Annotated in this window: 81 protein-coding genes (1 of these 81 running past the window's edge); 48 read left to right on the top strand and 33 right to left on the bottom strand. The window is 66.5% G+C overall.

The genetic code is table 11. The features are described 5' to 3' along the window. The 4 genes from UCD39_RS09540 to UCD39_RS09525 all read left to right on the top strand — a co-directional run. A protein-coding gene (locus UCD39_RS09540) for a S9 family peptidase (RefSeq protein WP_330495796.1) crosses the window boundary here: on the top strand, window positions 1–367 show its end. The gene continues 1,739 nt to the left of window position 1, outside the view; only the last 367 of its 2,106 coding nucleotides appear in the window; its start codon lies off the left edge, out of view; it ends in the stop codon at window positions 365–367. Between the two features lie 238 nt (window positions 368–605). Next, entirely contained in the window at window positions 606–956 is a 351-nt protein-coding gene (locus tag UCD39_RS09535; protein WP_330495795.1) for an NlpC/P60 family protein, read from the top strand. After that, the gene (locus tag UCD39_RS09530) at window positions 953–1,420 is read left to right on the top strand and encodes a hypothetical protein (RefSeq protein WP_330495794.1); all 468 of its coding nucleotides are present in this window, start codon (window positions 953–955) and stop codon (window positions 1,418–1,420) included. The genes UCD39_RS09535 and UCD39_RS09530 overlap by 4 nt, the downstream gene beginning before the upstream one ends. Window positions 1,421–1,560: 140 nt before the next feature. Beyond that, window positions 1,561–2,028, top strand: a complete 468-nt coding sequence (locus UCD39_RS09525) for a hypothetical protein (protein WP_330495793.1) — start codon at window positions 1,561–1,563, stop codon at window positions 2,026–2,028. A gap of 4 nt (window positions 2,029–2,032) precedes the next feature. Here the strand turns inward: UCD39_RS09525 and UCD39_RS09520 are convergent, their stop codons facing one another. Continuing rightward, window positions 2,033–3,295: an MFS transporter gene (locus UCD39_RS09520; protein ID WP_330495792.1), complete on the bottom strand. Its 1,263-nt coding sequence runs from the start codon at window positions 3,293–3,295 to the stop codon at window positions 2,033–2,035. A 132-nt stretch (window positions 3,296–3,427) separates the two neighbouring features. Between UCD39_RS09520 and UCD39_RS09515 the strand changes: the two genes are divergently transcribed. Next, on the top strand, window positions 3,428–4,255 hold the full coding sequence (locus tag UCD39_RS09515) for an AraC family transcriptional regulator (protein ID WP_330495791.1): 828 nt from the start codon (window positions 3,428–3,430) through the stop codon (window positions 4,253–4,255). A gap of 3 nt (window positions 4,256–4,258) precedes the next feature. Here the strand turns inward: UCD39_RS09515 and UCD39_RS09510 are convergent, their stop codons facing one another. The 3 genes from UCD39_RS09510 to UCD39_RS09500 form a co-directional block, all read right to left on the bottom strand. Beyond that, window positions 4,259–5,035 carry a cyclase family protein gene (locus UCD39_RS09510; RefSeq protein WP_330495790.1) on the bottom strand — a complete coding sequence of 259 codons (777 nt, stop codon included), beginning with the start codon at window positions 5,033–5,035 and terminating at the stop codon, window positions 4,259–4,261. A 175-nt stretch (window positions 5,036–5,210) separates the two neighbouring features. Continuing rightward, the gene (locus tag UCD39_RS09505) at window positions 5,211–6,500 is read right to left on the bottom strand and encodes an MFS transporter (RefSeq protein WP_330495789.1); all 1,290 of its coding nucleotides are present in this window, start codon (window positions 6,498–6,500) and stop codon (window positions 5,211–5,213) included. 13 nt (window positions 6,501–6,513) lie between these two features. Next, complete coding sequence (locus UCD39_RS09500; protein ID WP_330495788.1) at window positions 6,514–8,904, bottom strand: TonB-dependent receptor; 2,391 nt, start codon at window positions 8,902–8,904, stop codon at window positions 6,514–6,516. A gap of 367 nt (window positions 8,905–9,271) precedes the next feature. On the opposite strand from UCD39_RS09500, the gene UCD39_RS09495 reads away from it, so the two are divergent. After that, window positions 9,272–10,312, top strand: a complete 1,041-nt coding sequence (locus UCD39_RS09495; RefSeq protein WP_330495787.1) for an LLM class flavin-dependent oxidoreductase — start codon at window positions 9,272–9,274, stop codon at window positions 10,310–10,312. 104 nt (window positions 10,313–10,416) lie between these two features. Then, window positions 10,417–11,064, top strand: a complete 648-nt coding sequence (locus UCD39_RS09490; protein WP_330495786.1) for a TetR/AcrR family transcriptional regulator — start codon at window positions 10,417–10,419, stop codon at window positions 11,062–11,064. On the opposite strand, the gene UCD39_RS09485 is transcribed toward UCD39_RS09490, so the two are convergent. Genes UCD39_RS09485 through UCD39_RS09475 form a run of 3 tightly spaced genes read right to left on the bottom strand, consistent with a single transcriptional unit; the run spans window position 11,036 to window position 14,027 of the window. Then, window positions 11,036–11,902 carry a carboxylesterase family protein gene (locus tag UCD39_RS09485; RefSeq protein WP_330496534.1) on the bottom strand — a complete coding sequence of 289 codons (867 nt, stop codon included), beginning with the start codon at window positions 11,900–11,902 and terminating at the stop codon, window positions 11,036–11,038. The genes UCD39_RS09490 and UCD39_RS09485 overlap by 29 nt on opposite strands. Before the next feature lie 23 nt (window positions 11,903–11,925). Continuing rightward, window positions 11,926–12,711 (bottom strand): ethanolamine ammonia-lyase subunit EutC, encoded by a 786-nt coding sequence (eutC, locus tag UCD39_RS09480; protein WP_330495785.1) that lies wholly within the window; start codon window positions 12,709–12,711, stop codon window positions 11,926–11,928. Next, window positions 12,711–14,027 carry an ethanolamine ammonia-lyase subunit EutB gene (locus tag UCD39_RS09475; protein ID WP_442943642.1) on the bottom strand — a complete coding sequence of 439 codons (1,317 nt, stop codon included), beginning with the start codon at window positions 14,025–14,027 and terminating at the stop codon, window positions 12,711–12,713. Before UCD39_RS09475 ends, eutC begins: the two co-directional genes overlap by 1 nt. Window positions 14,028–14,302: 275 nt before the next feature. On the opposite strand from UCD39_RS09475, the gene UCD39_RS09470 reads away from it, so the two are divergent. The 6 genes from UCD39_RS09470 (at window position 14,303) to UCD39_RS09445 (ending at window position 20,910) form a co-directional block, all read left to right on the top strand. Then, a complete protein-coding gene (locus UCD39_RS09470) occupies window positions 14,303–15,697 on the top strand; it encodes a hypothetical protein (protein WP_330495783.1) in 1,395 nt (464 codons plus the stop codon). 212 nt (window positions 15,698–15,909) lie between these two features. Further along, entirely contained in the window at window positions 15,910–16,920 is a 1,011-nt protein-coding gene (locus UCD39_RS09465; RefSeq protein ID WP_330495782.1) for a DUF5700 domain-containing putative Zn-dependent protease, read from the top strand. A 116-nt stretch (window positions 16,921–17,036) separates the two neighbouring features. Next, entirely contained in the window at window positions 17,037–17,522 is a 486-nt protein-coding gene (locus tag UCD39_RS09460) for a TspO/MBR family protein (protein ID WP_330495781.1), read from the top strand. Window positions 17,523–17,651: 129 nt separating this feature from the next. Beyond that, entirely contained in the window at window positions 17,652–19,001 is a 1,350-nt protein-coding gene (locus UCD39_RS09455; RefSeq protein ID WP_330495780.1) for a S41 family peptidase, read from the top strand. A gap of 89 nt (window positions 19,002–19,090) precedes the next feature. Next, the gene (locus tag UCD39_RS09450; protein WP_330495779.1) at window positions 19,091–19,951 is read left to right on the top strand and encodes a hypothetical protein; all 861 of its coding nucleotides are present in this window, start codon (window positions 19,091–19,093) and stop codon (window positions 19,949–19,951) included. Between the two features lie 245 nt (window positions 19,952–20,196). After that, a complete protein-coding gene (locus tag UCD39_RS09445; protein ID WP_330495778.1) occupies window positions 20,197–20,910 on the top strand; it encodes an FkbM family methyltransferase in 714 nt (237 codons plus the stop codon). 137 nt (window positions 20,911–21,047) lie between these two features. Here UCD39_RS09445 and UCD39_RS09440 read toward each other — a convergent pair whose 3' ends face one another. Both UCD39_RS09440 and UCD39_RS09435 read right to left on the bottom strand, forming a co-directional pair. Beyond that, the gene (locus tag UCD39_RS09440; RefSeq protein WP_330495777.1) at window positions 21,048–22,058 is read right to left on the bottom strand and encodes an IS30 family transposase; all 1,011 of its coding nucleotides are present in this window, start codon (window positions 22,056–22,058) and stop codon (window positions 21,048–21,050) included. A 124-nt stretch (window positions 22,059–22,182) separates the two neighbouring features. Continuing rightward, window positions 22,183–23,562 (bottom strand): ISNCY family transposase, encoded by a 1,380-nt coding sequence (locus UCD39_RS09435; protein WP_442943531.1) that lies wholly within the window; start codon window positions 23,560–23,562, stop codon window positions 22,183–22,185. Between the two features lie 233 nt (window positions 23,563–23,795). Between UCD39_RS09435 and UCD39_RS09430 the strand changes: the two genes are divergently transcribed. Further along, the gene (locus UCD39_RS09430; protein ID WP_330495776.1) at window positions 23,796–24,308 is read left to right on the top strand and encodes a DUF2231 domain-containing protein; all 513 of its coding nucleotides are present in this window, start codon (window positions 23,796–23,798) and stop codon (window positions 24,306–24,308) included. Further along, window positions 24,305–25,630, top strand: a complete 1,326-nt coding sequence (locus tag UCD39_RS09425) for a PQQ-dependent sugar dehydrogenase (RefSeq protein WP_330495775.1) — start codon at window positions 24,305–24,307, stop codon at window positions 25,628–25,630. The genes UCD39_RS09430 and UCD39_RS09425 overlap by 4 nt, the downstream gene beginning before the upstream one ends. Before the next feature lie 104 nt (window positions 25,631–25,734). On the opposite strand, the gene UCD39_RS09420 is transcribed toward UCD39_RS09425, so the two are convergent. Next, entirely contained in the window at window positions 25,735–28,152 is a 2,418-nt protein-coding gene (locus UCD39_RS09420) for a TonB-dependent receptor (RefSeq protein ID WP_330495774.1), read from the bottom strand. Between the two features lie 165 nt (window positions 28,153–28,317). On the opposite strand from UCD39_RS09420, the gene UCD39_RS09415 reads away from it, so the two are divergent. Genes UCD39_RS09415 through UCD39_RS09405 form a run of 3 tightly spaced genes read left to right on the top strand, consistent with a single transcriptional unit; the run spans window position 28,318 to window position 30,894 of the window. Further along, window positions 28,318–29,757, top strand: a complete 1,440-nt coding sequence (locus UCD39_RS09415; protein ID WP_330495773.1) for a sensor histidine kinase — start codon at window positions 28,318–28,320, stop codon at window positions 29,755–29,757. A gap of 26 nt (window positions 29,758–29,783) precedes the next feature. Continuing rightward, complete coding sequence (locus UCD39_RS09410; RefSeq protein ID WP_330495772.1) at window positions 29,784–30,401, top strand: response regulator; 618 nt, start codon at window positions 29,784–29,786, stop codon at window positions 30,399–30,401. Window positions 30,402–30,456: 55 nt separating this feature from the next. Then, a complete protein-coding gene (locus UCD39_RS09405; RefSeq protein WP_330495771.1) occupies window positions 30,457–30,894 on the top strand; it encodes a hypothetical protein in 438 nt (145 codons plus the stop codon). Here UCD39_RS09405 and UCD39_RS09400 read toward each other — a convergent pair. Together UCD39_RS09400 and UCD39_RS09395 are read right to left on the bottom strand one after the other, a co-directional pair. Continuing rightward, window positions 30,881–32,953: a methyl-accepting chemotaxis protein gene (locus UCD39_RS09400; RefSeq protein ID WP_330495770.1), complete on the bottom strand. Its 2,073-nt coding sequence runs from the start codon at window positions 32,951–32,953 to the stop codon at window positions 30,881–30,883. The genes UCD39_RS09405 and UCD39_RS09400 overlap by 14 nt on opposite strands. A 276-nt stretch (window positions 32,954–33,229) precedes the next feature. Further along, window positions 33,230–34,105, bottom strand: coding sequence for a helix-turn-helix domain-containing protein (locus UCD39_RS09395; protein ID WP_330495769.1), 876 nt, complete (start codon window positions 34,103–34,105; stop codon window positions 33,230–33,232). Window positions 34,106–34,379: 274 nt separating this feature from the next. On the opposite strand from UCD39_RS09395, the gene pobA reads away from it, so the two are divergent. The 4 genes from pobA to UCD39_RS09375 all read left to right on the top strand — a co-directional run bounded on the left by pobA (window position 34,380) and on the right by UCD39_RS09375 (window position 40,268). Beyond that, entirely contained in the window at window positions 34,380–35,573 is a 1,194-nt protein-coding gene (gene pobA / locus UCD39_RS09390; protein ID WP_330495768.1) for a 4-hydroxybenzoate 3-monooxygenase, read from the top strand. 111 nt (window positions 35,574–35,684) lie between these two features. Then, entirely contained in the window at window positions 35,685–36,449 is a 765-nt protein-coding gene (locus UCD39_RS09385) for a pentapeptide repeat-containing protein (protein ID WP_330495767.1), read from the top strand. Window positions 36,450–36,569: 120 nt separating this feature from the next. Then, a complete protein-coding gene (locus tag UCD39_RS09380) occupies window positions 36,570–39,836 on the top strand; it encodes an nSTAND1 domain-containing NTPase (protein WP_330495766.1) in 3,267 nt (1,088 codons plus the stop codon). 9 nt (window positions 39,837–39,845) lie between these two features. Beyond that, entirely contained in the window at window positions 39,846–40,268 is a 423-nt protein-coding gene (locus UCD39_RS09375) for a DP-EP family protein (RefSeq protein WP_330495765.1), read from the top strand. A 127-nt stretch (window positions 40,269–40,395) separates the two neighbouring features. On the opposite strand, the gene UCD39_RS09370 is transcribed toward UCD39_RS09375, so the two are convergent. The 4 genes from UCD39_RS09370 to pcaH form a co-directional block, all read right to left on the bottom strand. Next, window positions 40,396–41,397 carry a hypothetical protein gene (locus UCD39_RS09370; protein WP_330495764.1) on the bottom strand — a complete coding sequence of 334 codons (1,002 nt, stop codon included), beginning with the start codon at window positions 41,395–41,397 and terminating at the stop codon, window positions 40,396–40,398. A gap of 5 nt (window positions 41,398–41,402) precedes the next feature. Further along, on the bottom strand, window positions 41,403–43,496 hold the full coding sequence (locus tag UCD39_RS09365) for a hypothetical protein (RefSeq protein WP_330495763.1): 2,094 nt from the start codon (window positions 43,494–43,496) through the stop codon (window positions 41,403–41,405). A 113-nt stretch (window positions 43,497–43,609) separates the two neighbouring features. Next, on the bottom strand, window positions 43,610–44,305 hold the full coding sequence (gene pcaG / locus UCD39_RS09360; protein ID WP_330495762.1) for a protocatechuate 3,4-dioxygenase subunit alpha: 696 nt from the start codon (window positions 44,303–44,305) through the stop codon (window positions 43,610–43,612). Window positions 44,306–44,308: 3 nt separating this feature from the next. Further along, entirely contained in the window at window positions 44,309–45,040 is a 732-nt protein-coding gene (gene pcaH, locus UCD39_RS09355; protein WP_330495761.1) for a protocatechuate 3,4-dioxygenase subunit beta, read from the bottom strand. Between the two features lie 152 nt (window positions 45,041–45,192). Here pcaH and UCD39_RS09350 point away from each other — a divergent pair, with 152 nt between their 5' ends. Beyond that, entirely contained in the window at window positions 45,193–46,137 is a 945-nt protein-coding gene (locus tag UCD39_RS09350) for a LysR family transcriptional regulator (protein ID WP_330495760.1), read from the top strand. Here the strand turns inward: UCD39_RS09350 and pcaC are convergent. Genes pcaC through UCD39_RS09335 form a run of 3 tightly spaced genes read right to left on the bottom strand, consistent with a single transcriptional unit; the run spans window position 46,134 to window position 48,679 of the window. Further along, the gene (gene pcaC, locus UCD39_RS09345) at window positions 46,134–46,523 is read right to left on the bottom strand and encodes a 4-carboxymuconolactone decarboxylase (protein WP_330495759.1); all 390 of its coding nucleotides are present in this window, start codon (window positions 46,521–46,523) and stop codon (window positions 46,134–46,136) included. The genes UCD39_RS09350 and pcaC overlap by 4 nt on opposite strands. Window positions 46,524–46,534: 11 nt before the next feature. Then, the gene (pcaD, locus tag UCD39_RS09340; protein ID WP_330495758.1) at window positions 46,535–47,314 is read right to left on the bottom strand and encodes a 3-oxoadipate enol-lactonase; all 780 of its coding nucleotides are present in this window, start codon (window positions 47,312–47,314) and stop codon (window positions 46,535–46,537) included. A gap of 12 nt (window positions 47,315–47,326) precedes the next feature. Further along, complete coding sequence (locus UCD39_RS09335; protein WP_330495757.1) at window positions 47,327–48,679, bottom strand: 3-carboxy-cis,cis-muconate cycloisomerase; 1,353 nt, start codon at window positions 48,677–48,679, stop codon at window positions 47,327–47,329. 265 nt (window positions 48,680–48,944) lie between these two features. On the opposite strand from UCD39_RS09335, the gene UCD39_RS09330 reads away from it, so the two are divergent. Next, a complete protein-coding gene (locus tag UCD39_RS09330; RefSeq protein ID WP_330495756.1) occupies window positions 48,945–49,967 on the top strand; it encodes a rhamnan synthesis F family protein in 1,023 nt (340 codons plus the stop codon). 135 nt (window positions 49,968–50,102) lie between these two features. Beyond that, a complete protein-coding gene (locus UCD39_RS09325; RefSeq protein WP_330495755.1) occupies window positions 50,103–51,173 on the top strand; it encodes a rhamnan synthesis F family protein in 1,071 nt (356 codons plus the stop codon). Between the two features lie 27 nt (window positions 51,174–51,200). Here the strand turns inward: UCD39_RS09325 and UCD39_RS09320 are convergent, their stop codons facing one another. The 5 genes from UCD39_RS09320 to UCD39_RS09300 all read right to left on the bottom strand — a co-directional run bounded on the left by UCD39_RS09320 (window position 51,201) and on the right by UCD39_RS09300 (window position 57,866). Then, the gene (locus UCD39_RS09320) at window positions 51,201–52,790 is read right to left on the bottom strand and encodes a tetratricopeptide repeat protein (protein WP_330495754.1); all 1,590 of its coding nucleotides are present in this window, start codon (window positions 52,788–52,790) and stop codon (window positions 51,201–51,203) included. Window positions 52,791–52,905: 115 nt separating this feature from the next. Further along, window positions 52,906–54,273, bottom strand: coding sequence for an HlyD family type I secretion periplasmic adaptor subunit (locus tag UCD39_RS09315; RefSeq protein ID WP_330495753.1), 1,368 nt, complete (start codon window positions 54,271–54,273; stop codon window positions 52,906–52,908). Next, window positions 54,233–56,422, bottom strand: coding sequence for a peptidase domain-containing ABC transporter (locus UCD39_RS09310; protein ID WP_330495752.1), 2,190 nt, complete (start codon window positions 56,420–56,422; stop codon window positions 54,233–54,235). Before UCD39_RS09310 ends, UCD39_RS09315 begins: the two co-directional genes overlap by 41 nt. 206 nt (window positions 56,423–56,628) lie before the next feature. Further along, a complete protein-coding gene (locus UCD39_RS09305) occupies window positions 56,629–57,051 on the bottom strand; it encodes a glycosyltransferase (protein WP_330495751.1) in 423 nt (140 codons plus the stop codon). After that, window positions 57,051–57,866, bottom strand: a complete 816-nt coding sequence (locus UCD39_RS09300; RefSeq protein ID WP_330495750.1) for a glycosyltransferase family protein — start codon at window positions 57,864–57,866, stop codon at window positions 57,051–57,053. Before UCD39_RS09300 ends, UCD39_RS09305 begins: the two co-directional genes overlap by 1 nt. Window positions 57,867–58,250: 384 nt before the next feature. On the opposite strand from UCD39_RS09300, the gene UCD39_RS09295 reads away from it, so the two are divergent. Further along, the gene (locus UCD39_RS09295) at window positions 58,251–59,933 is read left to right on the top strand and encodes a class I SAM-dependent methyltransferase (RefSeq protein ID WP_330495749.1); all 1,683 of its coding nucleotides are present in this window, start codon (window positions 58,251–58,253) and stop codon (window positions 59,931–59,933) included. A 124-nt stretch (window positions 59,934–60,057) separates the two neighbouring features. Here UCD39_RS09295 and UCD39_RS09290 read toward each other — a convergent pair whose 3' ends face one another. After that, window positions 60,058–61,089, bottom strand: coding sequence for a zinc-binding alcohol dehydrogenase family protein (locus UCD39_RS09290; protein WP_330495748.1), 1,032 nt, complete (start codon window positions 61,087–61,089; stop codon window positions 60,058–60,060). 126 nt (window positions 61,090–61,215) lie between these two features. Between UCD39_RS09290 and UCD39_RS09285 the strand changes: the two genes are divergently transcribed. After that, window positions 61,216–62,094 (top strand): LysR family transcriptional regulator, encoded by an 879-nt coding sequence (locus UCD39_RS09285; protein ID WP_330495747.1) that lies wholly within the window; start codon window positions 61,216–61,218, stop codon window positions 62,092–62,094. Here UCD39_RS09285 and UCD39_RS09280 read toward each other — a convergent pair. Further along, complete coding sequence (locus UCD39_RS09280) at window positions 62,091–62,582, bottom strand: MarR family winged helix-turn-helix transcriptional regulator (protein WP_330495746.1); 492 nt, start codon at window positions 62,580–62,582, stop codon at window positions 62,091–62,093. The genes UCD39_RS09285 and UCD39_RS09280 overlap by 4 nt on opposite strands. A gap of 271 nt (window positions 62,583–62,853) precedes the next feature. Between UCD39_RS09280 and UCD39_RS09275 the strand changes: the two genes are divergently transcribed. After that, a complete protein-coding gene (locus UCD39_RS09275) occupies window positions 62,854–63,276 on the top strand; it encodes an organic hydroperoxide resistance protein (protein ID WP_145734280.1) in 423 nt (140 codons plus the stop codon). A gap of 94 nt (window positions 63,277–63,370) precedes the next feature. Here the strand turns inward: UCD39_RS09275 and UCD39_RS09270 are convergent, their stop codons facing one another. Then, window positions 63,371–64,411, bottom strand: coding sequence for a Gfo/Idh/MocA family oxidoreductase (locus UCD39_RS09270; RefSeq protein ID WP_330495745.1), 1,041 nt, complete (start codon window positions 64,409–64,411; stop codon window positions 63,371–63,373). A gap of 487 nt (window positions 64,412–64,898) precedes the next feature. Here UCD39_RS09270 and UCD39_RS09265 point away from each other — a divergent pair, with 487 nt between their 5' ends. Both UCD39_RS09265 and UCD39_RS09260 read left to right on the top strand, forming a co-directional pair. Next, a complete protein-coding gene (locus UCD39_RS09265) occupies window positions 64,899–65,141 on the top strand; it encodes a hypothetical protein (protein WP_330495744.1) in 243 nt (80 codons plus the stop codon). A gap of 189 nt (window positions 65,142–65,330) precedes the next feature. Continuing rightward, the gene (locus tag UCD39_RS09260) at window positions 65,331–67,400 is read left to right on the top strand and encodes an MHYT domain-containing protein (RefSeq protein ID WP_330495743.1); all 2,070 of its coding nucleotides are present in this window, start codon (window positions 65,331–65,333) and stop codon (window positions 67,398–67,400) included. Between the two features lie 31 nt (window positions 67,401–67,431). Here UCD39_RS09260 and UCD39_RS09255 read toward each other — a convergent pair whose 3' ends face one another. Both UCD39_RS09255 and UCD39_RS09250 read right to left on the bottom strand, forming a co-directional pair. Further along, the gene (locus UCD39_RS09255; protein WP_330495742.1) at window positions 67,432–69,060 is read right to left on the bottom strand and encodes an EAL domain-containing protein; all 1,629 of its coding nucleotides are present in this window, start codon (window positions 69,058–69,060) and stop codon (window positions 67,432–67,434) included. 240 nt (window positions 69,061–69,300) lie between these two features. After that, window positions 69,301–70,926 (bottom strand): fumarate hydratase, encoded by a 1,626-nt coding sequence (locus UCD39_RS09250; protein ID WP_330495741.1) that lies wholly within the window; start codon window positions 70,924–70,926, stop codon window positions 69,301–69,303. Between the two features lie 757 nt (window positions 70,927–71,683). On the opposite strand from UCD39_RS09250, the gene UCD39_RS09245 reads away from it, so the two are divergent. The 3 genes from UCD39_RS09245 (at window position 71,684) to UCD39_RS09235 (ending at window position 91,832) form a co-directional block, all read left to right on the top strand. Next, entirely contained in the window at window positions 71,684–85,336 is a 13,653-nt protein-coding gene (locus UCD39_RS09245) for a hypothetical protein (protein ID WP_330495740.1), read from the top strand. Between the two features lie 157 nt (window positions 85,337–85,493). Then, window positions 85,494–87,209 (top strand): thiamine pyrophosphate-dependent enzyme, encoded by a 1,716-nt coding sequence (locus UCD39_RS09240; RefSeq protein WP_330495739.1) that lies wholly within the window; start codon window positions 85,494–85,496, stop codon window positions 87,207–87,209. A gap of 282 nt (window positions 87,210–87,491) precedes the next feature. Further along, window positions 87,492–91,832: a beta strand repeat-containing protein gene (locus UCD39_RS09235; protein WP_330495738.1), complete on the top strand. Its 4,341-nt coding sequence runs from the start codon at window positions 87,492–87,494 to the stop codon at window positions 91,830–91,832. A gap of 77 nt (window positions 91,833–91,909) precedes the next feature. Here the strand turns inward: UCD39_RS09235 and UCD39_RS09230 are convergent, their stop codons facing one another. Then, window positions 91,910–92,620 (bottom strand): hemerythrin domain-containing protein, encoded by a 711-nt coding sequence (locus tag UCD39_RS09230; protein ID WP_330495737.1) that lies wholly within the window; start codon window positions 92,618–92,620, stop codon window positions 91,910–91,912. Between the two features lie 229 nt (window positions 92,621–92,849). On the opposite strand from UCD39_RS09230, the gene UCD39_RS09225 reads away from it, so the two are divergent. The 4 genes from UCD39_RS09225 to UCD39_RS09210 all read left to right on the top strand — a co-directional run bounded on the left by UCD39_RS09225 (window position 92,850) and on the right by UCD39_RS09210 (window position 98,953). Next, complete coding sequence (locus UCD39_RS09225) at window positions 92,850–93,122, top strand: hypothetical protein (RefSeq protein WP_330495736.1); 273 nt, start codon at window positions 92,850–92,852, stop codon at window positions 93,120–93,122. A gap of 109 nt (window positions 93,123–93,231) precedes the next feature. Next, window positions 93,232–94,533 (top strand): TolC family protein, encoded by a 1,302-nt coding sequence (locus UCD39_RS09220; RefSeq protein WP_330495735.1) that lies wholly within the window; start codon window positions 93,232–93,234, stop codon window positions 94,531–94,533. A gap of 44 nt (window positions 94,534–94,577) precedes the next feature. After that, window positions 94,578–95,840, top strand: coding sequence for an efflux RND transporter periplasmic adaptor subunit (locus UCD39_RS09215; RefSeq protein ID WP_330495734.1), 1,263 nt, complete (start codon window positions 94,578–94,580; stop codon window positions 95,838–95,840). Continuing rightward, entirely contained in the window at window positions 95,837–98,953 is a 3,117-nt protein-coding gene (locus UCD39_RS09210; RefSeq protein WP_330495733.1) for an efflux RND transporter permease subunit, read from the top strand. The genes UCD39_RS09215 and UCD39_RS09210 overlap by 4 nt, the downstream gene beginning before the upstream one ends. A gap of 153 nt (window positions 98,954–99,106) precedes the next feature. Here UCD39_RS09210 and UCD39_RS09205 read toward each other — a convergent pair whose 3' ends face one another. Next, window positions 99,107–100,105 (bottom strand): MBL fold metallo-hydrolase, encoded by a 999-nt coding sequence (locus UCD39_RS09205; RefSeq protein ID WP_330495732.1) that lies wholly within the window; start codon window positions 100,103–100,105, stop codon window positions 99,107–99,109. 165 nt (window positions 100,106–100,270) lie between these two features. Between UCD39_RS09205 and UCD39_RS09200 the strand changes: the two genes are divergently transcribed. The 11 genes from UCD39_RS09200 to UCD39_RS09150 all read left to right on the top strand — a co-directional run bounded on the left by UCD39_RS09200 (window position 100,271) and on the right by UCD39_RS09150 (window position 111,351). Beyond that, complete coding sequence (locus tag UCD39_RS09200; RefSeq protein ID WP_330495731.1) at window positions 100,271–101,167, top strand: LysR family transcriptional regulator; 897 nt, start codon at window positions 100,271–100,273, stop codon at window positions 101,165–101,167. Between the two features lie 330 nt (window positions 101,168–101,497). After that, window positions 101,498–103,729 (top strand): TonB-dependent receptor, encoded by a 2,232-nt coding sequence (locus UCD39_RS09195; protein ID WP_330495730.1) that lies wholly within the window; start codon window positions 101,498–101,500, stop codon window positions 103,727–103,729. A 37-nt stretch (window positions 103,730–103,766) separates the two neighbouring features. Next, complete coding sequence (locus UCD39_RS09190) at window positions 103,767–104,447, top strand: Fe2+-dependent dioxygenase (protein WP_330495729.1); 681 nt, start codon at window positions 103,767–103,769, stop codon at window positions 104,445–104,447. A 4-nt stretch (window positions 104,448–104,451) separates the two neighbouring features. Then, a complete protein-coding gene (locus UCD39_RS09185; RefSeq protein ID WP_330495728.1) occupies window positions 104,452–105,669 on the top strand; it encodes a PepSY-associated TM helix domain-containing protein in 1,218 nt (405 codons plus the stop codon). Window positions 105,670–105,737: 68 nt separating this feature from the next. Beyond that, window positions 105,738–106,586, top strand: coding sequence for a tonB-system energizer ExbB (gene exbB, locus UCD39_RS09180; protein ID WP_330495727.1), 849 nt, complete (start codon window positions 105,738–105,740; stop codon window positions 106,584–106,586). A gap of 3 nt (window positions 106,587–106,589) precedes the next feature. After that, complete coding sequence (gene exbD, locus UCD39_RS09175; protein WP_145731326.1) at window positions 106,590–107,015, top strand: TonB system transport protein ExbD; 426 nt, start codon at window positions 106,590–106,592, stop codon at window positions 107,013–107,015. A 3-nt stretch (window positions 107,016–107,018) separates the two neighbouring features. Next, entirely contained in the window at window positions 107,019–107,789 is a 771-nt protein-coding gene (locus UCD39_RS09170) for an energy transducer TonB (RefSeq protein ID WP_330495725.1), read from the top strand. 229 nt (window positions 107,790–108,018) lie between these two features. Continuing rightward, window positions 108,019–108,792, top strand: coding sequence for an FCD domain-containing protein (locus UCD39_RS09165; protein ID WP_330495724.1), 774 nt, complete (start codon window positions 108,019–108,021; stop codon window positions 108,790–108,792). 129 nt (window positions 108,793–108,921) lie between these two features. After that, window positions 108,922–109,680 carry a hypothetical protein gene (locus tag UCD39_RS09160; protein ID WP_330495723.1) on the top strand — a complete coding sequence of 253 codons (759 nt, stop codon included), beginning with the start codon at window positions 108,922–108,924 and terminating at the stop codon, window positions 109,678–109,680. 244 nt (window positions 109,681–109,924) lie between these two features. Further along, window positions 109,925–110,536, top strand: coding sequence for an FRG domain-containing protein (locus UCD39_RS09155; protein WP_330495722.1), 612 nt, complete (start codon window positions 109,925–109,927; stop codon window positions 110,534–110,536). 245 nt (window positions 110,537–110,781) lie between these two features. After that, window positions 110,782–111,351 (top strand): histidine phosphatase family protein, encoded by a 570-nt coding sequence (locus UCD39_RS09150; RefSeq protein ID WP_330495721.1) that lies wholly within the window; start codon window positions 110,782–110,784, stop codon window positions 111,349–111,351. Window positions 111,352–111,452: 101 nt separating this feature from the next. On the opposite strand, the gene UCD39_RS09145 is transcribed toward UCD39_RS09150, so the two are convergent. Continuing rightward, the gene (locus UCD39_RS09145) at window positions 111,453–112,709 is read right to left on the bottom strand and encodes a hypothetical protein (RefSeq protein ID WP_330495720.1); all 1,257 of its coding nucleotides are present in this window, start codon (window positions 112,707–112,709) and stop codon (window positions 111,453–111,455) included. Between the two features lie 463 nt (window positions 112,710–113,172). After that, complete coding sequence (locus UCD39_RS09140) at window positions 113,173–114,822, bottom strand: lactate permease LctP family transporter (RefSeq protein ID WP_330495719.1); 1,650 nt, start codon at window positions 114,820–114,822, stop codon at window positions 113,173–113,175. Window positions 114,823–115,343 lie beyond the last annotated feature (521 nt).

Here is a 115,343-nt window from a genome sequence, read left to right as displayed (position 1 = left end):
CCTGGTCAACCATGACGGCGTCTTCGACAACCGCATGATGGGCTATTCCACCGAGGAGCTGTGGTTCAGCGAATGGGAGAACGGCGGCAAGGTCTGGGAGAACCCGGCCGGGTATGAGCGCTTCAACCCCGCCAACCATGTCGACCAGTGGACCAAGCCGCAGCTGATCATCCACGGCGGCCGCGACTTCCGCATCCCCTTCGAGCAGGGCCTGGGCGCCTTCACCGCCCTGCAGCGCAAGGGCGTGCCCAGCAAGCTGGTCTACTTTGCCGACGAGAACCACTGGGTGCTGAAGCCCCAGAACTCCGTCCAGTGGCACCAGGAGGTGCTGGGCTGGCTGAACACCTGGACGGCCGAGGCCAAGTAAGGCCAGACGTCAGCTGAGAGCGCGTTGGGAAGGGGCCGTCCATGGGGGCGGCCCCCTTTTTTGATCTCCGCCCCCTTGAAGACGGCGCCAGCGATACAACCATTGCTGCAGTCAACCGCAGCCATCTACGTGATATGCCATGGACCAGGTATCACAGCCCGGAGTCTCAGAGCGAATAGTTGCAGCGGCGGAGAATGCTCGAAGGTCTCACAGGCTTGCAAGGTATGCTAGCCCACCGGTGTCCGACCAAGCCTTCGACTGTTCTTATTTCGTATGGCTAGTTCTAAAAACAATAAATCCTCATTTTGAGCGCGAATCCTCGAAGGAAATCGCCGCCGACCGCCTGAATTTCAAACCGATATTTGGAATTCCTGAACCTGGAGACATAGTTTATTTTCCGAGCGCACAGGTGCCCGCCGAGGTGCGCAAGGGTCACAAAAAGATGTACCCGGCACATGTGGCCATCATGATGTCTTCTTCTGAGTTTATGGGTATGCAGACCTCCGGCCCTGGTAGGGTGCAGGTCCCAGATGTTTGGTGGTGGCCCCGTCCTAAGGAATTCTTTCGCTACATTGGACCCGCGCAATGAAGTCGACAATTTTGCTCGCTTTTCTCGCGTGCTTGCTGGCGTCAGAAAGCCATGCCTCCATTGACATTGACAGAATACCAATGGAGAGCACGCAAGGCGTCTCTGAAATGTTCGGAACCTGGACCGTCACTAAGGTGCTTTGTGACGATTGCAAGGGGCGGACGCCAGAAGAGGTCGGTAAGAATTTAACGATCTTACCCACGTCATTCTTTGATCCATTTTCAATTACTTGCAGCGCTGACGCTTCATATCCAAATCGCCAAATTCCCAGCAAAGAAGTTCCAAAAGCATTCCGACTTCCGGCAAATACGAAAAATATAGTGCCAAAAATCGGCAATACCATCGACTCCAGACTCAGTTGCAAAGATGAAGACTATGCGCGTATTTTGTTTATCGGCAATGGAAAAGCGATTTATATATTTGAAGGCTTGGATTACCTTCTTGAAAAAAAATCATCACCTTGATGAATGACGATCCACACCTGAAGGTTCGCTGGACAACCCACCGGCGGGGAAGAACGTCGAAGCATTGGTCGAGTCAAGATGCCTGATACCTGGCGGTGGCCTCGCAAGAAGGAGTTCTTTCGCTACAAGGGGCCTGCACAATGAAGCTGTTGGCTGCAACCGCCTTCGCAACGGGGATGCTGCTGACCGCCGCTATCCAAGCGGATGTCACTCTGCCACCGATGGCCAACCCTCAAGGCTCGCCCGAAATGTTCGGGACCTGGACCATCACCAAAGTCCTCTGCAAAGACTGCGCAGGTCGGCGAGCGGAAGAGGTGGGGACGAAATTCACCTTCGCCCCGACATCGTTCACGGACCCCTTCTCAATCACCTGCACGAATGCCTCTTATCCCAACCGGGCCATACCCGGCGACCAGGTCATGAAACTATTTGGTACCAACTTGCCCAAGAGCGCCAAGAACCTCATTCCTCAGAAGGGGTCAGTCATTGATGCGCGGCTTGCCTGTGACAAAGGTCCCGTTGGCCGGGTTTTGTTCCTGGGTGACGGTAAGGCCATTTATCTCTATGAGGGCGAGGACTATTTCTTAGAGCGCGGCAAGACGCCGTGATTCCTCACCCCGCCCGGCGCGCCCGCTTCATCGCCCCCTCGATATCCGGCAGGAACACCGTCAGGATGCCCAGGGCCGGCAGGTAGGCGCAGATTTTGTAGACGGTGGTGATGCTGGTCAGGTCCGCCAGCCAGCCCAGGGCCGCTGCCGCCACGCCCGCCACCCCGAAGGCCAGGCCGAAGAACAGGCCGGCAACGGTGCCGACCTTGCCCGGCATCAGTTCCTGGGCATAGACGACGATGGCCGGGAAGGCCGAGGCCAGGCACACGCCGATGACACCGCTCAGCACGCTGGTCCAGAACAGGTTGGCGTAGGGTAGGACCAGGGTGAAGGGCAGCACGCCCAGGATGGACCACCAGATGACATGCTTGCGCCCGAAGCGATCACCGATGGGCCCGCCAGCGATGGTGCCCACGGCGGCGGCGCCCAGGAAGATGAACAGGTGCACCTGTGCCGCCTTAACCGACAGGCCGAAGGTCTGTATGAGATAGAAGGTGAAGTAGCTGGTGATGCTGGCCAGGTAGACATACTTGGAGAAGATCAGCGCCAGCAGGATGGCGAAGGCCAGCCCCACTTGGCGCGGCGTCAGGCCGGTCAGATCCTCCTTCACCGCCTTGGCGGCCTTGGGTTTGGCGTTGCGCTTGTACCACAGGCCGATCCTGGCCAGGACGATCATGCCCAGGAAGGCGGCGCACGAGAACCAGGCGATGCTGCCCCGCCCCTGGGGCACGATGATGAAGGCCGCCAGCAGCGGCCCCAGGGCGGAACCGGCGTTGCCCCCCACCTGGAACAGCGACTGGGCCAAGCCATGCCGTCCACCCGACGCCATGCGGGCCACACGCGAGGATTCTGGATGGAAGACGGATGACCCCGTGCCTACCAGGGCCGCCGCCGCCAGCACCAGGGGGAAGCTGGGCGCCATCGCCAGCAGCACCAGGCCCACCAGGGTGAACCCCATACCGATGGACAGCGAATAAGGCTTGGGCTTGGCGTCGGCGTAGAGGCCGATCAAGGGCTGCAGCAGCGATGCGGTGATCTGGTAGACCAAGGTCACCAAGCCCACCTGGCTGAAGCTGAGGTCGAAGCTGCCCTTCAGGATGGGGTAGATGGCCGGCAGCATGGACTGCATCATGTCGTTCAGCAGATGGCAGAAGCTTATGGCCCCCAGCACTGTGAACACCGTGCCCCCAGCCTTTACCGCCGGGCCGCCATCCACGCCCGCGTCCGAAACCGGCGTGGTTTCAATGACGCCTTGCGCTTGGTTCACCAACTCGTCCCCCCTTTTTCACGGCACCCGCCGCCCAAGTGGCTTGCAATTCAGCAGGCGGTGGACAAGCTACCCCGGCAAGGGCCGGCCCGCTTACGGCGTCAGGCCAATTTGTTATGAGAGTGGGCCACCATGGTGCGGAACGTCCGGTCCCTGACACTGGAGGAATTGCCAGCCCCCATTTTCGCCGTGGGCAACGATTATCCCCAGGGCCTCATCCTGCCGCCGCACCGGCATAGCCGCTGTCAATTACTGTACGGCATACGCGGGGTCATGACCGTGGCCACCGCCCAGGGAACCTGGATGGTGCCGCCGGAGCGGGCGGTGTGGATACCCGCCGGTGTGGTGCATGAGGTTGAGATGGTCGCCGGCCCTGGCGCCATGCGCAGCCTGTACATCGCCCCCGCCGTACTGCCACCGGCACGGGAGGAGGGCGCGCTGGATCCCCGGGCGGACCGGTGCCAAGTGGTCGGCATCTCCCCCCTGGTCCACGCGCTTCTGGTCGAGGCGGCGGAGCTGCCCGCCGAAGTCCCCGAGGGAAGCCGGGGAAGCCTGATCATGGCGCTGTTGCTGCACGAACTGCCGTCGCTGCCCGTGCTGCCCTTGTCCATGCCCCTGCCCACCGAGGCGCGGTTGGCCGCCCGCTGCCGCGCCTTCGTGGCAAATCCAGACCCACATGCCACCATAGATGGCTGGGCCCAGGAATTGGCCATGAGCCGCAGGGCGTTCACCCGGCATTTCCGCCGTGAAACGGGGCTCAGCTTCGCCGCGTGGCGCCAACAGGCCTGCCTGTTCGCGGCGCTGCCCCGGCTGGCGGCGGGGGAATCGGTAACGACGGTGGCGCTGGATCTGGGCTATGACAACCCCGCCGCCTTCACCAGCATGTTCAAGCGCCTGCTGGGCGTGCCGCCCAGCCGTTACCTGCGCCCGGACATCGTGCCCGCCCCCTCCTGGACGTGAGCCTCAAGCGTCGATGATGGCGACCGCCCGGGTCCAGCCCGCCGAGGCCCCCTTGATCTTGGCCGGGAAGCAGCTGACGGTGAAGCCGGTGGGGGGCAGCGCCTCCAGGTTATACAGCTTCTCCAGGTGGCAGTAACCGATGTCGCGGCCCGCCTTGTGCCCTTCCCAGATCAGGCCGACGTCCTTGGTCTCGGCGAACTTCTTGGCGGTGTGGGGAAAGGGGGCGTCCCAGCTCCACGCGTCGGTGCCGGTGACGCGCACGCCGCGTTCCGTCAGGTACAGCGTCGCCTCCCGCCCCATGCCGCAGCCGGCACCCAAGAAATCGCCATGGCCATAGCGGGAGCCGGCACGGGTGTTCACCAGCACGATGTCCAAGGGCCGCAGGGTATGGCCGATGCGGGCCAACTCGGCCTCGACCTCGGCGGCACCGACCACATGGCCATCAGGCAGGTGGCGGAAGTCCAGCTTGACCCCAGGGTTGAAGCACCATTCCAGAGGCACCTCATCGATGGTGATGGCCCGTTCGCCCTTGTTCATGGTGGAGGCATAGTGCCAAGGCGCATCGAGGTGGGTGCCGTTGTGGGTGGATAGCCGCACGGTTTCCGAGGCCGCGAACTCCGCGTCCGGCATGTCGTAGGGGTTCAGCTCGGGAAAGAACATCGTCAGTTCGCCCAGCGTGTCCTTATGCGTCTGGTACTCGATATGCGGACGCATGAAGGGCGGGTCGGCCACCACGTCGTTGTCGAGGGTGACGGAGATGTCGATGAAGGTGCGCGCCATGCTGCCGGTTCCTGTCAGTGCCCCACGGGGCCGATGCGAACGACGGGACCGCCCGGGTTCCCCCCGGGTGCGCAGTATCCTTGTTTCCTCCCGTCTTGGGCCGCATTAGACCGGGGCGCGGGGGTAAAAGAAAAATCGATAAAACCCATGCGTCGTCATCGACAGGGCGGATAGATCATGCCCCCTCCGCCACCCGAACGCGGGGGATCAAGGTCCGTACCAGCAGGAAGGCCAGACCGTACGCCACGGCGCAATAGATGAATAGCGGGTGATAGCCGCCATGGGCCGAGAGCCAGGTGGTGGCCTGCAGGATCAGCACCCCGCCCAGATTGCCGCAGAAGGCGCCCACGCCGATGGCCGTGCCCACCATGCGGACGGGAAAGGCGTCGGCCGCCAGCGCGAAGACGTTGGTGGAAAAGCCCTGGTGCGCCGCCAGCACCAGCCCGACCAGCAGGACCGCGGGCCAGGGGTTGTCGGCCAGCAGGGCCAACGGCAAGGGCAGCACCAACAGGGCCGAGGCCGCCATGGGGATCCAGCGCGCCCGGCTGGCCGACACCCCCGCCGCCAGCAGACGCGCCGGCACGATGCCGCCCAGCAATGCCCCCGCCGTGGCCAGGGCGTAGACGGTGGCCACCGGCGCCCCGATGTGGCGCATGTCGAGGTCGAAGCGCTGGTGAAAGAAGTCCGGCATCCACAGCAGCATGAACCACCAGACGGGGTCGGTCAGGAACTTGGCCCCCGCCACGGCCCAGCAATGCCGGTCGCTCAGCAGGCGGCGCCACGGCCACGCCGGCTGATCCTCCACCGGAGCCGCCACAACCTGGACCCGGGGGCGGGAGGGCAGGAGGAACCACGCGGCCAGCCAAACGAAACCGGCGGCGCCGGTGATGAGGAAGGTGAGGTGCCACCCCCATTCCAGCGCCAGCCAAGGCAGGATCAGCGGGGTCAGCACCGCGCCCACGTTGGGGGCGGCGTTCATCAGGCCGATGGCGATGGACCGGCGGTCAGCGGGAAACCAGCCTGCCACCGCTTTGGCCGCCGCCGGCGTGTTGGCGGCCTCCGCCACGCCCAGGGCCAAGCGACAGCCCAGGAACTGTCCCGTGGTCCGCGCGCCGGCGTGGGCCATGGCGGCCAGGCTCCACACCGCCACCGCCAGGGGATAGCCCCAGCGCAACCCCACCTTGTCGATGAACCACCCGGCCCCCACCAGGGCCAGCATGCCCGCCGCCTGGAAGGCGGTCATGACCAGGCCGTAATCCTCCTGCGTCCAGCCCAGATCGGCGTCGATCATGGGCTTCAGCAGCGCCATGCTCTGCCGGTCGGCGTAGTTCAGGGCCGTGGCGGTGAAGACGCAGGCCAGCACCAGCCACGGTGCCCAGCCCAGCGGCCGGCGGGCCGGCAGGGCGGGCCCTTCGGCGGGGGCTTCGGTCACACCGTCCGGGCCGGTGTCGGTCTGCGTCGTCATGCCGTCAGCCTACTCAGAACTTCGTGCGGATGCCCAGCCCCAGGATGCGCTGGGCATCGCGGGGCACGCCCAGGCGGACATAGGTGGTGGAGGGCACGGCCACGCCGTTGACCACGCTGGTGGCGCTGTCCGGCACCTTGGAGGCCGCATAGAACTGGTTCAGCAGGTTCTGGGCGTAGAGACGGACGACGAAGCGATCCTCCGGTGCTGCGAAGTCCACGCCCAGGTTCCAAATCCCATAGGCCCTCTGGATGGTTGCCGGGGACTCGCCGATGTCCATCTGCTGGTCGGAGCGCCAGGAGTAGCTGGTGTCGATGGTGACGCCCACCGGCACGCTGTCCGGTAAAGGCAGCTTGTAGGCCGCATCCGCCGTCAGCTTCCACTTGGGCGCATAGGGCAGCACCTTGCCATTGGGGTAATAGCAGGTGGCCGGCGCGCCGGTGGGGCAGGCGAACTGCACGATGGTGGCGTCGGTGTAGGCGGCGCCCCCGTTCAAGGTCAAGCCGGGCAGGGGCCGCGTCAGGAAGTCCAGTTCCACGCCCTGGGTGCGCACCGTGCCGGCGTTGACCAGGGTGCTGACAACGGCGCCGTTGATGTTGGTGAAGCTGTTGGTCTGGAAGCCGTCGATGTCGTCCCGGAACAGCGCCAGACTGGCCACCACCTTGTTGTCCAGGGCGGAGGTCTTCAGCCCCACCTCATAGGCGTTGGAGGTTTCCGGCGACAGGCGGCCGGTGTTGTTGGCCGCCATGTTGAAGAAGATGTTGTAGGCCGGTCCCTTGTAGCCCTGGGAATAGGTGAAGTAGGCCATGGTGTTGGGCCCCAGATCGTACTGCACCCCCGCCTTGGCCGACGCGTCGTTGCGGCTGTAGTTGTTGGCGCTGGCGAAGCTAGCGCCGATGCCGGCGAAGCCGGTGGCCGTGGCCACGCGCTGGAAGGTGTAGTCCAGTTCGTCATGCGTCAGCCGGCCACCGAAGGTCAGGCGGAAATCATCGGTGATGTGATAGGTGCCCTGGCCGAACAGCGCCTCATTATTAGTGGTCACGCTGTCCACCGCCGTGCCGGAGGCGCGGGCGTAGGTGGAACTGCCCGACGCGCAGGGGATGTTGCCGTTGGCCAGCGCCGCCAGGGTGGAGGCGGTGCAGGTGACGTCCGACCGGGTGAACCGTTCCTTGGTGTCGGTGTGGAAGAAGAAGAACCCGCCGACATAATCGAACCGGCCCCCCAGGTCGGAGGCATAGCGCAGTTCCTGCGAATACTGGTTCAGGTCGACATAGCCGTGGTCGGTCAGGCTGGTGCTGCCGCCCGGGACGGAAGACCCGACATAGGCCGGATAGCTGGCCGTGAAGTCACCGTCGCGCGTCTCCACATTGTGCCAGCCCCGCCAAGCGGAAATGGAGGTGAAGGTGCCCGCCGGCAAGGACCAATCCACCTGGACGGAGGCGCCAAAGTTGCGATCCTTGGTGCGCGGGTCGACGTCGTTGTTGATGTCCTTGTTGGTCGCCGACGGGTAGACGGGGGCCAGGGCCGGGATCAGGCTGCGCACATTGGCGGCGCTGTTGGAAATGACCTGGATGGACTCGGCGCAGCAATTGTCGTCAGCCTCGGCATAGTCGCCGATGAAGGTGACCTTGACCGCGTCGGTGGGCGTCCACTGCAGCTTGGCGCGGGCCCCCTTGTGGTCATAGCCGTTGATATCATGGCCATTATGGACGTTGCGGGCGTTGCCGTCGGCGTGGCCGTAGAAGGCGGCCAACTGCGCCACCAGGTCGCTGCTGATGGGGGCGGAAATGGAACTGCGCAGCCGCACCTCGCCATTGTCGGCGCCCGAAGCTTCGGCATAGCCGCCGAAGCTGTGCTGGGGCTCCGCCGTCACGATGTTGATGACGCCGGCCGAGGCGTTCTTGCCGAACAGCGTGCCCTGGGGACCGCGCAGCACCTCGACCCGGTCAATGTCCAGCAGGTCGGTCACCGCCATGCCGGAGCGGGCGTAGACGACGCCGTCCACCACGGTGGACACGCTGGGCTCGGCACCCGAGCTGAACGACAGGGTGCCGATGCCGCGGATGTTGAGCGCGGAATTCTTGTTGGTGGTGCCCTTGCGGAAGGTCACGCCGGGAACGAGGTTGGGCAAGGATTCGGACGTGCTGACGCCGGCACGGGCCAGCGCGTCACCGGTGACGACGGACAAGGCGACAGGAACGGAGGTCAGGTTTTCACCCCGCTTCTGCGCCGTCACGATGATCTCGGTCAGGGTGTCGGCATCGGCGGGGCTGGACTGCGGCGCCTCGGCGGCATGGGCGCCGGCGCCGGCCAGCGACAGCGCCAGGGCGACCCCGCCCAGCAGACGAACTGACAAACGACCTTTACCCGTCAATCCGACAACGGTGTTGGCAACGGCCTGCATCCCTTGAACCCCCTTCTGGGCTTAATTCACATTGAAAGATGTGTTTATTTAGGATTTTTCACGGACATATTTGGCACGTAAATTAACGCGGTCAACGACCTTCATCGCCAATTTGGACAATTGGCGTATGCGTGGCGAACATTCCCCACAAAAAATCAGTTGAAACATAGGTCGGTGGTGTGGACAGTGGGCGCGCCTGGACAGGGGCCCGATCGCCCTGGTCAGCACCAACGATTTCGCTTCATGTTCAGGGACTTAACAATTCCGTTCCCGGACATGCCCGCCAGATGGAAAGGCCTGAGCCCCCATGTCGAACACCACATCTCCGTCCTCCCAGACGTCGTTATCGGCCGCCCCCCGTTGTGAGGTGAGCTGGTTTTCCGCCCTCTGCGACGACGACTACGAATTCCTGGGTGTGCGCGATCCGGCCCTGCTGTCCAGTTTCGAGCACTGTCGGAATATCGTGCTGACCGCGGAGAAGGGGGGCTACGATAACATCCTTTTGCCGTCTGGCTACAGCCTGGGCATCGACACCACCGCCTTCGCCGCCGCCATGGCCCCGCTGCTGCGCCGGCTGAAGCTGCTGGTGGCCATCCGCTGTGGGGAAATGTGGCCGCCGCAGTTGGCGCGCCAGTTGGCCACGCTGGACCAGATGCTGCAGGGCCGGCTCAGCATCAACATCATCTCCAGCGACATGCCGGGCGAAACCCTGTCCAGCGCCGCCCGCTACACCCGCACGACCGAACTGATGGCGCTGTTGCGCAGCCTGCTGAACGGCGAGGCGGTGGACTTCAAGGGTGAGTTCTACAACGTCGCGGTCGAGCCGCCGCGCGTGCGGCCCGTCAGCGGCCGGGCGCCGCTGTTCTATTTCGGCGGCCTGTCGGAAGACGCGCGGGAGGCGGCGGCCAAGGGGGCCGACGTGTACCTGATGTGGCCCGACCGCCTGAGCGAGGTGAAGGCCATCGTCGATGACCTGTCCGCCCGCGCCACCCGCCACGGCCGCACACTGCGCTTCGGCTATCGCGTCCATGTCGTGGTGCGCGAAACCGAAGCGGAGGCCCGCGCCGCCGCCGATCGCCTACTGTCCCGCCTGGACGCGGCGGAGGGTGAGCGCATCCGCAAGCAGTCGCTGGACAGCGCCTCCCTGGGCGTCAGCCGCCAGGCCGGCCTGCGCGAGGCGGCGGACAATGACGGCTATGTCGAGGAGAACCTGTGGACCGGCATCGGCCGCGCCCGGTCCGGCTGCGGTGCCGCGATCGTCGGCGATCCCGACCAGGTGCTGGCCAAGCTGCGGGCCTACCAGGCGGCGGGGATCGAGGCCTTCGTTCTTTCAGGTTACCCGCATGCGCGGGAATGCGACCTGTTCGCCCGTTACGTCCTGCCCCACCTGAACCACGGCCCCCTCTGAAATCCCCGGGGGCCGAAGCGGGGGTGGGAACATCTGTTCCCTTACCCCCGCCGCCCCCGCCGGTATACAAACGGCCTGCGGCGGGAGTGGGGGAATGGGCAGCCATGGCTGTGGAAGAGTACAGGCAGCGGGTGAAATCGGAAAAGCGGTCGGCCGCCCTGGCCGCCGCGGGCAAGGCCTTCCTGTCCCAGGGCTATGACCGGACCACCCTGGCCCAGGTGGCGAAGGAGGCCGGCATCTCCACCGGCACCCTGTTCAAGCACTTCCCCACCAAGGCCACCCTGTTCGAAGGCATCATGGAACAGTTGTGGGAGGCGGACCCGGAACTGCAACGCCCCTTGCCGCCGCCGGGCAACCCGGCCGGGGGCCTGACCGCCATCGGCCATGATTACGCCGGCAAGCTGCGCCAGCCCCATACCGGCCCCTTGTTCCGCGTCATCATCGCGGAGGCGCCGCGCTTCCCCGAATTGGGCCAAGCCCTGTTCCAGCGGGGCAAAGCGCCCTATCTGGACCGCCTGCATGCCTATCTGCGCTCGGAAATCGCGGCCGGCACCATGGCCATCCATGACGTTCCCCTGGCCGCCCGCCAGTTCCTGGGCATGATCAACGACTTGATCTTCTGGCCCACCTTCCTGGCCGCCGACCAGGGGGTGAGCGATGCGGAGGTGGGGCGGGTGATCGATGAGGCCGTACTGACCCTGCTGGCGCGCTACGGCCGCGGCGTCACGGGCGGGGCGGAACGGCGACCTTGAGCCGCTGGGCGAACAGCCACTCCCGCCAGCCGGGCGCCAGGATCATGTCCGGCGGCAAGCGGTGCTCCATACCCTGGTATCGGATGAAGACGGGGGCGCCACCGGCAGCGGCCACCGCCTCGGCCCAGGCATGGTCGGGGGCGTAAGGGTTTTCCATATCGGCGTCACCATGCACCTGCAGGGTGGGCACGGCGGCCACCCCTGCAGCTTGCGTCCGGTCCGGCGGCACGGCGGAGAAGGCGACCGCCGCAGCGAAGCGGCCGGGCTTGGCCACCAGCGCATCCAGCGCCGCCGAGGCCCCCATGGAGAAGCCCACGACATAAATCCGCGTCGTGTCCACCGGCAGGCGCCCCACCAGATCGTCCACCAGGGCCAAGACGGCGGGCAGGGAAGCACCAGGGTGGGATGCCAAAAGGCCGTCCACCCCCGGCGCGTAGTCGGCGCTGCGCGTGTCCACCTGCGGTACCACCACATAGGCGGGGAAGCGCTGTCGCAGGTCAGGCAGCGCCCAAGCCTTGGCGAAGCCAGTCATCTGCCCGGCGTTATCCTGGCCGATGCTGCCGGAGCCGTGCAGGACCACCACCAGAGGCAGCTTGGCCAAAGTCGACTGCGCCGCCACCGTCGCCGGTGCCAACAGACGATAGGGCACCGCGCGGCCGTCTGGGGCCGTGTAGGTCTTGGCGACAAAGTCGTCGCTCAGCGGCGCCTTGATGACGTCGTCCATGGCCTTAAGATCTGAGGGGAACGGGGCATAGGGCAGGGTACGCTCGTCCACGCGCCCGGTCTGTGCCCAAGCGCCCGAAACCAGCGCCATCATCGACACCGCCACCCATCCCATCCGCAGCACGGCCACCCTCTTCTTCAGTCCGCCAGCAACATGGGGGCGCGGCCGTCGACCAGCAAGCGGTCGCTCTCATCCTTCAGCGCCACGCCCGTCACCCGCCGGCGCAACGCCTCCCGCAACAGCCAGGCCAGCTTGAAGGCCGCCAAGTCGTGGGACAGGCCGCCATCCCGGATGTTGGACAGGCAGTTGCGCTCCGCGTCCAGGCGCCCGGGGGTGGGGTTCAGGGTGAGATAGACGCCCAGGCTATCGGGGGCGGACAGGCCCGGTCGTTCCCCGATCAGCATGGCCACGGCGCGCGCGCCCAGCGCCTGGCCCACGGCGTCGCCCAGGGCCACCCGCGCCTGGGATGCCACCACCACCGGCGCCAGGCGCCAACCCTCCCGCCGGACCCAGGGCAGGAGGGCGGTGAGCAGGGGCAGGGCCTGGCGATGCACGGCGGTGGCCGACAGGCCGTCGGCGACGACGATGGCCAGGTCAGGGGCGCCCCCGGCCAGGGGGGGCAGCGATTCCCGGCTGGCCGCATCCAGCAGGCGTCCCAGGTCTGGACGGTTAAGATAGGTGGTGCGGTCTGGCGCGGCGCTGTGCACCGCCACCGGCGCCAGATCCAGGGCCGCCAGTTGCTCCACCAGCCCGGCGGCGTCAAACGGCGTGTGCACGGCATCCCGCGCCTGGGCATGGGCCAGGGCAAAGCGCAGCACCTCCGCCGTCGGCAGGCTATCGCCCGCGCGGCCCAGGGCGATGCGCGCGGGGGTGGCACCGGCCAAGTGCGCCCAGGCGTCGGGCGTGACCGTTGGCCGGTCCATCAGCGCCATCCCCGCAGCAGGGGCTGGCCGGGCGACTGGGACAGGGGGCGGCCGTCCGCGCCGGCGATGCCCATGGCGACCAGCCATGCCTCGAACTCCGGCGCCCGCTTCAGCCCCAACAGGCGCCGGACATAGAGGGCGTCATGAAAGGAGGTCGACTGGTAATTCAGCATGACGTCATCGGCCCCCGGCACGCCCATGATGTAGGACACGCCCGCGGTGGCCAGCAGGGTCAGCAGCGTGTCCATGTCGTCCTGGTCGGCCTCGGCATGGTTGGTGTAGCAGACGTCGCAGCCCAGCGGCAGGCCCAGCAGCTTGCCGCAGAAATGGTCCTCCAGCCCGGCGCGGATGATCTGCTTGCCGTCGTAAAGGTATTCCGGCCCGATGAAGCCGACGACCGTGTTGACCAGCAGGGGCCGGAACTCCCGCGCCACGGCGTAGGCCCGTGCCTCCAGCGTCTGTTGGTCCACGCCATGGTGGGCGCCGGCGGACAGGGCGCTGCCCTGGCCGGTCTCGAAATACATGACGTTGTCGCCCACCGTGCCGCGCTTCAGCGCCTGGGCGGCCTCCATCCCCTCGCGCAGCAGGGCCAGGCTGACGCCGAATCCCTGGTTGGCCGCCTGGGTCCCCGCCACCGACTGGAACACCAGATCCAGCGGGACGCCCCGGTTCATCAGTTCGATGCTGGTGGTGACATGGGTCAGGATACAGGCCTGGGTGGGGATGGCGAAACGCTGGATGACGCCATCGATCAGGCACGCCAGGTCGCCCAGGACCGTGAGACTGTCCGATACCGGATTCAGGCCGATGACCGCATCGCCGCAGCCATAGAGCAAGCCATCCAGGATGCTCGCCGCCACCCCGCCTGGGTCATCCGCCGGGTGGTTGGGCTGCAGCCGCACGGCAAGGGTGCCCGGCAGGCCGATGGTGTTGCGGAACCGGGTGATGACGACGCACTTGCGCGCCGCCAGGATAAGGTCCTGGTTGCGCATGATCTTGGATACCGCCGCCGCCATTTCCGGCGTCAGGCCGGGGGCCAGGGCGGCCAGCGCGTCCGTCGTCGCCTGGTCGGACAGCAGGTAGTCACGGAACCCGCCCACCGTCAGGTGCGACACCGGGGCGAAGGCCGCCGCGTCGTGCCGGTCCAGGATCAGGCGGGTGACCTCATCCGCCTCATAGGGCACCAGCGCCTCGGTCAGGAAAGTCTTCAGCGGCAGGTCGGCCAGGCACATCTTGGCCGCCACGTTCTCCTCCGCGCTGGCGGCGGCGATACCGGCCAGCCGGTCGCCGGACCGGAGGGGCGTCGCCTTGGCCATCAAGTCCTTCAGGTCGGTGAAGTTCCAGGTGCGGGGCCCCACGGTGATGCGGTACGGCGCGCGTCCAACCAAACCCGTCTCCCCCAAGCGACATCACCCACGACGTGATCATGACATCGAACATGGACGCCGAGAAGCGTCGAGCAACGCCTCACAACTACTCGTTAAAGTTATATTAATGGTGACTTTTTTCTCTATAAGTTGATAATGTCACGCATACACCCGCAAAGCCTGGCCCTGGTTCGCCGGCTCATCCACAAGTGACAGGGGGAAGCATGCGTGTCCCTTCTTCAACCGCCACCTTGGCCGTGCTGCTCGGCATCGGCTTGATGCCCACGGCCGCGATGGCGCAGATCGTTCCTGTTGATATTCCAGCCTCTTACGCCATCGGCACGCAGGGCGCCACCCTTCAAGGCTGGGTGACCAACAACAACCAGGACCAGCTGCGTCAGCACAGCTGGACCGTCTGGGCCGGTCTGAATGCGGCGTCCGGCACCACTTATGATGGCAAGGAACTGCCGGTTTGGGAAACTTGGCTGGGCACGGAAGAGGTGTTCGCCACACCGCAATCCAAGGTGGCGGCATCGGGCGGCGATAAAATGGCGGAGCCAGCGCGGCATTTCAGGCGCCCTCATCAGTTCGCCCACTTGGCGCTATTGCGCGGCAACGCCCTCCCCAACGACCCGGCCAGCAGCACCCAGGTGGTGTCGTTCAACAAGTTCAGCCCCGCCGCGGCGAAATTCATCCGGTCACCGCAGTACATCGCCGGGCTGCAAGGGACCTATGAGGTCAATTCCCAAACGGCGTTGAACAAGATCAACGCCGCCTGGCCTAGCGGCACGCCCACCGAGAACCGCAGCATCAGCGAATTCCCGGTGGAGGCCCTGGAACTGAAGCCGGTGATGAGCGTGGTGAAGGCCACGGGCCTGACGCCCGTGCCGCTGTGGCAAGGGCCGGCACAATCGACCAATGCCAAGAACCCCACCCCGGAAACCTGGAAAGTCTGCGTCGCCATCGACCCGACCGCCACGGGGGACGAGATCATCCCGGCCGGCAAGAAGCTGAGCAAGGAACAGATCGCCACCTTGGATGCCTCAGCCAAGGCCGCCAAGCTATCCTGCACCGTGCAGTACTATGCGTCGGTGACGGTGCTTTATAACTTCAAGCTGAGTGAGGAAGAGGCGCAGGCCTTGAGCAAGACCCAGCAGGTCAAGGCGGCTGCAGGCGACTATGGCGTGCTGGTGGCCATGCATGTCAACACCAAGGAAGTGCCATTCTGGGCCTGGCAGACATTCTATTGGCAACCGGGTGCCGACACGCCCAACAAGTATCCGGGCAGCAAGCAGGGGCAGCCCGCCAACCTACCCGCACCCTACCGCAATTACGCCATGTGCACCAACTACAGCCAGCAGGTGCCGGCCGTGGCCACCAGCGGGCAGAAACAGAAGATGGACGTGTGCTTCAACCCCTATCTCGAGACCGATCCGGGCATTCCCGACGGAATCCAGTCCAATTGCATCAGCTGTCATGCCTTGGCCGGCGTGGGCAAGGGGCCGACCTATCCCGCCAACTACAAACAGCCCATCAACCTGTTCGCCGACAAGCAGTACTTCACCGACCAGGCCACCCGCGCCGACTTCTCCTGGGCCGTCGCCGACGCGCCGAAGTAATTCGACGACAATTCGGGGATTCGGGGGCGCCAGTGGCGCTCCCGGCTCCAGCGGCGCAAGTGGTCCCGGTCAGGTGCGGGAAAGTGGCCCGAGTGCGCAGCCGCCAGCCTGATATGCTCCGCTACCGGGAATGTCTGAATCTGAAAGGGACGGACATGGGCCGGTTGATGCCTTCCACAATATTGGCGGCAACTTTGGGCGCATGCTTGCTGTTGGCTGGCACCGCCGTGGCCGACGGGGTGGTGGCGCTGGCGCTTGACACATCGGAGGCTGACGAGGCCCTGCGCATCCTGGAAAAGCAGGCGACTCGCCAAACCATTACGGCCGAGGATTGGAACCGCTTGTTCGCCACCAAGCCTTATCAATGGCTGAAGGCCCGGGAAGCGGCCATGGGGCGCCCGCTTACCGATGAGGATTTCCAACGTTTCCTCCTGTCGCCGGAAGCGGCGACACAGCGGACTGAATGGGCGTCGACCCTGGCGGCCATGAAACAGGCGGATATGGCCAGGCTCGCCACCGGGGTTCTGGCCTGGCTGCCCGCAGGCGCCAGCATCCATGCCCAGGTGTTCCCGGAGATCAAACCGCAACGAAACAGCTTCGTCTGGAAAAAGTCAGCGCCGGCGGAAGGCGATAGTGATGGCCCAGCCATCTTCCTGGCCGTCAGCCATCAGTCGCAAGACCAGTTCGAAAACACGGTCGCCCATGAATGCCACCATATCGGCCTGGCAAGCCTGGACAGCCGACAGGAGGAATTGCAGGCGCGCCTGCCGGCGAACGTGCGGCGGGCCGTGCATTGGCTCAGCGCCTTCGGGGAGGGGGCGGCCATGCTGGCCGCCGCCGGTGCCGAGCGGCATCCCCATTGGGAGGATGACGCCAACACCCGCGCCCGGTGGGACGGCGACATGCAGCATTTCGCCACTGACCTGGCCGCCATCCAGCAATTGCTGCTGGACATCCTGGACGGAACGCTGACCCAGGACGGGGACATCATGAAGCGCGCCGCGCCCTTCTGGGGTGACGCGCAAGGGGCGTGGTACACCGTCGGCTATGAAATGGCCGTGCTGGTCGAAAGGCGCTTCGGCCGCGCGGCCTTCAACGAGTGCCTGCTGGACCCCCGCAAGCTGCTGGAACTCTATAACCAGGAGGCGCAGGAGGCCAACGCCCGGGGCGCCCGGCTGGCAACTTGGTCGCCCGACGTGCTGAAACGGTTGCGGGACGGGTGACGCTGAAAGGCGCCAATCGGGGGTGCCAATCGAAAGCCAAGGAACGGGCGCGACAACCGCGATGTTATTGTGTACCAATCCCTTGGTAGACATGACATTGCCCAGGATAGCCGCCCATGACGATCCATGAGGACGAAGCGCCGGCCCCGGCGACGCGTTTTCCCGCCCTCATCCTCTTCATCGTGCTGGTTCTAGGCATCGGCCTGACCCTGGGTTATCTGACGGCGCCGGCCGAGTGGTATCGCAACCTGGCCAAGCCCGGCTTCACCCCGCCGAACTGGGTGTTCGCCCCGGCCTGGACCCTGCTGTATGTCCTGATCGCCGTGGCCGGCTGGCTGACGTGGCGGCGGGATCGCGATAGCCGGCCCATGCGCCTGTGGTGGATCCAGATGGTACTGAACTTCTGCTGGTCCCCCATCTTCTTCGCCGCGCATCTGCCCGGCCTGGCCCTGGCCATCATCCTGGCTTTGCTGGCCACCATCCTGGCCTTCATCGCCACCGCCTGGCGCCAGGACCGCACGGCCGCCCTGTTGTTCCTGCCTTATGCCGCTTGGGTCAGCTTCGCCAACGCGCTGAACGTCGGTATCTGGATCCTGAACTAAAAACCCGGCCACCGGCGGTAGCCTCCGCAACCCGTGCGACAAATTCTCCCGCCCGCGCTCCGCGCGTGACCGTCCTTAGGCGATCCATAGGATAGGGGCTGTCCTTCACTTCGGGGTGCAGCGCGGTCCATGCGACATCTCCTGCCGCTTCTTCTTGGTATTGGCCTGATCTGCGCGACGGGGCGGGCGGCGGACATCGGGGAGGCGCCCCTCCCATCCGCCCGGGTCGCCGAGGTTGTGGCCGCCATCAGCCGGCTGCTGCACGACCGCTATCCTCTGCCTGACATCGCGGCACGCTACGAAAGGGGCCTGGCACGCGAACTCAAGGCCGGCCGATTTGAGGGGAAGGGGCCCTGCGCCCTGGCGGAGACGCTGACCCGCGACCTGCGGACCGAACATGAGGACCGGCACCTGACCGTCCGGTGCGGCGCCGGCCATGCCGATGACCGCGAGGCTGAAACGGGCCCTTACCACGGCATCGCCGCCGTGCAGGTGGATCCTGATCTGCCGGTCACCACCATCCGCACTCCCGGGCCCTGGGTCGCGAATGAGGATGGCTTCGCCAGCGCCGCCGCCGCCATGGCCCTGGCCGCGCGGTCGCATTACGTCATCATCGACGTGCGCGGCAATGGCGGCGGCAATGGCGAGATCGGGGTGTTCCTGGCCACCTACTTCTTTCCGGTGGGACAGCAGCGCCTGCTGGTGCGGGGCGTCCACCGCGATCCGGCGCGGGAAGAGCAGGAATGGACTTACGGCTATGTTCCCGGCCGGCGACTGGCCGACGCCAAGCTTTACATCCTGGTCGACAGCCATACCGGATCAGCGGCGGAGGGGTTCGCCTTTGGCCTGCAACGCGCCGGACGGGCCACCATCGTAGGCCAGACGACGGCGGGCGCCGGCATCGCCGGTCATTGGGAGGATCTGCCCGGCGGCCTGTCGCTGTTCCTGCCCACCAAGCTGTTGCGGGCGCCGGATGGCGGCGCAGGCTGGGAAGGAGTAGGCGTGCGGCCCGACGTGGTGACAGAGCCAGGGCAGGAAATGGCGACTGTTTACGACCTGATCCGCGCCGATTGGCCCATGGCCCGGGAGAACCCGGATTTCGCTCAGGTGATCACCCTGCCGCCCGACCGCCGACCGTCCCTGGACACCATGGCCTCACCTTGGGACACCGGCCAGCCGACCTTGCCCCAGGTTGAGCGCTGCCGGCTCATCTCGGACGACCCAAAGGACAGTACCGTTCAACTCATGACGAATGTGTGCAGTCAGCCCATCCTCCTGGAGGAACGCCGTAGCGCCGCACCGGCGTCTCTGCGCCTGATCACGCTGGAAAGCGGGGAGACCCTGGCCTCCAAGGTCACAGCACCCGGGGGCTGGTGGATCATGGCGGTCTGCCCCCAGGGGTATCGCAGCAGCGTGCCGGTGACGGAGGAGAACACCGACCCCATTTCACGCGGCGCCTATGCCTGCGTGAAGGGGTAGGGAGCTACAATAGGTTACAGAGTGTTTCTGTATCCCCTTTGAGGATGATGGTACCGTTGGACCGCGACAAAACGACAAGGGATATGTCCATGCGCCGTTCAGTCCTTTCTATCCTGGCGCTGACTGCGGCCCTGGCCCTGCTGATGGCGCCGCAGGCGGGCAGGGCGGCGCAATGTACCCCCGTTCCCGGTGTCGACACCTTCCTGGACCCGGCCAAGACCTATTTTGTGGTCGGTGATCTCCACGGCACGGCGGAAATCCCGGCCATGGTCGCCGGCATCGCCTGTGCCGCCGCGACCAAATTCCATAAGGTCGTGCTGGCCTTGGAGTTTCCCGTGACCAACGCGGAAGCGCTGAGCAATTTCAGCCGCCATCCTGAATCCCCAGCAGCCGCCTTGCCGTTTTTCGCGGCGGACCCCGGCGGCATGACCGATGGTCGCAGCAGCGTGGCCATGGCGCAGATGCTGGAACGTGTCCGTACCCTGGCTAGCCCCGACATAGCGGTGTCGTTCGTGCCTTTCCAACCGGTGCCGGCTTCCTCGGATCCGGGCCTTTATGAAAGGGCCATGGCCGTTGGGATCATCGCGGCGCACCAGGCCCATCCCGACGCCAAGATATTGATTTTTGTGGGAAGAACCCATGCCCGCAGGGCGCCTACGGACCGGACCGGCGCATTGCTTCCCATGGCGGCGACTCTCCCGGCAGGGGAAACCGTCAGCCTGGATGTCACACCGACGGGCGGCAGCGCCTGGAACTGTCGCGGCACCTCCTTGACTTTGGCCGATATGAAATGCGGCCCCAACAGTCTGGGAGACAGGCCCGACATTCCGCCCGCCGGCATCACGATGACACCCAGCGCGGCCTATGACGGCAGTTTCTCTGTCGGCAAACCGTTCTCCGCTTCTCCACCCGTGAACCCGACGCCTCCGTCCAGCACCGCGCGTCCATAGAGCCGAGGGTGACTCACTTCATTGGTGAAAGGAACTACATCTAACCTTACTGATGAGTTCAAGGCACGCGGAGTCTCTAATTGTTTACCTAACAAGACAACGCAACGGCAAATTCCTATTGCATCAGCATCTTTTCCTTGCAAAAAATAAATCCATATATTATTAATAATTGCAATCAGTCCATCCCATTTTGGGCTCCATTCTAATATGGCAAAATAAGAGCACCACAAGAGGAAAATTTCAGGATGATACGCTTGCCAATGTTAGAAGATTTTCCGGCGCGTCAATATTTTGACATTATAAGAGATAATAATACGAAAATTACCTACTCCCAGTTCGGGGAAGATTCGATAATAACGAACATTCTAGTTCATCAACTCAAGCAAGCGCATGGTGGGTTTTTCGTCGACGTTGGAGCCTACCACCCCTTACATGCTTCAAACACCCGGCTTTTAAAAATTATGAGTTGGACGGGTATCCACATTGACGCCAATGAGGATGCCATTGCACTGTTCAATGCCGCATATCCAGAAGACATTAAAGTCTGCTGCGGCGTTGGCATTGAGGAAGGCGAACTTGTCTACTATCAATTCGACAGCGCCGGCACCAACACCCTGAGCCCCGAAACGGCTGAGGAGTGGAAAAAGATAGGTCGTAAACTTATTGGGACAAAAATTGTTCCTGTGAAAACGATAAACCGGATTCTGGAAGAAAACCTCCCCGCAGGACAATCCATTGGCTATATGAATATAGACCTGGAGGGGTTCGATAGACAGGTATTAGCCAGTTTAGATCTAAATAGATTTCGCCCATCCATTGTCAGTATCGAAATATTTGATGCCGATATACTTTCATTAGGCGCGGACCCAACGATCTCATACATGTACAGCAATGGATATAAACTAGCCGCCGTAGCGGAGATTACTTACATATTTGTTGATTTAAGTAAGGTTCTGTGATCGAGAGCCGCTCATCGTCGTCACCCAGCCCATCACCAACCTCCCAGCTGGAAGACTGACACTTCCACTTTGCTCCGGACTGACATTTTGACTTTGCGCGGTGGGCTCAAGTCGAAGTGCGACATGGCTTTTTCATCCTAACCAACCGCCCCAAGTTCTGCGAGCTTGGCGTGGAAGACCTCCGCTGGCGTTCGGTAGTTAAGGCATCGGGGAGGCGTCGCATTGAGGCGCTCGCACAGAGCCGACAGCGCGCCGGGGGATCGATCCCCTGGCGCGCTGTCGAGCGGCAGATGTCGCCGGACCCGGCCGTTGGCGTTCTCCACGCCGCCCTTCTGCCAAGGACTGTGCGGATCGCAGAAGTAACAGTCCGCAGGAACAGCCCGATAGCCCATGAACTCGGTACCGCGATCAAAGGTGATGGTTTGCCGGGCGGGCGCGGGCAGGGACGTCAGGAGAGCCGATAGACTGGCCGCCAACGGCCCAGCCCGGCGATCCTCATTGGCTTGCAGGATGAGATAGCGGCTCTGGCGCTCCTGCAAAGAGGTCACGTTGGCTTTACCGAATGCCCTGGCAAACAGAACCAGGTCGCATTCCCAATGGCCGAACTCACTGCGATCCGCCACGCTGGCAGGCCGGGCGGTAATCCAACGTTCCGACGGGATCGCACCCTGGCGGGGCTTGCGGCCCCGCAGTCGGCGTCGGCGATGCCTGGCCATCGCTAGAAGGGCAAACAGACCGTCGCGCCGGCCTTCGGCACTGTAAACATACCTGTAGATGGTCTCATGAGAAACACAGCCGACAGCCTCCGGCTCCACCTTCAGCCGCCCGGCGATCTGTTCCGGCGACCAGCCCGCACGAAGCTTCGACAGCACGTGGGCCAGAAGCGCCGGATTACGGGCCAGCTTGGCACATCCATACCGCCGACGGCCCGCCGCCCGATGCGCCGCCACGCAATAGTAGCCACGATAGCCATGGCCCCAGCGGTCTCGCTCCGCCGTGTGGTAGAAGTGACGCGCAATCTCCCGATAGACCGTCGACCGGTGCCGACCCAGCGTCGAGGCCAGGGCCGCAACCGAGAGACCGGCGGCAAGACCGGCTTCAATCAGCCGACGTTCCGACAAATCCAGGTGAGAGTAGTGAGACCCCATCTGCGACCTCCTGTCCAACTCACTGAGAACATTGGAAAGTCGCACTTCGTTTTTGAGTCCACCCCGCCTACACACAATGTTTCAACCGGATAGAAGTGTCAGGGTGTCCCGCAAAGTAGAACTGTCAGTGCTGGGGGTGGGCGGGGAGCGGAGCCGAAGGCGCAGCGGACCGGCCACCCCCAACACGCAGCGACGTCGAGCCCCTCTTGCGACCCGGCTTTCCCCCCGTCTTGGCGTAACCGATGCGCTCGCTGTGGGTCTGCACCTGGGGCGCAAGCCTGGTGTCCTGCATCGTCTTAATCTCTGCCAGAACCGCCGACAGCCGCTTGTTCTCAACCACCGCCCCCAGGCTCACCCGCTGGCTCTTGTCGAACTCGGTGTAGGGCAGGGCAACGCCCTGCCAGCGGAACTCCACCCGGCCGTCGGCAAAGGCGTAGCTGTCCACATACTGCCCCACCAACCCCCGCGTCACCGCCGTCTCTTCCAGCATCACCCGCCGGCGCTCATACGACAGCGTCAGCTGCCGCCCCACATATCGCCGCTCCCGCCAGCACAGGATGTCCCCCAACCGCTCAGCCAAAGCCCCCAGCGGCCGGTGCAAATCCTCCGGCCGGGCAGGGACCACGGCAAACTGGGCATTGAAGCGTTCCATGAACCCTTCCAGGAAAGCGTTGCCAACCGCCATATCGCTGATCCCGGCAAGCCGCAGCTCCTTCACCAGCCGATCCTGCAGCGTCCGGTTCACCCGCTCAACCCGGCCCTTCGCCTGGCTGGAGTTCGCGCACAAAACCTCAATCCCCAGTTCCGCCATGGCCCGCCCGAACTGCGTCAGGCCCTGACCTGTCCGCGCCTCCGTCTTCGCCACCCGGAAAACCGTGTGCTTGTCGGAATAAAACGCCAACGGCCGACCATGCCGAACCAGGTACCCCTCCAACGCCGCGAAGTAGCTGAACGCGCTCTCCGACGCCACAAACCGCAACTGCATCAGCCGACCCGTCGCGTCATCGATGAACACAAGCAAGCTGCACGGCCCAGCACGGTCCTCAAACCACCGGTGCTCACTGCCATCGATCTGTATCAGCTCCCCCAGGCATTCCCGCCGCAGGCGAGGGCGGTGGAACTGCCGCCGCTGCGCTCGTGACCGCCACAGCCCAGCCGACGCCATCCAACCCCGCAGCGTCTCCCGCGACACCTCCAGCCCATGACGCTCCGCCAGCTTCTCCGCCGCCAGCGTCGGACCAAAATCCCCGTAATGCCGCTGCACCAGTTCCAGCGCCAGCTCCCGAACCCCACCATCCAGACGATGGTTCGACGGGCGACCGCGCGCCTGGTGCACCAACGCGCCGCCGCCACCATCCCGATACCGCCGCAGCAAGCGCCATACCTGCCGCTCGCTCAAGCCCAGAACAACCGCAGCGGACGACGCCGTCAGACGGCCGCCAACCACATCCCCAAGAACCTCCACCCGCCGAACTTCCCGATCGCTCATCACCACCCAGCCCATCACCAACCTCCCAGCCGGCACCACCCAACCAGGAGACTGACACTTCTACTTTGCTCTGGTCTGACAGTTTAACTTTGCGCCTACACACAATACCCCGATAAGATACGTTATGGAAAAATATAGCACAGACAGGCTGCACGCCGATAGCTTGATCGGCTGTGGCGGCGCTCTGGAACCGTGCATAGGTCCAAGCGGTTGGGCGCGGACGGATGGATTGCGACCAAGGAGCGGCCATGCCCAGTGACATCACCCGATCGACCGTCCAAGGGACGCCGATCCACCTGACGACGGTGGAAAACACCCCGGTTGAGGTGGTCCGTGCGCCCCTTTATCCCATGCTGGTGCCCTTTCCCAGCGCCTGCTTCATCGGCGCGTTTTTTACCGACTTGGCCTATTGGCGCACGGCGGAGATGATGTGGGCGGACTTCTCAGCCTGGCTGTTGTTCGTCGGCGCCGTCCTGGGGGGCATCGCCCTGATTGCGGGCCTGATCGATTTGGCCCAGCGCCGTTATCTTGTGATCCAGGCACCCGCCTGGGCGCCAACCTGGCCGCATGTCCTGGGCAACCTGCTGGCGCTGGGCCTGGCCATCCTAAATTGCTTCGTCCACAGCCGCGACGCCTGGACCTCGGTTGTGCCCCAGGGCCTGATCCTGTCAGCCCTGGCGCTGGTCGTGGTGCTGACCAGCAACTGGATCGGCTGGTCGGTGCTGGTCCAGCGGCGCCGGGTCGTGGAGGTGCGGTCATGATCGCCCACCGTCTTCGACTCCTGATCCTGGCGGGCGCCGCCGCCTTCGGCCTTGCCGCCTGCGACGATGGTAGCAAAGGCACCGACCCCAACGCCCAGGTCGGCGCCAACCCGACGCTGCCGAAACAGGAGCAATACCTGCTGCCCCCGATGAAGGTGGCCAAGGTGGTGGGTTGGAAGGACGGTGAGAAGCCGGCCGTGGCCCAGGGCCTGAAGATCCAAGCGCTGGCCACCGGCCTGCACCATCCCCGTTCCCTCTATGTCCTGCCCAATGGTGACGTGCTGGTGGTGGAATCGGTGGCGCCGGAAGGTGAGCCGGTCAAGCGGCCCAAGGACCTGATCATGCATTGGGTGGAATCCATGGCCACGTCCGGCGGCGAAACCAAGAACAGCAACCGCATCACGTTGCTGCGCGATACTGATGGCGACGGCGTGCCCGAAACGCGCACCGTTTTCCTGGATCATCTCAATTCCCCCTTCGGCGTGGCCCTGGTCGGCGGGGACCTCTATGTCGCCGACACCGACGCCATCCTGCGCTATCCCTACACCGAGGGTGAAACCCAGATGACAGCGGAAGGCACCACCCTGACCCCCCTGCCCGGCGGCCCCATCGACCATCACTGGACCAAGAGCCTGCTGGCCAGCCAGGACGGCACCCGGCTTTATGTCGGCGTCGGGTCCAACAGCAACATCACCGAAAACGGCCTGGAGGCGGAAAAGAACCGCGCCGCCGTCTGGGAGGTGGACCGCGCCACCGGCCGCTGGCGCATCTATGCCGATGGGCTGCGGAACCCCAACGGCCTCAGTTGGGAACCGCAGACCGGCGCGCTGTGGGCCGTGGTGAACGAGCGTGACGAGCTGGGCCCCAACCTGGTGCCGGACTACATGACGTCGGTGAAGGATGGCGGCTTTTACGGCTGGCCCTACAGCTATTACGGCCAGCATGTGGACCCACGGGTGAAACCGCAACGCCCCGACCTGGTGGCCCGCGCCATCGTGCCGGACTATGCCCTCAGCACCCACGTCGCCCCGTTGGGCATGGCTTTCTCCACCGGCACCAACCTGCCCAGCACCTACCAAGGGGGAGCCTTCGTCGGCGAACATGGTAGCTGGAATAGAAATATTCCAAATGGTTACAAGGTGATCTTCATACCCTTCAGCAATGGCCAGCCAAATGGCCAACCGATGGACGTGGTCACCGGCTTCCTGGATGCGGAGGGTCATGCCCATGGGCGCCCGGTGGGCTTGGCCATCGACAAGACCGGGGCCCTGCTGATCGCCGATGACGTGGGCAACACCGTCTGGCGCGTGACCGCCCAATAGGTCTGAAATGAGAAAAAGAGGGGGGCCGGTAGCGGATGGGACCGGCCCCCCTTCCAGCGGGAGGATTATCGCGTCGCCCGTTGGAACTCAGAAACTCCAATAGCTTAGAACGAAACCTTCACACCGCCATAGAAGGTGCGCGGCGCGCCGAGGGTCAGGGTGCGCGCATCGCTCAGCTGGCGGCCCAGCACGTCGCTGGCGCCGCTCAGCTCAAAATAGGTGCCATAGCTGGCATAGCGCCGATCGAACAGGTTGTTGATGCCGCCGAACACCTGGATGTCCGGCAGGATTTGATAGGACGTGCGCAAATTCATGGTCCAATAGGGCGTCAGCGGCGCGTTCTGGTTGGCGTCGTCACCCACCAGGTACTGGCTGCCGTAGTACTGCACGGCGGCCCCCACGGTCCATTCCTGGGTCACCAGCACATCGCCGCCCAGCTTCACCTGGTGGCGGGGAACGCCCGGCATGCGGTCACCGCTGTGCACAGTGACGGTACCATTGTCGTCCGCGGACGGATTGTGGGCCGATGCCAGCACGCCATCGAACTGATAGGTCGCATCCACGAAACTGTAGTTCAGGTAAACCTGCCAACGCTCGCTGGCGAAGGTCAGCCCGGCATCGACACCTTGCCGGCGGGTGGACGGCACGTTGGTGTAATAGCCCCGGCCCTGGATACTGCTGGCCAGCGCCACGATGTCGTTGTCGCTGTCGGTGCGGAACAGCCCCACGGTCCAATCCAGGCGCCCGCCAGCCACGCCCTGAGTGCCCCGCACGCCGGCCTCATAGGTGTTGGCCACCACCTGATGCAGCGGCGGATCGGCCACCAGGGAATTTTCCAGCAGGCAGGGGCGCAACGGGTCGGCGCAGTCCAGCTCCAGCGGCGTGGGTGCGCGGTTGGACTGGGAATAACCGCCATAGACACTGAACCCGCCGCCCAACTGATAGGTCAGGCCGGCTTGGGGATTCCAATGGGTGTAGCGGTGATCACCGTTCAGCTCGGGGGCGGCGCCGCTGCGGTCGCGGGTGCTGATGTCGGCCACGTTGAGGCGCAGGCCGGCGGTCAGCGACAGGGCCGGCGTCAGGTCCAGCGTGTCGGTGACATAGGCGCCATAATAGTCGGTGGTCCCCGACAGCCAGACCGGGGCATAGCCCAGGTTGCCCAGGGTGCGGATGATCAGGCCGGCGCCGGCGATATCGTTCGCCGCGTCGCCCTGGGAGGTCACGGAAAAGTCGGGATTGATGACGCCTAGCGTGCTGGTGGCGGTGAAACGGATGTCACTGTGGTCGATGCTGCCGCCGGCGGCGAAGCGGTTGCCCAGCCCCATCAAGGGCCGGTCACTGGTCAGCTGCAATGACCCGCCGACCGAGGTGGTATCCGTGGCGGTACGGTCCAGGGTGCCGTAATTGGCATTGTTGTTATAGGCGAAGGTGTGGCCGGCAAGGTCGGTGATGACGAACTGGTTGCGGAACGCCGTGGTCTTGCCGCCCGCCGGCGTGCCGAACGGGTCGTCCTCCAGGCATAGCTTGCCCCCATAGGAGGACCGGCGGCTGCAGCCTTCAAAATTGCCGTCGTTGCCGTCCACATGCTTTTGGCCCAAATGGCGGCCGTAGACATTGCCCTGTAAGGACCAGCCAGGCGCCAGGTCGGCCTTGCCGTTCAGGGCCAGCATGCCGCTGTCGTTCCTGGTGGTCTGCGGCCAGGTATAGATCGACGTCTCGTCGGCCTGGATCATTTCCAGGGGCGTCGGCCCGACGACTCCCAGGCTGGACCGTGCGGCGGCGGCGACCAGATGCACCTCCGCGCTGTCGCTGCGCCAGCCGGCGTCGGCGTAGAACCGCTCCACATCCGAGGCGGACTGCTTGCGCCAGCCATCGTCGCGCGTCGCCTCCGCCGCCATGTAGAGCCCGAAATTGCCGGACTGCCAGCCGAACTCCGCGGAGCCCTGGGCACGGCCGTTGCTGCCGCCCAGCAGCTCGGCGCTGCCGCCCTGGACGGTGAAGCCGTTCTTCATCTCCAGGGTCACCGCCCCGCCCAGGGCGTTCAAGCCGTAAGCCGGATTGTTGGTGGCCAAGGTCAGGCGATTGATCGCCACCTCCGGCGCCAAATCCCAGTTCACCGTGTCGCCGAAGGCCTCGTTCAGGCGCACGCCGTTCTGATAGACGGCGATGCCCTGGGGCGTTCCCTGAAGAGGGGAGACGGTGAAGCCGTGATAGTGGATGTCCTGGAACAGGGCGTTGCCCTGCGTGTCCGACAGCGCCAGCCCGGGCACCCGCTGGGCCATGCCATCCAGGATGGAGACGGAATGGATGCGGGCCAGATCGTCCGCCGACAGGGTGGTGGCCGCCGCCGGCACCTTATCCAGCGGCACATTGGCCCCCGGCAGGGGCGTCACGCCGATGACGATGATGTCGCTGAGCGTAGGGGGCGCGCCGTCGGGCGCTGGATCGGCCTCAGCCGCCAAGGCAAGGGTGGAACAGGTGGCGCACAGCAGGGCCAGCAGACCGGCCGGGACGTTTTTCATTATGGGGCGCACCGGAAGGATGGAGCTGATGAAAGGCTAGTCGCAAGCATCAGGCCCGGCCATAGGCCCCCTTCCCGATTTTCCCGGGAAAAATTCCCGATATCGCGGCGACTGTTGCATGAGAGCGGCAAGCGCCTGTTAGATAGGGTTGGGAGGCGCCGTCCAATGCTGGGCGGCGACGTCGTATTGGACCGCTGGGGAACCAACCTCATGTCGCTGCGCATCCGTCTGGTCCTGAGTATCGCCCTACTGTTGCTGGTCAGCCTGGCCACCGGCGCCACCGCCGCTTGGCTGCGGGCGGAGCATTCCGTGCGCACGGAGATGGAGGCCGCCTTGTCCGTGGGGCAGCATACGGTGGGCAGCGCGCTGGCCCACTTGGCCGGCCGTTCGGCGCCGGCGGACCGCAGTGATGAGGAGGTCACCGCCCTGCTGACCCGCCTGGTCGACGCCTTCAACGGCGACCGCCATCTCAAGGTCAGCCTACACAAGCCCGGGACCGGCCTGATCGCCTCCTCCTCCCTGGCCGTGCCGGACCACCCCGCCCCCGCCTGGTTCGTGGCCTCCCTGGACGTGCCGCAATTGAGCGCCGAGGTGCCACTGCCCGGATTTTCCGGCCAGGGCCTGTGGCTGCGCCTGGAGACAGACCCGGCGGGCGAAGTGTCGGAGGTATGGGGGGAACTGGGCGACGACGCCGTGATGATGGTGCTGTTCAGCGCGCTGGCCCTGCCCATGGTCTACTGGACCCTGGGGCGGGCGCTGCGCTCCGTCGACCGCCTATCCAAGGCCTTCGCGCACGTGGCCCAGGACGCCAGCGTGGAAGCGGCGCGCCCAGTGGTGGAGGCCGGCCCGCCGGAGCTGCGCCGCCTGGCGGAAGGCTTCAACCGCATGATCGAACGCCTGGCGGCGGCGGAGGCGCGCAATCGCCGCCTGCACGAGCAATTGCAGACCATCCAGGAGGAGGAGCGCGCGGACCTCGCCCGCGACCTGCATGACGAGGTTGGGCCCTATCTTTTCGCCATCAACGTCGACGTCACCGCCCTTCTGGCGGCGGCGGAGCGGGCGGGCGACCCGGCCATGCGTGACCAGGCCCGTTCCGCCCGCGAGGCGGTGGCCCATGTGCAGCAGGAGGTGAAGGCCATCCTGGGCCGCCTGCGTCCGCCGGGCCTGAGCGACCTTGGCTTGGGCGCCGCGCTGGAAAACCTGGCGGCGTTCTGGCGCGCCCGGCGGCCCGATGTCGCCATCACCGTGGCCGTGACGCCCGGCCTGCACCTGGGCGAGGCCGGCGACACCGCCATCTATCGCATCGTGCAGGAAAGCCTGAGCAACGCCATCCGTCACGGGCGGCCCCGGGACATCACCGTCACCGTCGCCCCCCGCGTCGATGGCCTCACCGTCGAGATCGTGGATGACGGCGAGGGTCTGCCCGCCCACTCCCCGTCTCACTCCAGCGGTACCGGCTATGGCCTGCGCGGCATGGCCGAGCGGGTGGCCGCGCTGGACGGCACGCTGGAGGTGGGCAACCGGGCGGAAGGCGGCGTGCGGGTTCGCGCCCTGCTGCCCTTGGCCACCGGGCATACCACCCTGTCGGCCCGCGAGGCCGCCTGAATGACCCTGACCGCGAAAGCCTTGGCATGAAACTGCTCCTGGTCGATGACCACGCCATCGTGCGCTCCGGCCTCAAACGGCTGCTGGCCCCCCTGCCCGGCGCCGTGATCGCCGAGGCCGCCACCGGCCGGGACGCCCTGGTCCGCTATCGGGAGGACCGGCCGGACATCGTGCTGCTGGACCTCAACCTGCCCGGCGTGGGCGGGCTGGAGCTGCTGCAGCGCCTGCTGATCGAGGACCCGTCGGCCTGCGTCCTGGTCTTCAGCATGCATGCGGAGGCGCTGTACGCCTCCCGCGCGCTGGCGGCCGGGGCCAAGGGCTATATGAGCAAGAACGCCGATCCCGACGAACTGCTGACCGCCATCCGCCGCCTGGGCGAAGGCGGGCGCTATGTGGAGAACGAGATCGCCCAGGAACTGGCGGTGCATGGCATGGCCGCCGGCAATCCCACCCAGCGCCTAACGGAACGGGACCTGGAGATCCTGCGCCTGTTGGGCGAGGGCCGGGCGCTGGCGGAAATCGCCACCGAGCTGGGGGTGGGCTACAAGACCATCGCCAACACCTGCACCGCCATCAAGGCCAAGCTGGGCGTCGCCCGCACCGCCGACCTGATCCGCCTGTCCATCGAGATGGGGGTGAGCTGAACGCCCCCTCCGTGCGTATCGTGCCATGACAACCAGCATGATGGAGGGGTGGCAGATGTTGACGCGGCGCCAGGTGGGGATTTTGATTCCACTGGGGAGCGTATTCTGGCTATCGGCCCTGGCCTACCTGCGCGGTCTGCCCCAGTTGCTGACCGACCCGCTATGGAATCCGCTAAACTTCGCCAGCACCGTTTCGGTCGCGTGGACCAGTGTCTATCTCATCCGCCGGCTGGCCGGGTTATCCCGGGACCAGCTTATGGCGGGGGTGGGCTTGGTGGGTACCGTGGTCATGGTCGCCGATGGCGTGGCGTTGAACTGGTTCCCCCGCGCCTACGGCCCCGACGACACGGTCAGCCGCCTGGCCGGCGCCTGGCTGTTGTGGGGCTATGGCTTCAGCTTGGGCGCGGCCTTGCTCATGGCGCGGGCCGGAAAGGGGGCGACCGCGACGGACGGCCCCCCTTCCCAGCCCGCGGCCAGCCTCACGCGGCGTTGACCGTCGCCACGAACCCGCTGACCACCGCACGCAAGGTGTCGGCCTCGCGCCCCAGAACGTCGGAGGAGCCGAGCACGCTGCGGGCGGCGTTGCCTGTTTCATCGGCGGCGGTCCGCACGCCGGCGATGTTTGACGACACCTCCTGCGTTCCCAGGGCCGCCTGCTGAACGTTGCGGGCGATTTCCCGCGTGGCGGCGCCCTGCTGTTCCACCGCCGACGCCACGCCGGTGGTGATCTGGCTCATGCTGGCGATGGTGGTGGTGATGCCATCGATGGCGGTGGCGGCGCGTGCCGTCTCCTCCTGGATAGCCGCCACCTGGGCCTGGATATCTTCCGTTGCCTTGGCCGTCTGGTTGGCCAAGGCCTTGACCTCGCTGGCCACGACAGCGAAGCCCTTGCCGGCATCGCCCGCCCGTGCCGCCTCGATGGTGGCGTTCAGAGCCAGGAGATTGGTCTGGCCGGCAATATCGGTGATCAGTTTGACCACGTCGCCGATGCGCTGAGCGGCGCCGACCAGCGCGTCCATGGAGTGCTTGGTTCCAGCCGCCTCCCGCACCGCCGCGTCCGAGGTGGTGGTGGCACCGACCATCTGCCGGGCGATCTCGGCGATGGACTGGTTCAGCTCTTCAGCCGCGGCCGCCACTGTCTGCACATTCGCGGAGGTTTCTTCCGCGGCGCTGGCCACTGTCCCGGACAGGCTGATGGTGTCACCGGCGGACAGTGTCAGACTGTCGGCGGCGCCGCGCAATGACCGCTCCGCCCCGGAGAAACCCGCCACGACCTGATCGATGGACGTGGCAAAATCCCTGGTCGCCCTTTCCAGCCGATGGCGGCGTTGTTCCTTGGCCACGTTCTCCTCCCGCTGACGTTCGGCCAGGATGTCAGCCTCCTTGGCGTTGCTGCGCAGGATGGAAATGGCACCCGCCATCTCCCCGATCTCATCCTTCCGCGCCGTCAGCGGCACCGCCAGGTCATGATCGCCGCCCGCGATCTTCATCACGACCTGGGTCAGAATGGATAGCGGGCCGGTGACGCGGTGGCCAACCAGCCAGACAATCCCGACCAGCACCGCACCGGCAACCACCAGCAACAGGGTAATCAGCAGCAGGGCCTTGTGGGCGCTGTCATACTGATGATCGGCCAGCCGGTTCGTCTCGGCGATAGCGGCGTCGCGGATGCCGAGAATGGTGGCCAGTTGCGGCACGCTGATGCGGCGGTACTCGATGACATCAACCGGGTAGGGTACGCCGGCGGCGCTGGCGTCCAGCACCTTGGCGCGCATCGCGCCGTAGATGTTCTTGTATCCCTCGCGCGCGATGGCGGCGGCGGCCACCACGCTGTCCGGGGTGCCCGCCAGGGCCAGTTGACCCTCCAGCCGTCCTTCCAGGTCATCGAGATGGCCCTGCATGACATGGACATCGCGCATCGCCGGCGCGGTCATCGGCTTGGCGCTGTTCAGCGCCTGCAACAGCAGGGAAGATTGTCGCCCGGCATAGTCGCGGTAGGCCCAGGCCATCATGGCGATGTTGGCATAATGCCCGGCCTCCGGCGCGCGCTGCAGCAGCGACCGGCTGGTGGCGTTCAACTCGGTATTAAGGTCGGCCATAATGGCGAACATGCCCTTGACATAGGCATCGGTCTCCGCCGCCGGTCGTTCCGCCAGGGGCTTGGCCAACAGGGCATCGACAGCGCCGCGCTGGGTTGCCAAGCGACCGCCGAGCGTGGACAGGAGCGATTTCAGGTTGGCCTTGGCATCAAAATCCTCCGTCGCCAACAGATCGGCCAGGGCCTTCAGGGTCGCGTCGGATTTGGCGCGCTGCTCCCTCATCGGCGCAAGGGTGGCGGACTCAGCGCTACCCAGCGCGACCAGGGATGGGCCGCGCTCGATCGCCAGGCTTTCCGTCACATGAAACAGCGCCGCCATGACGCGAGCCAGGCTCTGGGCATCGGCCGCCGCCGTCGCCATGCGCCATTGCTCCACCGCCACCACGGCACCCAACACCAGCATCAAGGCGGCGACACCGCCCAGGCAGGATGCGATCAACTTACGGATGGTCATCAGCCCTGTTCCCCCCAACACGCCTCGGCGGGACGGTGTCCGTTTATCGGACCCGGCGTCCCATATCAGCGGCCACCAAGCCGCGCTGGCTGGCCGCAATGGTTAATCACTGACCCGAGGAATAGGGTGAATCGTTCAATAAACGGTTAAAGTCAGAGGTTGTTCGGCCACCCGGCGGCCAGGCGCCGACACGGAACCATCAAGGATCGCTGACAGGGGCGGCCAGAGGATCGGGCGGTTCCAGCGAGGCGGTGTCGGCCACCGGCCAGTCCGTCATCAGCCGCTGGCGCCAAGCGCGGGGGACTCCCCGCTTTGCCGTTGGAAGAAGCGGGAGAAATAGGCCGGGTCCTCGAAGCCCAGCTCATACGCCACAGCGGCGATGGTCCGGCCGCTGTAAAGGATCAGCCGCTTGGCCTCTGTCATCAGCCGATCCTGGATCAGGCCGATGGCCGGCCGGCCGGTCACCGCCAGGCAGGCGGCCCGCAAGGTGGAGGAGGAGGTGCGCAGCTCCGTCAGATAGGCGTCGAGCGGGCGGTGGCTGCGGTAATGTAGGTCCACCAGGGCGCGAAAGGCCGCGACCAGCGCCACCTGTCCCGACCGTCCGCCACCGCCACCGGAGGCCAGGGCCGGCCGCGCCACGCGCAGCAGGGCGGCCATCAGCACCAGCATATGCCCCTCCGCCGCCACACGGTGGCCGTGCCCCTGCCCGCGCAATTCGGCCAGAACCCCATCGGCGGCGGCCAGCACGGCGGCGAACGCCCCCTCCTGCCCCGCCATGGCCAGGCAGGCGGCCTCGCCCCCCAGGGCGGCGAAGGCGGGATCGCGCCGCGCCAGGCCGCGCAGGATGCGGTCGGACAGGGTGACCACCCAGCCGATGGTGCCCCGGGCGAAGGCAAAGCCATGCACCACCCCGGCGGGCACCAGGATCAAAGTGGGGCCGTCGAAGGTCCAGGTGCGCTGGTCCGCCTGCACCTGCCCGGCCCCCTCGCGGATGGCCAGGAACTGCACCAGGTCGCCATGCTGATGGGGGCGGATGCGCCAATCCACCAGGCTGCTGCGGTCCTCGATCAGCTCCACATGAAGGAAGCGGTCCTCCGCCGTCGCCGGCGCCTCGCCATACAGGGAGAAGACGGGGATGTCCGGGCGGGTCATCGCCCCGCCCCAGCCCATCGTGGACCGGCGGAAAAATGCCCATCCATGATCGATATGGTCAATAACATGTATTGCTCTGGCCGTTACATCGCATGGCACCTGGTGTGGGCCGTTGATGAATACCCTGCCCAATCATTGCGAAAAAATCCAATTTTTGTAGCGCCGCGTCCATTCCGGGGATGGGGCCCCCGCCCCTATCGTTCCGGGGTGGGCGGCCCCGGCGTGGGGTGCGGCCCGGAATAAGAACGCTTCAGGCTCGGGAGGGCCATTCCCCATGTCAACCACCCCGTCCATCCGCACCCAAGTCGGCATCATCGGCGCCGGCCCCGCCGGGCTGTTCCTCTCGGAACTGCTGCACCGCCAAGGCATCGACAGCGTCATCCTCGAATCCCGCACCCGGGAGGAAATCGAAGGCACCATCCGCGCCGGCGTGCTGGAACAATGGACCGTCGACCTGATGCACCAGTTGGGGGTGGGGGAGCGCATGACACGCGACGGCCATTTCCACACCGGCATCACCCTGCGCTTCAAAGGCCAAAGCCATCACCTGGACATGGTGGACCTGACAGGCGGCAAGAAGGTCACGGTCTATCCCCAGCATGAGGTGATCAAGGATTTGGTGGCCCACCGCCTGGCCCAGGGCGCCCAGATCCATTTCGGTGTGCGCGACGTGCGGCTGCACGATGTGGAGACGGAGCGCCCGTCCATCACCTTCGCACGGGCCGACGGCACCCCGGCCGTGCTGGAGTGCGACTTCATCGCCGGCTGTGACGGCTTCCACGGCCCCAGCCGCCAGGCCATACCGGCGACGCAGCGCCAGGAATTCCAGAAGATCTACCCCTATGGCTGGCTGGGCATCCTGACGGAGGCGCCGCCCTCCCACCACGAACTGATCTACGCCCGCCACGACCGGGGCTTCGCCCTGCTCAGCACCCGCTCCCCCGAAATCCAGCGCCTGTACATCCAGTGCGATCCCAAGGATGACATCGCCCAGTGGTCCGACGCGCGCATCTGGTCGGAACTTCACCAGCGGCTGGAGACGACGGACGGCTGGAAGTTGATCGAGGGGCCCATCATTCAGAAGGGCATCATCGCCATGCGCAGCTTCGTCTGCGAGACCATGCGCCATGGCCGCCTGTTCCTGGCGGGCGACGCCGCCCACATCGTGCCGCCCACGGGGGCCAAGGGCCTGAACCTGGCGGTGGCCGACGTGCTGGTGCTGTCGCGCGCGCTGGAGAAATTCTACGCCCGGAACGACAGCAGCGGCATCGACAGCTACGCCGCCACCTGCCTGGCGCGCATCTGGAAGGGCGAACGCTTCTCCTGGTACATGACCACCATGCTGCACACGGATGAGGCCGCCGGCGCGTTCGAGCACCGCGTCCGCGAGGCCGACCTGGAGTACGTCGTCAGCTCCCGCGCCGCCGCCACGGCGCTGGCGGAGAATTACGTCGGTCTGCCCATCTGAACGGAGGGGGGCGGAGGTACAATCGCCCCCCCGCACAACTGTCATTCCCGGCGGCCCTTCCCCGCGGCTATGATCTCCGCCCGCCATCATAGCCGCAGGGGGCGCGCGCGCATGGACATCGACACGCTGGAAAATACCCTTGCCACCGGCCAGGTCCAAAACAGCCGCTTCGCCGGCGTGGACTGGCGCGACCTGGACGCCACCGGCTGCCGGTTCGATAACTGCGTGTTCGAGGATGTGCGCTTCACCGCCGTGGACTTCAGTGACGCCCGGTTCCGGGAGTGCCGCTTCGTCCGCTGCCGCCTGTCGCATGTGAAACTGCGCGACGCGGTGCTGGAGGATTGCCGCTTCGTGGACCCTGCGGACAAGACCGCCGGCTGCACCCTGGCCTTCAGCGATCTGCGGGCGGCGCGCCTCACCCGCTGCGACCTGTCGTTCTGCACACTGGATCGCTGCACCCTGTTCGAGGTGGAGGCAGACGCTTGCGTCTTCTTCGCCGCCCGCTTCCATCTGGTGGAGTTCCACCACGCGCTCAGCCGGACGCGCACGGTGCACCGCGCCACCTTCCGCGACTGCACCTTCGAGCTGGCCGATCTGTCGCGCCTGTCCTTGAAGGACGCGGTGATCGCCCGCTGCCGCCTGCGGGAAACCGACCTGCACGCCGCCGACCTGACCGACGCCGATTTGCGCGGCAGCGACCTGTTCCAGGCCACCCTCACCGATGCCAAGCTGGACGGTGCCGACCTGCGCGGGGCGGAGATCAGCGGCCTGGATCTGCGGCAGCTGGCGGGTTTCCACGGCCTGAAGATCGGGCCGGAGCAACAGCCCATCCTGCTGGCCGCCACGGGCATCGACGTGTGCGGCGACGACGCCTGAACCAAGCCCCGCCAAGTTCCCCAGGATATTTAAACGCGTTAACCAACCCACGGATATGGTAAAACGCCCCCTGGGGAAGATGGCCGCGACGGAGCACCGCGCGGCTGATGGGGGAAAGAATTGCAGACGAAGAGCTTTCACTTCGGTGAGTGGCTGGTCGACGCGCAGGCCTGCACGGTACGTCATGAACAATCGGCGCAAACGCTGAAGGTTGAGCCGCGGGCCATGGACGTTCTGCTGGCGCTGTGCGACCGCGCCGGCCAGATCGTCAGCGCGGAGGACCTGCTGCACCTGTGCTGGGACGGCCTGGCGGTGGGGGAAAACCAGGTCCACAAGGCGATCACCCAGTTGCGCAAGCTGCTGGGCGACACCGCCGGCGACCCGCGCTATATCGAGAATATCCGCAAGCGGGGTTATCGCACCGTGGCGCCGGTCATGCCCGTCGCCGCCGATGGCACGGCCGCGACCGTGGACAGCTGGATCGACGCCTCCCCCTTCGTCGGCCTGGACGCGTTTGACGAGGCGCACGCCGCCGTGTTCTTCGGCCGGGACGCGGCCATCGCCCAGTTGCGCGACACCGTGGCCGCCCAGGCCGCCGCCGGCCAGGGCCTGGTCGTGGTCCTGGGCCCCAGCGGCAGCGGCAAGACGTCGCTGGTGCAGGCGGGGCTGTTCCCCTCCCTGCGTGCGGCGGGCGCGCCCTTCCCCTTCCTGGGCGCCAGCATACTGGATCTGGGCGATGTCGACGGCATGCCCGTGCCCACCGCCCTGGGCGGCGCGCTACTGGATCTGGAGGTCGACGGCCGGCCGCTGTTGGACGGCTTGAGCGCCGACGCCATCGGCGCCGCCTTGTCGGGGAATGACCGCCCGGCCTTCCTGGACCCGGTCACCGCCGCCGCGCCGCAGGCCCGCGCCATCCTGTTCATCGACCGGCTGGAGGCGGTGTTCCCCCTCGACGCGGCGCGGCGGCGCCAGTTCTTCACGGCGCTGGGCCACCTGGCCGGCAGCGGCGCCATCCTGGTCATCGCCGCCTGCCGCAACGACTTCTATCCCGACGTCGCCCGCGAACCCCTGCTGCTGACCGCCAAGGCCCAGGGTGGCCATTTCGACCTGGCGCCGCCCACGCGCGCCGAGATCATCCACATGATCCGGCTGCCCGCCATCGTCGCCGGGCTTCGTTTCGGAACCGATCCGGAAACCGGCGCGCAGTTGGACGACATGCTGTGCGAGGCGACGGCGGACCAGCCGGACGCCCTGCCCCTGCTGCAATACACCCTGCATGAACTCTACCTGCAACGCAGCACCAGCCGGGAACTGACCGTCGCCGCCTACCGCGCCCTGGGCGGCCTGGACGGCGCCATCGGCAAGCGGGCGGAGGCCACGCTGGACGGCCTACCGGCCCCGGCCCGCGCCGCGCTCAGCCGCGTGCTATCGCTGGTCGTCACCGTGGGCGCCCAGGATGAGGCGGCGCGCAGCCGCCGCATCCCCTGGGGCACCCTGGCCACGACGGAAGAGCGGACGCTGGTCGACACCTTCGTGCGGCAGCGCCTGTTCGTCGCCCAGGTCTATGAGGGGGAACCGGTGTTCGGCGTGGCCCACGAGGCCATGCTGCGCCAATGGCCCCGCGCCGCCGCCTGGATCGCCGACCACCGCCGCTTCCTCCAGGCCCGCAGCCGGATGGAGGAAGCGGCGCGGCGCTGGCTGGCGGAGGGGCGCCGCAATGATCTGCTGCTGCCCCGGGGCCGGCAGTTGGAGGAGGCGCGCGACCTGGCCGGCTTCACGCCCATCCCCCTGGACACCGACGTCCGCGCCTATATCGACGCCTCGGTCCGGCGGGAACGGCAGGCCGAGCGCCGCCGCTTCGGCCTCATGGCCGGCTTCGCCGCCATCGCCGTCCTCGCCGGCGGCCTGGGCCTGGTCGCCCGCCAGGCCGAGAAGACGGCGCAGCAGCGCAAGCACCAGGCCGAGGACCTGATGAACTTCATGGTCGGCAACTTCGCCGACAAGCTGCGCCCCCTGGGCCGGCTGGAGCTGCTGTCGGACATCGGCGAAAAAGCCCTGAGCTACTTCAGTCAAGAACCCTTGTCTGACCTGACGCCGGAGGACCGCACGCAGCAGGCGAAGGCCCTGCAAACCCTGGCGGAGGTGGCCCGCTCGCGCGCCGATCCCAAGTCCGCGCAAGCCGCCCTCACCAAGGCGAAAAGCTTGCTTGACGCCAATCTGGCCCAGGGCCTGGAGAGCCTGGATCTGCTGAAGGATTTGGGGGCGGTGGCTTTCTGGATGGGGCAGATCAGCCTGGATGCGAACGATCTGGACGGCGCGGAAGCGGCCTTCCGGGAGTATGAGCGCTATAGTGAGCGCATGATGGCTATCGCGCCCAACAGCGTCGACGCCTGGATTGAGTTGTCCTACGCCCGGACCAACTTGGGATCGACAGCCGTTAAACGGGCAAATTATGAGAAAGCTGCTAAATTTTTCGAAGCGGCGTTACCCTTGATGCGCCAAGCCCTGGCCCAACGCCCCAATGATCGGGAATTGCGCGCGTCCATGACCTCCACCCTGTCTTGGCTTGGCACGACCTATGCCGAGCAGGGCGCGCTTCGCAAAGCTGTCTTACTTTTTGATGAGGAGGCAAATGAACTACAGTCATTGCGCTCCGACGCGCCCTCGGAATTCAGATGGGTATATATGCTGGGCGCCTGCCAGTACCGTCGGCTCAATTTACTTGATGCGTTGGGAGAGGAACAGAAGGCCGATGCGCTGATGGCTGAGACAAGAGAGCTTGTCCATGAATTGGTGGCCCATGACCCCAGTAATCAGATTTGGCAGCGCCTGCGCCTAAACGTGGAAGTCATGGCCGGGGAGTTCCTGATTGAAAGGCATCAGTTCACCAATGCCTTGGCACTTCAACGCACCCTAGCCATCGAACTGGCCAAATTTCGTGAGCAGGATCCTGCGAATGCAGATTGGGCATTCACCGATATAGTCAATCAAGCTAACACGGGCGCCAGCCTTCTCGGTCTTAATCAATTTCAGGAGGCGGCGGCTCGATTGAGCGCCGCCGTAACTTTTCTGCGCACCCAAAAAGAAAAAAGAAAAATGTCAACAGAATATGATGCACGATTATCGTCAACCCTAATTCTCCTCTCTAAGGCTAATAAGGAAATTGGGAATTTCGAACTGGCACATATAAATCTTCAAGAATCTATAGCAATATCAAAAAACTACATTGATTATGGAACAAAGGATTGGTATATTGTTGAGTCGTTCGTTTTGGCAAGCCTGCAATCAAATAATATTTCTGCGGCAAAAAGCCAGTCGGTTTGGTTAGCAGAAATTGGATACAAAAAGCCAAAATATATTGAATCTTTGAAACAAGAAGAAAGATAGAGGATTATAATGTCTGAGAAAAGCCCGAGCACCACGAAAATTAATGCCTCTGTGACTATAAAGATCGAGGGCGATGGTTACGTCTGGAGCTATTCCGGTGATGGTATTGACCCTCATACAGGTCAGATCACCCTGCCGAACCACAATCCCGCACAGATCACTTATAGTCTCTGTCCCGAGTCGCAGAATGACTACAGCTTCACTTTTGTAAATCTCAGCACGGCGCCCGGTGTAGCGATAACCCGGCAGATCACGTCCGTTCAAATCGCCAGCGCATCCATCATCATCCAAGATGAAAATCTTCCCGGTTATACTGGTACTACGCCTTTCGGCTTCAAACTGATCGCGCGACCACACGGCGATATCTCCGTTTCCATCGTTAGCCCCGATCCTGTAGTTGTCAATGACCCGGGGCAGAACCCTCACTGCTAGTAATCATTACTGTAATCTGTGCCCTCGGCATCATCGTCGGCGGTTTTTATTGGAAGTTCAGCGCTCGTAAAAATAAACCAGCCGCGCCCAGCGATGGGCGCGGCCAAGAGCACGACTTAAGAACGCTTTATTGTCCAGCGCTGGAACGTGGCGGCGGAAGTCTTATCTCCAACCGGCTCAAGATGTCGGCCCAGGCTGACACCGCCAGGCGCGGGGTCAGGTTCGCACCGGGGGCGGTGGGCCGCTGGCCACCATTGGAAGCACCGCCCGGCCCCTCATCACCCGGTCCGTTAACGCCCAAACCTTGACAGATGTCCTTGACGGCGGCGATGGCGGTGAGCGCCGCTGTGCCTGGGCCGGTCACCTCCGTCAACATATCGATCATCAACGCCAACTGGCCGGCGCGGCGGGTTGCGGGGTCGGCCGTCCGCCACCAGTCGAGCAAAGGGCGCACGGCCGCGCGCAGGGCCGGTGGTGGCGGCACCGGGGCGGGCCCCGGCAGGGACGCCGCCCAGGCCAGGCCCAGCGTGGCCGCCCCCTCCCCGCCGTCCGGCGTCGCGCCCCCCGCCATGGCTAGGACATCGACCAGGGTCACCATCAGGGCGCCCGTGCCACCCGCCATCGCCGCGTCCACCGGCGGCGACAACGCCGCCAGGGTGGCGCGCAGGGTGGCCGCGATGGCCTTCAGGTCCAGGGCGGCGCGGTTGTCCGCCTCCGGCAAATCGCGGGCCAGGGCCTGGAACTGGCGGATGTAGCTGGCCCCCAGCAGCAGTTGGTTGGCCAGCACATCGCAGAGGGCGCACAGCGACGCGACCGACAGGTCACCCCGCACGGGCGGCATCAGCCCCCGGCACCGCCGCGCCAGGGCGACCAGGCCGCCGGTGATCAGGCCGTCATACAGGCTGCGCCACAGCGAGGATTGCCACAGCCCATACTCAAGGGCCAGGGCCAGCGCCTGGCCCGCCACCCAGGCCGGCAGGGGGCTGAACCGGATGGCGAACAGGCCGCGCGCCAACAGGATCAGGTGATTGCACAGGGCGACAACGGCGGGCGCCGGTTCCTGTCCCGCGTCCCGCGCCAGGTCCGGGTGACCACGACGGACGTCGGCGTGCGCATCCTCCCCCCGCATTGCCCTCACACCTCCGGCAGCGGCGGCAGGGCGACGGTGTCGCCGTCCGGCGTGACGCGGTGCAGGCGGCCTTGGCCGTCGCGGTAATGGACGACATCGGCGTCGCTGGCGAAGACGGCGGCGGCATCGGACGCCAGGTAGGTCCGCCAGGCCGGCTTGGCGCTGGTGTCGGTGTACCACAGCGCCCCCGGCGCGGGACTGGCGATGCTGAACTGGTCGCCATTGGACAGTTGGGCGATGGCGCCGACGCCGACCCCCAACTGCCGCGGCGCCCCGCCGGCCACCGGGTCATAGACGAAGGCCCGGTTCTCGACATCCACGATGCCCAGCTTGCCGCCGTTGCCCCGAATGGACAGGCAGGTGAGGCGGCCGACGCGGACCCAGCATTGCCGGGCGGCATTGAAGCGGTACAGCGCCTGGCTGTTGTTGGCGAGGGCGAAGACGACGCCCCCGGCCACGGCCAATTGCGCGGCGATGTCCGGCCCGGGCAGCTCCGGCAGCGCCGCCCAGCCCCGCCCCCGTCCGGAATAGCGGTGCACCCGCCCCTCGCCCACGCTATCGCCCGCGGCCTGGCTCACCGCATAGAGGTCCCCGCCGCCCAGGGCGATGCAGGACGCCGGGAAGGTGGAGATCACCCGCCAAGCCCGGGTGAACCTGTCGTAGAGTTTCACCTGCCGACCGGCGGGGGCCATGCCAAGGGGAACAGAGGCCACCGGCGCGCCATCGATGGCCGCCACGTCATAGCCATCGCTGACACAGCTGAGGGCGCTTTCGCCCATGTCGGCCCACGCCGCGTCACCGCCGGCGTGCTGATACAGGCGCCCGGAGGAGGCGACGCAAAACACATCGTCACCCGCCACCGCCACCAGGGACGGGGCGCTCAGCCGTGTGGGCGAGGGCCACAAGTGCATGGTGAGGCCATCGCCGAACGCCGTGTCGGCCATGATGCGCTTCCATTCCGCCCGCTCCACCGCCAAATCCTCGGCCGACACTTCGGCCAGAACGGACGACACCTCGGCCGGCAGGTTGCCCAGCAACCAGGCCAGGGCGGCCAGTTCCTCCTGAACCGCCTGGACCATGGGGGCCACGCCCTGCAGCTGCGCGCGCATGCCGGCCAACACCAGGGCCGCCGACTGTTCCTGGCGGTGCCGGTTGCCCTTCAGCTCGATCAACGCCTCCAGCCGGCCCAACTGCCCCTGCAGGCCACTGACATCGGCCGTGCCCTCGCCCGCCCTCAGCACGCCGCCCGGCACCATGGACCACCCCAGGGAATTCCAGCACAGGGTCAGGCCAACCACGCCCGCTGTCAGTCTGGCCTGCCCCCGCCCCGCGAGGATGCGGGCGCCTTCCGCCGCGACACAGGCCTGGGCGTGGTCCAGGGCCTGGGCCATCGCCTGCACATCCTCCCCACTGCCCGCCAGCAGCGGGGCCAGCGCCCCACCACGCAGGGAGGCGAGCAGCGCCGCGGCGCCGTCCGTCAGAAGCTGCCCCTGCTGGCCGGCGGCCCCCAACAGCGCGGACACCCTGTCCACCTGGTGTCGGGCGGCACGCTGGCAGGCTTTCAGCGAATAGGTGCAGGAAACCCTGCCCCCGGAATGGGCGGTGGCCCCGGCCAGGGCATCGCCGACCAGCCGCGCGACGTCGGCCAGCACCGCCACCGGCGTGGCCAACTGGGAAAACAGGCTGGGCACTTCCGCCCCCCGGCGGGGGGTGACCCAGGTTTCCGCCTGCGCCTGGAACAGGGTGAATTGCCCAAGGAAGGCGTCGCAGTCCGTCTGTGCCACGCGAGCGGCGGCGGACAACGGCAGGGACGGCAGGTCCTCGAACCGGAGGGAGGGAACGGACAATTGGGCCAGGGAGAACAAATAGGCGCTGGCCGCCGCCAGGCTGAACGTCACGGCGTCCGTCTGCTCCACCAGCGCCCCGGCCAGCTTGGCCAGCCTGGCCGCCCCCATCTGGGTTCCCGCAACCTGGGTTCCCGTCATCGGGCGCGCGGGCATACGGACATAGACGCCCGGCGCCGCCAGGACGCGGCGCCGGGTATCGGCCGCCCCGGTTCCCGTAGCCGTCTTGGCGGCAGCCGGCAGTGTCGCGCTCATTTCCTTTTCCTCCGCTCAATGGCCCGCCCCTGTTCCCTCAAAGGTCACGGGCCGCGTTGGCGAAGGGTAAGGTTCGGGCGCGCCGGATCACTCTTCCAATATTCTTCTGACCATCAAGATACTGATTTATAACGATTTATAGGCCGACTAACGCAAAAGGCCCGGCACAGTCGGCCGGGCCTTTCACCAGTTCCAACGGCTGAAGGGTCAGCAGTCGAAGAACACCGTTTCTTGGGCGCCCTGCAGATGGACGTCGAAGCGGAAGGTGGGCACGTCAGCCCCCCTTGGCCCCCCGCCTGACGGCGGGCGACCAGCGTCTGGCGGCGGTGCACCAGTTCAATGGACAGCAGGGCCGGGTCGGCGGCATTGGCATCCGCCCGGTCATCGAAATAGATGCGGGTGTGCAGGTGGATGTTGATGCCGCGCGCGAACAGCAGCAGGGAACAGTGCGGCGCCTGCGGCCGGCCGTCGATCCAGGGCGTGGCGCCGGGGCGCACGGTCTCGAACGCCCACAGGCCCGTCTCCGCGTCGGCGCCCACGCGGCCCCAGCCGCGAAAGCCGGGGGCGTTGTAGGCGCCGGTGCTGTCGGCCTGCCACAGTTCCAGCATGACGTCGCGCAAGGGATGGCCGGAGCCGTCCCACACCACGCCCTCGATGCGGATGCGCTCACCGGGCACACCGCCGCCCGCCAAGATGTGCGGCTTATCCTGGGTGCGCAGGTTCAGGCCGGCGAAGGACGGCAGGCAGCCGATATGGACATACGGCCCGCCGGTCTGCGAGGGGGTTTCCTTCAAATAGTCAACGGGCATGGCTCAGTTCCCCTCCGGCCGGTTTTCAAAGAAGGTGGAGCGGCGGCCGCGCAACACCAGATCGAAGCGGTAGACCAGGCTGTCGAAGGGCACCATCTCCCCCATGTCCAGCTTGGCCACCAGCATGTCCACCGCCGCCTTGTCGGGGATGGTGCCGATGATGGGGCAGCGCGCGATCAGCGGGTCGCCCTCGAAATACATCTGGGTCACCAAGCGCTGGGCGAAGGCATTGCCGAACAGCGAGAAATGGATGTGGGAGGGGCGCCAATCGCTATTGTGGTTCATCCAGGGATAGGGCCCCGGCTTGATGGTGCGGAAGAAATAGCGCCCGTCGTCATCGGTGACGCAGCGGCCGCAGCCGCCGAAGTTCGGGTCCAGCGGCGCCATGTAGCGGTCATGGCGATGGCGGTAGCGGCCGCCGGCATTGGCCTGCCACACCTCGACCAGGCTGCCCCGGACCGGGCGCCCCATCTCATCCACCACCCGGCCGTGGACGATGATGCGCTCGCCGATCGCCTCCTCGCCGGTGGTGATGTAGTTGCGGATCAGGTCGTTGTCCAAGGGATCGAGGTCGCCGTGGCCGAACACGGGGCCCGTGCGCTCGCCCACCGATTGGCGCAGCGACACCAGCGCCTTGCCCGGCGAGCGCAGCACCGATGTCTTGTATTGCGGCGTGAAGGCCGGCGGGTGCCAGGCACGGTCGCGCCGGACGAATTCTCCAGTATCGTTGCTCATCTCTGGACCCGTCCTCCCGGGATTTGTTTTGGAATTGGCTTGGGGATGGGGCTTCAAAGGTGCGGCGCCCACATCTTTCGCCCCACCCTAGACCAATCAACGCTTCTGGAAATCCCATGCGTCACCATATAATCCATCAATAATATTCATGGATGGGAACGGCCTTGGGCATCCTGGATCATCTGGCCGTCGACGGTCACCTGCTGCGCCTGTTCGTCACGGTGTATGAAGAGGGGTCGGTTTCCGCCGCCGCCCGCCGGCTGGACATGGCGCAATCGGCTGTCAGCCACGCGCTGAACCGCCTGCGCCGCCTGGTGGGCGATCCGCTGTTCGTGAAGTCCGGCCGGCGCATCGTCGCCACCCAGCATGCGGAGCGGCTGGTGCCCCAGGCGCGGGCGATCATGGACGGGCTAAAGGCGCTGACCGCCGGGGACGGCTTCGACCCCGCGCAGGCCCGGCTGTCCTGGACGGTGGCGGCCAACGATTTCCAGCGCGACCTGCTGCTGCCCCGCCTGTATGCCCGGGTGGCGGCCCGCGTGGCCGACTTCCGCCTGCAGATCGTCCCCTCCGGCCGCCCCACCAGCGAGATGCTGCGCGAGGCGCGCTGCGACCTGCTGATCTCCCCGGCCCCGCCCGAGGGGCTGGACATCATCCAGAAGCGGCTGTTCGACGACCGTTATGTCTGCGTCTTCGACGGTACCCGCCGCGCCGGCCCCGGCAGCGCCGCCGACTTCCTGGCCGGCCGCCACCTGACGGTCGTGCACCCCTCCGCCGACCCGCTGAACTTCGACAAGGCGCTGGAGGGGCTGGGCATCCGCCGCGACGTAGTGGTGTCGGTGGCCAACTTCTCAGGACTGGCGCCCTTCCTGCGGGGCACCGACCTCATGGCCTGCGTGCCCGGCCGGCTGCACGCGCTGGAACTGGCGGACTTCCAGGCCGCGCCCCTGCCTCCCGACCTGCTGGCCACGGCCCCGCCCGGCACGGACGCCCTGCGCATGTACATGGCCTGGCACCTGCGCGCCCAGCACGACCCGGCCCAGGCCTGGCTGCGCGCACAGTTGGAGGCCGTGGCGCGGGAGACGGCGGATAATGGCTAAGCGACAGTCCCGTCCAGCGCCGCGAACACCTCCGCCGCCTGGTGGAAGGCGGTGTTGGCCGCCGGCACGCCGCAATAGATGGCGCTCTGCAGGATCACTTCCTTGATCAGATCCCGCGACACGCCGTGCTGCACGGCGGCGCGGACATGCATCTTGAACTCCTCCCCCCGGTTCAGGGCGATCATCATCGCCAGGGTCAGCAGGCGGCGGGTGGGATGGTCGATGGCGGGCCGCGTCCAGATCTCCCCCCAGGCGTACCGGGTGATCAGGTCCTGGAACTCGGTGTTGAATTCGGTGCGGCTGGCCAGGGCGCGCTCCACATGCGCCTCCCCCAACACGGACTTGCGGGTCTTCAGGCCGAACTCGTAACGCTCTTGCTCATCCATGGATCGGCTCCTCAGGCCAAGAAGGTCAGCAGGGCCTCGGTGAAGGCCTCCGCCTGTTCGACGTTCGACAAGTGGGCGGCGTTCAGCATCACCAATTGGCTGTCTTTGATGGCGGCATGCAGCTCCTCCGCCTTTTCCGGCGGGGTGGCGGGGTCCTGGGTGCCGCCGATGACCAGCGTGGGCACAGCGATGGCCGGCAACTGCGGCCGCTGGTCCATGTCGCGGATGGCGGCGCAGCAGCCGACATAGCCCTGGGGTTGGGTGGCCAGCAGCAAGCGGCGCACACGGTCCACCGCCTCGGGCTCGGCGGCGATGAAACCCGGGGTGAACCAGCGTTCGATCACCGCCTCGGTCACGGCCCCCATGCCCTGGGCGGTCACCAGATCCATGCGACCCTGCCAGCCCTGCGGTGGGCCCATATAGGCGGCGGTGTTGGCCAGCACCAGGCGCTCCAGCCGCTGGCCGGCGTTGATGCCCAGCCACTGCCCCACCATGCCGCCCTTGGACAGACCACAGAAGCGGACACGATAGATGTCCAGCTCATCCAACAGGCTCAGCACGTCCTGGCCCAGCCGTTCCATGGTGTAGGGGCCGGCCGGGGCGTCGCTGGCGCCATGGCCCCGGCTGTCATAGCGGATGACGCGATAGTGCCGGGTCAGGGCCGCCATCTGCGGCTCCCACATCGCCATCGCGGTGCCCAGCGAATTGGACAGCACCAGCGGCGGGGCGTCGGCAGGCCCCTCGATGCGATAGCTCATATTACAGCCATCATCCAATGTGATCAGGGGCATGGCGCGTTTTCCTCATGCATCACGGGAAGGTGTGCGGGCCGCCAGGGCCTGGGCGACGAAGTGCGGGGCCATGCCCAGATAGTGGGCCGGGTCCAGCGCCGCGGCCAGTTGCTCCGGCGACAGGTGGGCCGTGACCTCCGGCAGGGTGGCCAGCACATCGCCCAGGGACCGGCCCTCGGCCACCGCCTGGCGGCTGGCCTTTTCCACCAAGCTGTGCGCCGGGCCGCGGCCCAGGGCCGCCCCCAGCGCCATGACGACGGATTCCGACATCAGCAAGCCATGGGTGATGTCCAGGTTGGCGCGCATGCGCCCGGCATCCACCTCCAGCCCTGCCATGGTGCCCACCATGACGCGCAGGCTGCCCCCCACCAGGCGGAAGATTTCCGGCAAGGTCTCCCACTCCGCGTGCCAGCCGCCCAGGCCCCGCTCCTGCTCCTGCGGCATGGCCGCGAACAGGGTGGCGACCAGGGGCGGCACGCGGTTGGCGGCCGACAGGGCCACGGCGCAGGCGACGGGATTGCGCTTATGCGGCATGGCGGACGAGCCGCCCTTGCCGGCCTCCGCCGGCTCGAACGCCTCCCCCACCTCGGTCTGCATCAGCAGCGACAGGTCGCGGGCCATCTTGCCCAGCACGCCCGCGACCAAGCCCAGCGCGGCGCCCAGCGCAACCAGCCGGTCGCGATGGCCGTGCCAAGGCAGGTCGGGCAAGGCCAAGTCCAATTCGTGGGCCAGGGCCGCCGCCACCTCCAGCCCCCGGTTGCCCAGGGCGGCCAGGGTGCCGGCCGCCCCGCCGAACTGTACCACCCGGCAATCATGGCCGGCCGACGCCACAGCCCGGCGGGTGCGGCCCACGGCCGCCATCCAGCCCGCCGCCTTCAGGCCAAAGGTGGTGGGCAGCGCCTGCTGCATCCAGGTACGGGCAGCCAGCGGCGTTTCGGCATGGCGCTCGGCCAGCCGGGCCAGATGCCCCTCCAGGGTCGCAAGATCATGATCCACCAGGGCCACGGCCTGGCGAATCTGCAGGACCAGGCCGGTATCCATGACGTCCTGGCTGGTGGCCCCCCAGTGGACAAAGCGGCTGGCATCACGATCCGCCGCCGCGACGCGGGCGGTCAGGGCCTTGACCAGGGGGATGGCGGTGTTGCCGGCCTTCGCCGCCGACTGGGCCAGGGCTTCCAGGTCGAAATGGCTGGCCTGGCACTGGGCCGCGATGGCGACATCGGCGCCGGGGGGGATGACGCCCAGTCCCGCTTCCGCCCGTGCCAGCGCCGCCTCGACGTCCAGCATGCCCTGCACCGTGGCGGTGTCGGTAAACACCGCATCCACCGGGCTGCCGCGAAACAGCGGGTCCAGCATTCCAGGCATTGATCGTCCTCCCGCCTTCTTCACAGGGCGTCCCCACGATAGCATCGGATCGTTCGGAATGAGCCATGCCACGCGTTCCAGACAGCCAAGCGTTTTCGAACATATGTTCGTCTACCGCACAAACCTCTTCCATCACGTCCAGGTGCACGTCGATGCCGCAGTCCCCCTCCGCTACCGGCGTTGTTTGACTGGGCCACCTGGGGCATAAAGGGGCGGCTCCGGCCCACGAGAGGGCAGGCGGACGGTGTGCTTGGGATGTGTTTGAGTGCGTGAATTCTTTCGTCGGGTTGCCAGACAAATCTCCTACCGCGGCCGGTTGCTGGTCAGCCGCATCGCGGACTACGCCGAACTGCTGCTCTATCCGCCGCGCCCCGCCATGGGCATGATCGAAAGACGCTGGACGGGAGGCGTGCCGCTGGACGGGGCCGCCCGGGTGGCGGTGTTCATGCACTACGCGCGCACGGACAGCATCGCGCCCTATGTCCGCTATCATGTGCACAAGCTGCGCGAGGCGGGCTTCGCCGTCATCTTCGCCAGCAACACGTCGGCGCTCAGCGACCAGACGGTGGCGTCCTTGCTGCCCGATGTGGCGATCGCCTTCACCCGCCGCAACATTGGTTGGGACTTTGCCGCCTATCGCGAGGCCATCGCCCTGGTTCCATCCCTGGAGCAGCGGGAGATGCTGCTGATCACCAACGACAGCGTCTTCGGCCCCCTTTACGACCTTGAGCCCCTGATTGCCCGCGCCAACCCCGACGAGGCCGATATCTGGGGTAGCACCGACAGTTGGGAGCGCCATTACCATCTGCAGAGCTTTTTCCTGATTTTCCACCACGCGGCCTTGCGCTCCGACGCCTTCCGCCGGTTCTGGAACGGTGTCCGCTGTTTCCGGCGCAAACACTGGATCATCGAGAAATATGAAATCGGTCTGACGCGGACCTTGCAAAGCCAGGGCCTGCGCTGCAAAGCCTTGTTCCCCTACAACACGGTCACCGAAACATTCATGCGCTCGCATACGCCGCGACCGACACCGGTGAAAGCGGATCGCACGTCACCCGCTGGCTATGCGCAAATGCTCGCAAGCCGCGTTAAAGCGTCGGTACCCATCAACCAGACCCATTTTTTCTGGTATGAGCTGACGGTCAGCCTGGGTTTTCCTTTCATAAAGCGCGAATTGCTGCAAAAGAATCCGGCAAATATTCCCAATGTCGGCGATTGGGAGCGGGTGGTATCCGAGGTGTCCGCCTACGATACCAACCTGATCCGGGAGCACCTATCAGCACGATAGCGTAGAAGTGGTGCTATTTCCTTGATACGGGCGTACACGGGACGTGACGCCTCCGATTTGTATAAATTGCGTTGTTTCCAGAACTGCGACGTATGGCTTATAGTTGATATTTGAGGCGGGGGAATTTACGGTTTCATGTCTGACACTTTCCTCAAAATGCTCAAAAAGGGTGTCGGATTGCCGATGCTGCTGGTCGACGCCGTCGATCTGGCGCTTTGCTTGGCCGCACCCGTTTTGCCCCGCCGCGCCACCGTCAAGGCCAGCTTCCCCGGCCAGGTCCCCCTGGAAGGCGCCCGCCGGGTCGCCGTATTCAATCATTATGACCAGCGCGGTGTCGTGCACGACTATGTCGTCTACTTCGTCGCCAAACTGGCGGAGGCTGGCTATGCCGTCATCTTCGCCAGCAACTGCCCCAAGCTATCGGCCAAAGAAACCGACAAGGTGCTGCCGCATGTCGCTTGGGTCCTGAAGCGACGCAACATCGGATGGGATTTCGGCGCCTTCAAGGACGCCATCGCCCTGATCGGCGACCCCGGCGCGTTGGATCAGTTGCTGATCACCAACGACAGTATCTATGGGCCGTTGCAGGACCTGGGCGATGTCATCCGCCAGGCCGATCCAGCGCAGGCCGGCATCTGGGGCCTGACCGACAGCTGGGACCGCCACTTTCATCTGCAAAGTTATTTTCTCATCTTCCATCAGCCTGTCCTGAAGCACCCCAGCTTCACCAAGTTTTGGAACAGGGTGAGGTACTACCGCCGCAAGCGCTGGGTCATTCGCGATTACGAGATCGGGATGACCCGTTTTTTCCTGCGCGCCGGTATTCAATGCCGCGCCTTGCTGCCCTATCGAAGCGTGGTTTCCGAGATCGAGAAGCCCCTGAACGAAGTCCTGGATAAGTCGAAGAAAGAGGACGCGGTGATCGACACCCATGGCAGCAGCCAAGGGCAGATCATTCCCTATCTGCGGCAGTTGCAGAAAGCCATCAACCAGGGGCGCCCCTTGAACCAGACCCACTACTTCTGGGATTACCTGGTGGCGCGCAAGGCCAGCCCCTTCATCAAGCGCGACCTGCTGCAGCGCAACCCCGTAGGCATTCCGTGCGTCCAGCGCTGGGAAGAGGTCATTCGCGCGTCCTCTTCCTCCTATGACACCAGCCTGATCCTGCATCACCTGCAATTGTCGATGCGCAACCGGGTGCATTGAACCCCCATCAGGGAGCCCTTATCCGTGCTATCGGACAGCCCCCTGGAAGGCCCGCGCCTCCAGCGCCGCGACGACTTGCGGTCCGTGTGGGTCCCCCGCCTCCACCGCGCGGCGAGCCCAGGCCAGGGCCGTTTCCAGCGCCGCGGGGCCGTCGTGGCCGGCGATCAACTCGGCCATGCTGCTCATGGCCTCACCGCTGCCGGCAGTAGCGGCACGGTCCAAAAAGGCCCTGGCCTCTGCGATGGCGACACCGGGGTCGCCCCCCTGCTCCCCGGCCAGCAGCATGCGCGCCAAGTTCACTTGCGCGGGCACATGCCCTTGCTGCGCCGCGCGGCGGGTCCATGACAACGCCGCGCCAATGTCGTGCGGCAAGCCAACGCCGGTGGCGTGGGCACGCCCCACCCGGAACTGGGCGGAGGCGCTGCCCCGTTCGGCGGCCTCGACGTAGAGGCGCATGGCCTGCGCCTCGTCCTTATCCAGGCCATGGCCGTGGTAATGCAAAACGCCCAGATTGTAGAGGGCATCGGCATCGCCAGCATCGGCAGCCCGGCGGAAATAGCCGGCGGCCTTGGCGTAGTCTTGGGGAACCCCGTCGCCCCCCAGGTGACAAATCCCGAGGCGAAACAGGGCGGGCGCGAAGCCGGCGTCGGCCGACCTGGCAAACCATCGCACCGCCTCGAACATATCCTTGGGTACCCCACGGCCGTCCACGTAGGCCAGGCCTAGGGCCATCTGGGCCCCGGCGTGGTTGCGGTCGGCGGCCGCCTGATACCATTGCGCGGCCTCCACATCGCTGGGAACGCGGGCCAAGCGCCCTGCATGCAAATCCCCCAGCAGCGCCATGGAATCGACATCCCCCTTGATGGCGGCGCGGCGCAGCCAAGTTTCCGCCTGTGCCCCATCCCGCGGCAGGTTCTGTCCGCGCATATACATTACACCCAAGGCCCGCTGAGCCCCAGGGACTTGGAGGTCCGCCGCTTGCTTCATGGTGGCCAAGGCCCGCTCAACGTCAGGCGCCGTGCCTTCCCCCAGCAACAGCGCCATGGCCAGGTAATAGATGGCTGTGGGATTGCCAGCCGCGGCCGCCTCCTCATACAGGCGCACGGCGCCGGCCGGGTCCTTTTCCCCCAGGTCGCCATTGGCCAGTATCATGGCCAAGCCGACTTTCGCTGCATGGTTCCCTGTTTCGGCGGCCCGGCGATACCATTCGGCGGCCCGCACAGGATCACCATCCGCGCCGCTGCGCCGGGACAGCAGCCATCCCAGCAGCACTTGTGCCTCGACATGTCCCTGCTGCGCGGCCTTTTCAGACCAGAAACGGGCCTGCCCAATATCAATGGGCAGATGGAAGGCGGCGCCCTTCTCCCCCTCTTCAGGCGGACGCCCCAGGCCGTTGGCGTAAAGTCCACCCAGACGCGCCTGGGCATTGGCGTTGCCCGCTTCCGCTGCGGCGGTGATCCACCGTATCGCCGCCGCGCCATCGGGAAGGACACCGCGCCCCTGCATCAGGGCGTCGGCCAATTCCAGCATGGCCTCGATCGAACCGCCCCGGGCAGCGGCAACCAGCGCGCGGGCCGCCGCGACGAGGTCGCCGCGGTCGGCCAAGCGACGGGCCATAGCCAGTGACCACTCGGCGGATGATCGCCCAATCCGCCAAGTGGCCGCCCGATCAATCAGCGTGGAAAAGCCGGCCATGATCCATCGCGCGTCAAATTGGACACCGGGACGCGGCTCAAGGCTCGCGCATTCCCTCGGACGCCTGCCGCAGCACCGTTTCCATCAGGTACATCAGGATGGTGCGCCGGCCAACCATGATGTCGGCGCTCAAGGGCATGCCCGGGATCAAGTGCACGCCGTCCTTGCCGACATTGTGCAGCTTCACCTCCGTTATCTCAACACGCCCCCGGAAGAAGCGGCGTGACGTCGGTTGGCCGTTGTCCTGCCGAGTGAAGCTGTCATCGCTGATGCTGCGCAGGACGCCCTTGGCCGTGCCGTGTTCAATGAAGCGATAGGCGTCCAACTTGATCTCGACCTTGTCGCCGATCTTGACGTGGCCTTGATCGGCACCGTCCAGGTCGACCTCCGCCTCCAACGGGGCGTTGGCCGGCACCAAGGTAAGCAGCATGTCACCCGTCTTGGCCACGGAGCCGACCGAGATGTCACCGAGCGACAGGACGGAGGCGTCGTCGATGGCGCGCATCTCCACCAAGTCATTCCGCCGCTCAGCCTTTGACAGGTCGTCCTTGGCCTTCTGCAGATCCGTCCGCTTGCTGGACAGGTCCTGCGCCAGATCGGACTGCCACTGGTGTTGGAAGGACTCCCGCTCCGACCGCACGGCCTCGAGATCGTGCGACGCGGTACGCGCCTGCTGTTCGGCACTTGCCAGATTCCGCATCATTTCCGTGCGGCTGTCCTGGGCCAACAGCGTATTGAGCCGGCTGCCGTACTCCTTCTTTTCCAGCTTGGCGCGCATGTCCTCGATCTCCGAGGTCACGGCGACACGGGACTTGAAGTATTCCATGTCCCGCTGGCTGCGCACCATGGTGGACTGGGCGGATTCGATCTTCTGGTCGTAGTTCGCCAGCTTGGCCTTGTACTCGGCCTGGCGCGACCGCCAAACTGACAGCTGCAAGGCCGCCTGCGTCGACGGGTTCGGGCCCGGATCGTAGGTGACCCTGGCCTGCTCCGCCTCAAGGCGGGCAACCTCAGCCGTCAGCGACGCCACCTGGTCGCGCAATTGCGAGGCATCGGCCGACGCGAAGGTCGGGTCCAACGTCACCAGCAGGTCGCCCTTCTTCACCTCCTGCCCCGGCCGAACCAGGATGGAACGGACGACGGACGTATCCAACGGCTGGACCACCATGCTGGGGGTACGCGATACCACCTTGCCGGGAGCCGTGACCACCTCGTCCAGTTTCACCACGGAAACCAGGATCAGGGCGACAGCCACCATGGCCGACAGGGTATACAGCGTGCCGCGCACTGGCTTGGGATATGGGGCCCCCACCACCGCCGCGATCTCGGACTGGAAGTCGTTGATCGCCTGGGCGACGGCAGCGTCACTCCCGCGGGGCGTCGGGACCAGAGAGCGCACGCTCATTGGGAACTCCGGAAGATTGATGGCGATTTTGCTGGAACCAGAGGTGACGGTAAATATCGCACCGCTGGAGTAATTCTTCATGGGTGCCGACGTCGTAGACCCGTCCGCGCTCCATGACCACGATCATGTCGCAATCGACCAGCGAGGTCAGACGATGGGAGATGACCACCATCGTCCGGCCTTCGGAAATGCGCGACAAATTGCTGTTGATGATGGCTTCGCTGTCCGGGTCCAAGGCGCTGGTGGCCTCGTCCAGGATCAGGATGGGAGGATCGACCAAAAGCGCACGGGCGATGGCGATGCGCTGGCGCTGGCCGCCCGAGATATTGGTTGACCCTTCCGCCAGGTAGGTGTCGTAACCGCGGGGCAGACGCTCGATGAATTCCTCGGCGCCGGCCATGCGGGCCGCTTCGATGATCTCCTCGAACGAGGCGTCGGCACGGGCGGCGCCAATGTTCTCGCGCACGCTGCCGCTGAACAGGAAATTGTCCTGCAGCACCACACCCAGGTTGGAGCGCAGATGGCTGATGTCCATCTGCCGCAAATCGACACCATCAATCTTGATGAGGCCGTCATAGTCCTGGTGCAACCCCTGCAACAGGCGGGTCAAGGTGGTCTTGCCCGAGCCGCTGCGGCCCATCACACCCACGACGCTGCCTCGCGGGATGTCCACCGTGACACGGTCCAGCGCCTTGTTCTGCGCGCCGGCGTAGCGGAAGCTGACGTCCTCGAAGCTTATGTGCCCGCGGAAACGCGGACGCAGCCCATGGTCAGCGCGCAGCTCTTCTGGCGGGATGTTGACGATGGAGGCGACCTGGCCGATGGCGCCGCGCACCTCCTGCACCTGCTGCAGCATGGTGGCGATCTGAACCAGCGGCTGTGTGGCCCGGCTAGCCAGCATGGTGAAGGCCACCAGGGAGCCGGCCAACGCCGCCTGGTCCGTCGACAACGCGATATAGCAGCCCAGCAGCAGGGTACCGGAATATGTCAGCTTCTCCAGCGGCTGGAGGATGGTCTGGGGCTGGTTGGCGATCATCGCCAGATCGCGGTTGGCCTTCACGGCCTGCGCCCCCCGGCTGTCCCAACCGCGCCGCTTGCTGGCTTCCAAGGCCAAGGACTTGACGGTCCGCATGCCGTGGATGGTTTCAATCATGAAGGAGTTCTTGCGGGTTTCCGCCTCCACCACCTTGCCATGGTAGCGGGCGATGACCGGCATGTACGCGATGACCACCAGGAACATGACGCAGGCGATACCCAGAACCCACAGGCTGAGGGACACGCTCATGAAGAACATGGCGGGGATGATGATAATCAGCGTCAGGCTATCGAGCGCGGTACCGAACAGCTGCCCGGTCAAGAAGTTACGGATGCGCCAGATTTCGTTCATGCGGTGATTGATAAGACCCGTTGGCAGGGACTCGAACACCTCGATGGGCAAGCCCAACAGCCGGTCATAAATGAACGCGGTCAGGCGCCCATCGATACGGGCGGCTCCCTCCGCCACCAAGTAGCGGCGCAGCCAGCCGAATGCCGTGTCGAAGATGATGACGAAGCCCACACCACACGCCAGGACCACCAGGGTCGACATGCGCTGGTGCACCAATATCCGGTCGACAACGACCATATAGGCCAGCGGCGGGACCAGGGCGAACAAGCTCATGATCAGCGCGGCCAAGCCCACATCGCGGAAAATCCGGCGTTCCCGCAGAACCTCGCCGATCAGCCAGCGCAGGCCGAACAGGCCCCGCTCCTCCTCCTCCGCGTTCTTGGGCTTGATCAGGATGATATCGCCCGCCCAAATCTCATCCAGCGCGATCTCATCCACCGGACGGACCTGCGTCGGCGTGGCCGGGTCGCGGACATAGAGGATAGGTGGCGAGACGCTGGGCGACACCCCGGTCAGGACCAAGGCGGTGCCATCTTTCAGGCACAGGATGGCGGGAACCGCGCGGCCCAGGCGCATCAGCTGGCGCCAGGACATGCGTACCGCCCGGGCCTCGAAGCCCTTCTCATCGGCGGCGTGCACCAGGACGGCCCGCTGAACCTCACCCTCGCCGGAAGCGTATGTGCGAACCAGCTGTTCCCTGGACAAGTGGACGCCGTGATGCTGCGCCACCAGCAGCAGGGCGGTGAGCATCGTGTGATCCACGATGGCCCCATTCATGGTCGAAGAATCTGCGCTCACGTCATCCGCCGTACAGAACCCCATTGTGCCGGCCTGTTCGCCCTGGCGGGCAGGAGCCGGTCCCCCTTTGCGCGCGACCTTAGCGCACTCATAAAAGAAACGGCAAATTCTACATATGGTCCCCTTGGATTTTCTCGCCGGTTAATGCGTCATTTAAATGAAACAAGGAATTAAACCGCTGGCGGCATAGGGCAGCCAAACTGGGAGAGGGCCTGACGCCAGGCGGGAACGGCGCGCGAACGGGCGTCGAATTGCGAAACGACGGTTTCCCGTGCCTGGCGGCGCAGCACCGCTGATTGGGGCTGGCGCCCCAACGCCTCCACCACCCGGTCCGCCAGCAGCGACGTATCGAAAAAGGGGAACAACAGGCCGTTCACCCCGTCCCGCACCACCTCCTCCACCGGCGGGGTGGCCGAGGCGACGACAATCGCGCCACAGGCCATGGCTTCCAGCATGGACCAGGACAACACGAACGGATAGGTCAGATAGACATGGGCGCTGGACAGACGCATCAGGTCCAGGAAGCGGCCATGGTCCACCGGTCCCAGGAAATGGACCCGTCCCGAATCCAGCGACGGCCCAACCTCCGCCATCAAATGATCGCGCCATGCCCCCCGCCGGGGGGTGGGGGGCCATAGCTGACACCATCCCCGCCGGCCACCACCACCTGAGCTGCCGGGCGGCGGCGCAGGATTTCCGGCAGGGCGCGCATGAAGACGTGAAAGCCGCGATAGGGCTCCAGGTCGCGGGCGGCATAGGTCACCACCTCATCCCCCTGCCGGAGGATGGTGCCGTCGGGCAGCGCGAAGGCCGGCACGGGCCCCGGGCGGGCGAGATCCGTGTCGATGCCCTCATGCATCACCCGCAACCGATCGCGGAACGGCGTCGGATGCAAGGCGCGTTGCCATTCGGTGGGACAAACGCCCAGATCCGCAGTTTCAAGCCCCAGCAGATTGACGGCGTTCAAGGTACGCACCCGGGCCAGGTCGTCCAGGGTGACGGGGTATAGCGGATCGAAACCGACGTCCGCGCCCCGGCCGTGGTAGTAATATTCAAAGTATCCGACGAGCGGCACATCCGGCCACAGGTCCTTGAGGTACAGGGTGTCGCCGAAGCCGCAATGACCGACGATCAGGTCGGGACGATACCCCTGCTGCGCCATCCCCACCGCATCCCGCAGGGCGCACTGCCCCCGGATGATATAGTCGGCGGCGTTGCCCAGATAGGGGTGGGTGCCCGGGTCCACGGCGGGCATATCCTGGTAAAGGTGGGGTCGCAGTCCGGGGACGACCGCCTCCTCCCGCTGCCCCATGCCGCGCAGTTCCACGCGCGCGTCGGCCATCAGCGACCGGGCCAGGGGGCGGAACTGTCCCGGAAAATCCTTGTGCAGCATCAATACGCGAAACATGCCCGTCCACTTACCCCTGACTGCCTCCGCCGCCCGGCCCAGTCCTCAGCATCCCGGGCGCCGGACCGGGACGGCGCGGCATTGTCGGGGATGGGGCGCCGGCTTGTCCACCACCGGTATTCTCCGCTGGGTTGCCGCCAGGTTGGGTTGGCGCCAGTTTGGGTTGGCGCTGGACAAGTCCGCCGGCGCTCGGGCACAACCGAAGCCGATCCGCGCCAGGGAAACGGGGCGCCGCCTTTCAGCACGGGAAGCATCTCGCATGGACATCCGCTGGCCTTCCGCCGACGCCCCGACCATCGCGGCCCCTTGCCCGGTCTGCGGCGACGCCGGCCCCCATGCGCCGATCCTGACCGTTCCCTGGGGGGATCGCACGATCCAGACTGGGTGCTGTTGTGCTGCCGGCGATGCACCGTCCGCTTCTCCACCGACCGGACGGTCGGCGACTACAGCCACGACACAAGCATCTTCATCGCCGCCACGGACCTGTACCTGGAAATGGGCGCGGGCCTGGACGTGATGCTGGAGCCCATGGGCTGGCTGAAGCCGGGTGAGGGCCGTCTGCTGGACATTGGCGCCAACATCGGTTTCATCAGCGACTATGTCGAAGTGGCGCTGGGCTGGAAGGCCAAAGGCTATGACCCCTCCCGCGCATCGGAGTTGGGCCGCCAATGGCTGGGCCTGGACATCGTCCCGGACTATTTCACCGAAGACACCCCCCTGCCCGTCACCTATGACGTGGTGGCCGCCTTCGAATTGCTGGAGCATGTGCCAAATCCTGTCCCCTTGCTGAAAACGCTTAGCCGGGGCCTGAACGACACGGGCATCCTGGTCCTGACGACACCGGACGGCGGGGTGCTGAAGCCGGAAACGCCGGTTTCCATGATGTGGCCCATCATCAGCCCAGGCTCGCACATGACCCTGTTCACCGCCGCCTCCATGGAAACGGCGCTGCGCGCGGCGGGCTTCACCCATGTCAGCGTGGCGCCCGTCGCCGGCATCCTGCGCGTCCACGCCTCACGCGTGCCGCTGCCCGCGGGGGTGAAGGACGGATGTGACCGCGCCCTGCTGCGGGAATACCTGCGCCGGCGCCTGACGCCTGAGCGCCTGCCCAAGTATGACCGGCTGGAGAACGGCTTCCGCTATCGCCTGTTCAAGGAATTGGTCAACTTCGGTTTCCCCGAGGAAGCGCAGGAGGTGTTCAAGCGGATGGTGGAGCAGGTCCGCGCCCGCTTCGGCATCGACCTGGACGATCCAGAAAGCCTGATGGTGCCGCCCAACCCGGTCGACATCGAGGAATTCACCCGGCGTGAGCCCGGCAACCTGATGACCTCGCTGCATTTCAAGGCCATCCTGGTCAATAACACCGACAATGATGCCGCCCGGTCGGCCTGCTACGCCGCCGCGGCCGTCCTGGCCGGCGTGACGTTGCGCCGTGTGCTGCAGCGCCTCAGCATGGATAATGGCGAGGCCGGCACCGCCATTCCCGCCGCCTTGCGCCTGGCCCTGCAAAACCTGGCCGTGCAGGGTGCGGACATCCGCCCCCTGCTGACCTTGGTGGAAGCGACGGATTCCACCACCGGCTTCATGTTGACCCCCACGGACCGGGATGCCCTGCGCGACGACATGAAGGTAACCCTGGCCACGCTGGGCATGCGGCAGGCGGAGACCCTGGAGCAGCCGGTCGTGGTGGCGCCGGGCGATGATTGCATCACCCGCTTGATCAACCTGGCCCGTCCCACCGCCTACCAGGCGGCACGGCAGGCGGCCATCGACACCATCGGCAGCAATCGTAAACCAGCCAAGGTTCTGGCCCTGCTAGACCAAGCCGTGAACGATCCGCTGCTGCGCGACTGGCCGGACACGGTGACCCTCTGCGCCAAGGTGGCCCTGATCCGCCTGGTGCGGCTGCGGGCCCATCGCCTGGCCGCCCGCGTTTACGAGCGCTGGGGCGACGCGTCCTGGAGCGGTGACGCGCCGGTAGCCGCCGCGCTGGCGCTGATGGCCGAATCTCGCTACCCGCTGCCCATCCGGCTGTACCGCCGGCTGCGGCAGCGGCTGGCCGCCTGACGTCAGAGGGGTGGCCACAACTCCGCCAACGGGCGATCCGGCCCATAGCCGGCCTCCTGATGAAGGTGGGTTGATGACGGGAATGCGGCTGGCCTGGCGCCCATCCAGGCCAGCCCGCAGGCGCCTAGAACCCGGAGAGGACCAACTTGCCCCGGGTGGTGCCGCTTTCAACCAGGGCATGGGCCTTGCGCAGGTTGGCGGCGCTGATGCGTCCAAGGTCCTGGGTCATCGTCGTGCGCAGCACCCCCGCATCCACCAGACGCGCAACCTCGCTCAGCAGCCCATGCTGGGCGATCATGTCCGGTGTCTGGAACATGGAGCGCGTGTACATGAACTCCCAATGCAGGGAGATGCTCTTGCGCTTCAGCAGGGTGATGTCCACCGGCTGGACCGGATCGTCGATCAGGGCCAGCTTGCCCTGCGGCGCCATCAGGGCGGCAATGGCGGGGAAGTGCTGCTCCGTCGCCGTCAGGCTCATGACATGGGTGGCGCCGCCGGGCGCGATGGCCCGCACCTGGGGTTCCAGGGGCTGGCGGTGGTCGATGACGTGGTGGGCCCCCATGGCCAAGCTCCAGTCCCGCGTCTCGGGACGTGAGGCCGTGGCGATGACCGTCATGCCTGTCAGCCGCCGCGCTAACTGTGTGGCGATGGAGCCGACGCCGCCGGCACCGCCCACAATCAACAGCACGCCGGCCGTGCCGTCATTGCCGGCGCCAGCCGGCAGCCGCGCGACACCCATGCGGTCGAACAGCATCTCCCAGGCGGTGATGCTGGTCAGCGGCAGGGCCGCGGCCTCCGCCGCCGTCAGGCTGGCGGGTTTGGAACCGACCAGGCGCTCATCTACCAGATGAAATTCGGCGTTGGTGCCTGGACGTTCCAGCGCGCCGGCGTAGAACACGGCGTCGCCGATCTTGAACAGGGTCACCTGCGGGCCGACCGCCACCACCGTGCCCGCGGCGTCCCAGCCCAGGATACGCGCGGTGCCCTCGACCGGGGCGGCGTTGCGGCGAACCTTGGTATCCACCGGGTTGACCGAGACGGCCTCCACCCGCACCAGCAGGTCCCGGCCGGTGGCCACGGGGGTGGGAACCTCCAGATCCACCAGGCTGTCGGCCTGGTCGATGGCTTGGTTCTGATAATAACCGATGGCTTTCATGGGAAGTAACCTCACTCGTTTCGAGCCGCCGTCAGCGGCGGCATACACTTCCCAAAGGTTCCCTATTCCGTTCTGATCATCAATTGACAGGATTAAAGATACATTATTCAATTATGAACAGGTACGATGGGAGAAGTCCGGGTGGATTGGGACGATCTGCGCTATTTCCTGGCCATCGCCCGGCAGGGCACCCTGTCGGGCGCGGCCCGCCAGTTGGGCGTCAGCCAACCGACGGTGGGACGGCGGCTGGAGGCGTTGGAGACCCGGCTAGGCACCCGTCTGTTCCAGCGCACACCGGCCGGCTATATCCCAACCGAAGCGGGCACCGGCTTGGTGGCCGGGGCGGAGCGCATGGAGACGGAGGCCCTGGCGGCGGAACGGGCCGCTACCGGCCTGGATGTGGGGCTGGAGGGCACGGTGCGCGTCACGTCCCCCGAATGGGTGGGACAGTGGCTGCTGGGCCCGCAGCTGGTGGGTTTTCACGACGCCCACCCCGGCATCACCGTGGAACTGGTGACGGACGCACGGCTGTATAGCCTGACCCGGCGGGAGGCGGACGTGGCCTTCCGCTTCCACCGCTTCGACCAGAATGAGATCGCCCAGCGCCGGGTAGCCACGGTGGGCTTCGGCCTTTACGCGGCACCGGCGTACCTGGCCCGGCGCGGCGCCCCGGACTTCACCTTGGGGGCCGCCGGCCATAGCCTGATCCTGATGAACGAAAGCTTCGGTGGACTGGCCGACCTGCCCTGGCTGCTGGCCCTGGCGCCCGAGGCCCGGCATGCCCTGCGCACCAATAGCCGAGACCTGCAAGCCGTGGCCTGCGGCGGCGGCACCGGCTTGGCCGCCCTGCCCCATATCATGGCCCAGGCGCGCGGCTTGGTGGCCGTGGACACGCCGACCCCAGCGCCGCCCCGCGAGATTTGGGCCGGTGTGCATCGGGACGCCCAGCGCACACCCCGCATCCGCGCGTTTCTTGACCACATGGCACAGGCGCTGGCCCGCTAGCCCTCAAGCATCCGGTCGGCCGGGCCCAGATTGGCCGCCAGGCCGGCGCGGAGTTCATCCACCTGGGCCTTCAGCGCCTTCAGGCCGTCCAGGTTGAGCCCGGTGGCGCACAGGATCGCCTCCTGCACCGGGCCCAGGCCCTTCTGCAAGGCGCGGCCAGCTTCGGTCAGGGTGACGCGGACCAGGCGCTCGTTCTGCGGGTCGCGCTGACGGCTCACAAGGCCCGCCGCCTCCAACCGCTTCAGCAGGGGCGTCAGGGTGCCGGAATCCAGATCCAGCTGTTCGCCAATCGCCTTCACCGTCAGCCCGTCCCCGGACCACAGCACCAACATCACCAGATACTGCGGATAGGTCAGGCCCAGCCGGTCCAGCAGCGGCTTATAGGTGCGGTTGAACAGGTGGGCGGCGGAATAGATGCTGAAGCACAGCTGATTGCGCAGCAGGGCGGCCGTATCGGAAGAGCCGTTGTCGGCCCCGGCTAGTCCCATACCTTGATGCGTGGTGTGCTGTCGGTCCTGGGCCATGACGACGCCCTCTCTTCTCCAGCGGCGCCCAACGAAACGGGGCATGAATTACGGCAGGCTAGCACACCCAGACAAATTGCGCGCAATCGATTAGCGCATAGCAGTCACGCCGACTGACGAATTGCGCACAATCGATTATCGCGCAATTCTTACTTCACCGGCGCTGATGCTCCAGCCGAACCCCGGCGGGACCGGCCCCCAAAATTCACCAACCAGTTGAACCACGGAGATGATCATGCCCATCCTCTACACCACTTCCGCTACCGCCACCGGCGGCCGCGAGGGCCAGGCCAAGTCCGTCGACGGCGTTCTGGACGTCAAGCTGACCACGCCCAAGGAATTGGGCGGCGCCGGCGGCAATGGCACCAACCCCGAGCAGCTGTTCGCGGCCGGCTATTCCGCCTGCTTCCTGGGCGCGCTGAAGTTCGTTGCCGCCAAGGCCAAGGTGAAGGTTCCGGACAACGCCACGGTGAGCGCCCAGGTGGGTATCGGCCCCCGCGAGGATGGCACCGGCTTCGGCCTGGACGTCGCCCTGACCATCACGCTGCCGGGCATCGACGCCGAAACCGCCAACAGCCTGGTGCAACAGGCCCACATCGTGTGCCCCTATTCCCACGCCACCCGCGGCAACCTGGACGTTCGCCTGAACATCGCCTAACGGCCGCTCCATCTGCCGCCAGCAGCTAAAGACAAGGCCGGCGCCGCCAGTGGCGGTTCCGGCCTTCTTCTTTTAGTATGAGTACCCTACAGACTTATTCGTAAGCGATGTCGCAGGACAACGCAGACTGACCTGCCGCCTCGATGGCGCGGTGGACCAGGGTCAACGCCTCGAACGCCGGCTCTGGCCCGAAGGCCAACGGCGCACGGCCGGCCAAGGCCTCCGCCACATTGCGATAGAAATCCTCGTACCGGCCGGCCTCCAGCGCCACCGCCTCGCGCACCACGGCGCCATCACGCTCGGTATGCAAGGTGGCCGGCGTGGTGACGACGGCCCAGCCGGCGTCGCCGGGCTTGAGCCCCGCCGCCATCTGTCCTTCCTGAACATCGCCCTTGGGAATGACCAGCGAGCCCTTGTCGCCGTGGGCCACCAGCACCGGCCCAGGTTCGCGCACATACGTGCTGGATCGCAGGATGACCCGGTGATCGGGATAACGGAAACGGACGTCGAAATAGTCGGTCGCCCCCTGCGGCCGGCGCAGGGACCGCATCTCCGCCATGACCGACAGGGGCCGTCCGAACTGGCGCAGCATGCCGTCCACCAAGTGGACGCCCAGGTCGAACCAGGTGCCGGCACCGGGCCCCTCATCCTCCTTCCATGCCTTGTGGGTCACATGAGCACGATAGCGGTCGTAGTGCCATTCGACCTCGACCAGGCGCCCCAGATCGCCTGCGGCCAGATGACGGCCTAGGGTCAGGTATTCGGCATCCAGCCGCTTGTTGTGAAAGACAGCCAGCAACAGGCCCGCCGCCTTGGCCTGGCCCATGAGGTGCCGGCCCTCTTCCAGCGTGATGGTCATGGGCTTTTCCAAGACAACATGCTTGCCTGCCGCGAGAGCCGCGCGGGCCATGGGGAAATGCAGGGCATTGGGGGTGTTGACCACCACCAGGTGGATCGCGGGGTCGTCCAGAATGGCCTGAAAATCAGTCACCACGCCCGACGTCGCCGGTTCCGTCCCGTCGGGTCCCGAGCGGCGCAGGATGGTGCGCAGCGACAGGGCCGGTTCCGCCTGGATAAGGGGGGCATGAAACACCCGGCCGGACAGGCCGTAGGCGCACAGGGCAGTTGCGATCATGGGTCTCATCCCTTCCTTCATCTGGCCATGCCTGGCCCACCGCTGGCCCCAAACCGGGACAGCTATCGCCTAGCGCGACCGTATATTAACGTGCGATTTACAGTCCTGGAGTAGAAACAAGCAAACAAAATCTGCTCATTAATGGATTAATATTGCAACATAATCCATAATTTCCGGTTAAGTTTCCCAAATCAGGTGGCGCTCAAGAGGGTTTGCCCTATATGACTTTCACCAATGCGCATCTTGACCATCGACTCCAGATCGCAAGATGCTATCCTGGCCACCGAACCAGGAATTTATATTTAAAACTATATTGCTCAATGTCTTTCTGAAAACGACAATTCTAAAGCCCTGACATACCAAGGAACGCGTGATGAGCTTTGCCGGCACCCCCGCCTCATCCCCTGCTCAGGAAGACAAAGCCCGTTTATGGTCCATCCTTGTCCATTTTCTTTACTTGATGGGCGCGTTCCCACTGGGCTTGGTCATGGCTTATATCAAGCGGCCTGATTTCGCCGGCACCATTTACGAAGGCCACATGACCTTCGCCATCCGCACCTTCTGGATTTGCCTCATGTTCGGCATCGGCGCCCTGGCCCTGCGGGGCGTGGGCATGGAACTCATGATCCTGTTCATCGGCAGCATCTGGGCCATCGTGCGTGTCGTGGTGGGGCTGGTCCGGGCGATTGACGCCAAGCCGATTCAGAAACCGCGGGGCTGGACCATCTGAACACCCCGGCTGCTCCCGGCCCGCCCTATCCGTCCGGGCATGGCCGTTATGGGCGGCGCCGGCGGAGCCCCTATTTCGAACGGTGATGCCTTACAGGCGCGATGGTATAGTCTCCGGGCGTTTTTCCGGTCAAACCGCCAGATCGCTGTGTCGGACGCCAAAACACACCGTCGCGCGGGCGTTGGGGGCATGTCTATGCGGGTGGTCTTCCCCGGTTTGTGCTTTAGCATCGATGATTCCGGCGTCGCCTTCAGCCATGAGCCGTGGCTGGTCTTTCTCTCCTACCTGACCGCCGTCTTCGCCTCCTTCGTCGCCCTGAACATGACGGAGCGCATGGTGGGCGCCAACGGCCGCTCGCGCCTGGCCTGGCATCTCGGCGCCGCTTGCGCGTTGGGAGGCGGAATCTGGTCCATGCATTTCATCGGAATGCTGGCCCTGCGGGTGGCGGTGCCTGTGGCCTGGGAACCGCGGCTGACACTGGCGTCGCTGGTGACCGCCATCCTTTTCGTCGCCCTGGGCATGGAGGCGGTTCGTCACGGCCGCACCAGCGTCAGCCGGTTCACCGTGGCCGGCGCGGGCGTGGGGCTGGGGATCGCGGCCATGCACTACACCGGCATGGCCGCGATGGAGGTCCCTGGCCAAGTGGCGTACCGCCCCGGCCTTTTCGCCCTATCGGTCCTGATCGCCATGGGTGCCGCCACCGTGGCCCTGATGCTGTCGGTCAGCTTGAAGCAAGGTTGGCATCGCGCGCTGGCCGCCATCGTCATGGGCTTCGCCATCTGCGGCACCCACTACACCGGCATGGCGGCCACGGTGTTGACCCTGGACCCGCTGGCGCCCGTGCCCGCCGATGTGGATCGCGGGCCCTTGGCCATCATCGTGGCCGGCGCCACCTACGGCCTGCTCATGCTGGCATTGGTGACGGCCCTGGCCGACCGGCGCCTGAATGCCGCAACCGAACGCGAGGCGGAGCGGCTGAAGGTCGTGAACCGCGCGCTGGAAGCGGAGGTGACGGAACGTCGCCGTGCAGAGGAGGAACTATTGCGGGCGCGCGAGGGGCTGGAAGAGGCGGTGGCGGAGCGCACCCGCGACCTGGCGGCGGCCCGGGTACGGGCGGAAGCCGCCAACCAGGCCAAATCCGAATTCCTGGCCAGCATGAGCCATGAATTGCGTACCCCATTGAACGCCGTCTTAGGCTTCGCCCAACTGATGGATTACAATAAGGCGCGGGAGCCGATGACGCCCAAGCAGGAACGGGGTGTCCAGCAAATCATCAAGAACGGCAACCACCTGCTGCGCCTGATCGATGACGTGCTGGATCTGGCGCGCATCGAGGCGGGCCACTTGACCCTGTCGCTGGAGCCGGTCGATCCCAGGCAGGTGGTGGATGATGTGCTGACGACCTTGCAGCCCGTGGCGGAAAAGGCGCGGGTGGCCATTGTCACCGCCTTGCCCGAGGCATCGCCACCCGTCCTGGCAGACCGCACCCGACTGGTCCAGGTGATCAGCAACCTGACGTCCAACGCCATCAAGTACAACCGACCCGGCGGCACCGTGCGCATCACCCTGAGCGCGGCGGCGACACGAGGCCGCCTGGCGTTGAGCGTGGGGGATACCGGCAATGGCATCGCGACCGACAAGCTGGGCGACTTGTTCCAGCCCTTCAACCGTTTGGGCCAGGAGTACAGCGACATTCCCGGCACCGGCATCGGCTTGACCATCACGCGTCGGCTGCTGGACGCCATGAACGGCACCATCGAGGTGGCCAGCGTGCCGGGCGAAGGCAGCACCTTCACCATCACCCTGCCCGGCGCCTTGGACATGACGACCGAGCCGATGGTCCCCGCTACTGACGGCCTTCCCCCGGCCCAGACCGGGAAACGCACCATCGTCTATGTCGAGGACAACCCGTCCAACATCGAACTGATGCGCGACCTGATGGAAACCGTGCCGGGGACCAAGCTGCTGGTGGCGGCGGACCCGGCGACGGGCCTGGACCTGGCCATCGCCCATAGGCCCGATGTCATCGTGCTGGACATCAACCTGCCGGGGATGAGCGGCTTTGACGTGCTGGCCCGCCTTCGCGACCGTGAGGAGACGCGGGCCATCCCCGTCCTGGCGCTGAGCGCCAACGCTCTGCCCCGCGAAATAGAGAAAGGTCTGCGTGCCGGATTCCGGCGATATCTGACCAAGCCCCTGAACGTTCAGGAGTTCATGGAGGCCCTGGCCGACGCGATGGTCCCCGCCGACGTCGCTTAACACCGGCCAAGGGCAGGAAGCTGCGGACCGTTCACGGCTCCTGCGAAGGCCCCTGGTCCAGCACGTCGGCGCGCGACAGCCGGCTGGCATGGCCGGGCACGTCCACCCAAGGGCCGATCAGGTCACCCATCATGAAGGCGCAGCCCGCCTCCTCCGCCATCCGTTCCATTTCGGGCGTATCGATGCCGTCGACCATCAGGTGCAGGCCCCGGCGCCGGGCTTCGGCCGCCGCCAGATGCAGGTCGGGGATCAGACGCCCGCGGGGCACCGCCGCCCCCAAGGACACGGCGACGCCCTTGACGCCGCCAGCGGCGAAGGTGGCATAGGCCTGGGGCGCCAAGTCGGCGCTGACGGTCACGCCGCGCCCTAGCGGCTTCAACGCGCTGACCAGCTCCGTCAGCCGTCCCAGCGGAACGCCATCGGGCACGCCCATCAATTGATAGGTGATGAAGGGCAGCAGGTGGGCGGGGATATGGCCGGCAAGATCGAGGTACGCGCGGCGCCTGACAGTTCCCGCCAGCGTCTCGAAATGCACCGGCAAGGCCAGGTAATAGCGGAACCGGTTATCATACAGCTCCAGATACGCGTCGACGGCCTGGCGCAGGGTTTCGCGATCCAGGTCCAGAATCTCTTGCAGGCCGTTGGCGGTTCCGGCGGAAACGACACCACCGGCGGCATCCGTCAGGGTCTCGTAGCCATACACGTATTGCCGCCCCCCGATCCGCTGGCGGCGGGGACTGGCGACATAGAGGCTCAACGCCTGTCCGCGCACGTCCCAGACCGGTCGGTAAGCAAACTCCAGCGGCCCCAGCACGGGACGCAGATGCAGCCATGGATCGTCGGCACCAAGGGGGGGCGTGGTAGCGACCGTCCCCCGGCCCAGCTCCACCAATGCCGCAGCCGCCTGCGACAGAGGGGTCTGCACGGAAGAAAGGGACGGCAGGGGCGCGGACGACAGGGATGCGGTCGAAGGCGGCCCTGATGAGGCATCCCGCACCGAAGCATCCTGGCCTGCGAACGGCACCGCGGGCGGGGAAGCCTGGAAGGCCCCATCGGGATGCGCAGCGGAGGTTTCCGTCATCGGCCCCTCCGTGGAGGTATCCCCCGGCGAGGGACCCGCGCGAGACGCCAAATCTGCCAGCAGGTCGGCCAATCGCTCGGGCTTGAGGATCAAATTGCCCGAAGCTTCCCGCGCCGCCGTGCGGACCACGATGCTGGACAAATCGGGCTCCCCCAGCAGCATGCGCTGCAGTTCCTGCACCACTTTGGCACAGACCAAGCTGGCCTGGAGAGCGTTCAAGCGGGCGAAGACGATGACGTAGGTTTCGCTGCCATACCCGTAATAAACATCTCCCGCCCCCAGGGTCTGGCGCAGCAGCCGCTCGACCATGGCATGCACCCGTGGCTGGACGGCTCCCCACCGGGACCCCAGCCTCTCCTTGAGGCTGTCAAGCCCGACAAACTGGACGCATCCCGCCGCGGCGGAAGAGCGCGGGCCCAACACCGCCTTCAACCGCTGGCGGAACATGGTTTCGTCCGGATTGCGTCGGGCGCCACGCCGGTTGCCGGAACCAGCGGGGGCCTTGGGTTCGCGCCCACCGGCGACGCGCTCCGGTTCCTCTGAGAACCAGTCGATGATGCGGCGCAACAATCCGGACATGGGTCGCCTCAACGCTCTTTCGATCCGATTACCAGGCTAGAGGGCACATAGTTAAAAAAAGCCTAAAGTCGAATCGAAATATGGGCGCCGGACTGTAAACGGCATGTGAACTGCGAATTATCGGGGATGGTTCCGACGCCCGCCGATGATATGGCGTCGCGGAAATGAAGAAGGCCGGCCCCGGCGGGACCAGCCTTCCTTTTTCAAAAGGCCATCCTGATAACGAATACGCTATCGAAATCAGGTGAATTCCTGAAAGAAGTCGTTGCCCTTGTCATCAATGACGATGAAGGCGGGGAAGTCTTCAACCTCAATACGCCAAATGGCTTCCATGCCCAAATCCTCGAAGGCGATGCATTCAACCTTCTTGATGCAATCCTGGGCCAGGCGGGCCGCCGCGCCGCCAATGGAACCCAGATAGAAGCCGCCGTGCTTCTTGCAGGCCTCACGCACCGCCGGGCTGCGGTTGCCCTTGGCCAACATGATGAAGGAGCCGCCCGCCGCCTGGAATTGGTCGACGAAGCTGTCCATGCGGCCGGCCGTGGTGGGACCGAAGGAACCGGAGGCGTAGCCGGTCGGCGTCTTGGCCGGGCCGGCGTAATAGATGGGGTGGTTCTTGAAATAGTCCGGCAAGGGCTGCCCCGCCTCCAGCGCGGCACGCAGGCGGGCATGGGCGCTGTCGCGGGCCACGATCAGCGGGCCGGTCAGGGAGACGCGGGTACGGATCGGGTAACGGGACAAGGTCTCGCGGATCTCGGACATCGGCCGGGTCAGGTCGATCTTGACCACCTCGCCCGCCAACTGGCTGTCATCGATCTCCGGCAGGAAGCGGGCGGGATCGTGCTCCAGCTCTTCCAGGAAGATGCCGTCGCGGGTGATCTTGGCCAGCGCCTGGCGGTCGGCCGAGCAGGACACGCCGATGCCGATGGGCAGCGAGGCGCCGTGGCGCGGCAGGCGGATGACCCGCACGTCATGGCAGAAGTACTTGCCGCCGAATTGCGCGCCGATGCCCATGGTCTGGCTCAGCTTGTGAACGGCGGCCTCCATCTCCAGGTCGCGGAAGGCATGGCCGCTTTCCGAGCCCTGGATGGGCAGGCCATCATAATAGCGGGCCGAGGCCAGCTTGACCGTTTTCAGGTTCATCTCGGCGCTGGTGCCGCCGATGACGATGGCCAGGTGATAAGGTGGGCAGGCCGAGGTGCCCAGCGACTTGATCTTCTCTTCCAGGAAGGGCAGCAACCGATCCGGCGCCAACACCGAGGGCGTGGCCTGGAACAGGAAGGTCTTGTTGGCCGAACCGCCGCCCTTGGCCATGAACAGAAACTTATAGGCGTCCTCGCCCTCGGCATAGATGTCGACCTGGGCGGGCAGGTTGGTGCGGGTGTTCTTTTCCTCATACATGGACAGGGGCGCCACCTGGCTGTAGCGCAGGTTGCGCTTGGCGTAGGCGTCCAGCACGCCGCTGCCCAGCGCGGTTTCGTCGCCGCCCTTGGTCCAGACCCGGCGGCCCTTCTTGCCCATGACGATGGCGGTGCCGGTGTCCTGGCACATGGGCAGGATGCCGGACGCGGCGATGGACGCGTTCTTCAGCAGATCGAGCGCCACGAAGCGATCATTGGGCGAGGCCTCGGCATCATCGAGGATGGCGCGCAGCTGGGCCAGATGGCCTGGGCGCAGCAGGTGATTGATGTCGATGAAGGCCTGCTCGGCCAACAGGCGCAGCCCCTCGGGCTCGACCTTCAGAACCTCTTCCCCGTCGAAGGTCGTGGTCGACACATGGTCGCTGGTCAGCTTGCGGTAGCTGGTGGCGTCCTTGGCCACGGGGAACAGCGTGAACTCCCGGCTTTCACCGCCGACGTCTGGCATTGGGGGCACTCCCGACTATTGGGCCCAATTGATCTGGCCCGACTGGCCTGGCCACGGGCGGCTCCCGCGGCCGGCCGGGACCTTACGCCACCCACCCTGCCCTGTCATCTGCGCCGCGCGCGCACCATCCACCCCAAGATTTGCTCGCCTTGCCGCCAAGCCGCAACCTTAAGGGGCAAAATATGCGTTTTGGTTCTCGGTTATCGGCGATTCCGTGACCGTCATTCCAAACCCGAGCCAACGCATCAGGATAGGTTGTTCAAAAAAATGTGGATTCCGCCGCGGCCCGTCCCCCGTCACCCGAAAGGTGAAGAAGTTAAGAAACGATAAAATGTGACGCTGCCTACCCCGTTATTTTTGCCAATATACCGATTCCATGACGCGCGAATCGAGAGGTAAATATCGAAAACACACCAAAACGGCGCAACTCGTATGTTAAATGTGATAAGCGGTGACATCAGATAATGGTTAAGAAGCGTTAACCAAATACTTTTGCACCCACCACGATAGTTGAAGTCCCGGAAGATACAATTGACAGGTATTGGCCATCTATCTCAGAAGACGGTAGCGACCCTGCCTCCTTTGGGCAGGTCCGGGCCGGGGCGGGGAAGCCTTGGTTTCTGGCAAATCGACGGTTGGGCTGACTGAAAAAAGCGGATTTGGGCGTGGGGGCGGTTTCCCCAACGGCATCCCAAATGCCGCTTTCTTGGTCTCCCAACGTGGCGATGCGCAAACCAGTGGTTGGGAGTCAGGTGGCATGGCGAAGCAGACGAATACACGCGCTCACGGGAACAAGAAGACTCAACAGGTCATCCTGCTGGGCGCGTCGGCACTGGCCATCAGCGCGGGCTTGGCCGCGCCACGCCCCGCCCAAGCGTCCCCTTGCGGCAGCTTCTCCACCACCTCCACCGTCGGGTCGGCCGCCCATTGCACGTCCTTCGTCTGGACGGGCACCCTGGGAACGGTCATCAACAACGGCACGCTGGTGGCCAACAACATCGGCAGCACCAGTAATTACGCCGGTTTCAGCATTCAGGGCGGCAAGACCCTGACCGCCCTGATCAATAACAGCACCATCGGCGGCACCGGCGCGGCGGGCGGCATCGCCGCCATTGTCCTGACGGGCACCCCCACCTACACCACCACCAGCGGCACGATCAGCTACGGCATCAGCGCCTACACCACCATCGGTTCCATCGTGAACAACGCCACAGGCCTCATCCAGTCGGGTGGCGGCTACGGCGCCATCCGTATGATGAATGGCGTGAAGGTTGCCGGCTTCACCAACGACGGCACCATCCTGGCCAATGGCAACAGCGCCTTGAACCTGACCGGCGCCAGCATCGGCACGCTGACCAACAGCGGCTACATCTACAGTTCGGTTGGCGGCGCCATCGATGTCGACGTCATCACGACGATCAGCACCGTCGGCACCATCATCAATAGCGGCATGTTGAGGGGCAACAGCGGCGGCACCGGCGCCGTGAACGTGTTCGGCGTGGTTGGATCGGTCAGCAATTCCGGCACCATCCTCAACGATTCCGGTCCGGGCGTGGTGGTCAGGAACTACGGCGGTTTCGGCCCCACCGCCATCTACCACAGCCATGTCGGCCAGGACGCCACCCTCTCCACCCTGACCAATTCGGGCATGATCAGCGGCACCGTCGGCGTTTCCATTGGCGCCGGCGGCTCCATCGTCAGCCTGGTGAACGCCAACACCGGCACCATCCAGGGCGGCATCGTCATCGCGAAGACGACCGGCAATCCGTCGGTGACGCACAACGGCTATCTGGGCGCCTTGTCCAACGCCGGCGTGATCATCGGCAACGTCGTCAACAATTCGTCCACCCCCTTGAGCATCACGGGCGGCACGGGCACCACCATCGGCACCTTCACCGGCGCGTCGGGCAAGGGCTCGATCATCAGCACGCTGGGCAACATCGTGCTCACCGGCGGCAACCTGCTGCTGAACGACAATATAAACGTCGGCAGCGGAACGCTGATCAGCCAGGGCACCAACCTGACCATCGCCGCCGGCTCCACCATCACCGGCAACTATTACAACACACTCTCCACCAATACCCTCACCACCAGCGGCCTCACAGTCACGGGCCGCGTGACCCTGATCACCGGCACCATCGTCCCCTCCTTCAGCAGTGCGGCCAATTACATCGTCGGCACGGCCGCCAGCCTGATCTATTCGCCCACCGGCATTTCCAACCTCGGCTCGGCCTTCGCCGCCGTGCAGGCCCCCACCGGCGCCCATTTCTCCAATATCGGCGCCAGCGGCACGACGCTGATCTATTATAACCCGCTCATGGACTATGTGGGTGGCGCCGTCGCCTCGGTGAGCATCGGCAGCACGGCGCTGGCCGGCATATCGACCATCTATCCCACGGCGCTGTATATCGCCAGCACGGGCACCCTGGGCACGCTGACCAACACCGGCACCATCCGCGGCGATATCGTCAACCTCAGCGCTAACGACCTGTCCATCCGCGGCGGCACGCTGACCACCATCGGCACCCTGACCGGCTATTCCAACTCCATCGGCACCATCAACAATACCAACAGTAATGTTGTGCTGGTGTCCGGCAACCTGCGCATCAACGATATCCTGAACGTCGGCACCAACACCGTCATCAACAGCGGCGCCAACCTGACCTTCGGCACGCTCGGGACCATCAGCCTGACGGGCAACTTCGCCCAGACCTCCGCCACCGGCACACTGGCGCTGGGCACCAACCTGCTGTCCATTTCCGGCGCGGCCAACATCGCCGGCACCGTGCTCAGCAACTTCACGACCACCGTGAACCACACCGTTGGTGAGGCCATCACCCTGGTTTCCGCCGCCGGCGGCCTGAGCCTCAGCTATGGCACCCTGACCGGTGTGGTCCGGGCGTCGGGCACCGGCATCAACGTGACAGGCACCACCAACAGCAACAATCTGCTGGCCATGGTGCAAAACTATTACATCGCCGGCACCTACGGCACCGTGACCAACGCCGGCACCCTGACCTCCACCTCGGCCGTTTACGTCGCGTCCACCGGCACGCTGGGCGCCGTGTCGAACACCGGCGTCATCCAGGGCAACCTGATCAACAACAGCGTCCGCGACCTGACGCTGCTGGGTTCCAGCGGCGCCGGCTTCGGCACCTTCACCGGCCTCTCGGGCACGGCCACGGGTTCCATCGTGAACACCGCCAGCAACGTGACCTTGTCGGGCAATGTGCTGCTGAACGACCACGTCAACGTCACCGGCCACACCCTGGTGAACAGCGGTGGCAACCTGTACCTGACCACCGGCATCAGCGTCACCGGCAACTACAACCAGACGGGCGGCACGCTGGCGGAGCTTTCGGCCCTGGGCGGCGGGCAACTGATCGTCAGCGGCGCCGCCGTGGTCAATGGCGCCAACTACACGGTCGTTGGCGCCACGGGCGCCTATCACTATCTGCAGGGCCCGGCTGGTGGCACGCCCATCATCTCCGGCGGCGTCGGGTCCAGCTACACCAGCATCACCTACGACAGCGGCATCACCGGCCTCACCCTGGGCGGCTATACCCAGGGCACCAGCCTGTGGGGCACGATCCTCAACGATTATGTCGGTGACAGCCTGGGGTCCATCGCCATCGGCGGCGGCACCGTCCTGGCGGCCCAGGCCGGCGTCCAGACCCTGATTTACATCAGCGGCGCCGGCACCCTGGGCACCCTGTCCAACAGCGGCACCATCCAGGGCAACATCGCCAACAACGGCGGCGCCGACCTGAACATCCGCGGCGGCAGCGGCGCCACCGTCGGCACGTTCACCGGCTTCGGCGGCAGCATCGGCACCATCACCAACACCAACAGCAATGTGGTGCTGAGCGGCGGCAACCTGCTGCTCAACGACAGCGTCAACGTCGGCAGCCACCTGCTGTACAACACCGGCGCCAACCTGACGCTGGCGAACGCCCAGACCGTTACGGGCGGCTATCTGCAGAACAACGCCAACGGCACGCTGACGCTCAACGCGGGCGCCAAGCTGGTGGTCACCGGCGGCGCCACCATCAGCGACGGTTATATCGTCACCAGCAGCTTCGACGCGCTGGCCAACCATACCATCGGTGAGTCCCAGAACCTGGTCGAGGGCGGCGCCGGCTCCAGCTACGCCACGATCAACAGCGGCAGCGTCTCGGTGGTCCGTTCAGGCGTGTCCGGCCTCGGGGTGGGCGCCGTCGTGTCCGGCAACACCCTGTCGGCGGCCGTGCAGAACGACTATTTCGGAACGACCACGGCGGCCTTCACCAACAGCGGCGCCCTCGTGCTGAGCAGCATCAGCGCCGCTTCCGCCGCGCTGGTGGTGGCCAGCACCGGCTCGATCGGCCACCTGACCAACACCGGCACCCTGAACGCCGAGGCGGTCAACGGCTTTGGCGTCTATCTCCTGACCAGCGGCACCCTGGCGGCCACCATCGGAACGCTGAGCAACAGCGGCCTGATCGCCGGCCGCAACGGCATCGCCAACTTCGGCGGTGTCATCGGCACCATCGACAACAGCGGCCAGATTCTGGACAGCCTGCCCAACTCGGGCATCTACAACGGCAACACCATCGGCCTGGTGAACAACCAGGCCGGCGGCACCATCGCCGGCGCCTACGGTGTCGCCAACAACGGCACCATGGGCGCGATCACCAATGCCGGCCTGATCCAGGGCTCTGTCAGCAGCGGGTCGACCACCGCCGTGGGCGTCGCCAACTTCGGCAGCCTGGGCAGCCTCAGCAACAGCGGCACCATCCAGGGAACCTCCACGCACACCGCGTTTGGCGTTCAGAACAGCGGCACCTTGACCGCGCTGGCCAACACCGCGGGCGGCACCATCACCGCCACGGGCGCCATCACCAGCGGCACGAGCAACGTCATCGCCGGCGTGCGGAACGGCGGCAGCATCGGCACGCTGGCCAACAGCGGCCTGATCACCGTCTCCGGCGCCAACACCGTCACCGGCTTCAACGTGGTGGCCGGCATCGCCAACATGGCCAGCGTCATCGATACCTTGTCCAACGCTGGGACCATTGCCGCCTCGGGCACGGTGACCGACCTCACCCTTTCCCGCCAAGCGGGGCTGTTCAACGCCGCCACCATCGGCACCCTCTCCAACAGCACCGGCGGCTTGATCCGCGGCCAGGTCTATGGCCTGGACAACTTCACCGGCGGCACCATCACCCAGTTGCTGAACGCCGGCACCATCACCGCCAGCGTCCACACCGCCCTTTTCAACGAGGGTGTGATCGGCACCCTGAGCAACAGCGGGACGATCCAGGGACAGACCGCGCTGCGTTTGGGCAGCAGCGGCACCATCGGCACCTTCACCAACAGCGGCACCATCGCCGGCTCCATCCTCAACGGCGCCTCCACCGCCCTCACCATCGGCGGTGGCGCGGGCACGGTGGTGGGCGTGCTGACGGGTGCCGGGGGCGGTTTGGGCAGCATCGACAAGGGCCGGATCACCAGCACCGGTGCCAACCTGGTGTTCAGCGGCGGCAATCTGCTGCTGAATGACGACATCACCGCCACCGGCCAGACGGTGGCCAATAGCGGCGCCTCGCTGCGGTTGGCCAACAGCGTCAGCATCACCGGCAACTACACGCAAGGCGCCACCGGCACCCTGCTGCTGGGCAGCGGCGCCATCCTGACGGTCAGTGGCGCCGCCGCCATCACCGTGGGCACGGTCACGTCCAGCGGCTTCAACGCCAGCGGCAACTACCTGGCCGGCGGCAGCAACGTCACGCTGGTGGCCGGCGGCGTCGGTTCGTCCTACAACACCACCGTCGTCGCCGGCGGCGGGATCACCGGCCTGGGCCTGACCGGCAGCGTGTCGGGCAACAACCTTCTGGCGGTCGTCGGCAACGATTATGTCGGTGGCAGCCTGGGCAGCATCAACAACACCGGCTCCCTGTCCTACAACGGCGCCCAGACGGGCGCGGTCTACGTGGCCGGCACGGGCAGCCTGGGAACCCTGGCCAACAGCGGCACCATCGCCGGCTCCATCGCGGTGGAGGTGGCGGCCGGCGGCACGCTGGGCCAGGTGGTGAACAGCGGCCTCATCAGCGGCAACCTGGTGAACCTGTCGACCAACGTGCTGACCCTGGCGGGCGGCACGGTCACGGGCACCTATTCCGGCGGCACCATCGTCAGCACCCTGGCCAACGTCGCGCTCACCTCGGGCAGCGTGGCGTTGAATGACGCGGTCAATGTCGGTGCCGGCACCTTGGTCAACAGCGGCGCATCGGTCCTGCTGAACACCGTCTTGGGCATCACCGGCAATTACAGCCAGACCGCGGGCACCCTGACGCTCAACGGCGCCGGTCAACTGGCGGTCAGCGGCGCCGCGTCCCTGACCGGCGGCACCATCGTCACCACCAACTTCGTCAGCACGGGCAATTACCTGGCCTCCGGCCCGGGCACCACGCTGGTGTCCGGCGGCGTCGGGTCGAACTACGCCGGTGTCAGCATCTCCAGCGGCGCCATCTTCGGCCTGGCCGTGGGCGGCAGCACCAGCGGCACCAACCTTGTGGCCGTGGCGCAGAACGACTATGTCGGCGGCAGCCTGGCCAGCCTGGGCAACACCGGCAGCATCGGCGGCGTGCTGTACGCGGCCTATGTCACCTTTGGCGGCACGGTGGGCACGCTGAACAACAGCGGCACCCTGGCCGGCGTGGGCGCCAGCACCACGGCGGCGGGCGTGCGCAACGCCGGCAGCATCGGCACGCTGTCCAACAGCGGCGTCATCCGTGTCAGCGGTGCGCATTTCAGCGATGCCGTCTACAACACCGGCACCATCGGCACCCTGCTGAACGCCGGCGGCACCATCGCCGCCACCGTCAGCGGCGCCGGCGTGGAGAACATCGGGCTGATGGGCAGCCTGGGCAACAGCGGCACCATCATCGGCGCCAGCTATGGCCTGGAGAACATCGGCACCATCGCCACGTTGAACAATAGCGGCCTGCTCAGCGGCAACACCGCCATCAACAACGCCGGCACCATCGGCGTCCTGGTCAACAGCGGCAGCATCGGCGGCAACCTGGGCCTGTACCAGCACGGCGCCGTCATCAGCACCCTGGTCAACAGCGGCATCCTGGGCCGCAACGGTGGCATCTTCGCCAGTTCCAGCATCGACACCCTGATCAACAGCGGCACGCTGCTGGGCACCCTCAATAGTACCGGCGCCCTGATGCTGTCGGGCACCGCCACCCTCGGCACGCTGGTCAACAGCGGCGTCATCAATGGCACGATCACCAACAACGGCGGCGGCGACCTCACCATCGGCGGCGGCAGCGCCGGCACGGTGGGCACGCTGACCGGTGGCATCATCAGCAGCACGTCGCACAATGTGGTGTTCAGCGGCGGCGCGCTGGCGCTGGGCGACGCCATCGACGTCGGCACCAACACGGTGGCCAACACTGGGGCCACCCTGACCCTGGCCAGCGCGATCAGCATCACCGGCAACTACAGCCAGTCGGCGGGCACGCTGGTGATCAACCCCGGCACCGGGCAACTGGTGGTCAGCGGGGTCGCCAGCATCGGCGGCGGCAAGATCAGCGCCAGCCTGTCCAGCACCGGCAACTACCTGGTGGGGGGCAACTATACCCTGGTGCAGGGCGGCGCCGGCTCCAACTACACCGGCGCGGCGCTCACCGTCACGGGCGGGTTGGCGGGGCTCAGCGCCGGCACATCCATCGCCACCATCGGTGGCAATGTCGACCTGCTGCTGGCCGTCAACAACGACTATGTCGGCGGCACGCTGGCCACGCTCACCAACACCGGCACCATCAGCGCCAATACCGGCATCCATATCACCAACGGCGGCTCGGTCGGCGTCGTGACCAACAGCGGCCTGCTGAACGGCCGGTACGCTTTCATCAATCAGGGCAGCGTGGGCACCCTGGTCAACACCGGCGTCATCGCAGCGGGCAGCACCGGGGTCCAGGGCCAAGGCAACTACGGCACGGTCGTCAACAGCGGCACCATCAGCGGCGTCAGCGTCGCCGTGGCCTTCGGCGGGTCCGTCGGCACCCTGGTCAACAGCGGCCTGATCAACGGCTCGCAAGCGCTCTACATCGGCAGTATTCTGGGCACGCTGGTGAACAGCGGCACCATCGCCGGGACCATCAACAACGCCGGCGGCAACCCGCTGACCATCATTGGTGGGACGGGCGGCACCATCGGCACCCTGACCGGCCAATCCGGCGCCGTCGGCGCCCTGGCCAGCAACGCCAACGTGGTGCTGGCCTCGGGCAGCCTGCTGCTGAACGATCAGGTCGTCCTGGGCGGCAACACCCTGGTCAACAGCGGCGCCTCGGTGCGGCTGGGCACGCTGATCAGCGTCACGGGCCAGTACAGCCAGACGGCCGGTACCCTGGATGTGGGCACGGGCCGCCTGGCGGTCAGCGGTGCTGCCAGCATCACCGGCGGCACGGTCGTGGCCACGCTGTCGGGCACCGCCAACTACCTGGCGGGACAGGTCAGCTCCACCACCCTGGTGACGGGCGGCGTCGGCTCCAACTACACCGGCGCCAGCGTGGCGGCGGGGGGCGTGACCGGCCTGGCCGTGACCGGCACCACCAGCGGCACCAACCTGGTCGTCGCCGGGCTGAACGACTACATCGGCGGCACGCTGGGGACGTTGAGCAACAGCGGCACCATCAACGCCGGCAACGCGGTCTACGTGGCGGCGACGGGCAGCCTGGGCAGCTTCACCAACAGCGGCGCGCTGCTGGGCGCCACGGCGGCCTTGAGCAACCTGGGCACCGTCGGCTCCATCCTCAACGGCACCCTGGGCACTCTCGGGGGCACCCTGGGGGTCATGACGGGCGGCGTGGGCGTGGCCAACGCCGGCAGCATCGGCACGCTGGTCAGCTACGGCGCCATCACCGGCACCACCGGGGCGGCCATCGACAACCAGGGGACGATCTTCGCCCTGGGCAACGCCGGCACCATCGGTGGCGTGACCGCCGGTATCCACAACACGGGCGCGGTCGCCCTGTTCGTCAACATCGGCCAGGTCTCCGGCGGCAGCATCGGCATCGACAACAGCGGTGCGCTGGGCACGGTGTTCGCCCAGGCCGGCACCATCGCCGGCGGCGCCATCGGCGTCCGCAACACGGGCACCATCGCCCTGCTGGCCAACTCCGGCCTGCTATCGGGGGCCACGGCCCTGTATAACGGCGCCGGCGCCACCCTGGGCCTGCTGGCCAACACCGGCACCCTCAGCGGCAACATCGTCAACCTATCGGCGACCGACCTGGTCATCGGCGGCGCGGGTGGCACCCTGACCGGCGGCACCATCACCAACACCGCCAGCAACGTCGTGTTCTCCGGCGGCGGCGCCCAGGTGCTGGCCGATGCCTTCAACGTGGGCAGCCACACGGTGGTCAACAACGGCGCCACGCTGAGCCTGGCCAGCAACCTGACCATCACCGGCAACTACAGCCAGGCCAGCGGCACGCTGGCCCTGGGCACCCTGTCGGCCTCGGTTACCGGCGTCGCCAGCATCAGCGGCGGCATGGTCAGCACCACCCTGGACACCCTGACCAACTACGTCGTGGGCGCGTCCACCGGCGTCATCCTGGTCCAGGGCGGGGCGGGGTCCAGCTACACCGGCGTCACCGTCGCCTCCGGCATCACCGGCCTGACCATCGGCACCGGCGTCACCACCATCGGGTCCAACGTCGACCTGGTGCTGGCGGCGGTGAACGACTACATCGGCGGCACCCTGGGCACGCTGAACAACACCGGCACCATCAGCGGCGTCATCACCGCGGCCTACATCGCCAGTGGCGGCAGCCTGGGCACCCTGGTCAACAGCGGCGTGCTGGACGGTGAGCTCTATGGCATCCGCAACCGGGGCACCATCGGCCTGGTGGACAACAGCGGCACGGCCACGGGCCGGGTGGGCCTGTGGAACCAGGGCAGCATCGGCACGGTGCTCAACACCGGCACCCTGAAGGACGCGCCGGAGGTGAATGCCGCCGGCCTGAACAACCAGGGCACCATCGGTGCCGTGATCAACCAGGGCGGCACCATCAGCAGCGTCGCCTACGGCCTGTACAACAGCGGCACCATCGCCAGCATCGACAATAGCGGGGTGATCAGCGCCACCGATACGGTCAGCGGCCGGGGCCTGCGCAACAATGGCAGCATCGGCGTAGTGGCCAACAGCGGCACCATCGCCGGCGTGACCGCCCTGTACAACCAGGGCAGCATCGGCACCATCGCCAACAGCGGCGTCATCGCCGGCAGCATCGTGAACACCAGCGCCAACGCCCTGGTCTTCACCGGCGGCAGCGGCACGGTGGTCGGCACCCTGACCGGGACCAACGGCATCGGCACCCTCACCAGTACCGGCGCCAATGTCACGCTGGCCAGCGGCAATCTGTTGCTGAACGACCAGGTCAACGTCGGCACCGGCACCCTGGTCAACAGCGGCGCCAACGTGCTGCTGACCAACGTCCTCAGCGTGACGGGCAACTACGCCCAAAGCGCCGGCACCCTGGCCATGGGCATCGGCAGTGGCACGGCAGGTGAGCTGCTGGTCAGCGGCGACGCCGCCTTCACCGGCGGCACCGTGGCGGTCACGGCGCTGTCGGGCAGCAACCTGATCGCCGGGCAGAGCTACACCATCGCCGAGGTCGGCGGTTCCCTGACCACCGGCGGACTGACCGCCGCGGCCACGGGCTTCAGCGCCACCCTGGGCACAGGCGCCAATGGTGCTGCCACCGACCTGCTGCTGACCCTGCTCAGCGACTATGTCAGTGGCACGCTGGGAACGCTGACCAACACCGGCACCATCAACGCCGCCACGGCGGTGCTGATCACCAGCGCCGGCAGCCTGGGCACGCTGGCCAACAGCGGGGCCATCATCGGCAACGTGGTCAACGCCAGCGCCAACGACCTGGTCATCGTCGGGGGCTCTGGTGGCACCGTGGGTAGCTTCTCGGGCGGCACCATCCGCAACAGCCTGAGCAACCTGACCTTCGCGGCGGGTGCCGTCAGCCTGGCCGACGCCATCGACGTCACCGGCCACACCGTCAGCAACAGCGGGGCATCCCTGACCCTGGCCAGCGACGTCAGCATCACCGGCGCCTACAGCCAGACGGCCGGTACCCTGGCCGTGGCCGGCCACGTGCTGAGCGTCAGCGACGCCGCCAGCGTCAGCGGCGGCGTGGTCAACGCCGGCCTGGCGGGTACGGCCAACTACCTGGTGGGCGACAGCGTCACCCTGATCCGGGGCGGCAATGGCTCCACCTACACCGGGGCGACGGTGGTCAGCGGCCTGACGGGCCTGGACGCCGTGGCCGGCACCAGCGGCAGCACCCTGCTGGCGGTCGCGGGCAACGACTACATCGGTGCCAGCCTGGCCACGCTCAGTGTCACGGGGACCCTGGCCAACACGGCCGGGGGCGCCACGGCGCTGTACATCGCCAGCACCGGCACCCTGGGCAGCCTGGCCAACAGCGGCACCATCAGCGGCAACGTCACCAACGTCTCGGCGCGGGATCTGACCATTACCGGCGGCAGCGGCACCGTGGTGGGCAGCTTCACCGGCGGGACCATCCGCAACACGGGGGCCAACGTGGTCTTCGCCTCGGGCGCGGTGGCCCTGGGCGATGCGATCGACGTGGGCGGCACGCACGCAGTCAGCAACATCGGGGCGGCCATCAGCCTCGCCAGCGATGTCGCGGTCACCGGCACCTATGCCCAGAGCGCGGGCAGCCTGAATGTGGACGGCCATGTGCTGACGGTCAGCGGCCCGGCGCTGGTGACGGGCGGCACGGTCAGCGCCGGCGTTAGCGGCGTGGGCAACTACTTCGTGGGCGACAACGTCACCCTGATCCAGGGCGGCACGGGCTCCAGCTACACCGGCGCCACGGTCACCAGTGGCCTGACCGGCCTGGACGCCACCGGCACCACCAGCGGCACCAGCCTGCTGGCGGTGGCCGGCAACGACTATATCGGCGCCAGCCTGGCCACCCTCTCCGTCACCGGCACGCTTGTTAACACCGCCGGCGGCGCCACGGCGCTGTACATCGCCTCGACCGGCACCCTGGGCAGCCTGGCCAACAGCGGCGTCCTCATCGGCAACGTGGTCAACACCAGCACCCGCGACCTCACCATCAACGGCGGGGCCAACGGCACGGTGGGTCGCTTCAGCGGCGGCACGATCACCAACACCGCCAGCAACGTGGTGTTCGCCAGCGGCGCCATCAGCCTGGCCGACGCCCTCAACGTGGCGACGCACACGGTCAGCAACACCGGCGCCAGCCTCACCCTGGCCAGCAATGTCGGCATCACGGGCAACTTCGCGCAGAGCGGCGGCACGCTGGCCACGGGCGGCCATGTGCTGACCGTCAGCAATGCGGCCAGCGTGACGGGCGGCGTGGTCAACGCCGGCCTGGCGGGCACCGCCAACTATCTGGTGGGCGACAGCGTCACCCTGATCCAGGGCGGCACCGGCTCCAGCTACACCGGCGCCACCGTCACCAGCGGCGTCACCGGCCTGTCGGCCAATGCGGTCACCAGCGGCGGCACCCTGCTGGCGGCGGCGGGCAATGACTATATCGGTGCCAGCCTGGCCACCCTGAATGTCACAGGCACGCTGGCCAACACCGCCGGCGGCGCCACGGCGCTGTACATCGCCAGCACCGGCACGCTCGGCACCTTGGCCAACAGCGGCACCATCAGCGGCAATGTGGTCAACCTCAGCGCCAACGACCTGGTGGTCAGCGGGGGCGCCACGACCAGCGCGCCGGGCGTGTTCACCGGCGGCACCATCGACAACCGCCTGTCCAACCTGCGCTTCACCAGTGGTGCCGTGCGGCTGGCCGACGCGGTCAACGTGACCGGCCACAGCGTGGTCAACAGCGGGGCCACCCTGCTGGTGACCAGTGCCGTGAACATCACCGGCGGCTACAGCCAGACGGCCGGCGGCCTGGTGATCGGGGCCACGTCGCAGACCAGCTACGGCAACCTGGTGATCAGCGGCGGCGCCAGCCTGACGGGCGGGTCGGTGACGCTGCAGGGGGCGGGCGGCAACGCCCTGCAGGCCGGCACCTACACCATCGCGGCGGCGGGCGGCGGGCTGAGCCTCAGCGGCGTCAGCTTCAGCGCCACCGGCTACACCGTGACCAGCGACGTTGTGACGGTGGGCGGCAGCACCGACCTGGTGGTGAAGGTGGCGGGCACCGCCACCAACTACACGGCGGTGGGCACCGCCCAGGGTGGCGCGGCGGTGGGCACGGGCTCGGCCCTGGACCAGATCGCGGCGCTGGCCAGCAGCAGCATCACCACCAACACCCAGGTGGCGGCGTTCACGCAGCAGGTGCTGGCGCCGCTGGCGACCCTGACGCCGGCGGCCAAGCAGGTGGCGGTGGCGCAGCTGTCGCCCAGCCAGCTGACGCCGCAGCTGACGGCGACCTCGGTCACGCCCACCACCACGGCCATCAGCCAGCACCAGGAGACGGTGGCCAGCCTGATGGACGGCCCCGACGGCGGAAGCGGCGGCAAGGGCATGGCCGCAGGCTCGGCCGGACGCCAGGGCGTGCTGTGGGGCGAGGTCGTGGGCGCCGGCGTGCTGCGCGGCACGACGACGGAGGCCGCCGGCTACCGCGCCAGCAGCGCCGGCCTGGTGCTGGGCGCCGACTGGTTCGCCGATCCGGAGGTCATGGCCGGCATGGCCTTCAGCTGGATCAACAGCGCCTCCGTCGGCCAGGGCGTCATGGCCGGCAGCACCACCCGCGTCGGCAGCTACCAGCTGACCGCCTACAGCGTCTACCGCCCCGACTGGGCGGACCAGAAGCTGTCGGTCGAAGGCCAGCTGGGCTTTGGCTACAACCACTTCGACCAGCGCCGCGTCATCGCCTTCCTGGGCGCCCGCGCCAACGCCAATTACGGCGGCGAGCAGTACCTGGGCAAGGTTACCGTCGGCTATGAACTGCCCAAGCAGGGGGCCTTCACCTTGACGCCGCAGTACAGCCTGCGGGCCGTGCGGCTGGTCAATCATGGCTATCAGGAGCGCGACGCCGGGGCGGCCAACCTGAAGGTGGACACGCTGGGCACCAACGCCCTGACGCAGGAAGTGGGGGTGAAGGTGGACACGACGTGGGAGACGGGCATCGGCACGCTGCTGCCCGACCTGCGGGTGGCCTGGGTGCACGACTTCAAGGATGGCCCCATCCCGACCACCGGCGTGCTGGCCGGCGTCGCCTTCGCCAGCACCACCGGCCGGGTCAACACCGACGGCCTGGCCGTCAACCTGGGCACCACCCTGCAGCGGAGCGACAGCTTCAGCCTGCGCCTGGAATACAACGGCGAATACCGCCGCGACTACCAGAGCCACGGTGGCGTCTTGCGCGCCAGCTGGAACTTCTGAGCCCGGTCATCCTGATCTGAACCAAGCCCCGCCGGAGCGATCCGGCGGGGCTTTTTCTGGCGTTTTCGGGGAAATGCCGGTCATTCCGCAGCCCCCCTGGACCCTCGCGCACACCTCGGGTGTTCCTCCCCCGCCACAGCAGCAGGAGGAGGAAGCTATGAGTTCAACCGTCGCCGACATCATCGTCGAAACCCTGGCCGCCGCCGGCGCCCGGCGCTGCTACGGCGTGGCGGGGGATACCCTGAACCATATCACCGACGCCATCCGTCGCAGCGACATGCGCTGGATCCACGTGCGGCATGAGGAGGCGGGCGCTATGGCGGCCGGGGCCGATGCCCTGCTGACAGGCCAGTTGGCTTTGTGCGCCGGGTCTTGCGGGCCCGGCGGCCTGCATTTCATCAACGGTCTGTACGAAAGCCACCGCAATCGGGCCCCCGTGGTGCTGATCGCCAGCCAAATCACGCGGGACGAGCTGGGTTTCGACTTTCCGCAAGAGGTGGACTTCAAGGCGGTGTACAGCGTGGCCAGCGTCTTCTGCGAGGAAATCCGCACCCCCGCCCAGGCGCGGCGCATGACCGCGATGGCGGCCCAGGCGGCCTTGACCCAGCGGGGCGTGGCCGTGCTGATCGTGCCGGTCGACATCTCCAGCGCTGACGCCCCCGATGAGCCCGCCTTCGCCGCCCATCACCCCCGGCCCGTGGTACGCCCCAGCGACGCCGAACTGGATCGCATGGCCGAGCTGCTGAACGTCGGCGGCAAGATCGCCATTTATGGCGGTGCAGGCTGCGAGGACGCGCACGACCAGGTCGTTGCGTTAGCGGAACGGCTACAGGCGCCAGTGGCACGCACCTCCCGCGCCAAGGATTTCCTGGAGCCGGCCAACCCCTATGACGTGGGCATGACCGGCATCTTCGGCACAGCCGGCGGCTATCAGGCGCTGATGGACTGTGACACCCTGTTGCTGCTGGGCTGCGACTTCGCCTGGCGGCAGTATTATCCGCAGAAGGCCACCATCATCCAGGTGGACATCGACGGAACCCATCTGGGCCGCCGCCACCCGGTGGACCTGGGTGTGGTGGGTGACGTGGCGCCGACGCTGGAGGCCCTGCTGCCCCGCCTGGCCCCACGGGAGGACAGCACCTTCCTGAACAGGGCGCTGGAGCATGCCGCCAAGGCCGATGCCAAGCTGGAAAAGCGCGCCGTGGCCGGCGAGGGCGACACCATCCACCCGCAATACCTGACGGAGACGGTGGCCCGCCACGCCGCCGCCGACGCCGTCTACACCGCCGATGGCGGGTCGCCCATGGTGTGGTGCCTGCGCCATGTGCCGGCCACGGGCCAAAACCGCACCGTCGTCAGCCTCAGCCACGGCACCATGGCCAACGCCATGCCTCAAGCCCTGGGCGTCCAGGCCGCCTTCCCCGGCCGACAGGTAATCTCTCTGTCCGGCGACGGCGGCCTGTCCATGCTCATGGGCGACTTGCTGACCACGGTGCAGGAAAACCTGCCCATCAAGGTGGTGGTCTACAACAACGGCTCGCTGGGCTTCGTGGAGTTGGAACAGAAGGTGGAGGGCCTGCTGGACACCTATACCGACCTGAAGAATCCCGACTTCGCCCGGGTGGCGGAAGCCATGGGCCTCTGGGGCCGGCGGGTGGAACGGCCGCAGGACCTGGACGCTGCCATCCGCGATTGGCTGGCGACCCCCGGCCCCGCCCTGCTGGACGTGAAGGTCGACCGCTATGAACTGGTGATGCCGCCCAAGGTGGAAATGACCCAGGTGGTGGGCACCGCCCTCTATTCCGCCAAGGGCATCCTGGCCGGCCGGGGAAGCGAGGTGTTCGACCTGCTGGAGGGGGCGGTGCGTCCCTGATCTCGGCGCACATCCAAAGGTTGATTGCCACCGGTTGGTCACAGGCCGGCCGGTGGCGTCCCGCCTACAATCGCAGGCAGGGAGCCACGCCGTAAAAAGGCCACCGCCGCCAGCCGCGCGCACCTCGCGCCTTCTTTGAAAAGCGACCCGATTTCCGACCACGCTGGTTCCGCCAGCGCGGTCGTCACACGCGCGCCTGTCCGGTCCCGCGCCCCTTGGCGTCCTTCCCCCGCGTCAGCCCGCCGGCGGCACCAGGCGGGAGGGAACCCCGAGGGATTCACCATGAGGGACCTGCGTCTCCAGCCCACGCCTAAACGCCCGGCCCGCTTGCGCCTGTTGTTGCTGGCCTCCGCCGCCCTATGGCCGGCGGCGGGCCAGGCCCAAACCGGCCCCACCGCATTGGCCCCCACCACCCTGCCGACCGGTGGCGGCGTGGCGGCGGGCAGCGCCAGCATCAGCCAGTCCGGCGCCGCCATGACGGTCACCCAGACCAGCCCACGCGCCATCATCACCTGGCAGGATTTCAGCATCGGCGGCAACGCCGGTGTCACCTTCAAGCAGCCAAGCCCTGCCTCGGCGGCGCTGAACCGGGTGCTGAGCGGCATCCCCTCGGAAATCCTGGGCAAGCTGACCGCCAACGGCCAAATCTTCATCGTCAACCCCGCCGGCATCACCTTCGGCCAAGGCGCCAGCGTCAACGTCGGCGGGCTGGTCGCCTCCACCCTGGATATCGCCAACCAGGACTTCATGGCCGGCACCTACACCTTCCAACGCAATGGCAGCACCGCCACGGTCGCCAACCAGGGCGCGCTGACGGCGGCCAGCGGCGGCTATGTCGGCCTGCTGGCGCCGGAAGTGATCAACGACGGCGTCATCACCGCCAAACTGGGCAGCGTGGTGCTGGCGGCAGGGGATAAGGTGACCCTGAGCTTTGATCCACGGAGCGACAAGGGGGGCGTCAGCGTGGCGGTGGATTCGGCCACCATCCGCACCCTGATCGTGAACCACCAGATGATCGCCGCACCCGACGGCCAGGTGGTGCTCTCCGCCCAGTCGGCGGACGCCCTGCTGGGCGGCGTCATCAACAACACCGGTGTGATTGTCGCCAGTGCGCTGACCAGCCACGGCGGCGTGGTGACGCTGGAAGCATCCAGCGGGATCGACAGCGGCGGCACCATCGCCGCCGATGGCGCGGGCGCGGGCGACGGCGGAACCATCCGCCTGAAGTCGGATGGCGTGACCACCGTCGCCGGCACCCTGAGCGCCAAGGCGGGTGTGGCCGGCGGCGATGGCGGTACCGTCGAGACATCCGGCGCCACCCTGTCCATCGCCAACATCCATGTCGACACCACCGCTCCGCACGGTCACACCGGCACCTGGCTGCTGGACCCGGCAGACCTGATCGTGGGCCCCAGCGGCCCCGGCGCCGTCAGCAGCGGCACGGTGGAAACGGCCCTGGCCACCACCAACGTCACCCTGCAGACCGGAACCACCGGCAGTGGAAACGGCGACATCCTGGTGGCGGACGCCATCTCCTGGACCGGGCCCAACAGCCTGACCCTGAATGCCGACCGCAATATTACCGTCAGCGCCGACATTCGCCATGGCGGCGCCACCGCCGCCGGCCTGGCCCTGAACCCGGCCCAGGGGGGCAGCGGCGGCCTGGACGTGAACCAGGACGCCAAAGTGACGCTGGCCGCCCCTGGCGACGGCCTGTCCATCCAGGGCCTTGCCTACACCCTGATCAACAATCCGGCACAGCTGAAGGCCATGGCTGGCGACCTGGGCGGCCGCTACGCCCTGAACGCTGACCTGGATATGTCCGGCTTCGCCTACACCGCGGTGGGCGACGGCGCCACACCCTTCTCCGGCGCCTTCCAGGGCCTGGGCCACGGCATCGCCAACCTGACCGTGGGGGGCGGCGGCTTCAGCTATGTCGGCCTGTTCGGCGGCAATTCCGGCACGCTGAACGACGTGTCGCTGACGGCGGTCAATGCCAGCGGCACCCAGAATGTGGGCGGCATCGCCGGCTGGAACGCCGGCACCATCACCAACAGCCAGGTCACGGGCACCATCGCCCTGACCAGCCTATGGTCGGAACGGGTCGGGGGGCTGGCCGGCACTAACGCGGGCACCATCGCCTCAAGCCACGCCGCCATGGCGGTCAGCGCCGGCGACCATACCACCCGCATCGGCGGCCTGGTGGGACAGAACGACGGCCTGATCAGCGCCAGCCATGCCCTAGGCAGCGTCACGGCCGGCAGTAAGACGGGCGGCGACAACGACCTGCCGGACGACGGCACCGTCCTCAACATCACACCGCCCCCCATGCCCGGCAGCGGCATCGGTGGCCTGGCCGGCGGCAACAGCGGCACCATCATCGACAGCTACACCGTGAACCGGGTGACGACCGGCAGCCTGTCCGCCAATGTCGGCGGGCTGGTGGGCGACAACCAGGGCCGCATCTTCACCAGCTTCTCGCTGGGCACGGTGGCAGCGGGTCCCAATGCCAGTCAGGTGGGCGGGCTCGTGGGGCAGAACGGCTTCGTCCGGTCGTTCGACCCGCACTGGCCGCCGCCGCTGTCCCTGCCCGGCACCCTCATCGACAGCTATTCGGCCGCCACCATCACCGTGGCCGACACCCCGTACAGCGCCGCCTGGGGCGGGCTGGTAGGCCGCAATCGGCTGGGTACCATCACCCATTCCTACGCCGCCGGCGGTATGCTGGGCAACGGCGTGGCCGGCCTGGTGGGCGTGAACGACGCCCTGATCACGGGCAGCCATGCCAGCGACGCCGTCACCAACGCCGCCGGCCTGGTCAACACCAACGGCAACTACGCCGTCATCACCGGCAGCTACGCCACAGGCGACGTCACCGGTACCGGCAATTTGGGCGGTCTGGTAGCCTACAACTACGGTACCATCAGCGGTGGCCACGCCACCGGCAGCGTCATCGCCCGCTTCGCCGGCACCATCGCCGGACCGCAGACGGTGGGCGGCCTGGTGGCCTACAACAGGGGCGTGGTCACGGACAGCTATGCCACCGGCAGCGTGGAGGGCGGCAGCGCGACCGGCGGCCTGATCGGCGTGAACTACGGTGTCATCACCACCAGCCACGCCAACGGCGCCGTCACCGCCCGCGACGCTAGCGGCTTGGTGGCCGGCACGGACATGGGCGGACTGGTCGGCCTCAACAGCGGCGGGACGATCGGGCAGAGCTATGCCACCGGCCGGGTGACGGCGGGCAACCGGGGCCAAGCCCTGGGCGGCCTGGCGGGCGGCAACACCGGTACCATCACCGACGCCTACGCCACCGGCGCCGTGCAGGTGGGGAACAGTGTCAGCGGCGTCGGCGGGCTGGTGGGCCAGAACGGCGGCCTGGTGAACCACAGCTTCGCCCTGGGCGCCGTGACGGTGGGCAACAGCGTCACCGGCGTCGGCGGGCTGGCAGGAACCAACAGCGGCACCATCACCGGCAGCTACGCCACCGGCCTGGTCAACACCGGCATCCTGACCCAAGAGGTGGGCGGTCTGGTCGGCGCCAACAGCGGCCTGCTGGATGGCGACCAGGCGGGTGCCACCATCAGCGTGGCCGGGGGGGCCGGCACCGGCGGCCTGTTGGTCGGCGGCCTCGCGGGGTCGAACAGCGGCTCCATCACCGACAGTTCCGCCACCGGCGCCATCATTGCCCAGACGTCGGGCACCGTCGGCGGGCTGGTCGGGTTCAACAGCGGTGAAATCCGTCAAGCCTGGGCCAGCGGCGCGGTCAACGCCGACTACCGCGCCGGCGGCCTGGCGGGCGTCAACAGCGGTACGATCCTGGATAGCCACGCCAGCGGCACCATCAGCGACACGGTAGCCGGCGTCACCACCTTCCCCGGCTATGCCGGCGTCTATGTCGGCGGCCTGGTGGGACAGAACCTGGGCCTGATCAGCAACAGCTACGCCACCGGCGACCTCAAAGACAGCGGCTACGGCAGCTATGGCCTGGGCGGGCTGGTCGGGTCCAACAGCGGCACCGTCACCAACAGCCACGCCTCAGGTGTCGTGGCGGGCAGCGCCCGGGGCGACGCCGTCGGCGGCCTGGTCGGCGAAAACTTGGGTCTGGTGGACGCCAGCGACGCGGCGGGCACTGTCTCTTCCGGGGGACGGAACGGCGACGTGGGCGGCCTGGTGGGCAGTAATGACGGAACCATCCTGAACAGCCATGCCACGGGCGATATCTACAACCCGCCGGAAAGCGGGGCCATCGGCGGCCTCGTGGGCCGCAACACCGGTCTGATCAGCCACAGCTACGCTACCGGCAACGTCAATGCTCCTGCCGACAACTTGATCGGCGGCCTGGTGGGCATCAACACCGGCACGGTCACCGACAGCCACAGCAGTGGCACCATTTCGGGCCTCAGCTCCGTTGGCGGCCTCATCGGCAACAATAGCGGCACGGTGGTGAACAGCGGCAGCAGCAGCGACATCCTGACCAGCAACCCGCCTAATGACGCGGGACTACTGATCGGCTACGAGCGCACTGGTGGCACCATCGTCAACAGCGTCGGCACGGGCACCATCACCACCGGCACCATCGTGGGCGGCTCCACCAGGCAGATCGGGGAAACCGGGCCCTGAGCCAGGGCCACATCCCCCTCAAAGGCCGGCCCAGAGCAAAAGCGGCCGGCCCTTCCCTGGCCATGGAGAAAACCCGGTTAGGCCGGTGCCGGCGCCGTGACCAGCGGTGCCGTGAACTGGGCGATGTCGGCCAAGCCCAGGGCCGCCTCGATGTCGGCGACCTGCCGGGCCGCGTCGTCGAAACCATCCGCGCCGAACCGCTTGTGTTCGATGTCCTCGAACGTCTCCCCCATTTCTTCCAGCCGGCGTTGGGACAAGGCCTGCTTCCACGCTATGAAAACCACGGTGTCCTCATGCGCCGCGTGGGCGCGGTACATCCTGACCAGGGCGTCCATGGCGCGCGCCATCGGTTCGCGGTCGGCGGTCCCGATCATCCCGTGGACGGTCGCGCCCAGGATGTAGTCCGTGATCTCCCGGCCCCGCTCATGCTGGGTCGTCAGCACGTCTGGATAGGCTGCCGCCGGCCCCGGCAGCGTACGCACCACCGGAAAGATGTGCGCCTCCTCCAGCGCGCGCTCGTGATAATCCTCGCCAAAGGTGCGGAACAGCATTGCCGCGCGATGGAGCGCCCCGGCATCCACCGGCGCCGTGTCGCCCCGTAGCCGCAGGACGGCCTCGGTATAAGCGAACAGGGCGCGGCGCAGGATGCCGTGCTCCCGCATCAAATCCTCCACAGCGCCAACATCCTTCTCGCCCCCGCACCCGGCCAAGGCCAGGCCCGTGGCGGCGGCCATGCCGGTGGAACCGAGGTGCAGGAATGTGCGGCGGCTTTGGCGGGAGGGGCCCATGGCACTTTTCCTTCGCTGGAAGCACGGCACCCATAGCGCCATCCGATTTGCCGCGTTGCATTCTGATCACGCACAGCTTACCTCTAACGCCATGCCGCGCCGCCAGTTCCCCTGTTCGCGAAAAACGCCCACCCTCCCGGCCTTCGGCCGGGGATGTGCGGCTTGTCTGCGCGGCCTGCTTACCGTTCTTTTCCTGCTGTCCTTCCTGGGTGCCGCCACAGTTCAGGCCATGCCTGCGGATATGCCGACAGCGGCGGCCGCCATGCCGGACGATTGCCCCGTGGCCCATGCCATGAGCATCCCAGCCAAGGACGCGCCGTGCCACGGCCTGAATGCTACCTGCCTCAAGCAGATGGGCTGTCTGGGCGTCTCGCTGCTGCCGGAGCGGTCGGGCCAGCCGGGGGCGCCCACCGTCTTCGGCATGGTGGCGTTCTGGCGCCCACTGGCCTTGGGCACCGGCCTCTCCATCGCACCGGAGCCTTTCCCTCCCATCGTCGGATGACGCGCACGCCTTGAAGCGTGCAGGCCGCCGGGACCAGCACCGTCCCGGCGCCGGTCCGTGCTGCCGGTATGATCCACCGGCCCGACACCCTTTCGGTAGGGAACCCCCCATGACCCGATTCCATTTTGCGCGCACGGCAACCGCCGTGTCGGCGCTATCCCTGTTGCTCGCCGTCAACGCCGGGGCGGCCGACCTGCCGGCCCCGGATACGCCCTTGCCCAACGCATCCTCGCCCAACGCATCCTCGCTGGGGGCCACCCTCGACAGTTTGCTGGACGCCGGCCGGCGCCTTAACCCGTCCGTGCAGGCCGCCGCGCTGCGGACGGCGGCGGCGGACGCCGAGGCCTCCGTCGCCGACGCGCTGGACGACCCCACCCTCCGCATCAACTCTGACGAAGTGGACCGCACCAGCGGTCCGCGCATCAACAAGACCTACATCATGGTGGAGCAGGACTTCCCCCTGTGGGGCAAGCGTGAGCTGCGCCGGCGTGCCGCCCAGGCGGCGGTCGATGGCGCGCGGGGCCGGGAACGGGCCACAAGCCTGGAACTTGAGGAGCGCCTCAAGGACGCCTACGCCCAGTACGTGGCCACATCGACGGCCCTGGCCATCAATGGCGACGTCCAGCGACTGGACCGCCAGATGGCCAAAAACGCCGCCGATCGCTACGCGCAGGGGCTGGGCAGCCAGGGCGATGCCCTGCTGGCCGCGGCCGATGCCGCGCGCACGGAGGTGGAGGCCACCCGCCTGACCGCCGACCGCACCGCCGCCATGGCCCGGCTGAACGTCCTGCTGGCGCGGCCCGCCGACGCCCCCCTGGCCCCACCCGCCGGCGCCCGTGCCCTGCCTACGGCCACGCCATCGCTGACAGTGCTGGTCGATCGGGCCCAGGCGGACAACCCGCTGCTGGCCGCCGGCGCCGCCGAGGTGCGGGGTGCGGAGGAGGAACGGCACCTGGCCGCCAAGGCCTGGTACCCCGACCTGACGATGAGTGTCGGCGCCATCCAGCGGGACAACGGCCCCACCGGCTACACCGCCACCATTGGCTTCAAGATCCCCCTGCAGGCCGAACCCAAGCGGGCCAAGGAGCGTGAGGCCGTGGCCAAGGCCAATGCCAGCCGGCAGAGCCTGGCCGCGACCGCGGCCGACATCGAGGGCGACCTGGCCCAATCCTTGGCGGACCTGACCGCCATCCGCCAGCAGCTTGGCATCTATCGGGCGCAGTTGCTACCGGACCTGGGCACGGCCCATGAGGCCGCCCTGGCCGCCTATGGCCGGGGACAAGGCAGCCTGGCCAGCGTGCTGGAGGCGGAACACCGTCTGCACCAAGCGCGGCTGGACCTGCTGCGCATCGAGGTCGAGGGGCAAAGAGCCCTGGCAGCGCTGGAACGCCTGGTGGGAGGACCGCTATGAATCGCGCTCGATTTATGCTGAGCCTCAGCTTGGCACTCCTCCTCATGCCCGTGGCCATCCCTTCCGCCCAGGGCCAGGCGGCATCCGGGCCAAAGATCCCCGATGGGAAGGGCAAGATCCTCTATTACCGCAATCCCATGGGGCTGCCCGACACCTCGCCCATCCCCAAGAAGGACGGCATGGGAATGGACTATTTGCCGGTCTATGCCGATGAGGCCGACGCGCCAGGCACAGTGAGGGTGGCGGCCGGCAAATTACAGACCCTGGGCGTGCGCACGGCCCTGGTGGAGGAAATCCCCACCCTGGCCGGCACTGTCCGCGCCACCGGCACCATCGCCTTGGATGAGCGACGCCAGGTGGTGGTGACCACCCGCGCCGAAGGCTGGGTGGAGACACTGACCGTGGCCGCCACCGGCGACGCCGTGCACCGGGGGCAAGTGATGGCCCGGTTGTATTCGCCCGACCTACTGACGGCGGAGAAGGAATATCTCCTGGCCCGGTCACTGGCGTCGGATCGCCATGCCGACATGGGCCATGGCCAGCCTGCCGATCTGGTGGCGGCCGCCCTGTCGCGCCTGCGGGCCCTGGACGTGCCGGCGGAGGAGATCGCGCGCCTGCAGCGCGGCGGGGATGCCGCCCGCCAGATTCCCGTCATCGCCCCGGCCGACGGCGTGGTCATCGACAAGCCGGTGGTGGTGGGCATGCGCGTGGCGGCCGGGGAGCCGCTGTACCGTCTGGCCGACCTGTCCAACGTCTGGCTGGTGGCCGAAGTGGCGGAGCGGGAGGTGGGGCTGGTCCGGCCGGGCCAGGCCGCCCATGCCACCCTGGCGGCCTATCCCGGCCGCCGGTTCGACGGGGTGGTGGACTTCATCTATCCAACCCTGTCGAGGGAGACGCGGACGGCCCGGGTGCGCATCATCCTGCCCAACCGCGACCGCGCCCTGCTGGCCGACATGTTTGCCAGCGTGACCATCGACACCCCGTCCATCGGCGGCGACAGTGGGCCCCCGTTGGTGATCCCGGAATCCGCTGTCCTGGACGGTGGCGCCCGGCAGACGGTGCTGCTGGATCTGGGCGACGGCCGCTTCCAGCCGCGCGCCGTCCATCTGGGCGCAAGGGGCGATGGCAAGGTCGAGGTGCGCGACGGCCTGCGCAAAGGTGACCGCGTGGTGGTCGGCGCCAATTTCCTGATCGACGCGGAAAGCAACCTGAAGGCGGCTCTGGAGGCCTTCACAACCGACCCAAGCCCCACGTCGAAAAGTGGCATGTCCAACGGGGGCATGTCCAACGGGGGGGCCAAGCCATGATCGCCCGCCTCATCGACTGGTCGGCCGCCAACAAGGTGCTGGTGCTGGCGGCCACCCTGTTCATCGCCGCGCTGGGCGCCTGGTCCTTGCGGCACACGCCGCTGGACGCCCTGCCCGACCTGTCCGACACCCAGGTCATCGTCTACACCGACTACCCTGGCCAGGCGCCGCAGGTGGTGGAGGATCAGGTGACCTATCCCCTGTCCACCGCCCTGCTGGCGGTGCCCCGCTCCAAGGTGGTGCGCGGCTTTTCCAACTTCGGCGTCTCCTTCGTCTATGTGGTGTTCGAGGAGGGGACCGATCTCTACTGGGCGCGCTCCCGCGTGCTGGAGTATCTGAACGTCGCGCAAAAGCGGCTGCCGGTCGGCGCCACGCCCTCGCTGGGGCCGGACGCCACCGGCGTAGGCTGGGTCTACCAGTACGTGATCCAGGGTGCCGGCCACACCCTGGCCGAATTGCGCAGCATTCAGGATTGGCTGGTCCGCTACCAGCTGGCCAAGGCCGACGGCGTGGCCGAGGTGGCCGCCCTGGGCGGGTTTGAGCGCCAGTACCAAGTGGTGGTCGATCCCCGCAAGCTGCAGGCCTACGGCATCCCCCTGTCAACGGTGTCGGATGCCGTTCGCGCCTCCAACCGCGATGTCGGCGGCCGCACGCTGGAAATGGCGGAAACCGAGTACATGGTGCGCGGGCGCGGCTATCTCCGGGACGCCGGCGACCTGGAACGGGTGGTGCTGAAGGCGGACGCCGCCGGGGCCGCCCCGGTGCTGTTGCGCGACGTGGCCCGAGTGGAACTGGGACCCGATGAGCGGCGCGGCATCGGCGAGCTGGACGGCCAGGGTGAGGCCGTGGGCGGCATCGTGATCAAGCGGGACGGCGCCGACGCGCTGACCACCATCGCCAGCGTCAAGCAGCGGCTGGCGGAGCTGTTGCCGGCACTGCCCGAGGGCGTGACCCTCAAGGCGGTTTACGACCGGTCCGACCTCATCAACCGGGCCATCGAGACGCTTAAGCATACCCTGCTGGAGGAAAGCCTGATCGTGGCGGCGGTCTGCGTCGTCTTCCTGTTCCATGTGCGCAGCGCCCTGGTGGCCATCATCACCCTGCCCATCGGCATCCTGGCGGCCTTCGCGATCATGCGGCCGCTGGGCATCGGCGCCAACATCATGAGCCTGGGCGGTATCGCCATCGCCCTGGGCGCCATGGTGGACGCCGCCATCGTCATGATCGAGAACGCGCATAAGCATGTGGAACGGCTGGCCCCGGGCGAGCCCCGGGGCCCCGCCCTACTGGCGGCGGCGCGGGAGGTAGGGCCGTCGCTGTTCTTCAGCCTGCTGGTCATCGTCGCGTCCTTCCTGCCGGTGTTCGCGCTGGAGGCGCAGGAGGGGCGGCTGTTCAAGCCCCTGGCCTATACCAAGACCTTCGCCATGGCCGGCGGCGCCCTGCTGTCCGTCACCCTGGTGCCGGTGCTGATGCTGTTCTTCGTGCGCGGCCGCATTGTGCCGGAGGCGCGCAATCCCCTGAACCGGGCCCTGATCGCGGCCTATCGTCCGCTGATCACGCTGGTGCTGCGCTGGCCCAAGGTGACGGTGGTGGCGGCCGTCCTGGCCCTGGCGGTGACGGCCTGGCCGGTATCGCACCTGGGCTCGGAGTTCATGCCGGACTTGAACGAGGGCACGCTGCTGTTCATGCCGGTCACCCTGCCCGGCATCTCGGTCACCAAGGCGGCGGAACTGCTGCAGACGCAGGACCGCATCCTGAAGTCGTTCCCCGAGGTCGCGTCGGTCTACGGCAAGGCGGGACGGGCAGCCACCGCCACCGATCCCGCCCCGCTTGAAATGAGCGAAACGGTGGTGACCCTGAAGCCGCAGGCCGACTGGCGGCCGGGCCTGACCCTGGACGGCCTGGTGCAAGAGATGGACAAGGCCCTGCGGCTGCCGGGGGTCAGCAACGCCTGGACCATGCCCATCAAGGCCCGCATCGACATGCTGTCCACCGGCATCCGTACCCCGGTCGGCGTCAAGGTCTTCGGTCCCGACCTGGCGGTGTTGGAGCGGCTGACCACAGCGGTGGAGACGGCCGTGCGTGGCGTGCCCGGCACCACCAGCGCCTATGCCGAGCGCCTGGGCGGCGGGCACTACCTGGAGATCACGCCCGACCGCGACCGCATCGCCCGCTATGGCCTGACCAGCGACGCCGTGCAGCAGGTGGTCGCCACGGCCCTGGGCGGGGAGACGGTGACCACGACGGTGGAGGGACGGGAGCGCTATGGCGTCATCGTCCGCTACCCCCGCGACCTGCGGGACAATCCGCAGACCATCGCCACCCAGCTGCTGGTGCCCGTGCCTGGGGGCGCCATGGTGCCGTTGGGCGACCTGGCCAGCGTGGCCATCACCCAAGGCCCCCCGTCCATCCGCACCGAGAACGCGCAGCTGGTCGGCTACGTCTATGTCGACATGCATGGCCGCGACGTGGGCGGCTATGTGGCGGAGGCGGCGCGGGCCGTGGCGGCCCAGGTCACCCTGCCCCCGGGCTATCGCCTGGAATGGAGCGGGCAGTTCGAATATCTGCAGCGGGCCAAGGCCAAGCTGGCCCTGGTCATCCCGGCCACGCTGGGCGTCATCTTCATGCTGCTGTACCTGAACTTCGGACGCCTGGCGGAAACCCTGATCGTCATGCTGTCGGTGCCATTCGCCCTGGTCGGGGGCGCCTGGCTGCTGTGGGGGCTGGGCTACAACCTCAGCGTCGCCGTCGCCGTGGGCTTCATAGCATTGGCCGGCGTGGCAGCGGAGACCGGCGTGGTGATGCTGATCTACCTGGACCATGCGTGGGCGGCCACCCTGGACCGGCGGGCGCGGGAGGGCGCCCAGGCATCCCCGGCCGACCTGCGCGCCGCCATCCTGGAGGGGGCGGTGGAGCGGGTGCGGCCCAAGATGATGACCGTCGTGGCCATCATGGCCGGCCTGCTGCCCATCCTGTGGAGCAACGGCACCGGGTCGGAGGTCATGCGCCGCATCGCCGTGCCCATGGTGGGCGGCATGGTTTCCTCCACCGTCCTGACCCTGCTGGTGATCCCGGCGCTCTACGCCCTGGTGAAGCGGCGCGGGGCCCGGTGATGGCGTCACGGGCGCGCGGGCCATCCGCGCGCCCGGATCGCTACCTGGAGGGTGGACTTTCCCCTCGAAAACTGGCCATCACCTTGAACGATCGCGCAATATTTAAGGACGCGCGCGCCTGCATGCGGAATGAAGGGGGCGAGGCTTTCGTTGTTACGGGGCGGGATTCCACATGATGGGCATCAGTCGATAACCATCGTCTTCGCGCGTCAGATGCCCCAGCGAGGGGAAAGGAAAATGGAAGCCGTGCACCAGGATCCGTTCCGCCACAATCCGGTCATACAGCATGCGCCGTGACTGTTCCGCCATGACCGGGTCCACGTCCGTGAATCCATGCCAGTCAGGATGGCGGATGAACAAGGCGGGATGCGTGGTCACGTCCCCCTGAATGATCACCTTGTCGCTACCGGACGTGACGATGAAGGACGTATGGCCTGGCGTATGCCCGTGAGTAGCTATCGACGTGACACCGGGAGCGACCTCCGTTTCAGGAGCGAACTTCTTCACGCTGTCACCGAGAATTCCGAATATGCGGCGGGCGCGTTCGAAATTCGCCACCATGGCCTCCGATGCGTCCGGCGCCATATTCCCGCTGTTCATCCAGAAAGCATATTCGGCGGCCGGTACCCAAATCTCGGATTTCGGAAAGGCTGGCTTGCCATCCGCGGTCACCAAACCGCCGATATGATCGGCATGGAAATGCGTGATGAGGACCCGATCCACAGAACCCGCATCGTAGCCGGCAACCGCCAGATTGGAATGAAACTGACCCCCGATCCCATTGCTCTGCTTGAACGCCGCTTCCCCAAGTCCCGTATCGATCACGATCAGCTTTCCGCTGCTTTTAAGGACAACGGGCGTGAAGGTGAGTGTGATCGGATCGGTCGGGAAAAAAGCCTGCTGCAAGGCCTGGGCGACATCCTCCGGGGATCTGTTCGTAACGAAATCCTGACGGCGTGGAAAGCTGGTCGCACCATCGGTGATCGACAGTAATTCGATCTCGCCAATATTCTGACGGTAGATGCTGGTCCGGGTTCTTCTTGCTCCGGAAGGCGATCCATCGCTTGCCCCCGCGTAAGTCGCCGTCCCCGATGCGACGGCTGCGACAGTGGCGGTTCCGGCGAGGAACGCGCGGCGTGAAAAATCGCTCATGTGGTTATGTCCGTCTGTTGTGGGCTCTGGACCATGGGTCCAGCGCATCGCGCTTCATTCGGCATCTGCCGAGAAACGGATTTTGCAGACTTCCTTTTGTAAGAATTAGATATAAAAAGCATAAAACAATTATATCTATATATTATGAATAAGGGAGTGTGGCCGGTGACTCGCGATGACCTGACCGATCTGAACGCCTTCATCGCGGTTGCGGAGGAAAAAAGCTTCACGCGGGCCGCAACGCGGCTCGGCACGTCACAGCCAGCGTTGAGCAACACGGTGCGACGACTTGAAGCGAGATTGGGCGTTCGTCTACTGACCCGCACCACGCGAAGCGTCACCCTGACCCCGGCGGGTGAAGAATTCCTGCAGGGATTGAAACCCGCGTTCGAAGCGATCAATCTCAGCCTTGAGACCATCGGGTCCTTGCGGGAAAGCCCAAAGGGCAAGATCAGGATCACCGCCCCCCGGCACGCCGCCATCAGCCTGCTATGGCCGATGCTCGGCAGTTTCGTGAAGGATTACCCGGACATCGAAGTGGACGTTAACATCGACGCGGCGGCGCGCGATTTGACAGGCGACAGGTTCGATGCCGGCATCAGGTTGGGCGAGTTGGTTGCCCAAAATATGGTTGCGGTAAGAATTGGCCCAGATCTGCGCTTGGCGATCGTGGCATCCCCTGGCTACGTGGCCCAACGTGGTGTCCCCATTACGCCCCATGATCTGCTGCAGCATACCTGCATCAACTTTCGTCTGCCCGCGTCTGGCGAATTATACGCATGGCAATTTAAAAGGGCAGAGCAAGAGGTAAAGATTCGCGTACCAGGACAATTGTCCTTCAATGATCCAGACATGACGCTTGCCGCAGCACTGGGTGGACACGGCATCGCCTGTCTCATCGAAGATCATGCGCACGCCATGATACGCGATGGCCGCCTGGTCCGCTTTCTGGAGGACTGGTGCCCATTATTTCCTGGTTATCATATTTACTACCCAACGCAAAAGAACAACTCGGCCGCTTTTCGGATTCTCATCGATCGATTGCGTTTTCGCAGCCGATAGATCGAGAGGAAGCCGCATCGACCAGGGTCGTCTGCAGATGAAACGCCCTCATCCCGTCCGCGCCCTGTGAATCGACTTGGACGTAGGCGGCAGTCCGTCGGCAGCAAGAGCGGAACCTTCCAACGCATCACCGCCCCTGTCGCCGAACCATGAAGCCACCCTGCGGTTTTCGTGCAACAGATTTTGATAATTACTCTCAACCGCCGTTGACAGGTCCCTGGTCAGCAAATAAGAGTCGCTCGCAATCTTAACGAACGATATAACCGCGGGGCCCCGAAACGGGTGCCGCGCGGGAGCCAATCATAAGCGTGGCATAAGGTGGGGACCGTAATGTCGAGCAAGCGTACCATCATCATCGCCAGCCGGGCCAAGGCGCCCCGCACGCTGGCGCGCACCGCCCTGGGGCTGGCCAGCGTCGGCCTGGCGGGCGGCACCCTTCTTTCGCTGGACGCGCAGGCGCAGACCGCCGCCGCCACCCAGGCCGCCCCGGCGCAGCAACAGCAGCAGGGCGGCACCGTCCAGTTGCCCACCCTGTCGGTGCAGGACCAGGACGCCGCCGCGGCGCCGGATTACCGCACGGAACGGTCGGCCAACGTGAAGCTGACGGAAAAGCTGCTGGATACCCCGCAGTCGGTCAGCGTCATCTCCAGCCAGGAGATGAAGGACCAGGGCGTCACCACCCTACGCGACGCCCTGCGCAACGTCGCCGGCATCAGCCTGGCGGCCGGTGAAGGCGGCGCCCAGGGCGACAGCCTGACCCTGCGCGGCTTCAGCGCCCGGTCCGACATCTTCCTGGACGGCCTGCGCGATTTCGGCAGCTATTACCGCGACAGCTTCAACTACCAGTCGGCCGAAGTGCTGAAGGGCCCGGACAGCGCCATGTTCGGCCGCGGCTCCACCGGCGGCACCATCAACCAGGTGAGCAAGACGCCCACGCTGGAGTCCATCACCGCCGGCACCGCCACCCTGGGCACCGACGGCATGAAGCGCCTGACGGCCGACGTGGACCGGGCGCTGGACGCCACCACGGCCGTGCGCATGAACGCCATGGGCACCAGCAGCTTCGTCACCGGCCGCGACGGCGCCAAGAACGAGCGCTATGGCTTCGCCCCCTCCGTCGCCTTCGGCATCGGCACGCCCACCCGGGTCACCATCAGCTATCTGCACCAGTCCGAGAACGACCGGCCGGACTATGGCATCCCCTTCCTGCTGGGCAAGCCGGCGCCGGTGAACTATCGCACCTACTACGGCTTCCAGAGCGATTACCTGAAGACCGACGCCAATGTCGTGACCGCCGACGTGCAGCACGACCTGACGTCCGGCATCACCCTGGAAAACCAGTTCCGCTACGGCAATTACTACCGCAACGTCCGCATCACCGAGCCGCAGCTGGTGAACGCCAACGTGACGCCGGCAACGGTCGGCCCACTGTCAGGCGTGGCCATCAAGCGCAACGCCATCACGGCGCGCAGCGTGGAAACCACCCTGGACGACCAGGCCACGGCCTCGGCCCGGTTCAACACCGGCTTCCTGGAGCACCACTTGGTGGCCGGTGTGGAGCTGTCGCGCGAGACCTCGGACCCGACGCGCACCGCGTGGAGCGGCGTGCCCACCACCACCCTGCTGAACCCGAACGAGTACCAGGCCTTCGCCGGCACGCCCACCATCTCGTCCCGCGTCAGCACCACGGTGGACACGGTGGCGGTGTTCGCCGTCGACACCATGAAGTTCAACGAGCAATGGTCGCTGGTCGGCGGCATCCGCTATGACCACCTGGACACGGACTACAAGCAGACCGTGGCCCCCGCCGCCGCCTTCTCCCGCACCGACAGCCTGCCGTCCGGCCGCGCCGCCCTGGTGTTCAAGCCCACGCCGGAAAGCAGCGTCTACGCCAGCTTCGGCACCTCGTTCAACCCGTCGGCCGAGCAGCTGTCGCTGTCCGCCGCCACGGCCAACCTGGACCCGGAAAGCAATAAGACCTATGAGGTCGGCGGCAAGGTCGACCTGCTGCATGACGCGCTGAGCGTCCGCGCCGCCCTGTTCCAGACGGAAAAGGACAACGCCCGCGTCACCGACCCCAACAACTCCACCCTGAACGTGCTGGGCGGCGACCAGAAGGTGAAGGGTGCCGAGATCGAGGTGACCGGCCGCATCACCGACGCCTGGCAGATCAGCAGCAGCTACGCCTACATGGATGGCCGGGTCATCAAGTCGACCACGTACAGCCAAGTGGGCCGCGCCCTGGCCAACGTGCCGCACCACACCTTCAACCTGTGGACCACCTACCAGCTGACCCACGATCTGCAGATCGGCGGCGGCGCCAACGCCGTGTCGCAGCGCGTCGGCAGCTCCAGCCCGGTGGCGGCCACCAACCTGATCAACACCGTGCCCGGCTATTGGACCTTCAGCGCCATGGCCAAGTACGACATCACGGAAAAGATCAGCATCCAGGCCAACATCACCAACCTGCTGGACCGGGACTACATCGACCAGATCCACCCCGCCCACCTGATCCCGGGCGAGGGCCGGACGGCGCAGTTCACCCTGAACGTCGCTTTCTGATCAACCTCTTAGCTCAAGAACCCTCCAAGGCGGCACCATGCTTCTTCATATCCCCGGCGTCCTGACTGTGGAGCAAGTGGCCTGGTGCCGCCGGCAGATGGAAACCGCCGACTGGGTGGACGGCCGCGTCACGGCCGGCCACCAGTCGGCCATGACCAAGAACAACGCCCAGATCCCGGCCGAGCATCCGGCAGCGCGGGCCATGGGCGACATGATCCTGGCGGCGCTGGAAAAGAACGCCCTGTTCCTGTCGGCGGCCCTGCCGCTGAAGGTCTTCCCGCCGCTGTTCAACCGCTATGCCGGCGGCCAGTCCTTCGGCATCCATGTGGACAACGCCATCCGCCAAATCCCCGGCACGCCGCACCGCGTGCGCACCGACCTGTCCGCCACCCTGTTCCTGGCCGATCCCGACGAATACGACGGCGGGGAGCTGCTGGTGGAAGACACCTATGGTGAGCATGAGGTGAAGCTGCCCGCCGGCGACATGGTGCTGTACCCGTCCACCAGCCTGCACCGGGTCGCCCCGGTGACACGGGGCGCCCGCATCGCCTCGTTCTTCTGGATGCAGAGCATGGTGCGCGACGATGGCGAACGCACCCTGCTGTTCGACCTGGACACGACCATCCAGGACCTGAACCGCGAGGCCGCCGGCCAGCCGGCGGTGGTGCGCCTGACCGGCATCTATCACAACCTGCTGCGCCGCTGGGCGGAGGCCTGACGCCATGATGAGGACGCTGCGTTTCCTGCACCTGTGGGTGGGCCTGATCCTGGGCCTGCCCCTTTTGGCTTTGGGGCTGTCGGGCACCGTGCTGGTGCTGGAGCCTGAATTGCGCGGGCTATTCACCCCGTCGCCGACGGCCGCCGCCGACACCGGCGCCGCCGCGCACAGCGTGGCCGAGGTGGTCGCCGCCGCCACGGCCGCGGCCCCGCCGGGCGCCAAGCCGGCCAACTACGCCGCCCCCACCGAGCCGGGCGGCACGGCCACCGTGCGCTTCCAAGCCCCCCGCCGCGCGCCCCCGGGCGACGCCGGCGCGCGGCCCGCCGGCGAGGCGCGCGGCCCCGGCGGCGGCATGCCGGGCATCAGCGTCCATATCGACCCCGTCACCCTGGCCGTGGTGCGCACCCCCGGCCTGGACGCCACCATCGGCTGGTTCCACCGCCTGCACGGCAACCTGCTGATCCAGGACCGCAGCGGCCGCGACCTGGTGGGCTATCTGGGCATCGTCATGTCGGCGCTGGGCATCACCGGGCTGGTGCTGTGGTGGCCCCGGCCGGGCCAGTGGCGCCAGGCCTTCATCGTGCGCAAGGCGGCCAAGGGCGCCCGCTTCCACCGTGAGCTGCACGGCGCCGTGGGTATCTGGGGGCTGCTGGTCTTCCTGGTGGTCAGCGTCACCGGCGTGGCCATCGCCTTCCCCCAGACCATCGCCGCCGGCGTGGGATCGGCGCTGCCCATGGCGGCGCAGACCCAGGGCTTCGCCGTGCCCAAGGTCACGCCGCTGGAGGGTGCGGAGCCCGCCGGCGTGGATGAGGCCGTGGCCGTCGCCCTGGCGGCATTATCCCAATCTGGCCCCCGCCCCGGCCTGGCGCTGCGCGCCGCCAGCCTGCCGCAAAGCCCGGACCAGGCCATCCGCGTGGTGCTGGCCCCACCCGGCGGCGCCATGACCAGCGCCGTCACCCTGATGGTCGACCCGTGGACCCGCCAGGTGGTGGAGGTGCGCGACCCGTCCGCCCAGCCTGCCGGCAACAAGGTCACCGGCTGGATGCGCCCCCTGCACGAGGGCGAGGGGCTGGGCCCGGTCTACCGCGTCCTGGTGGCGCTGAGCGGGCTGCTGCCCCTGCTGTTCGCCATCACCGGCACCTCCATGTGGTGGATCAAGCGGCAGAACCGCAAGGCCGGCGCGGCCCGGGCCGCCGCCATCCTGCAGTCCGCCGCGGAATGAGCATGAGCAACCGACACACGACACGCGCGGCCAGGGGCGCCGCGTCATTGACAAGGGGCACGATCATCATGGCAAACACTTTGCTGAGGCGGACGGCCGCCGGGCTGAAGCGGACGGCCGCCGGCCTGACGGCGGGCCTGGGCATCCTCGGCGGCGCCACGGGCGCCAGCGCACAGGACGGGGCCACGCGCGTGACGGCGACGGTGCCGCATGACCTGTCGGCCATGGGCATGTTCATGAACGCCGACGGCGTGGTGAAGGCCGTCATCCTGGGCCTGCTGGCCGCGTCCGTCGTCACCTGGACCATCCTGCTGGCCAAGGGCCTGGAGCTGCGCGCCGCGCGCGGCCGCCTGCAAGGCTCGCTGGACAAGCTCGACGACGCGATCAGCCTGGACGTGGCGGCCAGCCAGTTGACCGGCGCCGGCGACACCCTGGCCCTGGCCTTCGCCCGCGCGGCGACGGCGGAGCGCGCGCTGTCCGACGGCCTGCCGGCCGAGGGCGTGAAGGAGCGCGTGATCCTGCGGATGGAACGGCTGGAGGCCAAGGCCCGCCGCGCCATCGTGCGCGGCACCGGCATCCTGGCCACCATCGGCGCCACCGCGCCCTTCGTCGGCCTGTTCGGCACGGTGTGGGGCATCATGAACAGCTTCATCGGCATTTCGAAGACCCAGACCACCAGCCTGGCGGTGGTGGCCCCCGGCATCGCCGAGGCGCTGCTGGCCACGGCCACCGGCCTGGTGGCGGCCATCCCGGCGGTGGTGGTCTACAACGTCTTCGCCCGCAAGGTGGATGGGTACCGCGTGCTGCTGGCCGACGTGTCGGCGGGCGTGCTGCGCCTGGTCAGCCGCGATCTGGACCGGGAACAGGCCGGCGTCCAGAACGCCCTGCCCCGCGTCCGCAGCCGCGCGGCGGAGTGAGCCATGGCCGCCCGTCTGTCCCACGGCGGCGATGAGCTGGCCGAAACCCACGAGATCAACGTCACGCCCTTCATCGACGTGATGCTGGTGCTGCTGATCATCTTCATGGTGGCCGCCCCGCTGGCCACGGTGGACGTGCCGGTGGACCTGCCCTCCTCCAACGCGCCGCCCCGGCCGCACCCGGAAAAGCCGGTGACCCTGACCATCCGCGCCGACCTGACCCTGGCGCTGGATGGCGGCGACGTCACGCGGGAGGCCCTGGGCGCCGCCCTGGACCAGGCCACCGGCGGCGACAAGGAGGAGCGCATCACCCTCAGCGCCGACCGCGCCGTGTCCTATGGCGACCTGACGGCGGTGATGAACAGCCTGCGCAGCGCCGGATACCTGAAGGTGTCGCTGGTCGGCCTGGATGGCGGCGGAGCGCCCTGAGCCATGGCGATGGCGCCCCCCTATCCCGACAAAGTGGCCCCCGAACCCCTGGCCCCCCATGATCCAGTGGAGACGGACCGGGCGGTGACGGACCCGGCCAGCGGCAACCGCCGCCTGGTCTGGGGCGGCAGCCTGGCCGTGGTGCTGGCCGCCCACGCGCTGGCCCTGCCCTGGCTGATGGCCCGGTCGACGCAGGAGGCGCCGCCCCCGCCGCCGGCGATGCAGATCGACCTGCCGCCGCCGCCGGCCCCACCCCAGCCGGAACCACCCAAGCCGGAACCGCCCAAGCCCGAGCCGCCGAAGCCGGTGCCCCCCAAGCCGACACCGCCCAAGCCGGTGGCGGTGAAACCCATCGCTCTGCCGCCGACGCCCCCTCAGCCCCAGCCCGCTGAGGTTGCGACGCCGCAACCCGAGCCGCCACCCAGCACGGCGGTGCAGACCGCCGCGCCGCCGGCCCCGCCGGCGCCACCGGCACCGCCCTCCAAAGGGCCGGACACCTATGAGGGCCGGGTGATGGCGCAGCTCTACCGCTTCCGGCGCTATCCGGCGCAGGCGCGCCAGCGCCACCAGACGGGCACCGCCCTGCTGCGCTTCACCATCGACCGCTCCGGCCACGTGCTGGCCGCGTCGCTGGAGCGCAGCGCCGGCGCGCCCTTGCTGGATGAGGAGACGCTGGCCCTGGTGCGCCGCGCCGATCCCCTGCCCCCCATGCCCGACGACCGCCCGGGGGCCACCCTGGAACTGGTGGTGCCGGTGGAGTTCTCGCTGAACTGACGCGCACGGCGGCGGCGCTCCGCCGCCGGACGGACTCCCCATAAAACACAAGCGGTTGAATCGGCACGGCCGCCCCGCCCCGACCAGGGGCGGCGGCGGCGTCATTTCCGTTGCGCGCCGCCGGGGCGCTGGTCAATTATTTTGACCGGAGCGCCCGCCGCCGGCCGGCGGGGGCGCCACAGGACCATGGCGGACGGGGCCATGGCAGATGGGACCAGGCATACGGGACATGAAAGACAGCATCCGACCGGCCAAGCTGGCCGACACCATCGCCGAGCATCTGGAACAGTTGATCGTGGAGGGCAGCCTGCGCCCCGGTGAGAAGCTGCTGCCCGAGCGGGAACTGGCCGTGCGCTTCAACGTCTCCCGCCCCTCCCTGCGCGAGGCGCTGGAGAAGCTGGAACAGCGCGGCCTGCTGCAAAGCGGCCGGGGCGGCGCCACCTTCGTCGCCCCCCTGCTGGGCCCCACCTTCACCGAACCGCTGCACGCCGTGCTGGCCGCCCGGCCCGAGACCACCCTGGATTACCTGGAGTTCCGCACGGAGGTGGAGGGGGCGGCCGCCTACTACGCCGCCCTGCGCGCCACCGACGTGGACCGCGCCCAGATCCAATCCCGGTTCGAGGCCATGGAGGCCGCGCACGGCCTGGATGTGGCCAAGGAAGAAGCGGACGCCGACGCCGATTTCCACCTGGCGGTCTACGAGGCCACCCACAACGTCGTCATCCTGCACATCATGCGCGCCCTGTCCGAGATGCTGCGCCAGGACGTCTTCTTCAACCGCGCCAAGCTGTACCAGCGCACCGGCGTCCGCCAGCTCCTCCTGAGCCAGCACCGCGCCCTCTATGAGGCCATCATGAAGGGCGACCCGGCGTCAGCCCGCGCGGCGGCGGAGGCGCACATCAACTTCATCCGTGACGCTTTGGTGGAGATCTCGCGAGCGGATGCTAGGCTGGAGGCGTCGCTGAGACGGATCGCGGGTGGGGACATCGTGGCGGAAAAGTAGGTATACCCGGTGTGAGCGGCGCGCCAGGCTGGGAGGCAAGTACTATCGGTTGCTGAAGCGCCGGCCTATGATCCAACCAAGCCTCAAGAGCGCGGCCGACGGCCGCCGGTAATGAACCGTTGAAGCACCATGGGTATCGCCTACACCGTCTCGCCCCTGCGTCGGATCGGCACGCTGGACACCGAGGCGGCGGAAGACCTGCGGGCGGCCCCGGCCAAGCCGTCGCGGCCGGGTGAGCAATTCGTCATCGACCTGATCCTGGGGTTCCCGGCCGGCAGCGGCCAAGGCCGCGTGCTGGCGGGACCGCCGCCCATCCGCTATCCGGTGCGGGGCGATATCATCAACTGGCGCGACCGGCTGGCGGTCAAGTACCGCGTACAGTTGGATGAAGTGCTGACCTGGAACGAGGACAGCCCCTTCAGCATCAGCGAGGAACCGGCGGCAAGCGCCGACCTGCTGCTGCGCTACGTCGCCGCCATCGTTGATGAAAAAGGGGCGGCGGCGCTGAAGGGGCTGGTCGCCGCCGCGCGACCGGACCGGCCGGAGATCGACAGGGCCCTGAAAGCGGCGGACCAGCGCGGCTTCACCGGGAGGTTCCCTCAGCTGCTGTTGACCGGGGACTACTGGCTGCCCTTCCGGCGCAACATGATCATCGAGGATTTGGACTGGTGGGGCCGGCCGGCGCGTTTCGGCTCCGTCACCAATCTGCTGCACGAGGTGACCGAACTGCGGACGGTGATCCGCACGGCGGACCCCACCGCCGCACGGCACCGGCCGGATGAGCGACCGGAAGCGCCCCTGGCCACCGCCTGGCAAGCCAGCGAAACACTGCACCACGTGGCCAAGGTGGCGGTGGACCGGCACTTGCCCCTTTGGCTCAGTAGCTGAGGGCGCTTTGGCCCGTGCTGGAGTTACCTGGCACTCGGAGGCGCACCGAGGTTGTTGTGCCACGCGCTGTACGGGGCCATCACGGAAGACGACCCGGCGGCGGCCCGCGCGCGGGCGGAGGCGCACATCAACTTCATCCGCAACGCTTTGGTTGAAATTTCCCGGGCAGATGCTAGGCTGGAGGCGTCGCTGAGAGGGATCGCGGTCGGGAATATTGTGGCTGATAAATAAGGAAATTATTTAAATGCCTGCTTATGAAGAAATTCGAGCCGACACTGCAGCCGAGTTCTGGAAATTACTCTCACCTGAGAATCCTGTTTTTGGCAGAGGTCGCGAAACCATTTACAGAGGGCAGTCCAACGCAACATGGCCCCTGACGCCATCTATATTCAGAGATAGCTCTTTTAGCTCCCGCACCTGTGATCAAATTACACATGATGAATGGGCTTTGATTTCTGAATTTCTAAAAAACTGCGACAAAATTGACACAAGAATTCCTAATGACTCGATATTATTTCGTAGATCGATAAATAATGGCTCTAATATTTTTAGAGAATCGATGTTTGATCCGGAAATTTGGCCACCAAAAGAGATTTATGAAGTATTAGCTTTGGCACAACACTTCGGACTACACACTCGCCTGCTAGACTGGTCTACGCGATCATACGTGGCAGCATATTTTGCCATTTCCGGAAATCTTCACGACAATCGAAGTGACCATATTGCGGTTTGGGCTCTCGACATAAGCGCCATATCCAACATGGGAAAATGGCTAGAAGTTGTGAAGGTTCCAGGTAGCAACAATATTAATGTTGCCGCACAATCAGGCGTATTCACGCTACAAAGATATCGATGAAAATTTGGAGAGCCATTTATTGGTCCAAATTCTATAGATGGTCTATTTTCCGAAGACAGCAGTCCTTTACCTATACAACTTAAGAAAATTACCCTCCCCTCCTCAGAAGCCCATAAAGCGTACTTCCTGTCTGAAATGTATGGCGTCTCGGGTGCGATCCTTTTCCCAGATTACTACGGAGCCGTTCGCGCCACAAAGGATGCTCTTCAGCAGACGAAACGCGCACTAACCCAGGGAGCCCGTCCATGAGCAAACTGACCCTCTACTTCATCCGCCACGCCGAAAAGCCCGAGGGCGAGTGGCCCGGTCCTGGCCTTACCCTGGAGGGCAAGAAGGACAAGGAGTCCCTGGTCATCCGGGGATGGCAGCGGGCGGGGGCCTGGGCGGCGCTGTTCGGGGCGGGACTGGATACGGGCGACTACGCCACGCCGCAGGCGGTCTATGCCGCCACACCGGGCGCGGTGGCGAACAAGGCGCCCAGCAAGCGGCCGTTCGAGACGGCCTCGCCGCTGGCGGCGCGGCTGGGGCTGGAGGGGCCCAACACCACCTATGGCAAGGGGCAGGAGGCCGAGCTGGTCCAGGAGCTGCTGACCCTGTCCGGCGTGGTGCTGGTGTGCTGGGAGCATGAGGCCATCGTCCAGAACATCATCCCCCTGCTGCCCCTGCGCCGGGGCAAGCCGCCCACCGTCTGGCCGGAGGATCGCTTCGACGTCGTGCTGCGCTTCAAGCGCAAGGAGGGCGGCAAGAGTGACGGCTTCGCCTTCAAGGAGATGTATCCCCGCCTGCTGGCCGGCGACAGCGACACGCCGCTGTGACGGCGGGCGCCCTTTGTGACAGGCGCCCTTTGGCCCGCGCCCGCCGGGGACAGGGCGGGTAGGCCCGGGGCGTCTTTCCCGCCCCGGGCCACCAGGGCCGATCAGCCGATCGCCTTGAAACCGATGAAGCCGTTCTGGGCGTCGAACAGATAGCTCCAGGCGTTCAGGGGGCAGCGCCCGACATTGACGCGGGGGAAGTTGTTGTTCTGCTGCGGCTGCGCGGCGGCGGCATGGTGTTCCGGCGCCGGCTTGACGCCGGGGGGCAGCAACTCGGGCGGAAGGTTCCCGGAAAGCGGCGGCAGCTTGGTCGGACCCTGGGGTTGCTGGATGGTGGAGGTATAGGTCGGCGGGCCCATGTACAGGGTCGGCCCCGTGGGTCCCGCCTCCCCCGCCGTCGGCGCCACGCCCACCGTCCAGCTGTAGCTGATGCCATCGTCCGACGTGGACCCCGGGGGGAAGGTGACCGTCAGCGTGGTCTTGGGCGCGAAAAACCATTGGCCGGCGCCGGCGTTGTATTGGCCCAGGGCGGTCGGCGGCAGCGGGTTGCCGCTCGTGTCGGCGAAGTCATAGGGCATTGCGATCAACACCTGGTTGATGCCGGTGTCCAACTCGAAACACAGCGGATAGGAGGGGGCGGGCGTGTCCTGCCCCGGCGCGGTGATCTGCAGGGTAACGGGCGGCACCGTCCAGCACGCCGTGTCCTGCGGCTGCCCGTCCTTGCTGGCGGGGCTGGAGGGGAAGGGCGGGGTGAACGTCACATCGTTGGTCTGCGTCGGCAAGGGGGGCGGCGACACCATGGTCAGGGAGGAGCCGACATACCCCTTCATGTTGGAGGTCGTCGTCCCCAGCAGCACGCGTTCGCGGAACAGCGTATAGCCCGGGTCCAGGGGAACCGTCTCACAGTATGGGGCCGACATCGACGCCTGGAGGAACACGTTGAAGGCCGGGTTCTCCCCCTTGGCGGAAACCCCCATCATGCCGACCGACCCCGGGCACACCAGCACCATGGCATGGGACTGGATGGTGACAGGGATCGGCGGGTTTGAGGAATCCGTGCCAGCGAAGCACACGGGCATATAATACCACTTGCCCGTATGGGAAATGGTGCTGGGATAATAATGCATCGTGTAAACGCCGAAGCACGGATACTTCTTATCCAGCTCCTCATAGCCGATCAGGCCGAAATTCTCCAGTCCAGCCACAATACCGGATGACCCGGTGTCCACCTGGAAATTCGTGTTATTGCAGATGGTGTCCCCGTCACCGATGGTCGGTGTCACATGGATGCCGCTTTTGTTAAAATCTTCCATCTTGACTATATTGTGGATGACGGCGGGTGTTTTAAGCGGGCTTTTCATTTCGATTCCCCTTTCCCTGATAAGTGGCATGACAACGGGTTGCGGCGTCACGGGGACGGCGCGCTGAAAACCAGATGCAGGGGGCCGGGCCAACGACCCGATCCTGTTGGATGGCAATGGCGATGGTGCCGGCGCAAACCGATCCGGGGTTCCGGAGGCGTCGCGGTAATGGGCGTTATATACACCCTTCACGGGATAAAGTATTTTGCATTTGCCATTTATCACAATAGATCAGAATAGCGCGCCGCCGGTGGGGAACCGGCAAAAACAAATGAAATCTGCGATTTTGGGCATGGTGGGGGGACGCCCCGGGGCCAGGATCGCCCCTCCCCGCGCTGGCGCCGGTGCCGCATAAGAAAGGCCCCGGCGCGCACCCGCCGGGGCCTTTCAAACCGTGAACCGCCAGAGCGTAACGCGATCACAACTGATCGACATCTCGCTCTAGGGGCGATGCCGTCGCGGCTTACTGCGGGATCATGCCGGTGAAGACATAGGCCTGCAGCAGGGTGATGATGCCGACGATGCAGACGAAGAAGATGCTGTGCTTCAGGGTGAAGCGCAGCAGGTTGGCCTCCCGCCCCACCAGGCCCACGGCGGCGCAGGCCACCGCGATGCTTTGCGGGGAGATCATCTTGCCGGTGACGCCGCCGCTGCTGTTGGCGGCGACCAGCAGCAGGTCGGACACGCCGATCTGCTGCGCCGTCGTGGCCTGCAGGGCGCCGAACAGGGCGTTGCTCGACGTGTCGGACCCGGTGAGGAACACGCCCAGCCAGCCCAGGATGGGGGAGAAGAAGGGGAAGCCCTTGCCCGCCTCCGCCAGCATGAGCGCCAGGGTGGCGGACAGGCCGGAGTAGTTGGCGATATAGGCGAAGGCCAGGACGGAGCCGATGGTGTACATGGGCCATTTCAGCTCCACCACCGTTTCGCCAAAGGTGGCCAGCGCCCGGCCGGGGCCGTAGCGCAGCACGATCATGCTGAGCAGGGCGGACACCAGGATGGCGGTGCCGGTGGCGGCCACCAGGTCCAGCTTGTACTGCGCGGCATAGGGCGTGGCCTTGGCGACGATGGGCGCCACCTTGGTCACCATGTTGTGCAGGCTGGGCACGTCCAGCAGGAACACCGTGTCCACCAGGGCGCCGCCCTTGGCGAACAGGGCCTTGAACGGCTTCAGGCTCCAGATCGTCACGACGGCGGTGAGGATGAGGAAGGGCGACCAGGCCTTGACCACCTGGCCGGCGGTGTAGGCGTGGGCACTGCGCTCCACCGCCGTTTCCTGGTCCTTGAAGCGGAACACGGTCTTGGGCTTCCAGAACTTCAGGAACACGGTCAGGCAGACCAGGCTGATGAGGGCGGAGATGATATCCGGCAGCTCCGCCCCGATGTGGTTGGAGGTGAAGTATTGCGCCACGGCGAAGCTGACGCCCGTCACCAGGATGGCGGGCCAGGTTTCCTTCACGCCCTTGAACCCGTCCATGATGAAGACCAGCCAGAAGGGCACGAACACCGACAGGGCCGGCAACTGCCGCCCGGTCATGGCCGCCACCTTGTAGACGTCCAGGCCCGACACCTGGGCGCCGACGATGATGGGCGTGCCCATGGCGCCGAAGGCCACGGGGGCGGTGTTGGCGATGAGGCAGAGGCCGGCGGCGTACAGCGGGTTGAAGCCCAGCCCGGCCAGGATGGCGGCGGTGATGGCCACCGGGGCGCCGAAGCCGGCCGCCCCCTCCAGGAAGGCGCCGAAGGCGAAGCCCACCATCAGCATCTGCAGGCGCTGGTCCTCGGTGATGGAGATGACGCTGGCGCGGATGACGTCGAACTGCCCCGTCTTCACCGTGATCTTGTACAGGAAGACGGCGGCGACGATGATCCAGGCGATGGGCCACAGGCCGTAGAAAAAGCCGTAGACCACGGCGGCGATGGCCGATGAGGCCGGCATGCCATAGGCCGCGATGGCGATCACCAAGGCGATCAGCACGGTCAGCGTGCCGGCGACATAGCCCTTCAGCCGCAGCACCGCCAGCGCCACCAAGAAGAAAACGATGGGCAGCGCCGCGACCAGCGCGGACACCACCATGTTCCCGAACGGGTCATAGACCTGGACCCAAGGCTGCATAGCCTTCCCCCCTGTTGTTTGTCGGAGCGGCCGGCCACCCGGGTGGGGCGGCGCGCCGCATGGGCACGACCGGGCGGGCATGGGGCGGACCGTCAGGGCCGGGGGTGGCATCCTCCGTGCCGGCACGTCCCCGCCCCGCTCATGGACGGTGATGGCCCGGCACGGGCGCCCCGGCGCCCGGGATCGCAAGCCGCCGGCGCCCGCCGGCTTCCTCACATCTTCCTCAGGCGCTCTTGTCTTCAGGCGTGCCCTGCATCGGGCGGGTTCACCCGGACCGATGCCTCCGTGGTCAAATTACTGTACCATGGATGTCATGATGGATAACCCGTGCGGCGGGCACCGCGCAAACGGAAAAGTGGTGGGCGCCCGCGCCTCGCCAAATGCGCGAAATCGACCTGGGAAATGAGGCGCTTGAATGGTTTGGCCCACCACGCATGGGGGCGCATGAGGCACCGGCGAGCGGACTGACGGGGCCAGCGGGAAAGCGCCACCTGGTGGTAAAATGATTTGACCAAATATGG

Source organism: Nitrospirillum karajorum, from assembly GCF_036348415.1.
Taxonomy (GTDB): domain Bacteria; phylum Pseudomonadota; class Alphaproteobacteria; order Azospirillales; family Azospirillaceae; genus Nitrospirillum; species Nitrospirillum amazonense_B.
The sequence above is the reverse complement of the archived record's forward strand: the minus strand, read 5'-3'. Positions and strand labels throughout refer to the sequence as shown.

Excerpts from the sequence above, each read along its gene's own strand:
- UCD39_RS09530 (WP_330495794.1), top strand. The coding sequence starts at position 953 with ATGAAGTCGACAATTTTGCTCGCTTTTCTCGCGTGCTTGCTGGCGTCA.
- UCD39_RS09525 (WP_330495793.1), top strand. The coding sequence starts at position 1,561 with ATGAAGCTGTTGGCTGCAACCGCCTTCGCAACGGGGATGCTGCTGACC.
- UCD39_RS09515 (WP_330495791.1), top strand. The coding sequence starts at position 3,428 with ATGGTGCGGAACGTCCGGTCCCTGACACTGGAGGAATTGCCAGCCCCC.
- UCD39_RS09510 (WP_330495790.1), bottom strand. The coding sequence starts at position 5,035 with ATGGCGCGCACCTTCATCGACATCTCCGTCACCCTCGACAACGACGTG.
- UCD39_RS09505 (WP_330495789.1), bottom strand. The coding sequence starts at position 6,500 with ATGACGACGCAGACCGACACCGGCCCGGACGGTGTGACCGAAGCCCCC.
- UCD39_RS09500 (WP_330495788.1), bottom strand. The coding sequence starts at position 8,904 with ATGCAGGCCGTTGCCAACACCGTTGTCGGATTGACGGGTAAAGGTCGT.
- UCD39_RS09490 (WP_330495786.1), top strand. The coding sequence starts at position 10,417 with ATGGCTGTGGAAGAGTACAGGCAGCGGGTGAAATCGGAAAAGCGGTCG.
- UCD39_RS09485 (WP_330496534.1), bottom strand. The coding sequence starts at position 11,902 with ATGGGATGGGTGGCGGTGTCGATGATGGCGCTGGTTTCGGGCGCTTGG.
- eutC (WP_330495785.1), bottom strand. The coding sequence starts at position 12,711 with ATGGACCGGCCAACGGTCACGCCCGACGCCTGGGCGCACTTGGCCGGT.
- UCD39_RS09475 (WP_442943642.1), bottom strand. The coding sequence starts at position 14,027 with ATGGCCAAGGCGACGCCCCTCCGGTCCGGCGACCGGCTGGCCGGTATC.
- UCD39_RS09470 (WP_330495783.1), top strand. The coding sequence starts at position 14,303 with ATGCGTGTCCCTTCTTCAACCGCCACCTTGGCCGTGCTGCTCGGCATC.
- UCD39_RS09460 (WP_330495781.1), top strand. The coding sequence starts at position 17,037 with ATGACGATCCATGAGGACGAAGCGCCGGCCCCGGCGACGCGTTTTCCC.
- UCD39_RS09455 (WP_330495780.1), top strand. The coding sequence starts at position 17,652 with ATGCGACATCTCCTGCCGCTTCTTCTTGGTATTGGCCTGATCTGCGCG.
- UCD39_RS09450 (WP_330495779.1), top strand. The coding sequence starts at position 19,091 with ATGCGCCGTTCAGTCCTTTCTATCCTGGCGCTGACTGCGGCCCTGGCC.
- UCD39_RS09445 (WP_330495778.1), top strand. The coding sequence starts at position 20,197 with ATGATACGCTTGCCAATGTTAGAAGATTTTCCGGCGCGTCAATATTTT.
- UCD39_RS09440 (WP_330495777.1), bottom strand. The coding sequence starts at position 22,058 with ATGGGGTCTCACTACTCTCACCTGGATTTGTCGGAACGTCGGCTGATT.
- UCD39_RS09435 (WP_442943531.1), bottom strand. The coding sequence starts at position 23,562 with ATGGGCTGGGTGGTGATGAGCGATCGGGAAGTTCGGCGGGTGGAGGTT.
- UCD39_RS09430 (WP_330495776.1), top strand. The coding sequence starts at position 23,796 with ATGCCCAGTGACATCACCCGATCGACCGTCCAAGGGACGCCGATCCAC.
- UCD39_RS09425 (WP_330495775.1), top strand. The coding sequence starts at position 24,305 with ATGATCGCCCACCGTCTTCGACTCCTGATCCTGGCGGGCGCCGCCGCC.
- UCD39_RS09420 (WP_330495774.1), bottom strand. The coding sequence starts at position 28,152 with ATGAAAAACGTCCCGGCCGGTCTGCTGGCCCTGCTGTGCGCCACCTGT.
- UCD39_RS09415 (WP_330495773.1), top strand. The coding sequence starts at position 28,318 with ATGCTGGGCGGCGACGTCGTATTGGACCGCTGGGGAACCAACCTCATG.
- UCD39_RS09410 (WP_330495772.1), top strand. The coding sequence starts at position 29,784 with ATGAAACTGCTCCTGGTCGATGACCACGCCATCGTGCGCTCCGGCCTC.
- UCD39_RS09405 (WP_330495771.1), top strand. The coding sequence starts at position 30,457 with ATGTTGACGCGGCGCCAGGTGGGGATTTTGATTCCACTGGGGAGCGTA.
- UCD39_RS09400 (WP_330495770.1), bottom strand. The coding sequence starts at position 32,953 with ATGACCATCCGTAAGTTGATCGCATCCTGCCTGGGCGGTGTCGCCGCC.
- UCD39_RS09395 (WP_330495769.1), bottom strand. The coding sequence starts at position 34,105 with ATGACCCGCCCGGACATCCCCGTCTTCTCCCTGTATGGCGAGGCGCCG.
- pobA (WP_330495768.1), top strand. The coding sequence starts at position 34,380 with ATGTCAACCACCCCGTCCATCCGCACCCAAGTCGGCATCATCGGCGCC.
- UCD39_RS09385 (WP_330495767.1), top strand. The coding sequence starts at position 35,685 with ATGGACATCGACACGCTGGAAAATACCCTTGCCACCGGCCAGGTCCAA.
- UCD39_RS09375 (WP_330495765.1), top strand. The coding sequence starts at position 39,846 with ATGTCTGAGAAAAGCCCGAGCACCACGAAAATTAATGCCTCTGTGACT.
- UCD39_RS09370 (WP_330495764.1), bottom strand. The coding sequence starts at position 41,397 with ATGCGGGGGGAGGATGCGCACGCCGACGTCCGTCGTGGTCACCCGGAC.
- UCD39_RS09365 (WP_330495763.1), bottom strand. The coding sequence starts at position 43,496 with ATGAGCGCGACACTGCCGGCTGCCGCCAAGACGGCTACGGGAACCGGG.
- pcaG (WP_330495762.1), bottom strand. The coding sequence starts at position 44,305 with ATGCCCGTTGACTATTTGAAGGAAACCCCCTCGCAGACCGGCGGGCCG.
- pcaH (WP_330495761.1), bottom strand. The coding sequence starts at position 45,040 with ATGAGCAACGATACTGGAGAATTCGTCCGGCGCGACCGTGCCTGGCAC.
- UCD39_RS09350 (WP_330495760.1), top strand. The coding sequence starts at position 45,193 with ATGGGAACGGCCTTGGGCATCCTGGATCATCTGGCCGTCGACGGTCAC.
- pcaC (WP_330495759.1), bottom strand. The coding sequence starts at position 46,523 with ATGGATGAGCAAGAGCGTTACGAGTTCGGCCTGAAGACCCGCAAGTCC.
- pcaD (WP_330495758.1), bottom strand. The coding sequence starts at position 47,314 with ATGCCCCTGATCACATTGGATGATGGCTGTAATATGAGCTATCGCATC.
- UCD39_RS09335 (WP_330495757.1), bottom strand. The coding sequence starts at position 48,679 with ATGCCTGGAATGCTGGACCCGCTGTTTCGCGGCAGCCCGGTGGATGCG.
- UCD39_RS09325 (WP_330495755.1), top strand. The coding sequence starts at position 50,103 with ATGTCTGACACTTTCCTCAAAATGCTCAAAAAGGGTGTCGGATTGCCG.
- UCD39_RS09320 (WP_330495754.1), bottom strand. The coding sequence starts at position 52,790 with ATGGCCCGTCGCTTGGCCGACCGCGGCGACCTCGTCGCGGCGGCCCGC.
- UCD39_RS09315 (WP_330495753.1), bottom strand. The coding sequence starts at position 54,273 with ATGAGCGTGCGCTCTCTGGTCCCGACGCCCCGCGGGAGTGACGCTGCC.
- UCD39_RS09305 (WP_330495751.1), bottom strand. The coding sequence starts at position 57,051 with ATGGCGGAGGTTGGGCCGTCGCTGGATTCGGGACGGGTCCATTTCCTG.
- UCD39_RS09300 (WP_330495750.1), bottom strand. The coding sequence starts at position 57,866 with ATGTTTCGCGTATTGATGCTGCACAAGGATTTTCCGGGACAGTTCCGC.
- UCD39_RS09290 (WP_330495748.1), bottom strand. The coding sequence starts at position 61,089 with ATGAAAGCCATCGGTTATTATCAGAACCAAGCCATCGACCAGGCCGAC.
- UCD39_RS09285 (WP_330495747.1), top strand. The coding sequence starts at position 61,216 with ATGGGAGAAGTCCGGGTGGATTGGGACGATCTGCGCTATTTCCTGGCC.
- UCD39_RS09280 (WP_330495746.1), bottom strand. The coding sequence starts at position 62,582 with ATGGGACTAGCCGGGGCCGACAACGGCTCTTCCGATACGGCCGCCCTG.
- UCD39_RS09275 (WP_145734280.1), top strand. The coding sequence starts at position 62,854 with ATGCCCATCCTCTACACCACTTCCGCTACCGCCACCGGCGGCCGCGAG.
- UCD39_RS09270 (WP_330495745.1), bottom strand. The coding sequence starts at position 64,411 with ATGATCGCAACTGCCCTGTGCGCCTACGGCCTGTCCGGCCGGGTGTTT.
- UCD39_RS09265 (WP_330495744.1), top strand. The coding sequence starts at position 64,899 with ATGGCTTATATCAAGCGGCCTGATTTCGCCGGCACCATTTACGAAGGC.
- UCD39_RS09260 (WP_330495743.1), top strand. The coding sequence starts at position 65,331 with ATGTCTATGCGGGTGGTCTTCCCCGGTTTGTGCTTTAGCATCGATGAT.
- UCD39_RS09255 (WP_330495742.1), bottom strand. The coding sequence starts at position 69,060 with ATGTCCGGATTGTTGCGCCGCATCATCGACTGGTTCTCAGAGGAACCG.
- UCD39_RS09250 (WP_330495741.1), bottom strand. The coding sequence starts at position 70,926 with ATGCCAGACGTCGGCGGTGAAAGCCGGGAGTTCACGCTGTTCCCCGTG.
- UCD39_RS09245 (WP_330495740.1), top strand. The coding sequence starts at position 71,684 with ATGGCGAAGCAGACGAATACACGCGCTCACGGGAACAAGAAGACTCAA.
- UCD39_RS09240 (WP_330495739.1), top strand. The coding sequence starts at position 85,494 with ATGAGTTCAACCGTCGCCGACATCATCGTCGAAACCCTGGCCGCCGCC.
- UCD39_RS09235 (WP_330495738.1), top strand. The coding sequence starts at position 87,492 with ATGAGGGACCTGCGTCTCCAGCCCACGCCTAAACGCCCGGCCCGCTTG.
- UCD39_RS09230 (WP_330495737.1), bottom strand. The coding sequence starts at position 92,620 with ATGGGCCCCTCCCGCCAAAGCCGCCGCACATTCCTGCACCTCGGTTCC.
- UCD39_RS09225 (WP_330495736.1), top strand. The coding sequence starts at position 92,850 with ATGCCTGCGGATATGCCGACAGCGGCGGCCGCCATGCCGGACGATTGC.
- UCD39_RS09220 (WP_330495735.1), top strand. The coding sequence starts at position 93,232 with ATGACCCGATTCCATTTTGCGCGCACGGCAACCGCCGTGTCGGCGCTA.
- UCD39_RS09215 (WP_330495734.1), top strand. The coding sequence starts at position 94,578 with ATGCCCGTGGCCATCCCTTCCGCCCAGGGCCAGGCGGCATCCGGGCCA.
- UCD39_RS09210 (WP_330495733.1), top strand. The coding sequence starts at position 95,837 with ATGATCGCCCGCCTCATCGACTGGTCGGCCGCCAACAAGGTGCTGGTG.
- UCD39_RS09205 (WP_330495732.1), bottom strand. The coding sequence starts at position 100,105 with ATGAGCGATTTTTCACGCCGCGCGTTCCTCGCCGGAACCGCCACTGTC.
- UCD39_RS09195 (WP_330495730.1), top strand. The coding sequence starts at position 101,498 with ATGTCGAGCAAGCGTACCATCATCATCGCCAGCCGGGCCAAGGCGCCC.
- UCD39_RS09190 (WP_330495729.1), top strand. The coding sequence starts at position 103,767 with ATGCTTCTTCATATCCCCGGCGTCCTGACTGTGGAGCAAGTGGCCTGG.
- UCD39_RS09185 (WP_330495728.1), top strand. The coding sequence starts at position 104,452 with ATGATGAGGACGCTGCGTTTCCTGCACCTGTGGGTGGGCCTGATCCTG.
- exbB (WP_330495727.1), top strand. The coding sequence starts at position 105,738 with ATGGCAAACACTTTGCTGAGGCGGACGGCCGCCGGGCTGAAGCGGACG.
- exbD (WP_145731326.1), top strand. The coding sequence starts at position 106,590 with ATGGCCGCCCGTCTGTCCCACGGCGGCGATGAGCTGGCCGAAACCCAC.
- UCD39_RS09170 (WP_330495725.1), top strand. The coding sequence starts at position 107,019 with ATGGCGATGGCGCCCCCCTATCCCGACAAAGTGGCCCCCGAACCCCTG.
- UCD39_RS09165 (WP_330495724.1), top strand. The coding sequence starts at position 108,019 with ATGAAAGACAGCATCCGACCGGCCAAGCTGGCCGACACCATCGCCGAG.
- UCD39_RS09160 (WP_330495723.1), top strand. The coding sequence starts at position 108,922 with ATGGGTATCGCCTACACCGTCTCGCCCCTGCGTCGGATCGGCACGCTG.
- UCD39_RS09155 (WP_330495722.1), top strand. The coding sequence starts at position 109,925 with ATGCCTGCTTATGAAGAAATTCGAGCCGACACTGCAGCCGAGTTCTGG.
- UCD39_RS09150 (WP_330495721.1), top strand. The coding sequence starts at position 110,782 with ATGAGCAAACTGACCCTCTACTTCATCCGCCACGCCGAAAAGCCCGAG.
- UCD39_RS09145 (WP_330495720.1), bottom strand. The coding sequence starts at position 112,709 with ATGAAAAGCCCGCTTAAAACACCCGCCGTCATCCACAATATAGTCAAG.
- UCD39_RS09140 (WP_330495719.1), bottom strand. The coding sequence starts at position 114,822 with ATGCAGCCTTGGGTCCAGGTCTATGACCCGTTCGGGAACATGGTGGTG.